Raw genomic sequence first — 113,489 nt, 5'->3', positions numbered from 1 at the left:
AGTGTGGAAAGAAGATACTTTCACACTGCGAGTTATCATCGAATCTATATTTATTCTTACCATTCAGCACACAATCCAGAAGCGAGACCTTTTTACCATCGTTCATCACCCCGTGAATATCTGTATATTCGGCCTCGGGACACTCCCAGAATTTCTGCCCAACAAGTTTCAGATTACTGTTCGCTCCCGCAACCTTTAGAAGCCCGGCAAACTGGCTATCAGTTGAAAGAAAAATTCCATTGTACTGTTCGTGCGTATGCATAAGGAGTCACCAGCAGTCAGCTATAAAGGAACTAGGTAGCCATGATTACCAAAAAAGCAATCTGTAAGTAAAAAATAAGCAACTAAGCAATAGTTGGCTTGAAAAATTAAAATATGTTTCACATGTAAAAATAGCCAACCACACCCTGAAACTTAGACAACATGTTTCGATATATATATCTTTGGCTTAAGCCCGAACCCTCTGACAAGCTTGTGCCATGACTCCACAGCTAGAAGAAACTGAATGGAATTATAGTCAGTAATCTTTTCTATATCACCCTCAAACACAAACCACAATGAAGCCGTTTTTATTGACTTATCAAACTTTATCACCTTCCTTTTGATCAACTCTATGGAGTCTTTGGACTGCTCGATATTGTAGATCAACTCAGAATTGGTCTCAGAAATCTTTACAGAAATGATCTCACCCGACTTATATATATCAGCGACCTCAACCCGGTACTGGTTTTTCTTTTTCTTAAGTGACTGTATCAGAGTCAACTGCCTATCAAGCAATACAAACCCACGATCAGCACATATTTTCTGGTTAAAATATGCTTCCCGATAAGTTAGCTTATCATCGACTTGCTCGTTGGCAGCGATTCTTCGTTCTTTCTGGGCTTTCCAGCGCTGAAAGTCTGCTTCTATTAAATCCTCTTCAACAACTATATCGATACTTTCCAAGGAACGCTTCAGATAATCCATGAAAGTCTGGTTGAATACAAACCACTCCCCTCCCTTAAGGAAGTAATCTGCACCATCGAAGGATATTGGAAAGTCAAGCAGCTCTTTAAGCGGCTTAGTAAAAGCCCCAGACTCCTCGTTCTTAAATTGGACAGAGATCTCATTAATGTTCGTAATCTCAGCATGGTCTTGAATAAAGCCTGAGACACTAGCAATGTCTAGCGTATTCCCTAAACTCTTGCGAAAAATATCACCCTCAGTTTTTGCTGAAATTCGATAGTCGTAGTCATGAAAACTAAAGCATATCGCAACCCCGTGCACTTGGAACTCCTGAATGGCGACTCCCCCCTCACCACGTTTCAAACTCTCAAACGCTACAGAATCCAGCTCACCGCTCAACTCCTCTGTCACAGCCTCCAATTTTGGCAAGTGTATGATTTTATCGTCCTGGTAACTTTTCTCAATCTGCTCAAAAATTTCTGACAATTCAAGCGGCGCCTTATCCATGTCCATTTGGATAGAGTCTGCAAAAATAATATTACGTTTACCCCAAATATCTTTGTCTGCTGCTTTTAGCTTGAGGTGATCGACCGACTCCCCAGGCTCGTAACTATCAATCTGAAATTGTTGGTACGAAGAAACATCCTGTCTTTTTGTACCCGTAAAGTATCGACTTTTCTTCAGCAATATTGAGTTTTCGTCTGCCATACGAATGGCCAAATCAATACCGAAATCAAGCTGGATAAATTTAGATAGATAAAAGTGCGACTTACCCAAGCTTACCGCATAAATGGTTTCAGGCTGGGCTATATGTTGGCAAAGCAACATCCCGAAATTGAAAACATTTTTAGGTACTGGCAAATCATCTTTAAAGAAGTTCCGATACGTATCCCACCACCAAACGTCATTCCCCGGATTAACTTCAGAATAGTAAAATGTCTTTGAGTAAGCATTTGCAACATGAGTCTTCTGCTCAGCTAACCCCACCGTTCGGAGCTTTTCTTTGAGCTGCTCCAACTTATGGGGTTTTACCTTGTATATATTATAAGTATTGGCCATGCCCGTCTCCTTCGGAGTATCTTCCCTAGCGAGTACTAAAGGTGCCATTTCTGAATCCCCAACGCAATATGTGCGCATCCTAGAAAGTCACTGAATCACTTTTATGGATTTTCTCAAAGCCATACAACTCCAGTCGGGTTTGCTAAGCCACTTGGAGAGTTCTAATGAATCAAATATGAAATCAACGGGGTGGATTTAGAATAGTTTTAGCGATACTAATCAGGAGGAGAGCTTTAAATTTCGTTGTATATCATAGAGTTAACGGCTGATTCGACTCCTGGTGCCGCACCATACGCAGTAGCAAAGAGGCTCATCGAAAGGTGGGCCTTTTTTGTTTGCGTTGTCTAGATTGTCCCTGCCAAGCCAAGCTCAGGCAGCCTCCCGCGCCCACGCCTCCCAGCCAAGGCACGCCAGCGCCAATGTGCGCGGCACTGCTTCTCGGCCACTGCTGTATCGACTGATGCTACGCGCACTCACGCCCAGCGCTTCCGCGGCCTGGTCGAGCGTCATCCGATGCCGCAAGCGCCAGCTAATGAAAATCCGCGTGTTTTCATCCGGCGCTGTCTGGGCAAGGGTGTCCAGCAACAACGAGTCTGCCCCGATTTGAATATCCAGCGCCGGCCATTCAACTGTCCATCCCCCGTCACCCAGCGTGGCGCCTTGGAACGCATTGCCCTTAGCAAGAGGGGCCAGCCCCGGATACGCCGCAAGCGAATCGCTCAAATCCAGGTCGTATCGCTGACCATTGGTAAAAGTCAGCTCCAGCCGCACGCCCGGCCGTGGCTGAACAGCCCGCAGGCGGGGACGTTTCATCGATGCCATTTCATCCACTCCTTCAACAGATCGGCCTGATTGGCCGCGACCCACGCTAGGGCCTCCTCCACCACTTTGGCCGGTGCCTTGCCCTGTATCACTGCAACATATTCAAGACTGGTTACCACATCTACACCGCCTACCGTGAGGTGTACCTGCGGTGGCAAATGGTCCCTTGCTCGTAGCTTGATGCCGGCCAACTCCCCCAGTCTCCACATACTGCCCCGGCCTGCCGGCCTTGGCCCTAATCCCGCCTGAGCACTGAAAAGAATATTCCCACAGCCCACTAGGAATTCGAGACCTTGTTGTAAAGCAAGGCAGCCTGCAGGATTCGCCACCCCATCCCCGTCTTCGCCCAGCCAAGCGCGTCGAAGCCCTGGAGATTTTCAGAGCCATTAATGCGTACCCAATATATCCGTCATGCCTGAGGCAGCCGCTTACCTGCACCTGAGCACAATTCGGGCGGCTTCTTACCACCAGGCCTCGACCCAGCTCCCATGCGCAGATCCGCCTCGACCATGTCGACCTTGAAAATACTTATAAAACACTCATAATCAACTTATTGAGGACAGGGCTGTCTTGAACACGATTCACTGGTCACGCAAAGCCGTGAAGCAGCTCCGAAAGGTCAACAAGACCGACCAGCCCAAGCTCTACGATGCCGCCCAGGCACTAGGCCACATGCCGGACGTCCTGAACGTCAAGGCGTTGGTCAACCACCGGTATGGTTACCGGCTCCGTGTGGGAAACTACCGCGTGCTTTTTGACTGGGATGGCGGGGTGAGGATCGTCAACATCGAGGAGGTCAGGAAGCGCGATGAACACACCTACTAACGTACAGATCATCAACGGGGCAGATGGCCGCCCTGCTTTCGTCGTGCTGCCGTATGCCGACTACATCGCAAGCCGCCCACAGGAGGACTTGGTCCCCAATGACGTGGTTGGATACATGGTCAAAGAGGGGCTGACTCCCATTGCTGCATGGCGCAAGCACCTGGACCTTACACAAGCGGAGGTTGCCGAACGCCTGGGCATAACCCAGTCAGCCTACTCGCAGCAGGAGGCCGCAGAACGCCCACGCAAGGCCACACGCGATAAAATCGCAGCCGCGCTCGGCATCCCGGTGCAGTCGCTCGATATTTAGATCCGCAAGTGTGGGAGCCCGTCAGCCCTCTCACCCCAAACCTCGAACATTTGCCTCAGAGACCTTCAAACGCACCCGATCTCAGCAGCCTCGGCCCCACCCCCAGCGCCTCTTCTATCCCCTTCCTGGCCTCGCCCCTGACGGATGGCAACCTGAGGAAGAGGCAAGCGGAGTATGAGCACCTCCAGCGTGACTCTGGAGGTGCAACCCTCAGAACGCCGTACTCACCGTCACCGACACATTCCGCGGGTCCCCATAAATCGCCCCGGCATAGAACCCGTACTGGGTGTAGTAATGCTTGTCGAACAGGTTGTCGACATTAAGGCTAACCGAGGTGTCGTCAGTCACCTGGTACTTGGCCATGGCATTCCAGATCGCATACCCCGACCAGTTCACATCGGTAGCCCCCGCACTCACGCCGTTAACCGGCTGCCCGGCAGGGCTCGAGATCGCGCGGATGTTGCTCTGCGCCTTTACCCCAGCGCCCACAGTCAGGCGGTCGAGCGGGCCGGACAGGCGATAGGTGGTGGAGGCCTTGAACAGGTGCGACGGGTCGCTGCGGCCGTCACTGTCGACGCGGCGGAAGTGCAGGTAGGTATAGCCCGCGTACAGGTTCCAGTTCGGGGTCAGGGCGCCGGCGATTTCCAGGTCGATGCCGTCGGTTTCCTGGCCGGTACCGGCCTTGTAGGCATCGCCACCGGTCGGGGTGGTCAGGCCGTCGTCGAGTACTGCCTTGTTCTGCTGTTTGGTGCGGAAGTACGCCGCAGAGGCGTTCAGGCGGCCATCCAGCCACTCGCCCTTGATACCGGTTTCGTAACTTTTGCCGCGGATCGGCTCGACCTTGGTGCCGCTCTCGGTCTCTGCCGTCTGTGGGTTGAAGATGTCGGTGTAGCTGGCGTACAGCGAGTAGGTGTCGTTTAGGTCGTACACCGCGCCCAGGTACGGCGTGACGATGCCGCTGTTCTGCTGGTTGCTGCGCACGCCGCTGACATTGTTGGTGGTGGCGGAGTAATCGGTGGTGCGTACGCCAACGATGACCGACAGCGGGTCGGTGATGCTCAACCGGGTGGCCGCGTACATGCCTTGCAGGCGGGTGGTGGTTTTGCTGTGGCGGCCGGTGCGCGAGGCGAGCATGTCGTAGTCGCTGTCCACGCCGTTGTGCCAGTCGGTTACTGGCAGGCCGTTGTTGGCGCGGAACTGGCAGCCTACCGAAGGTGCGGTGATGCGGTCGGCGCCGACCATGGTGCAGGTGTATTCCGGCGACCAGGCTACGGTGCGGCTGTCGTTGTAGCCGACCATCGCCTGATGGGTGCGGCCAAACAGCTGGAACGGCCCAGACAAGTCGATTTGCGCGGACTGCTGGGTGGTGTCGCTGGAGCTGTGCAGGCCGTTGAGCACTGCACCGCTGCCGTCCTGGCCCCAGTAGCCGCCGTAGCTGCCGCGCCCGGCCGAGTTGACCTTGGCCAGGCCGCGGTGGTTGAGCACCTCGGCGGTGCTTTGGGCCACTTTCAGGTCCAGGGCCCAGCCGTTGTCGAAACGGTGTGCCACGGAGCCGAAGGCGGTACGGGTGGTGTATTCGCCGAAGCTCCAGCTCGGTACCAGGTTGGTGCTGCGCGGCAGGTTGGTGGTGCTGCCGTCGCGGTACCAGATCGGGATGTTGGCGCCCCAGCCGCCGCCTACCACTTTGTTGTATTCGTACTGGTAACCGGCGCCCAGGGTGGTGGCGTCATCCAGGTCGAATTCGAAGTTGGCCAGGGCCGCGCGGGAACGCTCGGACTGGTTGTCGCGGAACGAGTTGGCGTCCTGCTGGGTCATCACGAAGCGCGAGCGCAGGCGGCCATCTTCGGACAGCGGCAGGTTGAGGTCGGCGCCCAGGCGGCGTTTGTCCCAGCTGCCGTAGGTGGCGTAGGCGCTGCCGCCAAAGGTTCTGGTCGGCGCCTTGCGGATCAGGTTGACGGTGGCCGAGGGGTCGCCGGTACCGCCGAGCAGGCCGTTGGCGCCACGGACGATGTCGATGCGCTCGTACAGGTCCATGTTCAGCGCGTTGCCGCCGCCGCTGAAGTCCGAGCCGCCCTGAAACTGCAGGCCGTCCACCTTCCAGTTGCTGATCGAGTAGCCCCGGGCACGGAAATCGGTGCGCCCGCCCACTTCAGACTTGCTCGTGCTCACGCCTGGCGTGGTGTCGAGGGCCTGCTCGATGGTGTGGATATCGCGGTCGTCCATCTGCTGGCGGGTGATGCTGGTGACAGACTGCGGCGTCTGCCTGGGGGTAAGATCCAGGCCGGTGGAACTGCGGGTGCTTTCTACTGTGTAACCCAGTTGCCCGGCGGCGTCGGCGGGCAGCAGCGCGCTGTCTTCGATCTGCGTGGCGTCCAGCTCCAGCGGCTGGCTTTCGGCGGCCACAGCGCTACCACTGATGGCCAGCGCAACGAACAAGGCAAGCGGGTGAATCGTCATGCTTTGAGGTTTCATTTGGGAAGGCTTCGTATTTGCAGATGATTTTTTGTTAGGATTCTAGGCATCCGCCCCCTTGGCTCCATGCCCGGCTTGTATGGGGATGTAATCGAATGTAATGAGCGCTGCTGGCACTCACCGAACAGGTGTTTTTAGTAATGAGCACTACCTTGCTGGTCGTCGATGATGACGACGAGATCCGCGAACTTCTCTGCGATTACCTGACCGATGCCGGCTACACCGTGCTGGCTGCGGCTGATGGAGAAGCCATGCGCCAGCAGCTGGCGCGGCATAAGGTAGAGCTGGTGGTGCTCGACCTGATGCTGCCGGGCGAGGACGGCTTGAGCCTGTGCCGGCAACTGCAGGCCGTGCCGGGCCTGGCGGTGATCATGCTGTCGGCCAAGGGCAGCACGCTGGACCGCATCATCGGCCTGGAAGTGGGTGCCGATGATTACCTGGCCAAGCCGTTCGAACCTCGCGAATTGATAGCCCGCATCAAGGCCGTGCTGCGCCGCCCCCAGCGCCTGGATGCGACTGTCGAACAACCTGCGCCAGCAGCCCAATGCTTTGCAGGCTTCAGCCTGGATCACGTAAAACGCCTGCTGACCCGCCCGGACGGCGAAACGCTGACCCTGCCGCGCTCCGATTACCGGGTGTTGCGTGAGCTGCTGGAGGCCAACAACCGCGTGGTTTCACGCGACCAGTTGACGCGCAGCGCATTCGGCCGCGACCACCACCCCGACGACCGCTCGGTAGACATGTGCATCAGCCGCCTGCGCCAGCAGCTGCGCCGCGCGCCCGCCAGCGATGTGCAGATCCTCACCATCCGCAACGAAGGCTACCTGATGAGCATCGCCCGCGCCGAAGCAGCCAGCTGAAATGCGCTGGCTGCGGCGGCTGTGGCCGCGCACGCTGTTTGGCCAGCTACTGCTGATCATGGTCAGCGGCACGCTGGTGATCCAGTTGATGTCCAGCAGCATCTGGTTCGATGTGCGTTTTGCCCAGGTGCTCGAGGCCCCCGTCAGGCTGATGGCTGCGCGCAGCGCACCGCTGATCGCCCAGGCTGACTGCCACGTTGCCCCTGCTTTGCAGGTGCCGGCCCACTACCAACTGCGCTGCGCCGACGATGTGCCACCTGTTGAGGAAGACCACCGCCGCGGGCGACGCCGCGTCGAGCTGCTGCTGCAACAGGCGCTGAAGTACGAACTGGGGCATGCCCAGGCGGTGCGGCTGCTCAAGGTGCAACTGACCGATGAGTTGGGCCAGCCGATCGTCTGGCGCAGCCTGTTCGGGCTGCGCACAGCCCAGGCGCATATTCAGTTCGCCGTCCCTTTGGCCGACGGCCACTGGCTGACCATCGACGGTCAGGAATTGCAGGGCTGGAGCGGTGAGTCGGCGTGGGTGCTGATCAGCGATTACCTGCTGCGGGTGTATGCACTGCGTATCGTCGCAGTGCTGCTGGTGTGCCTGATCGCGGTACGCCTGTGCCTGCGGCCGCTGCGGCGCCTGGCCGATGCCGCGCGTGGCCTGGGCGGCAACCTGGAACAACCACCCCTGGCCCTGGATGGCCCGGAGGAAGTGCGCCAGGCTGCCCAGGCCTTCAACGCGATGCAGCAACGCCTTATTGCCATGGTCAACGACAAGGCTTACTTCCTGGCCGCCGTGTCCCATGACCTGCGCACCCCGCTGACACGCATGCGCCTGCGCCTTGAACGGCTGCCGAATGATGACCACCGCGAGCGCTTGCGGCAGAACATCACGCAGATGGACGACATGATCGGCCAGGTGCTGGATTACTTGCGCGCAGGCGAACAGCAGAACCTGCAACACGTCGATATCGACCGGCTGGTGGCACGCTTGTGCGCCGACCTGGCCAGCGCCGACGAGCCGCTGCCGGTGCAAGGCAAAGCGGGCAGCCTGCGGGTCGATGCCTTGCTGCTGCAGCGTTGCCTGCAGAATTTGCTGGTCAATGCGCTGCGCTATGCCAGGGAGGTATCGGTCACGCTCGAGCGCGCATCCACGGGCGTTTCCATCCATATTGATGACCGCGGGCCCGGCATTGCAGTAGGGCTGCTGGCGACCATTACCGATCCTTTCGTACGTGGGGAGAATTCGCGCAACCAAGCGTCCGGCGGCTACGGGTTGGGGTTGAGCATTGCCCAGCGGATTGCCGCCAGCCATGGCGGTGAGCTGATGCTGACCAACCGCGACGGTGGCGGGTTACGCGTGACTGTGCTGCTGACCGGGTAGGGCTGCTGTGCAGCCCAATCGCCGGCAAGCCGGCTCCCACAAAGTGGACTGCCCCAGGGTTGGATTGGTGTCCAAACTTTGGGGGCAGTCCCAAGACCGCGCTGGCCCCGAAGGCACCGGTATACCTGTGGGAGCCGGCTTGCCGGCGATGGGGCCCCAAGCCACAACACAACCCATCATCAGGTAACAGTGTTTTACCGATTCCCCTGGTTTTCCGAACGGCCAGTTTACCTATGCTTGCCCGGTCATCCTGCCTGCGATGGACCTATGAAACACGCCCTCCCCAGCCGCTACGCCTGCCTGGCGATCTGCCTGGCATTCACCTTCGCCAGCCTGCCCTTGCTTGCCACGCACACATGGCTCTGGCCACTGACTGCGGTCACCGCCCTGCTCAGCCTGGTCGGCCTCAATGATCTGCGCCAAAGCCACCACGCGGTGCGGCGCAATTACCCGATCCTGGGCAACATCCGCTACCTGATCGAGACCATTCGCCCGGAAATTCGCCAGTACCTGATCGAAGGCGACGACGACAAACTGCCCTTTTCACGCTCGCAGCGGTCACTGGTCTACGCCCGCGCCAAGAACGAAAGCGCCGAAAAAGCGTTCGGGACGTTGAACGACGTGTACAAACCCGGCTTTGAATTCATCAGCCATTCGATGCTGCCGGTGGCCACCCCAGACCCTGCCTCGTTGCGCATCGCCATTGGCGGGCCGCAGTGCCGCCTGCCCTACTCTGCCTCGATTTTCAATATTTCGGCGATGAGCTTCGGCGCACTCAGCGCCAACGCCATCGCCGCGCTCAACCGGGGCGCACGCCTGGGCCGCTTTGCCCATGACACCGGCGAGGGCAGCATCAGCCCCTACCACCGCGAGCATGGCGGCGACCTGATCTGGGAAATCGGCAGCGGCTATTTTGGCTGCCGCACCGACCAGGGCCGCTTCGACCCAAAACGCTTCGCTGAACAGGCCCGCGACCCGCAAGTGAAGATGATCGAAATCAAGCTCAGCCAGGGCGCCAAACCGGGGCACGGCGGCATCCTGCCGGGGCACAAGGTCAGTTCGGAAATCGCCACCACCCGGGGTGTGCGCGAGGGCGAGGACTGCATCTCGCCAGCCGCGCACAGCGCGTTCCACACCCCGCTGGAGCTGCTGCACTTTGTTGCCAGCCTGCGTGAGTTGTCTGGCGGCAAACCGGTGGGCTTCAAGTTTTGCCTGGGCCACCCGTGGGAGTTCATGGGCATCGCCAAGGCCATGCTGGCCACCGGCATCACCCCGGATTTCATTGTCGTCGACGGCAAGGAAGGCGGCACCGGCGCAGCGCCACGCGAGTTCAGCGACAACATGGGCGTGCCCATGCGCGAAGGCTTGATGTTCGTGCACAACACGTTGGTCGGCCTGAACCTTCGCTCGAGCATTCGCATCGGCGCGGCGGGCAAGATCGTCAGCGCCTTCGATATTGCCAGCGTGCTGGCCATCGGCGCCGACTGGGTCAACTCGGCGCGCGGCTTCATGTTCGCCATTGGTTGCATTCAGTCGCAGAGCTGCCACACCAACAAGTGCCCGACCGGCGTGGCCACCCAGGACCCACTGCGCCAGCGCGCGCTGGTGGTGCCGGACAAAGCCGAGCGGGTTGCCAGCTTCCACCGCAACACCCTCCACGCCCTGGCCGAGATGCTTGCGGCCGCAGGCCTGGAACACCCTTCGCAGCTCAAGCCCAAACACCTGGCCCGGCGCATCAGTACCTGCGAAATCAGCTTGTTCTCGGACTTGCACCAGTTTCTCAAGCCAGGCGAATTGCTCAGTGGCTCGATTGAAAGCGAGTTCTACGCGCGCATGTGGCGGATGGCGCGTAGCGACAGCTTTGCACCGGAGACGGGGGAGGTTGCTTTGACAGAGGTGAGGGTGCGGCGCAAGGAGGCGGAGCCGGCTTGAACGACCGGTCCGGCGCCGGCAAGGCCGCTCCCATAAACAAACACAGGGCAGCCTGGTGCCAGCCAAGGGCTGCGAAGCAGCCCCCGTTTGATCGGTATCAGAAGATGCTGATCGGGTACTCGACGAATACGCGGACTTCGTTGCCGTCGTCGTTGTAGCCGTTCTGCTGTACAGCGTTGTTGGTGCGAAGGAACGAGCTGCGCAGCTTGATCGACAGGTCTTTGGCCGGGCCGTCCTGTACCACATAACGGATCTGGTTGAAGATCTCGCGCTCTTTACCTTCGCCGAAGCCTTGCGGGTTGGCGTTGTTGCGGGTGTTGATGTTGTCACCCACTACGTAGGCCAGCTTGTAGGTCAGGCCCGGGATGCCATAGGCACCAAAGTCCAGGCCGTAGCCCAGCTGCCAGGAACGCTCGTCTTCGGCGTTGAAGTCGGACCAGTAGGAGTTGGCCAGGTAGATGGTCGAACCACCGTCACCCACGCCGCCTTCGTTCTGGTACCAGCCGTAGTTGTAACCGGTGCTGCCGGTGCTGCGCTGGTGCGCCAGGGTGAACGAGTGCGCGCCGTAGGCGTAGGTCGCAGCGAGGCTCCAGATGGTGTTGGAGTCGCCGTTCAGGCCGGCGGCCTGCACGTACTTGTTGTCGATGTCCGACTTGTAGCCGTTGAAGTCCAGGGTCAGCGACTGGTCATCGGCGATCGGGAAGACGTAGTTCAAGCCCAGGTAGTGCTTCTTCATCACGTCTTCGTTGTCTGCGGTGTACAGCGACGCGGTGAAGTTGTCGGTGAACTTGTAGCTACCGCCGAAGACGTTGATCGACTTCAGGCCACCACCGTCACGACGCTCGGCGCTCTTGCGCGCTTCCTGGGTGAAGCGGCCGGCGTTCAGTTCCAGGCCTTCGATTTCCTTGGAAGTGATCAGGGTGCCGGTGAAGCTTTCTGGCAGCAGACGCCCATCGTCGTACTGCAGCACAGGCAGTGCCGGCATCTGGTCACCGTACTTGAGCACGGTGTTGGAAATGCGGAACTTCACGGCTGCGCCAGCGCGGGCCAGGTCGTGCGGGCCGCTGGCGTTGCCATCGGCGTTCTTGGTGTTGCCCGGCTTGAAGAAGTCGACACCGGCGCCACCGTTGTGGCCCTTGCCGCCGTCCAGACGCACGGCGTACAGGCCAAATGCGTCGACGCCGACACCTACGGTGCCCTGGGTGAAGCCAGAGGAGAAGTTGGCGATGGCCGCTTGGCCCCATTCGATCTGGTCATCGGTACCGTGTTTCTTGTCACGGTTGATGTAAGCGTTACGCAGGAGAACGTTTGCGTGGCTGTCTTCGATAAAGCCCTTGCTGTCGGCCTGCTCGTTGGCCTGAGCCTGGGTCGCGGCGATCATCGCCAAGGCGACCAAGCTGATCCTGGTTTTCAACATGTTGTTTTTTTCCTTATTTCTTAATCAAAAACGCTCTGCAATATGACGCCAGGAACCAACGCCCCTTCGTAGGTTCGACGCTATGCGGATCCAAACTGAAAAGCCCGCCAAGGGTTATGTGACGGGCCTTGTGCAGCAGCATGGCCATGTCATGGCCAGCAGGCGTTGGCCGAATCCTAGCCGTGTGCGATTACAAATGTCAAAAAGTCGTGAAATGCAGGTCGATATAACCAAAATAACCGGGAGGTACAGGGCATTTCCATGCACGATCACGCCATCAGCGGACATTTTATCTTCTGTCAGATGAGTCGTTTTGACGCATTGGATAATTCGCAGCCACGGGCAAAAGACTAACTGACGCGTTCATACTGCGATCTTTGCTGTCCGCACAAACAAAAACGCCACCGCAATTGCGGTGGCGTTTTTCTTGGGGCGGGCTGATGCTCTGTCAGCGCCAATCACTCAACAGTGCTTCCAGCTCCGCATCGCTTATCAGCCCTTGGGGATAGCGACCGTCAAGCAGACGTCGTGGGTCGGTCGTCCTGACCCTTTTGCTTCCAAGGTGTCTCAACCACTGCGTCAATGTTTTGAGCGATTGATGATTCACTGCCGATGGGCGCAAAGCCGTCTCACTTGCTGCATTCATGTCTACACGTACTCCTGGCCCGTGAGCGGCTAATCTACGTCGCGATTGTTACAGAACGGTGTGATCGGTCTGTCCGGTTAACCCTCTGAAAACAATACAAAACATATGCCATTTCTGACTGCCGGATATCGCCGCAAAAAAAAGACCCGTCACATGACGGGCCTTTGAATGCACGGTGCTGTCAGCGCTTGACCGGCGCCGGTTGCTGCTGGGTCAGGCAGTGGATGTTGCCGCCCCCGAGCAACAGCTCTCGGCCGGGGATCATCACCACTTCGTGGTCCGGGAAGACCTTGGCCAGGATCGCTCTGGCCTGGGCATCCGCAGGGTCATCGAAGCTCGGCGCGATGATGCCGCCGTTGACGATCAGGAAGTTCACGTAAGAGCCGGCCAGGCGTACCGACGGGTCGCGCTCCTGGCTACCGGCCACCTGGTCAACGCCCGCGCACTCTTCTTCAGTGGCAAACAGTGGGCCAGGGATCGGCATCTTGTGCACCACAAACTCGCGGCCCTTGGCATCGCGGCTGTTTTTCAGCACATCGTAGGCTGCATGGCAGCGTGCGTAGTTGGGGTCATTGGAATCATCGGTCCAGGCCAGTAACACTTCACCTGGGCTGACGTAACAGCAGAAGTTGTCGACGTGGCCGTCGGTCTCGTCGTTGTACAGGCCGTCCGGCAACCAGACGATGGTCTCGACTGCCAGGTGCTCACGCAGGATCTCTTCGATCTGCTCGCGGTTCAGGTGCGGGTTGCGGTTGCGGTTGAGCAGGCACTCTTCGGTGGTGATCAGGGTGCCTTCACCGTCCACATGGATCGAGCCGCCTTCGAGCACGAAACCTTCGGTGTGGTAGCGCTGGCAGCGCTCCATTTCCATGACCTTGGCCGCCAGTTCCTCGTCGCGGTTCCACGGTGCGTACAGGCCGCCGTCGAAGCCGCCCCAGGCGTTGAAGCCCCAGTCCACGCCGCGCACTTCGCCGGCATCGTTGATGACGAAGGTCGGGCCGGTGTCGCGCACCCAGGCGTCGTCGTTGCTGATCTCAACCACGCGGATGTTCGGCAGGTCGAGCTGGCGGCGGGCGTTTTCGTACTGGCCGGCGGAAACCGCCACGGTCACCGGTTCGAAGCGCGCGATAGCCTTGGCCAGGGTCACGTGGGCAGCCTGCGCAGGCTTGCCGCCCAGGCGCCAGTTGTCCGAACGCTCTGGCCAGACCATCCATACCTGACTTTGCGGTGCCCATTCGGCAGGCATGTGGAAACCGTCGGCGCGGGGGGTGGAGTTGAGGGTTTTCATGGTTAACCTCTGCAAAGGCCCTAGGCCGATGGTCAATGGGAGATGGCGGTTTTATAACCGATATATATCGGCATTAAAAGCACCATACTTCCGAATGGCGAATAAAAATGCCGTACAAACCGATAACAATCGGCCTGCACGGCATCCGGATGCCTACAAGTCTTCAGACAGTATCCGATCAACACTGTCCACAAAGTAGTCGACACTCGCCCGGGTGGTGCACATGGGCGGCTTGATCTTGAGAATGTTCAGGTAATCCCCGGTCGGTTGCATGAAGATGCCCAGGTCACGCAGGCGGTTGCACAGCGTCATGGTTTCTTCGGTGGCAGGTTCCAGGGTCTCGCGGTCGCGCACCAGTTCCAGCCCCAGGTAGAAGCCCGAACCGTGGGCAGCACCGGCAAGCGGATGTTTATCGACCAACGCCTGCAACCGCGCCTTGAAGTAACGCCCGGTGTCGCGGGTGTTCTGCCACAACCCCTCCTCGTCCATTACATCCAGTACCGCCATGCCAATACGGCAACTGACGGGGCTGCCGCCCGCCGAAGAGAAGAAGTAGCCCTGCGCTTCCAGCGCCTCGGCAATCTCACGCCGGGTGATGACCGCGCCCAAAGGCTGGCCGTTGCCCATGCCCTTGGCCATGGTGATGATGTCCGGCACCACACCCTGCTCCTCGAAACCCCAGAAGTACTCGCCCAGGCGGCCGTAACCCACCTGCACTTCATCGGCGATGCACACACCACCGCGCGCTCGCACCTTGGCATAAGCGTCTTGCAGGTAGCCCGCAGGCAGCGAGATGCCGCCGGCGTTACCGTACACCGGCTCGCAGATCATGCCGGCCAGTTGGCGGCCACGGGCATCGAGGTCGGCGAGCTTGGCATCGACGTCACACAGGTAATCAGTAGCGCTGTCAGCCCCGCGGTAGCGGCCACGGAAGGTGTTCGGCGCCTCGACCGGATGCACCCAGTCTGGCCGTGTTTCCAGGGCCAGCGGGTTGTCGGCGATCGAGGTGGAAATGGCATCGGTGGCCACCGACCAGCCGTGGTAAGCCTCCAGCACGCTGAGCAGGTCGCGCCCACCGCTGTAGGCCCAGGCCAGGCGAATCGCCAGGTCATTGGCTTCGGTGCCGCTGTTGACCAGGAACACCCGGTCGAAGCCGGGTGGCGCCAGCTTGAGCAGGCGTTCGGAAAACTCGGCGATGGCCGCGTAGTGGAAACGCGAGTTGGTGTTGAGCAGCGACCACTGCCGCGCCGATTCGGCCACCATGCGAGGGTGACCGTGGCCCAGTACCGCGACATTGTTGAGCATGTCGAGGTAGGAACGGCCCTGCATGTCGATCAGGTAATTGCGCCAGCCCCGCTCGATGTGCGGCGGCTGCGCATAGTAGTGCTTCTGCGAACGGGCGAAGCTGGCATCGCGGCGGGCCAGCAAAGCCTGCGGGTCGGCCAGCGGCTCGGCGTCACAGTCAAAGCCTAACAAGGCTGCAGGCGATGGGCACAGCGCCAGCCAAGCGGCCGCGTGGGAAGGCGTGGCGAAAAACGGCGGCTGAACAGCGCTGTCCAGGCACAGCTGGACACTCAGGAAACCACAGCTGCTGCCCAGCGCCTGCCCCTTGGCCACGTGCTGGCCGTCTGCCGGGGTATCTTCCAGGCCGCTCAGCCACAGGGCCCAATGCGGCGTGTGCAGGCAACCGCGGCCGTCGCCATGGCGCTGCCAGGTACCTGCCTGCGGCGCTTGAACCGCAGTACCGTTGGGTACGTGCAGCTCCACGCCCAACGCGCACGTGGCTGGCTCTTCGGGGCGGTCGATGTGCGTTTGTGACAGGCGGTATTGCCCATGCAGGCTGCACGCCGGGGCGGGTTGCGCGGTCAGCAGGCGCTGGTCGAAGCCAGGTTGCTCCCAGTTGCCAGCCTCGCAATGGCGGCTGAGTACACCCAGGTCTACCCGGGTAACGGCCTGCCCGGCCAAGTCCGGGAGCAGTGGCGCACAATTCGCCAGCACCGATCCACTCGGCTCGCTACCGGCGGCCTGCAGGATGGCCGCCTCCATCAGCGCGAAAGGCACGGCGGTAGCGGTGTTGAAGATTTCCCACTCATGGGCGATGTTGTCGCGTATGTACTGGTTGCCAGGGTCCACCGCCAGTTGTTGCTCGCTGCTCAGCACCAGCACAGCGGCACGGTTCAGCACCAGCGGCCACAGGGCGCGCAACTCGGCTTCGCCTAGCGGGTTGACGGCCTGGTACGCACGCACCACCGGCAGAATGCGCAGTGGGTCGCCTTCGGCATGGTGCAGCAGGGCCGCGCAGGTGACGGAAAGGTCGGCGATACGCCAGGTACGAAGCAGGTCCCCGAAATCGATCACGCCCTGCAGCTGCCACTGCCGCGCGGCGTCGCGGGCCCAGACGGCGTTGTCGTCGGTGATGTCCAGGTGCACGGCCTGGCTCGGTAAGTGATCGACCAGCACTGCCAGTTTTTCAGCGGCCTGCCGTGTGGCCTTGTCGATGCGGGCGCGCTGCCCGGCGTCCTGCAGCACCGGCAGCAGATGCTCGATCAGCGCCTGAGCATGCTGCGGGTCCCATTGCAGGGTGCGCACCAGGCCTGGGTGGTCGAAATCGGCCAACGCCTGGTCGACCTGGGCACACAATGCGCCAAGCTCGGCCATCAGCCGCGGTTCCATGTGCTTTAGGCGAGTCAGCGGCTGCCCTTCTATGTAGTCGAGCAGGCGTGCGCGCAGCGGTTGCCCGTCGATATCCAGCGCCAGCAACCCCTGGCCATCGCGGGCCGGGCGCACGGCGGGCACCGGCAAGCCTTTATCGCGCAGATAAGCCAGCGCCGCATGCTGCGCCTCCAGCTCGGCCTGGGCATAGCTGCCGTGGCAGACCTTGAGCACGAACCGCCCCTGCCCCGTGTCCAACCGGAAGTTCAGGTCCTGCTGGCTGCCCAGCGCCGACAGGCTGCCAGCAAGGTCATAATGCGCCTGAAGCAAGGCATGCGCCTGGGCTTGGCTGAGCGACGGGCTGGGCAGGCTGGAACGCTGAATCAGGGTGCTGAGGGGCATGAAGATGAAACCTCTTTTATTTTTCGCTTATCTCGCCATTGCCAAGGCCGATAAACAAGTGGCAAAGATGAAATGATGAGTGTGCGCCCGTGCGCAGTCATGATGGCAATCTAGGCTGCAACAGGCCAAGGCGGGCTAAATTGAACGAGGCCGGTAAGGTCCATCCCTGAGTACACGGGTAAGATAAACGCCATGAACATAATTGCTACCGACATACCTGACGTACTGATCATCGAACCGAAGATCTTCGGCGATAGCCGCGGCTTCTTCTTCGAAAGTTTCAACGCCCGTGAATTCGCCCAAAAGACCGGTTTTGATGCCCGGTTCGTCCAGGACAACCACTCACGCTCACAGCGCGGCGTGCTCCGTGGGCTGCACTACCAGATCGACAACCCTCAGGGGAAACTGGTGCGAGTAACCCAGGGTGAAGTGCTCGACGTCGCCGTGGATATCCGCCGCAGTTCGCCTACATTCGGCCGCTGGGTGGCTACCCGGCTCTGTGCCGCAGACCACCGCCAGTTCTGGATCCCGCCAGGGTTTGCCCATGGCTTCCTGGTGCTGAGCGAATCGGCCGACTTCCTGTACAAGACCACCGAGTACTACAACCCCGCCGCCGAGCGCTGCATCCGCTGGGATGACCCGCAGCTGGCCATCGACTGGGGCCTGCAGGCTCCGCCTTTGCTGTCAGCCAAGGACCAGGCTGGCGCCCTGCTGGCAGACGCGGATCTATTCCCATGAAAGTACTGGTGTGTGGCTGCAACGGCCAGGTTGCGCAAGCACTGAAGGTGCAACTGGCCGGTCTCGGCGAGCTGCACCTGCTTGGCCGCCAGCACCTGGACATGGCCCTGCCCGAGGCGCTGCGCGAACCGCTGCGCAAGCTGGCGCCCGGCCTGATCATCAACGCCGCCGCGTACACCGCCGTAGACCAGGCCGAAAGCGAGCCAGACACCGCCTTTGCAATCAATGCCGAGGCACCTCGCGTGCTGGCCGAGGAGGCGCTGCGGCTCGGCGCCCCGCTGATCCACTATTCCACCGACTACGTTTTCGACGGTGCCAAAGCTGCGCCTTATACCGAGAAGGACGTGCCCAACCCGCTGGGTGTTTATGGGCGCAGCAAACTGGCCGGCGAACAGGCCATCGCGGCGGTCGGTGGCGATCACCTGATCCTGCGTACCAGCTGGGTCTACTCGCTGTACGGGCGCAACTTCCTGCTGACCATGCAACGGCTGCTGCAGGAAAAGCCGCAATTGCGCGTGGTCGACGACCAGGTCGGCGCGCCCACCTGGGCCGCGACCATCGCTGCCAGCACCCGCGCGCTGGTCGAGCGCTGGCAAGCCGGCGAGGCCGGTGCCTGGGGCACCTACCACCTCACCGCACAAGGGGAAACGTCGTGGTACGGCTTCGCCCAGGCCATCGGCGAACAGCTGAAGGCCCGGGGCTTGCCTTGCGCCGAACTGCTGCCGATCGCTTCCAGCGAATACCCGACACCCGCGCGCCGCCCGCTCAACTCGCGCCTGGACTGCTCGCGCCTGGCCGGCGAATGGGGCATCCAGCTACCTCACTGGCAGCAGGCGCTGATCGACTGCCTCAAGTAGCGCATAATTGCGCCAGACCCTTCTGGCGCATTTACGCGATGATTGCAAAACCCACGCACCCACGCCGTCCCCGCTGGCGCAGCCTGGCCCTGCTGGCCCTGTGCCTGGCGCCCTTGCTGTGGCCCTTGCACCACCTTGCCGAACGCTATTACCAGGACGAACTGGCCTCGCAGAACCGCCAGACCCTCGACCTGTACGTCGCCAACCTGCTCGGTACCCTGCACCGCTACGAAACCCTGCCGCAGATCCTCGGCGACCTGCCGGCGCTGCGTGGTGTGCTGGCCGACCCGTTCAAGCTCGAAGCGGTGACCAACGCCAACCGCCTGCTCAAAGACATCGTCCACCAGACCGGTGCAGAAGTGATGTACCTGATGGACGTCAGCGGCAATACCCTCGCTGCCTCCAACTGGGACAAGCACGACAGCTTCGTCGGCCGCAATTTCGCCTTCCGCCCGTACTTCAACGAAGCCATGGCCGGGCACCTTGGGCGCTTCTTTGGCCAAGGCACCACGTCAGCCAAACGCGGTTATTTCTTTGCCGCCGCGGTGCGCGACCGCGAGCGCATCGTCGGAGTGCTGGTGGTCAAGGTCGACCTCGACCATACCGAGACGCTCTGGGGCCGTACCCCCGAGCAGCTGCTGCTGACCGACCATAACGGCGTGGTAATCCTCACCTCGCGGCCCGACTGGCGTTTCCGCGCCACCCGCGCGCTGACCGAGGCCGAACGCCAGGCGATCATCGCCATACAGCCTTACCCCACCCAGGCACCACAGCCGCTGGTGCTCAACCCGGATGCCTGGCTGACCCAGACCCGCGACATCAAGGAGACCGGCTGGCAAGTCAGCATCCTCGCCCCACGCATGCTGGTCGACCGCTCGGTGCAGACGGTCATGGCCATCGGCGGCGGGGCCTTGCTGGTGCTGATGCTGCTGGCAGGCCTGGTGATGCAACGGCGGCGGCACTATATCGACCGCATCGACTTCGAAGCCCGCGGCCGGCATGAGCTGGAAAACCGCGTGGTGCAGCGTACCGCCGACCTCGAAGGCCTCAATACCCGCCTCAAAAGCGCGGTGCTGGAGCGTGAAAACGCCCAACAGGAACTGGTGCGCGCCCAGGACGAACTGGTCCAGGCCGGCAAGCTGTCGGTACTCGGCACCATGTCGGCAAGCATCAGCCACGAACTCAACCAGCCCTTGGCGGCCATCCGCAGCTATGCGGAAAATGCCGAGATCCTGCTCGATCACCAACGCACCGAAGATGCCCGCGGCAACCTCAAGTTGATCGGTGAGCTGACCGGGCGCATGGCCTCGATCATCGCCCACCTGCGCGCCTTCGCCCGTCGCGATCGCCACGCGCCGGAAAGCGTGGCCCTGCAACCGGCGCTGGACGACGCCCTGGCGTTACTGGCCAAGCGCCGCCGGGCGATGGCTGTGGAGCTGATCCGCGACCTGCCCGATGCCACGCTGTGGGTACAGGCAGGCGAAACCCGCCTGCGCCAGGTGCTCGGCAACCTGCTGGCCAATGCCCTCGATGCCTTGACCGAAAAAGCCAACCCGCGCCGCCTGTGGCTGAGTGCCGAAAAACGCGATGAGTACGTCTACCTGTTCATCCGCGACAACGGCCCGGGCTTCAGCCGCCAAGCCCTGGAACACGCCAAGGAGCCGTTCTTCACCACCAAGACCCGCACCCAGGGGCTGGGCCTGGGCCTGGCCATCTGCGAAAGCCTGATGCGTGCCCTGGGTGGTGAACTGCTGCTGGGCAACCACCCGGAAGGTGGCGCCCTGCTCACGCTGCAAATGCGCGTGGCCGCGCCCGGCGCCAACCTGAAACCTTCGGAGGACCCCTCGGCATGACGACCGAGACTTGCATCGACAGCCAGGCCCAGGTACTGCTGGTCGACGACGACCCGCACCTGCGCCAGGCCCTGAGCCAGACCCTCGACCTGGCCGGGCTCAAGGTAGTCGCCCTGGCCGACGCCCAGGGCCTGGCCGAACGCATCGAGCCTGATTGGCCGGGCGTGGTAGTCAGCGATATCCGCATGCCTGGCATCGACGGCCTGCAACTGCTGGAACAACTGCACGGCCGTGACAAAGAACTGCCGGTGCTGCTGATCACCGGCCACGGCGACGTGCCCCTGGCCGTGCAAGCCATGCGCACAGGCGCCTACGATTTCCTTGAAAAACCCTTTGCCAGCGATGCCCTGCTCGACAGCGTGCGCCGCGCCCTGGCCCTGCGCCGGCTGGTGCTCGACAACCGCAGCCTGCGCCTGGCGCTGAGCGACCGCCAGCAATTGGCCACCCGCCTGGTCGGCCATTCGCCGTCCATGTTGCGCCTGCGCGAGCAGATCGGCGCCTTGGCCGGCACCCGCGCAGACGTGCTGATCCTCGGCGAAACCGGTGCCGGCAAAGAGGTGGTGGCCCGTGCCCTGCACGACTTGTCCAGCCGCCGCGACGGGCCTTTCGTGGCCATCAATGCCGGTGCGCTGGCAGAATCGGTGGTAGAAAGCGAACTGTTCGGCCATGAGCCCGGCGCCTTCACCGGCGCGCAGAAACGCCGCATCGGCAAGTTCGAATTCGCCAATGGCGGCACGTTGTTCCTCGATGAAATCGAAAGCATGAGCCTGGACGTGCAGGTGAAGCTGCTGCGCCTGTTGCAGGAACGGGTGGTAGAGCGCCTGGGCGGCAACCAGCTGATTCCGTTGGATATCCGCATCATTGCGGCGACCAAGGAAGACCTGCGCCACTCTGCCGACCAAGGGCGCTTTCGCGCCGACCTTTATTACCGCCTGAACGTGGCGCCGCTGCGTATCCCGCCACTGCGCGAACGCGGCGATGACATCCTGGTGCTGTTCCAGCATTTCGCCGACACCGCCAGCCAGCGCCACGGGCTGCCTGCGCACAACCTGCAGCCGGCGCAACGGGCCATGCTGCTGCGCCATGGCTGGCCAGGCAACGTGCGTGAACTGCAGAACGCCGCCGAGCGTTTCGCCCTCGGCCTGGAACTAGCCCTGGACAACCCACCCCCCGTGGCGACAGCACCCTCGGCACCGGCACTGCCGGGCAACCTCAGCGAACAGGTCGAGCAGTTCGAACGCTCGCTGATCGCCGCCGAACTGGCCCAGCCACACAGCACCATGCGCAGCCTGGCCGAAGCACTGGGCATACCGCGCAAGACCCTGCACGACAAACTGCGCAAGCACGGCCTCAATTTTGACGGCGGCAACAGCGGGGCAGACGACCACGAGGACCACCGTTCATGAGCAGCGACAGTCAGTACCTGCAGTCTGTACTGCACAGCGATATTCCCCTGACCCGCGAAATGGGCCTGGAAGTCATCGATTGGCAAGGCCAGGCGCTGCGCCTGCAGCTACCACTGGCTGCCAACGTCAACCACAAGAGCACCATGTTCGGCGGCAGCCTGTACTGCGCGGCCGTGCTGGTGGGCTGGGGCTGGTTGCACCTGCGCCTGCGCGAGCTGGGGATCGATGACGGGCATATCGTCATCCAGGAAGGCCAGATCAGCTACCCCTTGCCGGTGACAGGGACGGCGGTGGCGCACTGTGCGGCGCCGGATGAAAAGGCCTGGGAACGCTTCGTGACGATGTACCAGCGCCGTGGCCGGGCGCGGCTGACGCTGGAGACTACGGTCAGCAACGCCGGCAGCGACGAGCCCGCCGCGAAATTCAGCGGCCAGTACGTGCTGCACCGCTGACCAGCGCTGCAGGAATTGCCGGGGCCGCTATGCGGCCCTTTCGCGACGCAAGGCCGCGCCTACAAGGCCACCGCCAACTGGATGAGTGCCTGGCGCCAACCGGCAGCTGCGGGCAAGGCGAGGAAGAAGGGGTTGAGCAGGGACTCGCGGGGCGGATAGCGGAATGCCTGGCCGTCAAGGTTGATCACTTCGCCACCAGCGCCTTCCACCACGCCCTGGGCAGCCGCAGTGTCCCACTGCGAGGTAGGCGCCAGGCGCGGGTAGCAGTCGGCGCTGCCTTCGGCCAACAGGCAGAATTTCAGCGAACTGCCGATATTGGCCAGCTCCAGTTCGCCAACCGCAGCGCCGAGCCCGGCCAGCAGCGCTTCCTGCTGCGGGCTGGAGTGGCGACGGCTGGCCACCACGGTAAAGCGCCCATCGGCAGGCGGCGCATTACGTACCTGAATCGGCTGGGCTTGCCCGCCCGTCTCAACGCGCCAGGCGCCCAGGTTGCGGCCGCCGAAATAGCAGCGCCCGGTGGTCGGCATCGAAACCACGCCGAACACCACTTCACCCTGTTCGATCAACGCGATGTTCACGGTGAATTCCTCGCTGCCTGCGATGAACTCCTTAGTGCCGTCCAGTGGGTCGACCAGCCACCAGCGCTGCCAGCCCTGCCGTTCAGCCAATGGGATATTGCAGTCTTCCTCGGACAGTACCGGGATTTGTGGTGCCAGTGCCTGCAGGCCATCGGCAATAACCCGGTGCGCGGCCAGGTCGGCAGCGGTCACCGGCGAGTCATCGGCCTTGTTGGTCACCGCCACATCGGCCCGCCAGAACGGCAGGATCGCCTCGCCCGCCAGGCCGGCCAGCTTCACCACCTCATGCATCAGTTGCTGGTCGTTCATGCGTCGAGCAGCCCCCGCTGAATCAGCAGGTCACGCGCCAAATACAACGCTGCCAACGCCCGGCCTTCGCTGAACTGCGGGTGCATGGCCAGGGCCGACAGCTCGCGCAGGTTCACTTTGTCGACCCGCATCGGCTCCGGCTCGTCGCCCTCCAGCCGCTCCTCGTAGAGGTCCGTGGCCAGCACCACCTGAATCTTCTGGCTCATATAGCCCGGCGACAGCGAAAGCTCGGTCAGGTGCTCCAACTGACGTGCGCCAAAACCGGCCTCTTCCTTGAGCTCCCGGTCGGCGGCGGCCAGCACGTCTTCACCCGGTTCGATCAACCCTTTGGGCAGCGACAGCTCGTACTCGTCGGTGCCGCCGCAGTATTCCTCGACCAACACCGCGTGTTCGGCATCGAGCATGGCCACGATCATCACCGCACCATAACCATTGCCACGGCCGACCAGGCGCTCATAGGTACGTTCGGTGCCATTGCTGAAGCGCAACTGCACGGCTTCGACGCGGAACAAGCGGCTGCTGGCGACAATCTCGCGGCTGAGTACGGTGGGTTTCTGGCGCATGGGGCGGCTCCTTGGCGTGAACGGGTTACTATACCGTGGCTTGCCGACTGAACGAGAGTTTCCCATGCCTGTTCTTCCCTGGTCCGCCATCGATACCGTCCTGCTGGACATGGACGGCACCCTGCTCGACCTGCACTACGACAACCGCTTCTGGCTGGAGCACCTGCCCCAGCGTTACGCCGAGGTGCATGGCGTTAGCCGAGCCATGGCGGAAATGGAGCTGCAGCCGCTGTTCGAGCGCAATGCCGGCACCCTCAACTGGTACTGCCTGGATTTCTGGAGCCGCGAGCTGAACTTGCCGATCCGCGAGCTGAAGCGCGAGATCGCCGACCTGATCGCCCTGCGCCCCGACGCCGACACCTTCCTTGCCGCAGTCCGCCGGGCGGGCAAGCGGGTGGTGATGATCACCAATGCGCATCGCGACTCGCTGTCGCTGAAGCTGGAGCGGGTGGAACTGGCGCCGTATTTCGAGCGGCTGATCAGTTCGCATGATTACGGCTACCCGAAGGAAAGCCCGCAGTTCTGGGACGCGTTGCAGGCGGATATCGGCTTTGTGCCTGAACGCAGCCTGTTCATCGACGACACGCTGGCGATCTTGCGCAGCGCACGGCGATTTGGCGTGGGGCATTTGCTGGCGGTGCGCCAGCCGGATAGCCAGGCGGCGCCGCGGGATACTCAAGAGTTTGAGGCGGTCGAGGATTACCGGGCATTGTTGGTAGGCCTTTAAGGCCAAACCGCCGGCAAGCCGGCTCCCACAGGTACTGCACAGTGCTCAAGGCCTGCGATGATTCTGTAGGAGCGGGCTGGCCCGCGAGAGGCCAGCACAGCTCTGAAGAGCTATCAGTCAGGGATGCGCAGCACCTGCCCCGGGTAGATCTTGTCCGGGTGCGACAACATCGGCTTGTTGGCCTCGAAGATCTTGTTGTACTGGTTGGCGTTGCCATACACCACTACGGAAATAGCTGACAGCGTGTCACCCTTCTTCACGGTCACGAACCGCGCAGCCTTGACCACCGGCCCGGTTACGGTGATCTGGTCATCTACGCTGGCAACGCCATTGATGTTGCCCGCCGCGAGGATGATCTTCTCTTTCTCCTCCTGGCTGGCCACCTCACCCTTGAGGATGATCTTGTCGCCCTCTACAGTGGCGGTGATATTGGGATTGCCCAGGCCGACACTCTCCACGTGCTTCTTCAACTGCTCCTCGGCATTGGCATTGCCAGGGGTCAGCAGGTCGATCAACTTCTCGCCGGCTTCCTTCACGAAACTGAACAGGCTCATTGCGTTCTCCTTGTTGACTGAAACCTCGGAGTCAGGAGTCTAGGCCAGGATTTCCCCTCCCGCCCCACTGCGGCCAATCGACGCGGTCTATCAAGGCATAGACCCTAGCGATTAGACGTGGCCAGCGCGCGGGCCTAGGCTGGTGCTATCAAATAGCCGCCGGTAGTCAGCCCCGATGAACAGCAAACCTCCGGTCTGCGCGGCCTCTACGCCTTTGGCCTTGCCTGCCGCCAGCAACACCTACGATTACATCCAGCTCGACGATGCCGCACGCGCCAGTACACCACTGGCCGAAGAAGTCGCCTTGGCCATCGCCTTCAACGGCCTCAACCAGGCCGTGATGCTGGTCAGCCCCACCGACCTCGAAGATTTTGCAGTCGGCTTCAGCGTGGGCAGCGGCATTGTCGAAGGCACGGCAGAAATCTATGACCTGAAATTGTCCGGCAACGGCTCGGCGATGTATGCCGACCTGGAGATTTCCAGCCGCGCGTTCTGGAACCTGAAAAACCAGCGCCGCCAGCTGGCCGGCACCAGCGGCTGCGGGCTGTGTGGTGTCGAGGCCCTGGAGCAGGCGTTGCCGGAACTGGCCGAACTACCCGGCGCGCCTTTGCCACCCGCGCAATGGCTGGCCGGCCTGCGCCAACGCATTGATGCCTTCCAGCCCCTGGGCCAGCACTGCGGTGCCGTGCATGCGGCCCTGTTCATGAATGCCCAGGGCGAGCTGCTGCTCGGCCGCGAAGACATCGGCCGGCACAACGCGCTGGACAAGCTGATCGGCGCCCTACTGCGCCAAGGCATCGCCACTGAAGGCGGCCTGGCCATCGTCACCAGCCGCTGCAGCCTGGAGCTGATCCAGAAAGTCCTGCGCGCCGGCATCCAGACCCTGGTCAGCCTGTCGGCGCCCACGGGCCTCGCCCTGCAGTGGGCGCGCAAGCACAACCTCAACCTCATTCATCTGCCTAAACACAGTGCACCGCGGGTCTACAGCCCAGCGGCGGAGTCGTAACAGCCGTGACCTCGTACCAGCCTCTTCCAGACAACGCCCCAGCCTCCACCCCTCGCTACAAGCCCTACCACGGCCCCGCCGGTGGCTGGGGCGCGCTGCGCAGCGTGGCCAAGGCCTGGGTCGGTAGCGACAATGCGCTGAAAAACCTGCGCGCCTTGCTCAAGACCAACCAGAACGGGGGCTTTGACTGCCCCGGCTGCGCCTGGGGCGACTCGCCCGAGAGCGGCATGGTCAAGTTCTGCGAGAACGGCGCCAAGGCGGTCAACTGGGAAGCCACCAAGCGCCGCGTCGACGCGGCCTTCTTCGCCCGCTACAGCGTCAGCGCACTGCGCCAGCAGAGCGACTACTGGCTCGAATACCAGGGCCGCCTGACCGAACCGATGGTCTACGACCCAGCCAGCGACCGCTACCAGCCGATCGCCTGGGACGCCGCCTTTGCCGTGATCGCCCGTGAGCTGAACGCACTCACCAGCCCCGACCAGGCCGAGTTCTACACCTCCGGGCGGGCCAGCAACGAAGCTGCGTACCTGTACCAGCTGTTCGTGCGCGCCTATGGCACCAACAACTTCCCGGATTGCTCCAACATGTGCCACGAGGCCAGCGGTGTGGCGCTGGGGCAAAGCGTGGGCGTGGGTAAAGGCACCGTCACCTTCGATGACTTCGAGCATGCCGATGCGATCTTCGTCTGGGGCCAGAACCCCGGCACCAACCACCCGCGCATGCTGGACCCGCTGCGCGATGCCGTGAAACGCGGCGCCCAGGTGGTGTGCGTCAACCCACTCAAGGAGCGCGGCCTGGAGCGCTTCCAGCATCCGCAGAACCCGCTGGAGATGCTGACCAACAGCGACCGGCCGACCAACACCGCATTTTTCCGCCCGGCCCTGGGTGGCGACATGGCCATGCTGCGTGGCATGGCCAAGTTCCTGCTGCAGTGGGAGCGCGAAGCGCAGGCCAACGGTGAACCGGCCGTCTTCGATCACGTCTTCATTGCCGAGCATGGCCATGGCGTGGATGAGTACCTCGCGGCGGTGGACGCCACCTCGTGGCAGCACATAGAGGAACAGTCCGGCCTGACGCTGGCCGATATCGAGCTGGCCGCCCGCATGTACTGCCGCGGCAAGCGCGTGATCATGTGCTGGGCGATGGGGATTACCCAACACCGCCATTCGGTGCCGACCATCCAGGAAATCGTCAACCTGCAGATGCTGCGCGGCAACATCGGCGCGCCCGGTGCGGGGCTGTGCCCGGTGCGTGGCCACAGTAACGTGCAGGGCGACCGCACCATGGGCATCAACGAACGCCCGCCGGTGGCGCTGCTCGATGCCCTGGAAAAACGCTTTGGCTTTACGGTACCGCGCCACAATGGCCACAACACCGTCGAGGCGATTCACGCCATGCTTGAGGGGCGCGCCAAAGTGTTCATCGGCTTGGGCGGCAACTTCGCCCAGGCGACGCCGGATACCGAGCGGACCGCGCAAGCGCTGCGCAACTGCGCGCTGACCGTGCACATCAGCACCAAGCTCAACCGCAGCCACCTGATCCACGGCAAGCAGGCGCTTATCCTGCCCTGCCTGGGCCGCACCGACATCGACCTGCAGGCCGACGGCCCGCAGGCGGTCACGGTGGAAGATTCGTTCAGCATGGTCCACGCCTCCAACGGCCAGCTAAAGCCGCTGTCGCGCCAGATGCGTTCAGAGCCGGCAGTAGTCGCTGGCATTGCCGCCGCCACGCTGGGCAAGCGCCCGGTGGACTGGCACTGGCTGGTAGCCGACTACGACCGCATCCGCGACCTCATCGCCGACACCATTGCCGGTTTCGATGACTTCAACCAGCGCCTGAGCCACCCTGGCGGCTTCTACTTGGGCAACAGCGCCGGTAGCCGTCAGTGGAAAACCGCCAGCGGCCGCGCCAACTTCAAGGCCAACCTGCTGCCGGACAGCCTGCTCGACGAGCGCGTGCGCGCCAGCGGCCAGTTGCCGGACCTGATCATGCAGTCGATGCGCTCGCACGATCAGTACAACACCACCATCTACGGCCTGGACGACCGCTATCGCGGGGTGCGCGGCCAGCGCGACGTACTGTTCGCCAACGAAGCAGACATCATCCGCCTGGGCTTCCAGCCGGGGCAGAAGGTCGACATCGTTTCGCTGTGGGGTGATGAGCATGTGCGCCGGGTACACGGCTTCACCCTGCTCGCCTTCGATATTCCGGCTGGGCAGGCGGCGGCTTACTACCCGGAGGTGAACCCGCTGATTCCACTGGAAAGCATCGGTGAAGGCAGCCATACACCGACGTCCAAGTTCGTCGCCATCAAGCTTGAGCGGGCGCGCGACGACGGGCGGATCGTGTAAGGGCTGGCTGGCCGGCAAAAACGAAAAAGCCCTGTTCCACAAGGGTCCAGGGCTTCGTCACAATAAGGTCAGACACGCGAAAATCGATAAAGTTTCACAGCAATTACAGTAACTTAGAGAATTGTGTACAACTCGTGCTACTCGTCGGATTTCAATTGCAAGACGGTGCACCGAGCCTCAAATTCGCCCTCGTCATCCCTATGAGGCTCTCTTGATGAAGAAGTACTCCTCGATTCTGTTGTTGTCTTTCAGCTTGCTCAGCGGCGTTGCCATGGCAGGCGGCAATACCGAGGCCGGCATTGGCGGCGCATTGGGTGGGGTACTCGGCTCCGTAGTGGGCAACTCCATCGGTGGTAGCACCGGCGGCGCCATTGGTGCCGGCCTGGGTGGCGCTGCCGGCGGTGCCCTGGGTGCCGACAAGCGCCAGCGTGGTGAGGCCGCTATCGGCGGCGCACTGGGCGCAGCAGGCGGTAACGTGGTCGGTCGCTCGGTGGGTGGTACCACCGGCAGCTACATTGGTGCAGCCGCAGGCGGCGGCGCTGGTGGCGCGCTGGGTAACTACATGGGCAACAAGGCCGACGACGACGACCGTCATGACGATCGCCGCTACCGTCGCGGCTACGACGACCGTCGTCACTACGACCGTGGCCACCACTACGGCCATCGCAAGCACAAGCGCCACTGGCGCGACTGATACCCAGGCTAACGCCCGGGTAGCAAGAAAGCCCCGCCCTCACCCGCGGGGCTTTTTCATGCCTGCACGTCAAGCTGCAGCCCGGCAAGGATGACCTGCAGCGTCTCCGGAAGCGGCACCGGCCGGCCGCTTGCACGCTCGATGAACACCTGCACCACAGTGCCTGCGGCGCAAGCATCCGCTTCGCCCGGGCGATACAGCGCCAGCCGGTACTCCACCGTACTTCCCACCAGACGCGTCACGCCCAGGCCCACCTCAAGCACATCCGGGAAGCCCGGCAATGCAAAGAAGTCTGCCGCCGAACTGACCACGAACGCTGCCAGCGCGCCTTCACGTAGGTCGAACTCGGCTTGCTCGACGAGAAAGGCCTGGATGGCGGTTTCGAAGAAACCGTGCACAGTCGCACCGGCGACATGGCCATTGTGGTCGTTGTCCTGAGGACGGGTGAGGATGGGGTGGAAGTGGGAGAACGCGTTGCGGTTGGGGGATGGAGTCATCTGTCTGTCTCGCATGATCGCAATGAATGCTATCAGTGAACCAGAAATTCCAGAGTTCTTGAGTATTTACTGGCATTTCACGGGTAGGCCCGCTCTCACAAGCTCGAGTTTGGCTTAGCCAGCAGCACGGTATCTGTAGGGGATTACCCAGCCCTCGGGCTGCGCTGTCGCGCAGAGAACAAAGCCCGCGAGCGCATCGCATATCCTGTAGGAGCGGCTTCAGCCGCGAAGCAGGCGCCGCGGTGGATGGCACCGGCTTAGCCGGTGTTCGCGGCTGAAGCCGCTCCTACAAGCTCCTCGCCAAATCGGTAAGTTAGCGTTTGTCTATGAGAGCGGGTTTACCTGCGAAGAAGCCAGCAAGGCACTACAAAACCGCCATGCAAAAAAACCGCCCCGAAGGGCGGTTTTTTTTAAGACGCTAGCGCCAGCTTACAGCTGTGGACCAGCAGCCTTGATGGCGTCGGACACGTCGAACTTCTTGAAGTTTTCGGTGAACAGCTTGGCCAAGCCTTTGGCGGCTTCGTCGTAGGCCGCCTGGTCAGCCCAGGTGTTGCGCGGGTTGAGCAGTTCGGTTTCGACGCCTGGCACAACCTTCGGCACGTCCAGGTTGATGATGTCCAGGTGTTCGGTCTCGGCACCGATCAGTGCGCCGCTCTGGATGGCAGCGATCACGCCACGGGTGGTCGGGATGCTGAAGCGCTTGCCAACACCGTAGCCACCACCGGTCCAGCCGGTGTTGACCAGGTACACCTTGGAACCAAAGCCGTTGATACGCTTGATCAGCAGCTCGGCGTACTCGCCAGCCGGGCGCGGGAAGAACGGGGCGCCGAAGCAGGTGGAGAAGGTCGACTTGATGCCGCCGCCCGAACCCATTTCGGTGGAACCGACCAGCGCGGTGTAGCCGGACAGGAAGTGGTAGGCCGCCTGCTCGTTGTTCAGGATGGAAACCGGCGGCAGAACGCCAGTCAGGTCGCAGGTCAGGAAGATCACTGCGTTAGGCTCGCCACCCAGGTTGGCCTCGGCGCGCTTGGCGACGTGCTCCAGAGGGTAGGCGGCACGGCTGTTCTGGGTCAGGCTGACATCGGTGTAGTCGGCATGCTTGTTGGCATCGAGAACGACGTTTTCCAGTACTGCGCCGTGCTTGATGGCTTTCCAGATGACCGGCTCGTTCTTCTCGGACAGATCGATGCACTTGGCGTAGCAGCCGCCTTCCATGTTGAAGACAACGCCTTCGCCCCAGCCGTGCTCGTCGTCACCGATCAGGTAACGGCTTTCGTCGGCCGACAGGGTGGTCTTGCCAGTGCCGGACAGGCCGAAGAACAGGGTTACGTCGCCTTCTTCGCCAATGTTGGCAGCGCAGTGCATTGGCAGCACGTCGGCAGCCGGCAGCAGGAAGTTCTGCACCGAGAACATGGCTTTCTTCATTTCGCCGGCGTAACGCATGCCAGCGATCAGCACCTTCTTGGCCGCGAAGTTGATGATGACGCAGCCGTCGGAGTTGGTGCCGTCACGCTCAGGCTCGCACACGAAGTTGGCAACGTTGAGTACTTGCCACTGGTCGCGGCCAGCCGGGTTGAACTGCTCAGGGTTGATGAACAGGCAACGACCGAACAGGTTCTGCCAGGCAGTCTGGGTGGTCATCTTCACCGGCAGGTAGTGCTCGGCGGCCGCCCCTACGTGAACGTACGAAACGAAGTGATCCTGGGCGTTGTTGAACGCCTCGACGCGGTCCCACAGGGCATCGAACTTGTCGGCCGGGAACTTGCGGTTGATCGGGCCCCAGGAGATGGCATCCTGGGTGGAAGGTTCTTCGACGATGAAACGGTCAGCCGGCGAACGGCCAGTACGGTGCCCAGTCTCCACGACCAGTGCGCCGGTATCGGCTAGCACGCCTTCACCGCGTTGCAGCGCTTCTTTTACCAGCTCATCGACGCTCAGGTCGGTGTACACGGTGTTGTTGGCTTGCGTCATGAGATACCCCATCCGGCCCGAGGCCGAGTGCTCCAAACGTTTTGTAGTTGTCTGTAAAAAACTACTACAGCGAAAAAAGTGGCCGGATTATGCCAGAAACGCCCAAAAAAAGTAGGCCCCTCCTGTCGTAACCGCGCTTTTGCGCAATTCGACAGGAGATTTCCCTGCAATTAAACGTTTCAGTGGCGAGTTTCTGACGCTGTGTCCGTGCCGCCACCGGCAAACAGTTGCGCCACATCGCTGGCATCGAAGAAATAGCGCTCGTTGCAGAACTGGCAATCGATCTCCACCTTGCCGCCACACTCGTCCACCAACTGCTTGGCATCGTGCTCGCCAAGACTGACAAGCGCATTGCCGGAACGTTCGCGCGAGCAGCTGCACTGGAAGCGCAGCGGCTGGATATCGAACAGGCGCACGGCATCTTCGTGGTACAGGCGGTGCAGCAGGGTTTCGTTGTCCTCGGCCCACTCTTCGGCCTTGAGCGTCTTGGCGAGGGCGATCACGTGCTGCCAGCTGTCTTCACGCTCTTCTTCGTCACGCTGGCGGTCGACCGGCAGCTGTTGCAGCAGCAAGCCGCGGGCCTTGCCGCCTTCGGCATTGAGCCAGAAGCGAGTGTTGGTCTGCTGGGACTGGATGAAGTAGTTGGTGAAGCATTCCGACAGGTTGGCGCCGTCGAGTTCGACAGTACCCTGATAGCGCTGGCCCTTGACCGGGTCGATGGTCAGGGTGAGGTGGCCGTCCGGCATCAACTGCGCCAGCGTCGCTTCTTCAGGGATCTGGTCCGCTTCATAACGCGCCATGCCGCGGATGGCGCGCTCGCTCGAGCACTCCACCATCAACAGCGGGATCGGCCCAGCCGAGCGCGCCTGCAACACCAGCAGGCCGTCGAACTTCATGGCGCCAACCAGCAGCGAGGTGGCGGCCATCAATTCGCCGAGCAGTGCGGCCACGGGCTGTGGGTAGGCATGACGAGCCAACACCGCGGCGTAGCTGTCATCGAGTGCCACCCACTCGCCGCGAATATCGCGGTCGTCGAAGATGAAACGTTGGGTGAAATCGGTATCTGGCAAATCGCTCATAGGTTTTGGCTATCTGAAAATGATGACAAAATGGTTACACGGGATTTCGAACACTTGCGAGACCCCGTGACAGAGCGCTCACAAGGCGCTCCGATTCCCGTTGGCAATAGAGGTATTTTATGGACAATCGACCACTGTTCCAAGCAAGGTGGTCCTGGGGCCCTTTGGCAGCCTGCACATTGCTGCCTATCGCTCTACTGTGTTTCTGGTTATGGCCTTTTGGCCAGATCCTGTGCCTGACTTTCGACGAATGGCTGTTCCACAGCCTTAATGCGCCCTTGGCCGACCACACCACCTGGCGCTACATCTGGACCGTCGGCAGCCTTCGGCCCTTCGACATCGTCGTCGGCCTGATCCTGCTGGCCGTGCTGATACGCGGTGACTGGGTGTTCAAGGCCAGCCAGGTGCGTGAGGCCTTTTTCGGCTTTCTCGTCACGCTCATCCTGTTAGTGGTGATTCGCGCGGTGTTTTCCAAGTGGGTGGATGCAATGGGCTGGCAACACGATAGCCCGTCGATGGTCTTCGACAACGTTGTCCACCTGAGCGATTACTACCCGAACCTGGAAAAAGCCTGGGAACTGAAAGACCGTTCCAGCAAGAGTTTCCCGGGCGATCACGCCTCGGTGCTGCTGATCTGGGCGCTGTTCATGAGCTTGTTCAGCCGGCGCCTGGTGCAGCATCTGGTGATCTGGGGCCTGGCGTTCCTGTTCATGCTGCCGCGCCTGGTGGCGGGTGCGCATTGGGGGCAGGATGACTACATCGGTGGTTTGCTGATGGCAGTGCTGGCACTGGGCTGGAGCTGCCATACGCCACTGGCGGCGAAGGGCAGCGCGTTGCTGCTGCGCTGCACGGCACCGATGTTCAAGTTTGCAGCCAGGCTACCGTTGGTCGGGCGATTGGCGGTGATCCGCTAAATCATCAGGGCTGCTCTGCAGCCCATCGCCGGCAAGCCAGCGCCTACAAAACCTGCGCAATCTCACAGTACTGCGCATCCTCTGTGGGGGCCGGCTTGGCGGCAACGCGGCCGCGCTCAATCAAAACTGCCATGCAACTGGTGAATCTGCCGACGCTGTTTCTTGTTCGGCCGGCCATCGGTCGTCACACCCATCGCACCTGCCTTGCGCATCTCTGCGGCCTGCTCGCGGCGCTTCACACTTTCTTCGGTTTCTTCATACAACGCCTGCGCCTCAGGTGCCCCCCTGCGTACAGCAGACAGTGCCTTGACCACCACCGTGCGCTCATCGAAACCGGTGCGCAGCACGAACGCATCGCCTACACGTGGCTCCTTGCCGGGCTTGCAGCGCTCGCCCCGGCAATGCACTTTGCCACTCTCGATCGCCGCCTTGGCCAGCGCGCGAGTCTTGTAGAACCGCGCTGCCCATAGCCATTTGTCCAGGCGGACCTTGTCGTCTTCTTCGCCTTTTTGTGCCATCCCGTTACCTCGAATTCTGTCTTTCATCGAACTGTACTACCGTAACTGACGGATGCAAAAAGTCCCCGTCGTGCTTACAGTTCACCACCTTATCCCCAGGGTGTGCTTCGTGAAGACATTTGACCATCTGACTGTGATCGGCCTGCGCGAGTGGGTCGCCTTGCCCGACCTCGGTGTAGCGGGGCTGCGCGCCAAGATCGACACAGGGGCCAGCACCTCCAGCCTGCACGCCACAGAGGTGGAACCCTTCGAGCGCGACGGCGAGCCATGGGTGCGTTTTACCGCCCACCTAGGCTCGATCGTGCAACTGCGTCACCGCCGTTGCGAAGCGCCGCTGGTCACCATGAAGACCATCAAGAGCTCCAATGGCCACGCCCAGACCCGTTACGTGATCCGCACCCCGTTGGCGCTGGGCGACCGCGTGTGGCAAGTGGAATTTACCCTGGCCTGCCGCAAGAGCATGCGCTACCGCCTGTTGCTCGGCTCCAAGGCGCTTATCCATGGGCAGCTGGTGGTCAACCCGGGGCTCAAGTACGTGCAAGACAAACCGGCCTTTCCGGCCACCCTTTCCCCTGTCACAGGTGCTGCATGAAGATCGCTGTGCTGTCGCGCAATCCGCGTCTGTATTCCACCCGCCGCCTGGTCGAAGCCGGTACCCAGCGTGGCCACGAAATGGTAGTGATCGATACCCTGCGGGCCTACATGAACATCGCCAGCCACAAGCCGCAGATTCATTACCGCGGCAAGCCACTGGAAGGCTTCGATGCGGTGATTCCGCGCATTGGCGCGTCGGTGACGTTCTATGGCTGCGCGGTGCTGCGCCAGTTCGAGATGATGGGCGTCTACCCGCTCAACGAATCCGTGGCCATCGCCCGCTCCCGCGACAAGCTGCGCTCGTTGCAGTTGCTGTCGCGGCGCGGCATCGGCCTGCCGATTACCGGTTTCGCCCACTCGCCTGATGACATCCCCGACCTGATCCAGATGGTCAACGGCGCGCCCCTGGTTATCAAGGTGCTCGAGGGCACCCAGGGCATCGGCGTGGTGCTATGCGAGACCACCCAGGCCGCGGAGTCGGTGATCGAAGCGTTCATGGGCCTCAAGCAGAACATCATGGTTCAGGAGTACATCAAGGAAGCCGGCGGTGCCGACATTCGCTGCTTCGTGGTGGGTGACAAGGTAATTGCCTCGATGAAGCGCCAGGCCAAGCCAGGCGAGTTCCGCTCCAACTTGCATCGGGGCGGGGTCGCCAGCCTGATCAAGATCACACCTGAAGAGCGGATTACCGCCATCCGTGCAGCCAAGGTAATGGGCTTGAGTGTGGCAGGTGTAGATATCCTGCGTTCCAACCACGGCCCGCTGGTGATGGAAGTGAACTCCTCACCGGGCCTGGAAGGTATCGAAGTGACCACCAGCAAGGATGTGGCCGGGATGATCATCGAGCATCTGGAGAAGAATGGCGGGCCGAACCAGACCCGCACCAAAGGTAAAGGCTGAGGTTGACCGTGCCGGCCCCTCGCGGCTTTAGCCGCAAAAGGGCCGGGGCAGATCACACAGCATTGCGCGGCAGTAAAAGCCCCAACGGCAACCTCACCCGCGCTTCGATCCCGCCGCCTGAGCGGTTGCGCAACTCCACATTGCCACCATGCTGCGCCGCGATCCGTTTCACGATCGCCAAGCCCAGCCCGGTGCCCTTGCCGCCCCGGGCACGGTCACCGCGGATGAACGGGTTGAAGATGGTCTCCAGCTCCGACTCGTCGATACCGGCACCACGGTCAAGCACACTGAGCACCACGTAAGGCGCGCTCTCGTCGCCCGAAACATAGGCGGCCACCTCGACCCCTTTGCCAGCGTGGTGCAGGGCATTGCCGATCAGGTTACCCAGCATGCGCTTGAGCGATACCCGACGCAGCGGGAACGGGGGAATCGGCTCCAGGCACAGGCGTACCCGCTCCTCTGGCTGGTTGTAGGGCGCCACGACCTCGCGCACCAGGTCGGCCAGGTCGACCTCCTCCACCGGTTCGTCACGGCCATCGCGGATGAAGGCCAGGAACTGGTCGAGAATGGCGTCCATGTCCTCGATATCGCGGACCATGTCATCGCTCAGCTCGTTGTCGCTGTTGAGCAATGACAAGGACAGGCGCAGGCGTGTCAGCGGCGTACGCAGGTCATGGGACACACCGGCCAGCATCAGTTCGCGCTCACGCCCGGCCTGCTCGACATCCTCGGCCATCTGGTTGAAGGCACGGTACACCTCGGCCATTTCACTCGGCGTATCGCTGATCGGCAGCCGCACGCTGCGCCCCTGCCCCAACTGGCGGGCAGCGAACACCAGGCGCTTGAGCGGCTGGTTGAGCTGGCGCACGAAGATCCACGCCGAGGCGGTCGACAGCAGCCCGATGGCCAGGAACCAGCCAAGCACGTTCCAGATCTTCTGGCCACGCAACGGGTGCGGGTACAAAGGGACTTTCAGCCAACCTGGGCCCAGGCTCGGCGCGTTGACCCACAACGCCGGCGGCGCATGGATGCGCAAGCGCACCTCGGTGTCTTCACCCAGCTCGGCCTGCATCTGCCGCTGATAGATTTCGCTGTAAGGCCAGTGCTGCTCGCCTTCAGGCACACCAGAACCGGTCACGCGGATCAGGCCTGCGGCTTCGGCAATCTTGTCGCGGTTTTCCTCATCGGCTGCCCAATAGGCACGCAGCGTCAACGCTACACCGTGGCTGTACTGCCGATCGACCAGTACGTCCTCGTTCATCAGCAGGTAGACCAGGGTCAACGCCTTGGAGAACAGGACGACGATCAGCACCAGCCACAACGTGCGGGCGAAGAAGCTTTGCGGGAACCAGAGCGGCGTTTTCATCGACGGTGTGGGTTCATTTTCCGGCGTTTCCGTCCGGCACGAAGACGTAACCTACGCCCCACACAGTCTGGATATACCGTGGCTTGGAAGGGTCCGGTTCGATCATGCGGCGCAGGCGCGAAATCTGTACGTCGATGGAGCGCTCCAAGGCATCCCACTCACGGCCACGGGCCAGGTTCATCAGCTTGTCGCGGGTGAGCGGTTCACGCGCGTGCATGACCAGCGCCTTGAGCACGGCGAACTCGCCGGTGGTCAGCATGTGCACTTCTTCACCGCGCTTGAGCTCACGCGTAGCCAGCGACAGCTCGTAATCGCCGAAGGTGACCGACTCGTCCTCGCTGCCCGGGGCGCCCGGCACGCTCGGTGCCTGCCGGCGCAGCACGGCCTTGACCCGCGCCATCAGCTCGTCCGGGTTGAACGGCTTGCCCAGGTAATCGTCAGCGCCCAGCTCCAGCCCCTTGATGCGGCTGAGTTCGTCGCCCTTGGCGGTGAGCATGATGATCGGGATCTGGTTGTTCGACTGGCGCAGGCGCTTGCACGCGGACAGGCCATCTTCACCCGGCAGCATCAGGTCGAGCACCACCAGGTTGAACACTTCGCGCTGCAGCAAGCGGTCCATCTGTTCGGTATTGGGCACCGCACGGGCACGGTACCCCTTGCTGGTGAAGAAACGTTCCAGCAGGCTGCTGAGCCCCGGATCGTCGTCGACGATGAGAATCTTGTCACCTTCAGCGTTGTTTGGGGTGCCGGTCATGAATAACTCCTCTGATATCGCCGCGCATTATGGCGTAGCCATTGCCACGCGTGCCGTGAGCATTGTTAGCAGATTTTTCCCCCGGCGCCAGTTCCCGGCCTGGCCAACTGGCCTGGCGCCATCACCGCAAGCCGTCCTCGATGGGTATAATGCGCGGCTTTCATCCAGCGCCGCCGGGCGAAACACGCGCCTTGCAGCCCCCGTATTCACAAATGTCAGGTGGTTTACATGGACAGCATCAACAGCCGTATCGCCGAGGAACTGGGCGTACGCCCGCAGCAGGTCGAGGCGGCCGTGGGCCTGTTGGACGAAGGCTCGACCGTGCCCTTCATCGCCCGTTACCGCAAGGAAGTGACCGGTAGCCTGGACGACACCCAGCTGCGCCACCTGGAAGAGCGCCTGCGCTACCTGCGCGAACTCGACGAGCGCCGCGCCAGCATCCTGTCCAGCATCGAGGAACAGGGCAAACTGACCCCGGAGCTGGCCCGCGAGATCAAGCTGGCCGATACCAAGACCCGCCTCGAAGACCTCTACCTGCCGTACAAGCAGAAGCGCCGTACCAAGGGCCAGATTGCCCTGGAAGCCGGCCTCGGCGCGCTGGCCGATGGCTTGTTCAACGACCCGCAACTCACCCCGGAAAGCGAAGCCGCGCGCTTCGTCGACGCCGAAAAAGGCGTGGCCGACGTCAAGGCAGCGCTGGAAGGTGCCAAGTACATCCTCATGGAGCGCTTCGCCGAAGACGCCGCCCTGCTCGACAAGCTACGCAACTTCCTCAAGCAGGAAGCGGTGCTCAGCGCCCGCTTGGTAGCCGGCAAGGAGGAAGAAGGCGCGAAGTTCCGCGATTACTTCGCCCACGACGAACTGCTGCGCAACTGCCCTTCCCATCGCGCCCTGGCGATCTTCCGTGGCCGCAACGAAGGCGTGCTGAGCGCATCGCTGAAGGTCGGCGAAGAGCTGCCGGGCACCCTGCACCCGTGCGAAGTGATGATCGGCGGCCACTTCGGCGTGGAAAACCGCAACCGCCCGGCTGACAAGTGGCTGGGCGAAGTGGTGCGCTGGACCTGGAAGGTCAAGCTGTACACCCACCTCGAAACCGACCTGTTCGGCGAGCTGCGTGACAACGCCGAAGGCGAGGCGATCAACGTCTTCGCTCACAACCTGCACGACTTACTGTTGGCCGCCCCGGCCGGCCCGCGTGCCACCCTGGGCTTCGACCCGGGCCTGCGTACCGGCTGCAAGGTGGCGGTGGTGGATGCCACCGGCAAGCTGCTGGACACGGCCACGGTGTACCCGCACGCCCCACGCAACGACTGGGACCGTACCCTTTCGGTCCTCGCCGCCCTGTGTGCCAAGCATTCGGTCGAGCTGATCGCCATCGGCAACGGCACCGCCAGCCGTGAAAGCGACAAGCTGATCGCCGAATTGGTTAAAAAATACCCAGCACTGAAGATCACCAAGATCATGGTCTCCGAAGCCGGTGCTTCGGTGTACTCCGCATCGGAACTGGCGGCCCGTGAATTCCCCGACCTGGACGTGTCGATCCGGGGCGCCGTGTCGATTGCCCGCCGCCTGCAGGACCCGCTGGCCGAGCTGGTGAAGATCGACCCGAAATCCATCGGTGTCGGCCAGTACCAGCATGACGTGTCCCAGCTCAAGCTGGCGCGCGGCCTGGACGCCGTGGTCGAGGACTGCGTGAACGCCGTGGGCGTGGACGTCAACACCGCTTCCGTGGCGCTGCTGACCCGCATCTCTGGCCTCAACGCGACCCTGGCGCAGAACATCGTCGCCCACCGCGACGCCAACGGCCCGTTCGCCACCCGCGCAGCGCTGAAGAAAGTCAGCCGCCTGGGCGAGAAAACCTTCGAACAGGCCGCAGGCTTCCTGCGCGTGATGAACGGCGACAACCCGCTGGACGCCTCGGCCGTTCACCCTGAGGCTTACCCGCTGGTGCAGCGCATTGCCGCCGACACCGACCGCGATATCCGTTCGCTGATCGGCGACAGTGCCTTCCTCAAACGCCTCGACCCGAAGAAATTCACCGACGAGAGCTTTGGCCTGCCGACCGTCACCGACATTCTGCAAGAGCTGGACAAACCTGGCCGCGACCCTCGCCCCGAGTTCAAGACCGCCACCTTCCAGGACGGCGTCGAAGACCTCAAGGACCTGGAGCCCGGCATGATCCTCGAAGGTGTGGTCACCAACGTCACCAACTTCGGTGCCTTCGTCGACATCGGCGTACACCAGGACGGCCTGGTGCACATCTCGGCGCTGTCGGAGAAGTTCATCAAAGACCCGCGTGAAGCGGTCAAGGCCGGTGACGTGGTCAAGGTCAAGGTCATGGAAGTGGACATCCCGCGCAAACGCGTGGGCCTGTCCATGCGCATGAGCGACACCCCGGGCGAGAAGGTCGAAGGCAACCGTGGCGGCAACCGCGGCAACGGCGGCAACCGCCAGCAGCAGGCGCCGCGCCAGCGTGAAACCGCGACCGCCGCCCCAGCCAACAACGCCATGGCTTCGCTGTTCGCCAACGCCAAACAGCTGAAGAAGAAGTGATGGAAATCCCCCAAGAGCTGGTGCAAAGCGCCTACAGCCAGCTCCTCGGCTGCCGCGTGCAACGCCTGGACACAGGTGTTGCCGAGGTTGCCCTGGCGCTCGAGCCACACCTGCGCAACCGCGGCCAAAAGCTGCACGGCGGCGCCATCTTCAGCCTGGTGGACATCGCCATGGGCTTGGCCTGCTCGGCCAGCCATGGCTTCGACCAGCAGAGCGTGACCATCGAATGCAAGATCAACTACATGCGCGCCGTCAGTGACGGCGAGGTCGTGTGCACGGCCCGCGTGCTGCATGCCGGGCGCCGCACTCTGGTGGTCGACGCCGACGTAGTCCAAGGCGACAAGCTGGTGGCAAAAGCGCAGGGAACCTTCGCCGTTCTCTAGCTCACCAAGCGGTATCTGCGGTATTTTTCGGCAGTGCGCTGGCACTGCCGAAACCGCGTAAACCAGGCGACAACGCCAGTTCCTTTCTTCCTACCCTTGTAGACCGTCAACTCTACCCCCATATTGGGGCGACTGATGCGTGAAGGAATCCATCTTGAGCGACCTCCTCAACCGCCGCCTGAGCCTGCTCGGCGCCAATCTCCCCCTGCTCAAGCAGTGCCTGCACGGTATTGAGCGCGAATGCCTGCGCGTGACCCCTGAAGGTCGCCTGGCCCAGACCCCGCATCCTGAGGCCTTGGGTTCGGCGCTGACCAACGAGCAGATCACTACCGACTATTCCGAGTCGCTGCTGGAGTTCATCACCCCAGCCTTGCCCGACCCGGCCAAGGTGCTCGAAAGCCTCGAGCAGACCCACCGTTTCGTCTACAGCAAGCTGGGCGACGAATACCTGTGGAGCCCGTCGATGCCGTGCACGCTGCCGGCCGAGGAAGATATCCCGATCGCCGAGTACGGCACCTCGAACATCGGCAAGCTCAAGCACGTCTACCGCAAGGGCCTGGCCCTGCGTTACGGCCGCACCATGCAGTGCATCGCCGGTATCCACTACAACTTCTCGTTGCCAGAGGCACTGTGGCCACTGCTGCGCGAGGCCGAAGGCAGCACTGAAGACGACCGTGACTTCCAGTCTTCGGCCTACATTGCCCTGATCCGCAACTTCCGCCGTTACAGCTGGCTGCTGATGTACCTGTTCGGTGCCTCGCCGGCGCTGGACAAGGGCTTCCTGCGGGGCCGCCCGCACCAGCTCGAAGAACTGGACCCCGACACCCTGTACCTGCCGTACGCCACCAGCCTGCGCATGAGTGACCTGGGTTACCAGAGCAACGCCCAGGCCGGCCTCACGCCCTGCTACAACAACCTGGCCAGCTATACCGACAGCCTGCGCAAGGCCGTTGGCACGCCCTACCCGCCCTATGTTGAAGTCGGCACGCACGTGGATGGCGAGTGGGTGCAGCTGAACACCAACATCCTGCAGATCGAAAACGAGTACTACTCGAACATCCGCCCCAAGCGCGTCACCTACACCGGCGAGCGGCCGATCCAGGCCCTGACCTCGCGCGGCGTGCAGTATGTCGAAGTGCGCTGCCTGGACATCAACCCGTTCCTGCCGGTGGGCATCGACCTGACCGAAGCGCGCTTCCTCGATGCGTTCTTGCTGCTCTGTGCCCTGGACGACAGCCCGCAACTGGACAACGGCGAGTGCGGCCAGTGCACCGACAACTTCCTGACCGTGGTCAAGGAAGGCCGTCGCCCGGACCTCAAGCTGCACCGTAACGGCGAGCCGATCGAGTTGAAAGCCTGGGCCACCGAGTTGATCGGCCGCATCGGCCAGCTGGCCGAGTTGCTTGACCGCGCCCAGGGAGGTGATGAACACGCCAAGGCCCTGGAGGCGCAGCAGGCCAAGGTCGATGATGCCTCGCTGACGCCATCGGCCCAGGTGCTGGCACGCATGGCCGAACACGAAGAAAGCTTCATCGAGTTCTCCCTGCGCCAAAGCCAGAACCACGCCGAGACCTTCCGTGAGCAGCCACTGCCCGCCGAGCGTCAACAGGCCTTCGAAACCCTCGCCCGCAACTCGCTGGCCGAGCAGTCGCGCCTGGAACAGCAAGAAGTCGGCGACTTCGACCTGTTCGTCGGCGCCTACCAGGCCAGCATCCTGGCGATCAGCAACTGATGAGCCGCACCGCCTCCCCGCGCAAGCCCCGCGCCAGCAGCCAGGCCAGGATCGAAGCGATCCTGGCGGCAGCGCGCGAGCTGTTGGCCGAGCAAGGGGTGGCGGCGTTGTCTATCTACAGCGTGGCTGAGCGGGCGCAGATCCCGCCTTCGTCGGTGTACCACTTCTTCGCCAGCGTGCCAGCCTTGCTCGAAGCGTTGACCGCCGATGTGCATCGGGCCTTTCGCGAAGCACTAAGCGCTCCGATAGACAGCAGCACGCTGACGACCTGGCACGAGCTTTCGCGACTGATCGAGCAGCGCATGCTCGACATCTACAACGGGGATGCTGCGGCGCGACAGTTGATTTTGGCGCAGCATGGCCTGAGCGAAGTAGTGCAGGCCGATCGGCAGCACGATATGGAACTGGGCGACCTGATGCACAAGCTGTTCGACCAGCACTTCAGGTTACCGGTGATGCCTGCGGATGTGGATGTGTTCGCGTTGGCCATGGAGCTGAGCGACCGGGTGTATGCGCGCTCGGTGCAGTTACATGAGGCGATCACTCCGCGCATGGCCGAAGAAGGCAAGCGGGTGTTCGAGGCGTATCTAGGGTTGTACCTGCCGCCGTTTTTAGCCAAGCGTCAGACTTGAAGGCCTCATCGCCGGCAAGCCAGCTCCCACAGGTACGACACAAGGCTTGAAACCTGTGCAGTACCTGTGGGAGCTGGCTTGCCGGCGATTGGGCTGCAAAGCAGCCCCATGGGCCACGTTAATCACAGCTTGGCGATAGACACTTCGGTCGACTTCACGAACGCAATCACTTCACTGCCCACTTGCAGCTCCAGCTCTTTCACCGAACGGGTGGTGATCACAGAGGTGACGATACCGGAGGCGGTCTGTACGTCGATTTCCGACAGTACCGGGCCTTCGAGGATTTCTTTCACGGTGCCTTTGAACTGGTTGCGGACGTTGATCGCTTTGATAGTCATGGCTTGATTCCTTCTCTTTGGCTTCAGTCTGGTAAGTGAGTTTTTCAGTGCGCCCAACGCAGTTGCGTGGGCAGAGGGGCTACAGGGTCCGGCTCGGGCGCAGTACCCGGTACCGACAGAACACGGTTGAGCACTTCGCTTTCCAGCGCAGCCAGGCGGTGCGAACCACGCGCCCTTGGCCGTGCCAGGTCAACAGTGAGGTCGAGCCCGACCTCGCCGTCTTCGATCAGGATCACCCGGTCAGCCACAGCCACCGCCTCGCTGACGTCGTGGGTGACCAGCAGCACGGTGAACCCGTGCTGACGCCAGAGGCGTTCGATCAGTTGCTGCATCTCGATCCGGGTCAGCGCATCCAGGGCACCCAGTGGCTCATCGAGCAGCAACAGGCGTGGCTGGTGGATCAGTGCCCGGGCCAGCGCTACACGCTGCTTCTGGCCACCGGACAGTGCTGCCGGCCACTCATTGGCGCGATCAGCCAGGCCAACCGCCTCCAACGCGTCCAGCGCACGCGGGCGCCAGTTGCCAGCCAGGCCCAGGCCGACGTTGTCGATCACCTTTTTCCACGGCAGCAGCCGGGCGTCCTGGAACATCAGCCGCGTTTCCTCGCGGGCTTCGACCAATGGCGCAGCACCTGCCAGCAGTTCACCGGCGCTGGGCTGGTCGAGCCCAGCCAGCAAGCGCAGCAATGTGCTCTTGCCGCAGCCACTGCGGCCAACGATGGCGACGAACTGGCCGGCGGGGATGTGCAGGTCGATGCCCTTGAGCACTTCACGCTGGCCGAAGGTTTTGCGCAGGCCATTGGATGCCAGGGGGATGCCACGCAGCAGGCGTGGCGGTTGTTCCTTGAGCACGGTCATGCGCCCTCCTTCCTGGCAACTTGATAAGCCGGGTGCCAGCGCAGCCACACACGCTCCAGGCCGCGGGCGGCGAGGTCGGCGAGCTTGCCAAGCACGGCGTACAGAACGATGGCCAAAACCACCACATCGGTTTGCAGGAACTCACGGGCATTCATCGCCAGGTAACCGATACCGGCATTGGCCGAAATGGTCTCTGCCACGATCAAGGTCAGCCACATGAAGCCCAAGGCAAAGCGCACGCCCACCAGAATCGAGGGCAATGCACCTGGCAGGATCACCTGGCGGAACAGGCCGAAGCCGGACAGCCCATAGCTGCGGGCCATTTCCACCAAGGCGGGGTCGACGTTGCGAATACCGTGGTAGGTATTCAGGTAGATCGGGAACAACGTGCCCAGCGCGACCAGGAAAATCTTCGCCGACTCGTCGATACCGAACCACAGGATCACCAGCGGGATCAGCGCCAGGTGCGGCACGTTACGAATCATCTGCACCGAGCTGTCGAGCAGGCGTTCGCCCCAGTTCGACAGGCCAGTGATGAAGCCCAGCACCAGGCCAATGCTGCCGCCGATCACGAAACCTAGGCCGGCACGCCAGCCACTGATGGCCAGGTGGGTCCAGATTTCGCCACTGCGCACCAGCTCGACGCCGGCAGTCACCACTGCGCTAGGCGCTGGCAGGATGCGCGTGGACAGCCAGCCAGCGCTGACCGCCAGCTGCCAGGCTGCCAGCAGCAGCACCGGCAGCGCCCATGGCGCCAGGCGCTGGGTCAGGGTGGAGGAAGTTGCACGACTCATGGCCCGCTCCTCAGCTCTGCGACACGGACTTGGGCAGGATATCGTTGGCCACCATCTCGCCGAACGGGCTCACGTAGCCACCGGTTTTCGGTTGCTCCGGGCGCTGCACGTCGAGGTGCGGGAACAGCAGTTCGGCGACGCGGTAGGACTCTTCCAGGTGCGGGTAACCGGAGAAGATAAAGGTATCGATGCCCAGGTCCGCGTACTCCTTGACCCGTGCTGCGACGGTCGGGCCATCGCCGACCAGCGCGGTACCGGCGCCGCCACGTACCAGGCCGACACCCGCCCACAGGTTGGGGCTGACTTCCAGGTTGTCACGGTTGCCGCCGTGCAGGGCGGCCATGCGCTGCTGGCCCACCGAGTCGAAGCGCGCCAGCGAGGCCTGGGCACGGGCGATGGTTTCATCGTCCAGGTGCGAGATCAGGCGATCAGCGGCGGCCCAGGCTTCTTCGTTGGTTTCGCGCACGATCACATGCAGGCGGATACCGAAGCGCACTTCGCGGCCTTGTGCGGCAGCTTTTTCGCGCACCTGGGCGATCTTCTCGGCAACGGCTGCGGGTGGCTCACCCCAGGTCAGGTACAGCTCGACCTGCTCGGCGGCCAGGTCCTGTGCGGCTTCGGACGAGCCGCCGAAATACAGTGGCGGACGGGGCTGCTGGATCGGCGGGTAGAGTAGTTTGGCGCCCTTTACCTGAATGTGCTTGCCGTCGTAGTCGACGTTTTCACCTTCCAGCACCTTGCGCCAGATACGGGTGAACTCCACCGAGGCTTCGTAGCGTTCCTGGTGATTGAGGTGCAGCCCGTCGCCGGCCAGCTCGTCCGGGTCGCCACCGGTCACCAGGTTGAACAGCGCACGGCCGTTTGACAGACGGTCCAGGGTAGCGGCCTGGCGGGCCGCTACGGTCGGCGAAATGATGCCTGGGCGCAGGGCCACCAGGAATTTCAGATGCTGGGTCACGGGGATCAGCGACGCTGCGACCAGCCAGGAATCCTCGCAGGAACGCCCGGTAGGGATCAGCACCCCACCAAACCCGAGGCGGTCGGCGGCCTGAGCGATCTGCTGCAGGTAACCGTGGTCAACCGCACGGGCGCCGTCGGAAGTGCCCAGGTACTTGCCGTCACCGTGGGTTGGCAGGAACCAGAAAATATTAAGGCTCATTGGAGTTGTCTCCTCAAGGGTGGCTCGAACCGGGGTGGCGCCCCGGCACAGGCGAATCAATCAAGGCGCGCTAGCGACCTTGGCCGGGGGTGTCCAGATCACGTCCTTGATGCTCAGTGGCTTGGGTATCAGCTTGAGCGCCTGGAAGGTGTCGGCGATTTTCTGCTGTGCAGCCACCACCTCTGGGGTCAACGGCGCAGCACCGTAGCCTTGGCGTTTGACCGAGGTGAGGGTGATGTCGGCAGGCAGGCCGAGCAGCGGCGCTACCTGGTCGGTGACTTGCTGCGGGTTGGCCTGGGACCACTCGCCCACGGCACGCACTTCTTCGATCAGGGTGTTGATCACTGCCGGGTGCTGCGTCGCGTAGTTGCGGGTGGCAAGGTAGAACTGGTGGTTATCGACCAGGTTCTTGCCGTCACGCAGGGTGCGCGCCTGCAGTTGCTGTTCGGCTGCGGCCTGGTACGGGTCCCAGATCACCCAGGCATCGACGCTGCCACGCTCGAAGGCAGCGCGGGCATCGGATGGGGGCAGGTAGACCGGCTGTATATCGCTGTACTTGAGGCCGGCGTCTTCCAGGGCGCGGACCAGCAGGTAGTGAACGTTCGAACCTTTGTTGAGGGCGACTTTCTTGCCTTTGAGTTCTTTCACCGACTGGATGGCCGAGCCCTTCGGCACCAGGATCGCTTCGCTGTGCGGCGCTGGCGGCTCGTAGGCGACATAGAGCAGGTCGGCGCCAGCAGCCTGAGCGAACACCGGCGGGGTCTCGCCGGTAACGCCAAAGTCGATGGAGCCGACGTTCAGGCCTTCAAGCAGCTGTGGGCCACCGGGGAATTCTGTCCACTGCACCTGGATGCCCTGCTCGGCCAGGCGCTTCTCCAGCGTGCCTTTGGCCTTGAGCAGCACCAGGGTGCCGTATTTCTGATAACCGATGCGCAGGCCTTCGGCCTGGGCTTGGGTAATGGCGCCGAAGGACACAGCCGCCGCAAACAGGGCGACCAGACCGCGACGCAAGAAGACTGTGCGCATGGCGCTCTCCTGTGCGAATGAGGTTCGGGTTGCACCTGCTTGCCTCGTTGACGGGCGAGTAAGGTGGATGACGCGATAAAGCCGTTGTTACCGGGTCAGATGCTCCAGCGGGCACTGATCAGGCGTTCGTTGAGTACGCCGGGTTCCACGGGGCGCGGCCGGCGGGCCAGGGCTACGTGGAACGTTTCCAGCGAGTCCTGCAAGCGCTCTTCCAGAGCGGGTACCAACTGTGCCGGCCTGGCGCCTTCTCCGTAGGCGATCTGGCTGTCGTCGGCGAAGATCCCTTGCAGGGTCTCTTGCGCCTTGAGTGCCGACAGCACCGGTTTTAACGCGTAATCCACCGCCAGCATGTGGGCGATGCTGCCGCCGGTGGCGATTGGCAGCACGATCTTGTGAGCCAGGGCGCGTTCGGGCAGCAGGTCGAGCAAGGTCTTCAGTGCACCGGCGAACGACGCCTTGTACACCGGGGTGGCAACGATCAGGCCATCGGCCTGGGCAACCAGTTGCTGGAAGTGCTGCACCTGCGGGCTGTCGAAGCGTGCATGCAGCAGGTCCTCGGCAGGAAAGTCTCGTACCTGGAAAGTCACCACCTCGACGCCACGGTCCTGCAGCCACTGGCGCGAGCGCTCGAGCAGCACGCCGGAGCGTGAACGTTGACTTGGGCTACCACCGATTGAGACGACCAGCATTCAAGCGCTTCCTTGTGTTCTGTTGGAGATGACATTAACAGCTGCTATATATATCTAGAAATCATATTTTTTCATTTGTTTATTCCATTTTTATCTTTATCCGTGAAGGCCTATTCGCGGGTGAGCCCAATCCCACAGGTATTGCGCAAACGCGCAGAGAACAAAGCCCGCGAGCGCGCCGCATACCCTGTGGGAGCGGCTTCAGCCGCGAAGCAGGCGCCGCAGTGGATGGCACCAGCTTCGCCGGTGTTCGCGGCTGAAGCCGCTCCTACAGGGTCCCCCGCCAGATCAGTAAGTTAGCGTTCGTTCTATGAGAGCGGGCTTATCCGCGAAGAAGGCCACACGTTTTGTTCCGGCATAAAAAAGGGCCGTCGAAACGGCCCGAATATCCCTGCTATGGCTAAGAGCAATGCAACGAGAATTCTTTAACGGTTAGGTTGCGGGGTCAGGCGCAGATAGGGTTTGACCGCCCGGTAACCTTTGGGGAAGCGCTGCTTGATCTCTTCCTCATCTTTGAGCGAAGGCACGATCACCACCTCGTCACCGTCCTGCCAGTTACCAGGGGTGGCGACCTTGTGGTTGTCGGTCAGCTGCAGCGAGTCGATCACCCGCAGGATTTCGTTGAAGTTGCGCCCGGTACTGGCCGGGTAGGTGATGGTCAGGCGCACCTTTTTGTTGGGGTCGATGACGAACAGCGAGCGCACGGTCAGGGTGTCGCTGGCGTTCGGGTGGATCAGGTCGTACAGGTCGGACACCTTGCGGTCGGCGTCGGCGATGATCGGGAAGTTGACCACGGTGTTCTGGGTCTCGTTGATGTCCTCGATCCACTTGTGGTGCGAGTCGACCGGGTCCACCGACAGCGCGATGGCCTTGACCCCACGCTTGGCGAATTCGTCCTTGAGCTTGGCGGTAAGGCCCAGCTCGGTGGTGCACACCGGGGTAAAGTCCGCCGGGTGGGAGAACAGCACACCCCAGCTGTTGCCGAGCCATTCGTGGAAGTGGATCTTGCCTTCGCTGGAATCCTGCGCAAAATCGGGGGCGATGTCGCCGAGTTTGAGGCTCATGGGATGCGGCTCCTGTGCTGTGTTCTGGCCTTGTGGGTTCAATGTGCCTGCTTCCGATGCAAAACAAAAAGAATAAATACTGATTTATTTATAACCTTTAGGCATACGAAATTACAGGCACAAAAAAGCCTCGCACTGGGCGAGGCTTCTGATCAGCTACGGCTTACATGAAATTGTAAGTGTAGTTCACGATGAAGCGCGTCTGATCTTTGTCGACGGGAGCCTCACCCTCACCGCGGTACACACCGTGACGCAGGCTGGCGCCCAAGCCCTTGAGGGTGCCTTCCTGAATGACATAGTCGATACGGGCGTCGCGCTCCCACTCATGGTAAGTACCGTTACCAGAGAAGTTACGGATGTCGGTACCGCGCAGATAAGCAACCGAAGCCTTCAGGCCAGGCACTCCCACGCGAGCGAAGTCATAGCTGTACTGACCAAAGGTGGTGTTGGTACCCGCACGGGCGAACTGGTTGATCATGCTGTCGGTGAACAGGTAGAAGCTGGCGCCGCCAGCGCCTTCGGGACGGCCATTGCTATCGGTAACCGAACCCTGGTTAAGCCAGACGAAGCCGCCATCATCGCTCACCTGCTGGTGGCCCAGCATCAACGCATGGCCACCCAAGGTGTAGGTGAACATGGCAGACCAGGTCTTGTTGTCGACCTCACCATTGTTCTTGCGATAGCCACCGTTGTTGTTGAAGCTGTACTCGCCTGGACCGTTCTTGCCGTCACTGCTGCTGTCAAAATAACGCAGGTCAGTTTTGAACGATTGATCGTCGGCAATCTTGAATACGTGGGTAGCACCCAGGAAGTGCTGTTTGTAGAAGTCTTTCAGGTTCGAGTAGTAGTACTGCAGTGTCAGGTCTGGCGTGAGCTTGTAGTCCAGGCCGCCGTAGATGAATTTGTTGCTGTCAGCAGTCGCACCGTTAACCGAGAGGCCGGTGCGGTTGCTCGAAGCACGGCCCATGGCATGGGTCAGCTGGCCAGCGTTGATAGTCAGGTTGTCGATTTCTTTCGACTGAATGGTGCCACCTTCAAAGGTTTGCGGCAGCAGACGACCATCGTTGGAGACCAGGATCGGCAGGTTCGGTGCTAGCGCGCTACCGAAGTGGGCCTCGGTTTTGGAGAAGCGAGCCTTGGCGTTACCACCGATACGGGCCCACTGGCTCACAGCGGAACCATCGGTGTCGCTCGGGAAGAAGGTGCTGGTATTCGGGTGCTTGCCGCGACCGCCATCGAGGTGAATACCCCAGAGAGCCTGTACATCGACGCCGAATCCAACGGTGCCTTGGGTGAAACCGGAGAGGTAGTCGAGCTTGAAGCCCTGACCCGACTCACGGTTGTCAGCGCCCCCTTCACGGTTGTCATCGTTGAAGTACATGGTGCGCGAGCTGAGCGACAGTTTGCTGTCCTCAACGAAACCGGCAGCGCCTGCTTGCTGGGCGAGAACCCCCAGTGCCACGGCCAGAGCCAGGCTGGACTTGTACATGTTTTGCTCCTCTACGTTCTAATTTTTGTGTATCTCTGGCGGTGGGATCTTTTGCCCCTCTCACCGTGGATTGGCGATTTAGTCCCAAAGAGTGACCGGTAAGTCAATCGTTACCGAACATTTCACTACTTTGGTCTAAGCCCCCCTGCGCTACAGGATAATGACAATCCTATAAATCCAAAATGACCGTTTTATTAATTTGTAAGATTTTTACGGAATATGGTCGGAACCTTTACTGCCAAAAGCTGTATCGGCAAGCATCCTTCATAGCTTTAGGTTATTTGCAAACGTTTGCTCATAACCTTATTCCTCATCGTTCTGTAAAACGGAAAAAGCCTAGCAGCCGCTTCGGGTTTCGCCACTGCCCGCCACGGGGCTAGAGGGCTTAAAGCTTTTGGCTCCTAAGCTAATTCTAAAAAGTTATTTATTTTCGATTTCTTAGATCATCTAGTCTTCTCGCCATCCAACACACACATTGCCTGACGAGAGGTTCAACCATGATCCCGCATGCTCCGCTGCGCCTGTTCGCCGCCCTGACCCTCGCCGGCACCAGCTGGTTCGCACAGGCCGCTGACCTGACCGTCGCCTACCAGACCACTGTCGACCCGGCCAAGGTGGCCCAGGTCGATGGCGACTACGAAAAAGCCAGCAACGCCAGCATTGACTGGCGCAAGTTCGATAACGGCGCAGATGTGATCACCGCCGTGGCCAGCGGCGACGTGCAAATCGGTTACCTCGGTTCCAGCCCGCTGGCCGCTGCCGCCACCCGCAAACTGCCGGTCGAGACCTTCCTCATCGCCACCCAGATTGGCGCTGGCGAGGCGCTGGTAGCCCGCGACAGCATCAAGACCCCGCAAGACCTGATCGGCAAGAAGGTCGCCGTGCCATTCGTTTCCACCGGCCACTACAGCCTGCTGGCCGCCCTGAAGAGCTGGAACATCGACCCGTCCAAGGTACAGATCCTCAACCTCGCGCCACCGGCGATCATCGCTGCCTGGAAGCGCGGTGACATCGACGCCACCTACGTCTGGGACCCGGCCCTGGGCGTGGCCAAGGAAAACGGCAAGGTACTGATCACTTCGGGCGACCTGGCCAAGAAAGGCGCACCGACCTTCGACGCCTGGATCGTGCGCAAGGACTTCGCCGAGAAGCACCCGGAAGTGGTCAAGGCCTTTGCCAAGGTCACCCTCGATGCGTACGCCGACTACCGCAAGGACCCGAAAGCCTGGCTGGCCGACAAGGGCAACGTAGACAAGCTGGTCAAGTTGTCCGGCGCCAAGGCCAGCGACATTCCGCTGCTGCTGGAAGGCAACGTCTACCCGCTGGCTGCCGACCAGGCCAACGCCCTGGGTGCGCCCACTACCCAGGCACTGACCGATACCGCCGCATTCCTCAAGCAGCAAGGCAAGGTCGAAGCCGTGCTGCCGGACTACTCGCCGTACGTCAGCGACAAGTTCCTTCCAAACTGATCCGGAGCCCGTCATGGCCTTGCTTGAACTGGAGCGCATCAGCGCACAGTACCCTGGCGCCAGCACCCCGGTGCTGGCCGACATCAACCTGAGCCTTGGGCCACGCCAGCTGCTGGTGGCCCTTGGGCCGTCGGGCAGCGGCAAGACCTCGCTGCTCAACCTGATTGCCGGCTTCGTCGCCCCCAGCGGCGGGCGCATCACCCTCGACGGCGTGCCCGTGCAAGGCCCCGGTGCCGAGCGCGGCGTGGTGTTCCAGGACGATGCCCTGCTGCCCTGGCAGAACGTGCTGGGCAATGTCGCCTTCGGCCTCGAGCTGGCCGGCGTGCCCCGTGCCCAGCGCGAGGCCAAGGCCCGCGAGATGCTGGCGCTGGTTGACCTGGAAGGCTTTGGCGAGCGGCGTATCTGGCAATTGTCCGGTGGCCAGAAGCAACGGGTAGGCCTGGCCCGCGCCCTGGCGGCCGACCCACGGGTATTGCTGATGGACGAACCGTTCGGCGCACTCGACGCGTTCACCCGCGAGCAGATGCAGGAACTGCTGCTGCAGGTCTGGCAGCGCACCGCCAAGCCAGTGTTCCTGATTACCCACGACATCGAAGAAGCCGTGTTCCTTGCCTCCGAGCTGGTGCTGCTGGCGCCCAACCCGGGCCGCGTGGTCGAGCGCCTGCAACTGGATTTCGGCCAACGTTATGCCGCCGGTGAATCGGCCCGGGCGATCAAGTCCGACCCACGCTTCATCGAAACCCGCGAGCATGTGCTGGCGCGGGTGTTCTCCCAACGCCAAAGCCTGCAGGAGCGCGCATGAGCAGCCTGGATCTGCCGGTCGCCGGCAAACACGACACTCCAGCCCGGCCTCTGGTCAAGGCTCGCCGGCAGCTGTCCACCCGCTGGATCAGCACCCTGACCCTGGCCTGCCTGCTACTGGCGTGGTGGCTGGTAACTGCCGCCGGCTGGATCGAGCCGCTGTTCCTGCCCTCGCCCGGTGACATCCTGGCCCGGGCCTGGACCTTGCTCACCCAAGGCTATATGGATGCCAGCCTGTGGCAGCACCTGGGCGCAAGCCTGGGCCGCATCGGCCTGGCCCTGGGCGCCGCGACTCTGACCGCCATCCCGGTCGGGATCGCCATCGGCTACAACCGCATCGCCCGCGGCATCCTCGACCCGCTGATCGAGTTCTACCGGCCGATCCCGCCACTGGCCTACCTGCCGCTGATCGTCATCTGGTGCGGCATCGGCGAGCTGTCCAAGGTGCTGTTGATCTACCTGGCGATCTTCGCCCCAATTGCCATCGCCACCGCCACCGGCGTGCGCACTGTCGACCCGACCAAGCTGCGCGCCGCGCAGTCGCTGGGCGCAACCAGGGCGCAGCTGATACGCCACGTGATCCTGCCCAGCGCCCTGCCCGACATCCTTACCGGTATCCGCATCGGCTTGGGGGTCGGCTGGTCGACCCTGGTGGCTGCCGAGCTGATCGCCGCCACCAGCGGCCTGGGCTTCATGGTGCAGTCGGCGTCGCAGTTCCTGGTCACCGATGTGGTGGTGCTGGGCATCCTGCTCATTGCTCTGATCGCCTTCGCCCTCGAGATGGGCCTGCGCGCCCTGCAACGCAAGCTGGTGCCCTGGCACGGGCAAAGCCACTGATTGCTGACTGACTACGCCGGCAACCCGGCGCCTGGAACGAGAAAAGACATGAGCCTGACCGTTACCCCACTCAGCCCGGCCCTCGGCGCGCAGATCAGCGGCGTGGACATCAGCCGCGAGATCACTGCCGAACAGCGCGACGCCATCGAGCAGGCGCTGCTCAAGCACCAGGTGCTGTTCTTCCGCGCCCAACCGATCACGCCTGAACAACAAGCACGTTTTGCCGCACGCTTCGGCGACCTGCACATTCACCCGATCTATCCCAATGTGCCGGAAACCCCGCAGGTGCTGATACTCGACACCGCAGTTACCGACGTGCGCGACAACGCCGTGTGGCACACCGATGTGACCTTCCTGCCGACCCCGGCGCTGGGCGCCGTACTCAGCGCCAAGCAGTTGCCGGCCTACGGCGGTGATACCTTGTGGGCCAGCGGCATTGCCGCGCTGGAAGCGCTGTCGGCCCCGCTGCGCGCGATGCTCGATGGCCTGACCGCGACGCATGATTTTACCAAGTCGTTCCCGCTCGAGCGTTTTGGCACCACGCCGCAAGACCTGGCGCGCTGGGAAACGACCCGGCGCAACAACCCGCCGTTGTCGCACCCGGTAATCCGCACCCACCCGGTGAGCGGGCGCAAGGCGCTGTTCGTCAATGAAGGGTTCACCACGCGGATAAACGAGCTGAGCGAGCTGGAAAGCGAGGCGCTGCTGAAGCTGCTGTTCGCTCACGCGACCCGGCCGGAGTTCAGCATCCGCTGGCGTTGGCAGGAGAATGACGTGGCGTTCTGGGACAACCGCGTGACCCAGCATTTTGCGGTGGATGATTACCGGCCGAACCGGCGGGTGATGCACCGGGCGACCATCCTGGGGGATGCGCCGTTCTGATGATGGCGGGCGAGGCCTTTGGCCTCGAATCGCCGGCAAGCCGGCTCTCACAGAGACCGCAGCGCTGCAAACCCTGTGGGAGCCGGCTTGCCGGCGAAAGGGCCGCAAAGCGGCCCCGGCGATCTAACGAACCAGATGCAGGTACTGCATATGCCGCTCGTACTGGTCGAGGATGTCGTTGATGATCTGCTCCTTGCTGTAGCCCACCAGGTCGTAATTCTGGCTGCCCTCGCTCAGGTACACTTCCGCCCGGTAATAGCGGCGGTTCTTCAGATCCTGCGTGCCCAACCCACCCAGGGCGAACGACGGCGTGAAGTAACCGCGCATCTGCACCTGGTAGATGAACGGCTGCTCCTCGCCATGGCCCACCTTCAGGCTGACGTTGTCATGGCTCGGGTCATCCTGGGTCACCAGCACCAAGCCCTTCTGCTCGAACACTTCACGCACCTCGGCAATCGCCGGGCGCACCACGTCGTCCATGAAGCGGTACACCTCATCGCGTGACGGGAAGTGCACGGCCTGGCTCAGGCGCTGGCGCCAGCCACCACGGCCGCGGCGCGATTGCGCGAACGGTGCCAACGAGTGCATCTGCGCGATCTGGCGCTGCGACTCCAGGTAAAACGCCTTGTGCAGCCCCCACATCATGCACAGCAAGATCAGCGAGAACGGCAGTGAGGTCAGCACCACCGCCGACTTGAGCGAATCGATGCTGCCGGCGAACAGCAGGCTGCTGGTGATCAGCGCAGTCATCGCGCCCCAGAAGATCCGCAGCCAGTTCGGGCCGTCCTCGTCAGCGCCACCATCCTTGGCCGACAAGGTCGACAGCACCACCGTGCCCGAGTCGGCCGAGGTGACGAAGAACACGAAGCTGATGAACACCGTGACGGCGATCACCGTCTTGCTCCACGGGTAGGTTTCCAGCAGCAGGTACAGGGTCATCGACGGGTCGTCCAGGGCCGACTGGCCAAGGGCGGTCATGCCGTGATTGATGACCTGGTCCAGCGCGCTGTTGCCGAAGATCGACATCCACGCCAGGGTGAAGCCCAACGGAATCAACAGCACCCCGAAGACGAACTCGCGGATGGTGCGGCCACGCGAAATACGGGCGATGAACAGCCCCACGAACGGCGCCCAGGCAATCCACCAGGCCCAATAGAACACCGTCCAGCCACCCAGCCAGTCGCGGTTGTCGCCATAGGCGTAAACGTCGAAGCTTTTGCGTGGCAAGGCGCCCAGGTAATCGCCGAGGTTCTGGATCAGGGTGTTGAACAGGTGCTGTGTAGGCCCGGCGAACAGCACGAACAGCAGCAGCGCGCAGGCGAGGAACAGGTTGATGTCACTCATCACCCGCACGCCCTTCTCCACCCCGGCGACCGCCACTGCTACCGCCGCGCCCATCATCAAGGCGATGAGGATGACCTGCACCCACTGGCTATGGCTGATGCCGAACAGGTAGTCGAGGCCTGCGTTCAGGTGCAGCACGCCGAAGCCCATGTCGGCGCCCAGGCCGAACACCGTGGCGATGATGCCGAAGCCGTCCACCGCATAGCCGATCGGCCCGTTGATGCGCTTGCCGATCAGCGGGTACAGCGCCGAACGCAGGGCCAGTGGCAGGTTGTGGCGATAGGCGAAGTACGCCAGTGCCATGCCGACGAAGGCGAACACGCCCCAGCCATGCAGGCCCCAATGCAAGAACAGGATCTGCATTGCCTGGCGCCCGGCCTCGGCCGTGCCCGCTTCGCCCTGCGGGGGCTGCAGCATGTGGGTCAGGGGTTCGGAAACGCAGAAGAAGAACAGCGTGATACTGATACCGGCGGCGAACAGCATGCCGGCCCATGACAGGTAGCTGAACTCGGGTTCGTCGTGGTCGGCACCGAGCTTGATCTTGCCGTAACCAGACAAGGCGGTGACCACCACGAAGACCAGGTACAGGGTCATGGCCAGCATGTAGTACCAGCCGACCGTGTTGGCCGCCCAGTTCTGTGCCGCCAGCAACCATTCGCCCGCCGCTTGCGGTTGGGCGATGACCACCAGGCCGAAGATGAGGATGAAACTTGCCGCGAAGTAGAACACCGGGGGGTTCATGCGGATCGTGCTGTTGGAAGGGGTCGGTGCACTCATGGGGCATGCACCTCGTCGAATGACGTGAGGTTCGGAATGAACGGGTTCAGCAAAGGAATCCTCCTGTTGAACACCGGCAGCGGACCAGCGTTGTTTTCGTTGAACAAGCGTTCAAGTTAAACATGGATCGAATTTCAATGCGAACCTGGGCGCTGATCGGCGCCTGCCTGTTCCGCGATAATGCCGGAACAGGCGGCGCTGTTGCGAGTCAGTTCTTGTCCTGGCAATCCAACTGTAGATTGGCCTGGGTGATGTTGCTTTGCGCTGGCACACTGCGGGTCAGCCACACATTGCCACCAATGGTCGACCCCTTGCCGATGGTGATCCTTCCCAGAATGGTCGCGCCCGCATAAATCACCACGTCGTCCTCGACGATCGGGTGGCGCGCCAGGCCTTTGTGCAGGGTCCCCGACTCATCACTGGGGAAGCGTTTGGCCCCAAGCGTCACGGCCTGGTAAATACGCACACGCTCACCGATGATCGCGGTTTCGCCAATCACCACACCCGTACCGTGGTCGATGAAGAAGCTCTGGCCAATCTGCGCCCCCGGGTGGATGTCGATGCCCGTAGCCGAATGCGCCAGTTCCGAACTGATCCGCGCCAGCAGCGGCAAGCCGGCCTGGTACAGGTGATGGGCCAGGCGGTGATGGATGATGGCCAGAATGCCGGGGTAGCACAGCAGCACTTCATCGACGCTGCGCGCTGCCGGGTCACCGTGATACGCCGCCAGCACATCGGTATCGAGCAGCACGCGCAGGCCTGGCAGTGCTGCGGCGAAGTCCTGGATCAGGCGCAGCGCCTGGGCATCGACGCCAGCAAGGTCGGCGTTGGTCTGGCGTGCCGCGTAACGCAGCTCCAACCGCGCCTGGGCCAACAGCGCAGTCAGGGCAGCATCGAGGGTGTGGCCAACGTAGAAGTCCTCGCTCTCCTCACGCAGGTCGACCGGGCCCAGCCGCATCGGGAACAGCGCACCACACAGTTGCTCGAGCACCTGGCGCATCGCCTCGCGCGAAGGCAGCTCGCGCCCGCCTTGCTCGCCAATGCTTCGGCCATTGCGGCTGCGCCACTGCTCACGGGCGCCGCGCAGGCCGCTGACGATACTGTGTAATTGCCAATGCGCGGATGAGGGTTGTTCGCTCACGGTGATCTCCTGCCAGGGCCAATCAGACATTTTGCAAACCACTTTACGGCAAATCCGCCCCTTGGAAAAAACAACGCTTTATTCCATCCTGCGCTAAGTCGGGCATAAGCCGCGATGACGGGGATCGCTTTCGTGGCCTACCCTCAATGCAGCTTAAGCATGACATAGCGCAAAATGTGCATAAGAAAATAAGTTTTTATTATTTCCTGGCCTATCAAGCCAACCCTATAGTCGCCACCCACCACTTCCACAACAAGCGCGGGGCCTGACATGTCGAAATTCGCCAAACCCTTTATCAACGCCAGCCTGGCCATCGTGCTCGGTGCCGGCCTGCTCGGCCAGGCCTTCGCCGGCGAGCAGCTGAAGACCATCCAGGAAAAAGGCGTGATCAACGTCGGCCTGGAAGGCACCTACCCACCGTTCAGCTTCCAGGACGAAAACGGCAAATTGGCCGGCTTCGAGGTGGAGCTTTCGGAACTGCTGGCCAAAGAGCTAGGGGTCAAGGCCAAGATCCAGCCGACCAAATGGGATGGCATCCTCGCTGCGCTGGAGTCCAAACGCCTGGACGTTGTGGTCAACCAGGTGACCATCTCCGAGGAGCGCAAGAAGAAGTACGACTTTTCCGAGCCCTACACCATCTCCGGCATCCAGGCGCTGGTGCTGAAGAAGAAAGCCGCAGACCTGAACATCAAGACTGCGCAGGACCTGGCCGGCAAGAAAGTCGGCGTAGGCCTGGGCACCAACTACGAACAGTGGGTGAAGCAGGACGTGCCGAAGGCCGAAGTGCGCACCTATGAAGACGACCCGTCCAAGTTCGCCGACCTGCGCAACGGCCGTATCGACGCCATCCTGATCGACCGCCTGGCCGCGCTGGAGTATGCGCAAAAAGCCAAGGACACCGAGCTTGCCGGCGACGCCTTCTCGCGCCTGGAAAGCGGTGTGGCCCTGCGCAAAGGCGAACCTGAGCTGCTGGCGGCCCTCAACAAGGCCATCGACAAGCTCAAGGCCGATGGCACCCTGGCCAAGCTGTCCGAGAAATACTTCGGTGCCGATGTCACCAAATGATCGCTGAAAGCCTGCAACTCGTTGTCGATTCCGCGCCCTTCTTGCTCAAGGGCGCGGGTTACACAGTGCTGCTGAGTGTCGGCGGCATGTTCTTCGGCCTGGTGCTGGGCTTTGCCCTGGCGCTGATGCGGCTGTCGAAGATCCTGCCGCTGAACTGGCTGGCACGTATCTATGTGTCGTTCTTCCGCGGCACGCCGCTGCTGGTGCAGCTGTTCGTCATCTACTTCGGCATGCCGCAGATCGGCATCGAGCTCGACCCGATCCCGGCGTCGCTGATCGGCCTGTCGTTGAACATGGCCGCGTACATCTGCGAAATCCTGCGGGCGGCGATCTCCTCGATCGACCGTGGCCAGTGGGAGGCCGCCGCCAGCATCGGTATGACCCGCACCCAGGCCATGCGCCGGGCGATCCTGCCGCAGGCCTTGCGCACCGCGCTGCCCCCGCTGGGCAACAGCTTCATCTCGCTGGTCAAGGACACCGCCCTGGCGGCGACAATCCAGGTGCCCGAGCTGTTCCGCCAGGCGCAGCTGATTACCGCACGCACCTTTGAAGTGTTCACCATGTACCTGGCGGTTGCGGTGGTGTACTGGGTCCTCTGCAGCATCCTCGCGCACTTCCAGAACCGCATGGAAGCGCGGGTCAACCAGCACGACCAGGAGCACTGAAGATGATCGTAGTAGAAGGCCTGACCAAGCAGTTCAAGGGCCAGACCGTGCTCAACGGCATCGACCTGACCGTGCAACCCGGCGAAGTGGTGGCCATCATCGGCCCCAGCGGCTCGGGCAAGACCACTTTCCTGCGCTGCCTCAACCTGCTGGAAACGCCCGATGCCGGGCGCATTCAGATCGGCGCCATCAGCATCGATGCCAACCGCCCGCTCGGCAGCCAGCAAAGCGCCATTCGCCGGTTGCGCCAGCAGGCGGGGTTCGTGTTCCAGAGTTTCAACCTCTTCCCTCACCGCACCGCTCTGGAGAACGTCATTGAAGGGCCGGTGGTGGTGAAGAAGACGCCACGCGCCCAGGCCATTGAACTGGGCCGCAAGCTGCTGGCCAAGGTCGGCCTGGCGGGCAAGGAAGACGCCTACCCCCGGCGCCTCTCCGGCGGCCAGCAGCAACGCGTGGCCATCGCCCGGGCACTGGCCATGGAGCCCGAGGTGATCTTGTTCGACGAACCCACTTCGGCGCTCGACCCGGAGCTGGTCGGTGAAGTGCTGGCGACCATCCGCGGCCTGGCTGAAGAGAAGCGCACCATGGTCATCGTCACCCACGAGATGAGCTTTGCGCGTGATGTGGCGAACCGGGTGATCTTCTTCGACAAAGGCGTGATCGTCGAGCAGGGTGAGGCCAAAGCATTGTTTGCCAGCCCGAAGGAAGAGCGGACCCGCCAGTTCTTGCGCAAGTTTCTGGGGACTGCGGCGTCCGAATAATCTTTATTGGATTGACTGGCCTCATCGCGGGCAAGCCCGCTCCTACAAAGGGCAGCGCTGCGCCTGTAGGAGCGGGCTTGCCCGCGATGAGGCCGGCACATCCACCACAAATCCGCACTTCTATATATATTCCAAAAGGTTAGTTCATAATCTTTTGATAAGCCTTTAGGGTATATAAACCGGACCACCGGACCAGCAAACGTTTGTCGCCATCAGCTGAAGCGACGCATCCCTTTGTGAGGTTCGGTTCTGATGACCACCCAGCTAAATACCCCGCTCCACAGCGACCTCGACAGCTCGCCCCTGCTGCTGCCGGCCAAGGTACTGCGCAACGACGCCGAAGCCCTGCAAGCGGCCCGCGAGTTCGCCCAGACCGCCCGCGAGCAAGCTGCCCGCCGCGATCAGCAACGCAAGTTGCCTTGGGCAGAAATTGAACAGTTCACCCGCAGCGGCCTGGGCAGCATCAGCGTGCCCAAGGCCCATGGCGGCCCCGACGTCTCGTTCGAGACCATCGCCGAAGTGTTCCGCCTCATCAGCGCCGCCGACCCGGCCCTGGGGCAGATCCCGCAGAACCAGTTCGGCATGCTGCAACTGCTGCGCCTGACCGCCACCGAGGCGCAACAGGCGCTGATTTTCCGCAGCGTGCTCGACGGCTGGCGCATTGGCAACGCCGGGCCCGAACGCGGCACCAAGGACACCCTGACGCTCAAGGCCAGGATCACCCGCGAGGGCGACGGCTATCGCATCAGCGGTGAGAAGTTCTATTCCACCGGTGCGCTGTTCGCCCACTGGGTCGCGGTCAAGGCACTGGACGACCAAGGCCGCCAGCGCCTGGCGTTCGTGCGCCGCGGCTCGCCTGGCCTGCGCATCGTCGATGACTGGTCCGGTTTCGGCCAGCGCACCACCGCCAGCGGCACCGTGCTGCTCGACCAGGTGCCGGTCGATGCAGACCTTGTGATCGACAACTGGCGCCAGCGCGATACCCCGAATATCCAGGGCGCCGGTTCGCAGCTGATCCAGGCCGCCATCGATGCCGGTATCGCCGAGGCCGCGATTGAAGATGCCATCCACTTCGTGCGCGAAAAATCGCGGCCGTGGATCGAGGCCAAGGTCGAGCGAGCCAGCGACGACCCCTACGTGATTGCCGACATCGGCCGCCTGAAACTCGAACTGCATGCCGCCGAGGCACTGCTGCTCAAGGCGGCGCGGGTGCTCGACGAGGTCAATGCCGCGCCGATCGACGCTGCCGCCGCCGCACGGGCTTCGATTGCGGTAGCCGAAGCCAAGGTGCTGACCACCGAGATTTCGCTACAGGCCAGCGAAAAGCTGTTCGAGCTGGCTGGCAGCCGCGCCACCCTTGCCGAATTCAACCTCGACCGCCACTGGCGCAATGCCCGGGTGCACACGCTGCACGACCCGGTGCGCTGGAAGTATCACGCAGTCGGCGCGTACCACCTGAACGGCACCCTGCCTGCGCGGCATTCCTGGATCTGATTTTTTGCCTCTGGGGCTGCTTTGCAGCCTAATCGCCGCAAGCCGGCTCCCACATTCAAAGCGACACCGCCAAACAAGTGGGAGCCGGCTTGCCGGCGATTGGGCCGCAAAGCGGACCCTAGGGGCCCGGAGAACACCATGACTACATCTGTTATCACCAGCGATACCCAAGCCCTGGCCGTCGCCGAAGAAATCGCCCAGCAACTGCGCCGCGACAGCGCCCTGCGCGACCGCGAACGCCGCCTGCCGCACGCCGAACTGGAGCTGTTCACCCGCGCAGGCCTGTGGGCCATCAGCGTGCCCAAGGCTTTCGGCGGGGCCGGTGTGTCCAACGTCACCCTGGCCAAGGTCATCGCCCGCATCGCCCAGGCCGACGCCTCCCTCGGGCAAATCCCGCAAAACCACTTCTACGCGTTGGAAGTGCTGCGGGTAAACGGCAGCCCCGAGCAGCAGCAACGCCTCTATACCGACGTACTCGCCGGCCAACGCTTTGGCAACGCCCTGGCCGAACTCGGCACAAAGACCGCCCACGACCGCACCACCCGCCTGACTCGCGAAGGCGACGGCTACCGCATCAATGGCCGCAAGTTCTACGCCACCGGTGCGCTCTACGCCCAGCGCATCCCAACCTCGGTGGTCGATGAAGACGGCGTGCAGCAACTGGCTTTCGTACCGGCCGACAGCCCAGGCCTGCAGGTGATCGACGACTGGAGCGGGTTTGGCCAGCGCACCACCGGCAGCGGCTCGGTAGTCTTCGACAACGTGTTCGTGCGCAGCGAGGACGTGGTGCCGTTCCAGTCAGCCTTTGAGCGCCCCACCCCGGTCGGCCCGCTGGCACAGATTCTTCACGCTGCCATCGATACCGGCATCGCCCGTGCCGCCTTTGAGGATGCCCTGCACTTTGTGCGTACGCGCAGCCGACCGTGGGTCGATTCCGGCCTGGACAAGGCCAGCGAAGACCCGCTCACCCTGAAAAGCGTCGGCCACCTGGCAATCCGTTTGCACGCCGCCGAAGCCTTGCTCGAGCGCGCCGGCGAATTCCTCGACCGCGCCCAGGCCGACAGCAACGCCGATACCGTTGCCGCCGCCTCCATCGCGGTCGCCGAGGTGCGGGCGATCAGCACGGAAATTTCCCTCGCTGCAGGCACTACATTGTTCGAACTGGCCGGCAGCCAGGCCACCCTGGCCGAGCACAACCTCGACCGCCATTGGCGCAACGCCCGCGTGCATACCCTGCACGACCCGGTGCGCTGGAAGTACCACGCCATCGGCAACTACTACCTCAACGCCGAAAACCCACCGCGCCGGGGGACCATCTGATGGCCAAGGAAATCCTCCTCAACGCTTTCAACATGAACTGCATCGGGCATATCAACCACGGCCTGTGGACCCACCCACGGGACACCTCGACGCAGTACAAGTCCCTTGCCTACTGGACCGACCTGGCGCGTTTGCTTGAGCGCGGTTTGTTCGATGGCCTGTTCATCGCCGACATCGTCGGTACCTATGACGTCTACGGCAAGTCGCTGGACGTCACGTTGAAAGAGTCGATCCAGTTGCCGGTCAACGACCCCCTGCTGCTGGTCTCGGCCATGGCCGCCGTCACCCGCAACCTGGGTTTCGGCCTCACTGCCAACCTCACCTACGAGGCGCCCTACCTGTTTGCCCGGCGCCTCTCTACCCTCGACCACCTGAGCAACGGCCGGGTCGGCTGGAACATCGTCACCGGCTACCTCGACAGCGCCGCCCGCGCCATGGGCCTGGAGCAGCAGCCAGAACACGACCGCCGCTATGACCAGGCCGATGAGTACCTTCAAGTGCTGTACAAGCTGCTAGAAGGCAGCTGGGCCGACGATGCAGTGGTCGAAGACCGCGAACGACGGGTGTATGCCGAGCCCGAAAAAGTGCGCAAGGTCCACCACCAGGGCGAGTTCTACAAGGTCGAGGGTTACCACCTGTGCGAGCCCTCGCCGCAGCGCACCCCGGTGCTGTTCCAGGCCGGCAGCTCGCCACGGGGCCTGGCTTTCGCCGGCAACCATGCCGAATGCGTATTCATCAGTGGCCACGACAAAACGGCAACCCGCGCCCAGGTCGACAAGGTACGCGCGGCCGCCGAGGCTGCCGGCCGCGATCCGCAGGCGGTCAAGGTGTTCATGGGTATCACGGTGATCGTCGCCCCCACCGAGCAGCAGGCCCAGGCCAAGTACGCAGAGTACCTGCGCCATGCCAGCCCGGAAGCGGGCGTGGCGCACTTCGCCGCCTCCACCGGCATCGACTTTGCCGCCTATGCGCTGGACGAGCCGATCGGCGCCAGCAAGGGCAACGCCATCCAGTCGGCCACCCGCCAGCTGCAGGAGAACGCCTGGACCCGCCGCCGCCTACTGGAGCAGCACGCACTCGGCGGGCGCTACGTGACCCTGGTTGGGGCGCCCGAACAGGTCGCCAAGCAACTGATCGCCTGGGTCGATGAAACCGGCCTGGACGGCTTCAACCTCACCCGCACCGTCACCCCGGAAAGCTTCGAAGACTTCATCGACCTGGTGGTGCCGCAACTGCAACAGCGTGGCCGCTACAAGACCGCCTACGCCGAAGGCACGCTGCGCGAGAAGCTGTTCCAACGTGACCACCCGCACCTGCCGGCCGACCACCCCGGCTCGGCTTACCGCCACACCTCTACCCCTGCCACGACTGGAGTTGCGCACCATGCTTGAGAAACTGTTCCGGCCCGTCGCGGCCATCGCCCTCACCCTCGGCCTGGCCGGCGGCGCCTGCGCTGCCGAGCCGCTGAAAATCGGCACCACCGCCGCCTTCGCGATCCCGCTGGAAGCCGCCGTGGCAGAAGCGCACAAGCAAGGGCTGGAAGTGAAGCTGATCGAGTTCAGTGACTGGATCGCACCCAACGTCAGCCTCAACAGCGGCGACATCGATGTGAACTACTTCCAGCACATCCCCTTCCTGGAGAACGCCAAGGCTGCCGCCGGGTTCAACCTGGTGCCCTTCGCGCCCGGCATCATCAATAACGTCGGCCTCTACTCGAAGCGGTACAAAAGCTTCGCCGAACTGCCCGAGGGCGCCAGCGTGGCGATCGCCAACGACCCTATCAACAGTGGCCGCGGCTTGCAGTTGCTGGCCAAGGCCGGGCTGATCACGCTCAAACCGGGTGTCGGCTACAAGGCTACCGAGGACGACATTGTCGCCAACCCGAAGAAGCTGAAAATCCTCCAGGTCGAAGCCGTGCAGCTGGTGCGCGCCTACGATGACGCCGACCTGGTGCAGGGCTACCCGGCCTATATCCGCCTGGCCAAAACCTTCGACGCCACCTCGGCGCTGCTGTTCGACGGCCTGGAAAACAAGGAATACGTGATCCAGTTCGTCATCCGCCCACAGAGCAAGGACGACCCGCGCCTGGCCAAGTTCGTCGATATATACCAGCACTCGCCCGCCGTGCGCGAAGCCCTGAACAAGGCCCATGGCAGCCTCTACCAAGCCGGTTGGGAAGGCTGACATGAGCCAGGCCAGCGCCCTCAAGGCGCCCACCGCTCAAACCGCGCCGCCACCGGCTCGGGAGCAGGCCTTGCGCCCGGAGGTGAACGAAGCCCATGTGCGCTTCGTCGGCCTCGGCAAGACCTACCCGGGCCAGGAGCAGCCGGCGCTGCAAGGCATCGACCTGAACATCCGCCGCGGCGAGATCTTCGGCATCATCGGCCGTAGCGGCGCAGGCAAATCGTCGCTGCTGCGCACCATCAACCGTCTGGAGCAGCCCAGCCAAGGCCGGGTGCTGATCGACCAGGTCGACATCGCACCGTTCGACGAAGATCGCCTGGTGGCCCTGCGCCGGCGCATCGGCATGATCTTCCAGCACTTCAACCTGATGTCGGCCAAAACCGTCTGGCAGAACGTCGAGCTACCGCTGAAGGTGGCCGGCGTGGCCAAGCCCGAACGCCAACGCAAGGTGCGCGCGCTGTTGCAGCTGGTCGGCCTGCAGGACAAGCACCACGTCTACCCGGCGCAGTTGTCGGGTGGGCAGAAGCAGCGCGTCGGGATCGCCCGGGCTCTGGTCCATGACCCCGAAATCCTGCTGTGCGACGAAGCCACCTCGGCGCTGGACCCTGAAACGACCGCGTCGATCCTGGAACTGCTGCGTGACATCAACCAGCGTCTGGGCCTGACGGTCGTGCTGATTACCCACGAAATGGCGGTGATCCGCGATATCTGCCACCGGGTGGTGGTACTGGAGCGTGGCGAAGTCGTCGAGCAGGGCGAGGTGTGGCGGGTGTTCGGCTCACCACGCCATGAAGTCACCCGCACCCTGTTGGCGCCGTTGCAAGCCAAACTGCCCGCAGCCTTGCAGGCAAACCTGCAGGCCAGCCCGGTAGGCCGTGACAGCGCGGTGGTGCTCAAGCTCACGGTGCTCGGCGAACCGGCGTTGTCCGACCTGTTCAGTGATCTGGGCGGGCGCGTGCGCCTGCTGCAGGGCGGCGTGGAAACCATCGGCGAGCATGCCTTGGGGCAGCTGATCCTGTCGGTGCAGGGCTCCCCGCACGACACCTATCAATTGCTGGAGCGCGCCCGCCGCTGGGCCGAAGACGTGGAGGTACTGGGCCATGTGGTTTGATCGCTTGCTCGAAGGTTTGCTCGATACCCTGCTGATGGTGGGTGTGTCGTCGCTGATCGCGCTGCTGGTGGGTGTGCCGATGGCGGTGCTGCTGGTTACCAGCGACAAGGGCGGCATTTTCGAGGCGCCCCTGCTGAACCGGGTGCTCGGTGCCTTCGTCAACCTGTTCAGGTCCATCCCCTTCCTGATCCTGATGGTCGCGTTGATCCCCTTCACCCGCCTGGTGGTCGGCACCACCTATGGCGTGTGGGCCGCGGTAGTGCCGTTGACCATCGCCGCCACCCCGTTCTTCGCCCGGATTGCCGAGGTGAGCCTGCGCGAGGTCGACCATGGCCTGGTGGAGGCGGCACAGGCCATGGGCTGCCGGCGCTGGCACATCGTCTGGCATGTGCTGTTGCCCGAAGCGCTGCCGGGGATCGTCGGCGGCTTCACCATTACCCTGGTGACGCTGATCAACTCCTCGGCCATGGCCGGGGCGATAGGTGCGGGTGGGTTGGGAGATATTGCCTACCGGTACGGGTATCAGCGTTTCGACAGCCAGATCATGCTGACCGTGATTGCCATGCTGGTGGCGCTGGTGGCGGTGATTCAGGTGGGTGGGGACCGGCTGGCGAGAGGCTTGAACAAGCGGTGAGCATGGCTTGAGTCCTTTGGTGTTGCACAGATCGAGCGCCGCGCGGGCGGCGCTCGATCTGTGCAACACCACAAAAATCAGGCCAAGCCCCTCACCCCCAGCGCAGATCTTGAGCCGGCACCGGCCGCCCGAACCAGTACCCCTGCCCCAGCTGGCATTGTTGCTCCAGCAGGAACCTGGCCTGCTCGGCCTGCTCGATCCCTTCGGCATGCACCTTCATGCCCATGCTGTGCGCCAGGGCGATGATCACCCGCACGATGGCGACGTCATCGTCATCCATGGGCAACCCGGCGACGAAGCCCTGGTCGATCTTGAGCTTCTGCACCGGCAAACGCTTGAGCCGCAGCAGTGACGAATAACCCGTACCAAAGTCATCGATGGCCAGGCTCAGGCCCAGCTCGCGCAGGCGGTGCAATTGCTCCAATGCGACTTCCGGGTCTTCCATCACTGCGCTCTCGGTCACCTCAAGTTCCAGCAATGCCGGGGGCAGGCCGGTTTCGTGCAATACCTCGGCCACCTGCCGGTACAGCGCTCGCTGGCCGAACAGGCGGCTGGAGATGTTCACCGCAACGAACGCCAGCCCACGCCCTTCAGCCTGCCAGCGGACCATCTGCCGGCACGACTCGCGCAGCACCCAGGCATCGATTTCGGCAATCAGGCCGGTACGCTCGGCGATGGGGATGAATTCGCTCGGCGGCACCAGGCCGCGCAGCGGGTGCTGCCAGCGTACCAACGCCTCCACCCCGACCATCTTCGATGTGAACAGGTCATGCACCGGCTGAAAGAACACCCGCAGCTCGTCCTGCTCGAGCGCATGGCGCAGCTCACCGGCCGTTTCCACACGTTGCTGGGCGTGCGCCGTCAGCTCTTCGGTGTACAGCGCGTAGCAGGCGCGGCCGTTGTGCTTGGCCTTGAACAGCGCCGAGTCGGCGTTGCGCAGCAGTTGCTCGGCACCCAACGCATCGCTGGGGAACAGGCTGATGCCAACACTCACACCGATGAACAGCCGATGCCCTTCGAACTCGAACGGGTCACGCATGCGTTCGATGAGCGCCTGCGCCAGCTTGCCGGCCTGGCCAACCTGTTGGCAGTTCTCCGCCAGCACGCCGAACTCGTCGCCGCCCAGGCGCGCCAGGGTCACGCCATTGCCCAGCGCTTCGCCCAGGCGTTCGCCCACCAGTTTGAGCAGCTGGTCACCGATGGTGTGCCCCAACCCGTCGTTGATGCTCTGAAAGTGGTCCAGGTCCAGCAGCAACAAGGCGCAGCCACGTTTGTTGGCCTGCGCCGAGGCCAAAGCCTGCTCGAGGCGGTCGTTGAACAACAGCCGGTTGGGCAAACCGGTCAGCGGGTCGTGGTGGGCCAGGAAGGCCAGTTCCTGCTCGGTGTGCTTGATTGCGCTGACGTCGCTGAACACCGCTACATAATGGGTCAGTTCGCCGCTTTCGTCGCGAATGGCGCAGATCGTCTGCCATTGCGGATAGATTTCACCACTCTTGCGCCGGTTCCAGATTTCTCCGCTCCACTCGCCTTTCTCGGCCAGGGTGGAGTAGATCTGTTGATAGAACGGTACACCGTGGCGGCCAGACTTGAACTTGCTGGGGCGATGGCCGAGCACTTCATCCTGCTGATAACCGGTGATGCGCATGAAGGCGCGGTTGACGTGCACGATCAGGCCCTGGCGGTCGGTGACCAGCACGCCTTCCAGCGTGCTGTCGAAAACCGCTGCGGCCATGCGCAGGCGCTCGCGGTCTTCGCTGCGCAGCTGCGCGCCGATGCCGATGAAGTTGAGCAGGCGTGCGCGGGACACGAAAATAAGTACGGCACTGACCAGCACCCACAGCACCACATTGATCTGCCGGCCCACGGTCAGCGCCAGGGGGTCTTCGGACAGGGTGCGCAGCACCAGCTCTGACAGCACCAGCCAGAGGATCGAGAGCACCACGTAGAGCGCTGCCATGCGCAAGGCGTCGCGAACGGAAACAGACATGTCGAGGGGGAAAGCCCATGAAAAATGATGGGGCATTATAAAGGTAGAAACATGCCGTGACGTCCTATCTGAAAGGGTGACTGGTTTTATTTCCTCACCAAGGGATAATCAAACCTTTCCCCTGTGTCTTCGAGGGTTTTTACACCTATGTGGTACAACGGTCTGCTCGACTTGTCGGCCTGGCAACTGGTTGGCGTCACCCTGCTGATGACTCACGTGACCATCGTCAGCGTCACCATCTACCTGCACCGCTACTCTGCCCACCGTGCGCTGGAGCTCAATGGCGCGCTCAAGCATTTCTTCCGCTTCTGGCTGTGGCTGACCACGGCGCAGAACACCCGCGAGTGGACGGCCGTCCACCGCAAACACCACGCCAAATGCGAAACCCCGGACGACCCGCACAGCCCGGTGCACAAGGGCTTGAGCACCGTACTGCGCAAAGGTGCCGAGCTGTACCGCGAAGAGGCACGCAACCCCGAAACCCTGCGCATCTACGGCAAGAACTGCCCGGATGACTGGGTCGAGCGCAACGTCTACTCGCGCTACAAGCTGGGCGGTATCGTGCTCATGGCGGTACTCGACCTGCTGCTGTTCGGCACCATCGGCATCACCATCTGGGCGGTGCAGATGATGTGGATTCCGTTCTGGGCAGCCGGCGTGGTCAACGGCCTGGGGCATGCGGTGGGCTACCGCAACTTCGAATGCCGCGATGCCGCCACCAACCTGGTGCCGTGGGGTATCGTCATCGGTGGCGAAGAACTGCACAACAACCACCACACCTACCCCAACTCGGCCAAGCTGTCGGTCAAGCGCTGGGAATTCGACATGGGCTGGGCCTGGATACGCGTGCTCTGCCTGCTGCGCCTGGCCAAGGTGCAACGTGTGGCGCCCATCGCTCACCGGGTTGAAGGCAAGGCGAGCCTGGACATGGACACCGCCATGGCCATCCTCAATAACCGCTTCCAGATCATGGCCCAGTACCGCAAACTGGTGATCGCCCCGCTGGTGCAACAGGAACTGGCCAAGGTCGACGCTTCGGTACGCCACCGTTTCCGCCGCGCCAAACGCCTGCTGTCGCGCGAAACCAGCCTGCTCGAAGACCGCCACCATGTGCGCATCGAGTCCATGCTCGCGCACAGCCAGGCGCTGAAGACCATCTACGAAAAACGCCTGGCGCTGCAGCAGATCTGGGCGCGTACCAGCGCCAACGGCCACGACATGCTAGCTGCGATGAAAGACTGGGTGCACGAAGCCGAAGCCAGTGGTATTCATGCCCTGCACGACTTTGCAGCGCAGCTCAAAACCTACTCCCTGCGCCCAACCGGCGCCTGACCGCCGTTGATCGGCACGCCCCGCAACAGGGCGTGCCCGCTGGAACTTCCCCCCTGAAAACCCACTCAAACCCGGCACATCGCCCGCGTGGGGGCCGGTCTGTGGCCGCACGCTCACCCGTCGAGAAACGCTTCGTGCACATGGCCAAGAACATCCCTTCACTCCTGCCCGGCAACGCCCCCCCCGAAGCCGCCCAGACCTTGCTGGCCTTGCTGCACGCCCAAGGTGAAGTCGCGCGTCTGAGCGAGCGGGAGCAGCTCTACAGCTCACTGCTGGACAGCGTCAACGCGGTGCTGTGGGCATTCGACTGGGAAAACCGCCAGGTGCTTTACGTCAGCCCCGCCTATGAGCGCATCTTCGGCCGGCCCGCCAGCCTGGTACTGGCCGACTTCAACGAATGGCGCGACAGCATCTACCCAGACGACCTGGAATACGCCGAACGCAGCCTGGCCCAGGTGCTGGTCACAGGCGCAGTGGAAGACCGCGAATACCGCATCATCACAGCCAGCGGCCAGGTGCGCTGGCTGAGTGACAAGTGCTACATCAACCAGCAACGCGAAGGCGACCGCGTGATCGTCGTCGGTATTGCCGAAGACATCACCGAAAAGAAGCAACTCGAAGGCGAACTGCAGCGCCTGGCCACGACCGACGTGCTGACCCAGAGCAGCAACCGCCGGCATTTCTTCGAATGCGCTCAGCAGGCGTTCGACAGCGCTCGTGAGGACGACACCCCGTTGGCCTTCCTGCTATTGGATATCGATGACTTCAAGCAGATCAACGACAGCTACGGCCACCAGGAAGGTGACCAGGTGCTGCAACGCATCGCCGACAGCGGCAAGGCCGTGCTGCGGCGCGGCGACCTGTTCGGGCGCATCGGCGGCGAGGAATTTGCGGCGGTGTTCCCAGGCTGTAACGCGCAGGTTGCCGAGCAGATTGCCGAACGGCTGCAGCGTGAGATCCAGCGGCTGAGCTTCAGCCACGGGCAGCAGGTGTATGGGGTGACGGTCAGCCAGGGGCTGACTGGGCTTACCGATGAGGATGAGTCACTGGATAGCCTGTTCGCACGGGCGGATGCGGCCATGTACCAGGCCAAGCGGCAAGGGAAGAATCAGATAGTGCGGGGATGACCCAGGTCTTGAGCGGGGCGCCTTCCCTGTGGGAGCCGGCTTGCCGGCGATGAGGCAGGGCCCGCTAAATCTGAATTGCCTGCAAGGGCCCTATCGCCGGCAAGCCGGCTCCACAGGGACCGCGCACTCATTCAGGACGGCGTTACTTCATCTGGCGCCGGCGGCTCTTCACCCTTGATCTCGACGACCTGCGCCTTTGCATCCTCCCGCGGTTTGACCTCGGGGTTGTCCACCTTGCGCAAGCGGCTCAACTGCGCCAGCCCAACCTTGAGCAAACGCGCGGTCTTGTTTTCAGCCACCTTCTCCAGCCCCTGATCCGCCGGCAACCGCGCCAGTTGCCCGGCCAGGTTCATGGCCAGAATCTCCCGCGAGTAAACCCCGCCCCCCAACTGGTAGATCGCCGCAATCAGCTCACGCAGGCTCAGCGGCAAGCGCCAGCGGGTACGCAACGCCGAGCCGAACGCCGCGCCGAAGTCCTTCAGCGAGGTGTGCACGTGGCCTTCGTCCAGCTCGCCACCGGCCAGCCGCCACTCTTGCAGGCAACGCAGCACAGCCAGGTCACCCAGGCAATGCAGCAGGCCGGCGCAGTAGCAACGCTCTTCGTCCAGGTCGAGCATGCGTGCCAACGACCGCGCGTATTCGGCGGTGTGCAGCGACAAGTTCCAGAAGTGCGCCGCGTGCTGCGCCAGCAGGGGGTCGGTCAGGCGCGCACTGCGCTTGAGGGTCAGGCCCAGGATGAGGTTCATGCTCTGCGTACTGCCTAGCTTGTTCAACGCCTGCAGCAAGGTTTGCACCGGCGCCTCACGGTGCAGGGCGGCGCTGTTGGCGGCAGCGATCAGCACGGCGGTGACCTGTGGGTCGCTGCGCACTTCCTCTTCCAGCACCTTGAGGTTCAGCCCCTGCGGGTTGAGCGCGCGCTTGATCGCCACTTGTACGTCGGCGAACAGCGGCCCGCCATCGGCCGTAGCCCGGCGCTGCTCAAGGAAGGCTGGCAGGCTGGCGCCTGGCTGCAGTGGCGGCACCGGGCAAGCGATCTGCTCACCCACAGCCAGCAGCAGCTCTTTCAGGCGCTTGCGCAGGTTGTCCAGATCCAGCGGCTTGCTCAGGTAAGCCGTGGGGTGCAGCGGCAACGCCTCGCGCACGCTGGCACTGTCGCTGCGGCTGCTCATGAGAATGAACGGCAACCCCGGGCCTTTGGCGCGCACCTTGCGCAACAGGTCCAGGCCATCGAGGCCCGTCAGCTCGCGGGCGGCGATGATCAGGTCAGGCTTGCTGGCCAATGCCGTCAACGCCTCGGAGCCGTCGGCACACACCTGCAGCCGGGCATCGCAGCGCACGCTGAGCAACATCTCACGCAACATGTCGCGTACCCAGGGGTCGCCTTCGGCAATCAGTACGCAAGGTGGGGCGGGGTCTGCAGCGCTCATGGCCAACTCCTGAATATCCTGACACGCAAATCCGTTGCAGCTTCCAAGGCAAGTCCTCCCACAACCATAGCGCCACGCGCCTTTGTTGGGCACAAAAAAAACCCGCCTAGGCGGGTTTTTTTATGAAGCGCGTCACATCAAGCGAGTTCAGCGAAGCACTCTTCGATGATGGCCAGCCCTTTGTCCAGCAGTGCGTCTTCGGCGGTCAGCGGAACCAGGATACGCAGAACGTTGCCGTAGGTGCCGCAGGACAGCAGGATCAGACCCTTGTCGCGCGCCTTCGCTACCACTTGGGCAACGGCGGCTGCGTTCGGGGTGTGGGTGCCTTTTTCGAAGACTTCCACAGCGATCATCGAGCCCATACCACGGACGTCACCGATGATCGGGTGCTTTTCCTGGATCTGGCGCAGGCCAGCGGTCAGGCGCTCACCGACAGCCTTGCTGCGGTCCAGCAGCTTCTCTTCCTCGAACACCTGAATAACGGCCAGTGCTGCGGCGCAGGCGATCGGCGAACCGGCGTAGGTGCCGCCCAGGCCGCCAGGAGCGATGGCGTCCATGTACTCGGTCTTGCCGCAAACACCGGCCAGCGGGAAGCCGCCAGCGATGGATTTGGCGAAGGTGGTCAGGTCAGGCGCGACGCCCATCTGTTCCATGGCGAAGAAGGTACCGGTACGGCCAGCGCCCGTTTGTACTTCGTCGGCGATCAGCAGGATGCCGTGCTTGTCGCACAGCTCGCGCAGGCGCTTCATCAGCTCTTTCGGCGCGGGCAGGAAGCCGCCTTCGCCTTGTACTGGCTCGAGGATGATGGCAGCGATGTCACGCGGCTCGGCGTCGTTCTTGAAGATGCGCTCGATGGAAGCGATGGCATCGTCAACGCTCACACCGTGCAGTTCGCTCGGGAACAGGGCGCGGAAGATGCCGCCTGGCATCAGGCCCATGCCAGCGGAGTACGGCACGACCTTGCCGGTCAGGCCCAGGGTCATCATGGTACGGCCGTGGTAGCCGCCGGTGAAGGCGATCACGCCGGCACGGCCAGTGGCGGCACGGGCGATCTTGATGGCGTTCTCAACGGCTTCGGAGCCGGAGGTGACGAGCAGGGTCTTCTTGTCGAAGTCGCCTGGGACCAGCTTGTTGATCTTTTCGCACAGCTCTACGTAGGGTTCGTAGGCCAGCACTTGGAAGCAGGTGTGGCTGACTTTGGTCAGCTGCTCTTGAACGGCGGCAACCACTTTCGGGTGCAGGTGGCCGGTGTTCAGTACTGCGATGCCGCCAGCGAAGTCGATCAGTTCGCGGCCTTCAACGTCGATCACGGTCGAGTTCTTCGCGCTTTCAACGAAGATCGGGTGGATCTGGCCAACGCCACGTGGGACGGCGGCGATACGACGTTGCATCAAGGATTCGTTGGTCTTGCTCATAATGCCCTCATTTGCGCCGATCAGCGGCGCTTTTATTCGGGGGTGGCTGGGAGTGCTCGCGAACAGTATTCGTTGATCGACTGCCGTGAACGCCCTGGCCACCAGGTGCTGCAATGTCAAAAAAGGCCAGCGAGACGTCGCTCTCGCGCCCCGCTGGCAGAGGTAAAACCTTTAGCGCATCAAACGCTGATGCACAGGTACTTGATCTCGAGGTAGTCCTCGATACCGTACTTGGAACCTTCACGGCCCAGGCCCGAAGCCTTGATGCCGCCGAACGGCGCGACTTCGTTGGAGATCAGGCCGGTGTTGATGCCGACCATGCCGTATTCCAGGGCCTCGGCAACACGGAACACACGGCTCATGTCACGGGCGTAGAAGTACGAGGCCAGGCCGAACTCGGTGTCGTTGGACATGGCGATGACTTCGGCTTCGTCTTTGAAGCGGAACAGCGGCGCCAGTGGGCCGAAGGTCTCTTCCTTGGCGACGGCAGCGCTCTTCGGCACGTCGACCAGGATGGTCGGCTCGAAGAAGTTGCCTTCGATCAGCTTGCCACCGGACAGCACCTTGGCGCCTTTGGAGACGGCGTCTTCGATGTGTTCCTGAACCTTGGCGACAGCCTTACCGTCGATCAGCGGGCCAGTGGTGGTGCCGTCTTCCAGGCCGTTACCGATCTTCAGCTTGGCCACAGCGGCTTTGAGCTTCTCGGCGAACGCGTCGTAAACGCCGTCCTGTACATAGATACGGTTGGCGCAAACACAGGTCTGGCCGTTGTTGCGGTACTTGGAGATGATCGCGCCTTCAACCGCCTTGTCCAGGTCGGCATCGTCGAACACGATGAACGGGGCGTTGCCACCCAGCTCCAGGGAAACCTTCTTGATGTCCTTGGCGCATTCCTGCATCAGCTGGCGACCGATTTCGGTCGAGCCCGTGAACGACAGCTTGCGTACCAGGGAGTTGCCGGTCAGCTCGCCGCCAACTTCGCCAGCGCTGCCGGTCACCACGCTCAGCACGCCAGCCGGGATGCCGGCACGGGTAGCCAGCTCGACCAGAGCCAGGGCGGAGTACGGGGTTTGCGAAGCGGGCTTGAGCACCATGGTGCAACCAGCGGCCAGGGCCGGGCCGGCTTTACGGGTGATCATCGCGGCCGGGAAGTTCCACGGGGTGATGGCCGCGGTAACGCCGATCGGCTGCTTGATGACGATCAGGCGCTTGTCAGGCTGATGGCCTGGGATGGTGTCGCCGTAAACGCGCTTGGCTTCTTCAGCGAACCACTCGATGAACGAGGCAGCGTAGGCGATTTCGCCCTTGGCTTCAGCCAGTGGCTTGCCTTGCTCGGTGGTCATCAGGCGAGCCAGGTCGTCCTGGTTTTCGATCATCAGTTCGAACCAGCGACGCAGCTTGGTCGAACGCTCTTTGGCGGTCAGTGCACGCCAGGCCGGCAGGGCCTTGTCGGCAGCTTCGATGGCGCGGCGGGTTTCCGCGGTGCCCATCTTTGGCACGGTACCGATGACTTCACCTGTGGCCGGGTTGGTCACATTGATGGTCTGGCCGCTGTCCGCATCCAGCCATTCACCGTTGATGAAGGCTTGCTGGCGGAACAACTGAGCGTCTTTGAGCTGCATGTCGGCTTCCCGAATTGTTGATTGTTGAAAAGCGCCCAAGGCAGGGCATCGAGCGTTTGAAATCTCAAACGAATGCTAAGCGGCTGCTGGGGTATAGGACAATAGGCTGTTCGAAAAAAAGAACGAATGGTTGAACAGCCTATCCGGAATTGCGGTGCTCAGGCCGGTATAGGGTAGACGAACGGGGTGAGAGAAATGTGAAGGGGGACCGTCGGTGGGGCTTTTATGGGTTTGACGTGCGAGGTGCAGGGTGGCGTAAATCGAGCGCCGCCCGCGCGGCGGTCGATTTACGCCCCACCTCAAACCTCAAGGCGTACACCCCGATCAACCCAAATTCAGAACGCGGCGCCCAGATCAATGACCAAAGCCCGGTAGCCGACACTGCCCGGCTGACGGCTATGCACCTTCAGCTCCACCAGTACCTCCTGGCTACCCCGGCGCACTTCATTGAGCACCGTGGTGGTGAGTTTCTCGGGGGTCAGGAAATTCACCGAGGCCGAATAGATGAACTGGGTGTCGGTCTCGGGCCGGTAAGCCACCACCGACGTCACCGGGCTGTACCACTCGTCGCCGCGCTCCTTGCCGTACTCCCAGACCTGCTCGACCGTACCTTTGGCCTCGTCAATCTTGTACTCCACTGCACGGCTGTAGTTGCCGGTCAGCTTGGTAGGAGCAAAGTCACGCCCCCAGCCATTGTCGAACACGGTCAGCGTCCCTTTGCCGGTCAGCCAGGCGGTGTGCTGGGTCCAGGACCAGTCGAAGCCTTCACCCGCAACCGGCTGGAGCACCTTGCCCTGCAGGCGCTGCGGCCAGCCCTGTGGGGAGGCCAGTATCCACTTCACGGTTTTGTCCCGACCGATCTTCACGACGCCCTGGTGACGGGCTGAAACGATAATGCTGTCGTCATCGGCATCGTAGTCGATGGCATTGACGTGCGCCCAATTACGCCCGGTGCCAACGCCCGGGGTGTCCCCGAACGGCAGGTTACCTTCGGCCAGCTCATTGGCCAGGCGGTCCTCCTGCTTCTGTACACCGTCCGGCAATTGAACGGCCGCCTTGCCCAGGGTTTCGAGCAGGTCCCCGCGATACGGGTCGAGGATCTGGTTCAGGTCCCAGAAGTCCAGCACGTCACCGGCTTCATTGACCTCGATGATGTGGTCGCGAATCGAGCGCACGCGTTTGCCATCGGGGCGGCGGTAGTCGCTGGTGCCGACGCGCAGCAGGTAGGTGCCGTTGGCCGTCTCGCGGATTTCGTGGGAGAAGTCGGCGAACTTGTCGGGCAGGCTGCGCTGCCAGATCCGCCGGCCCAGCAGGTCGTACTTGGAGTAGGTCTGGCCCTGGCCCCAGATCAGCTTGCCGTCGCGGGTCTGCTGGAAGCCCATGGTGCCACCCAGGCCGTCACGGCGGTTGGAATCGTGGATCTGCTCGATGTCCAGGTACCAGCGCACGTCGCCGTTGGTGTCGGCAATCCAGTTGTTGCCAACCTGGTCCCATTCGGCGGCACCGCCCAGGCCATTCCACTTGAAGGCACGGGCACCCGGAATATCGCCTTGCAGGTGGTTGAACAGATATAAACGGTTTTCGAAGCCCGACGCCACCTTGATCGGCTGCACTTGCGGCAGCGCGGCGGTCTGCTTGGCCACCACCGGCAGGCGCACGGCCGGGGCGTAGATTTGGTAGCGCTCACGGATGCGCTCGCCGTCCAGCTTGTAGGTGACTTCCACCTGGTTGACGTGATCCGGATACAGCCCGAATACCGGAATCCCGCCGTAGGTCCACAGCGAACGGTCGGAAACGTCGTAGGCGATATCCACCCCGCGCTCGCCACGCCCCAGCACTCGCACATGGGCGGCGCTCAAGGTGCGCCCACCATCGCGAATAATCGCGGTCAGCGGCGCCAGGCGATAAGGGTTGACCACTACATCACCGAGCAGCGCTTCATCACGCTCGGGGACCTTGGCCGTCAGGCAAGCGCCTTCAGGCAGTGCGGGGGTTTCGGTCTTGGCATTCATGGCAAAGCTCCTTGTGCTCAGAAGTCATAACGGGCGGTGGCGCCGAAGGTGCGCGGGGTGCCGAGTACGCCGGCATAGCCACCGTTGGCGGAATTCCACAGGCTGGTGAAATAGGTCTTGTCGCCGGCGTTCTTCACCCACAGCGACAGGTCGAGCACGCCGTCGCCCTGGTCCAGGCGCACGCCGGTGGACAGGTTGACCAGCGCGTAGCTGGGGATCTGGCCGAAGTCGGAATCGTCGATGGTGCCGACCGCCTTGGAGCGGAAGGCATAGCTGGCGGTGACGTAAGGCTCGACGTGCTCGGTCAGCTGCCACTTGTACTGGCCGTTGAGGTTGGCGATGTACTTGGAGGCGCCGACCACCTGGTGGCCGGACAAATCGCAGGTGGCGGTGGCATTGGCCAGGCTAACCTCGGGCGGGCACGGCGCGTCGTCGTACTCGGTGTAGCGCACGTCGTTCCACGAACCGTTGAAGTTGACTGTGAGGCCGCGGATCGGCAGCGCCGTGGCCTCGAACTCCAGGCCCCGCGAGCGCACGCGGCCAGCGTTGGCCAGGTACTGCACGCGGTTGACCTGGTCGTAGACGTTGGCCTGATAGCCATGTACCTCGGCCCAGAACAGGTTGGCGTTGAGCTGCAGGCGGTCGTCGAACAGGGTGCTCTTGAGGCCCACTTCGGCGTTGTTGACCCGCTCGGTGCCAACCAGCAGCGAGTCGGTGCCCAGCCGTGGCGCCGCGCCGACCGTGAGGTTGATGCCGCCGGATTTTTCGCCGTGGGTCAGGGTGGCATAGCCCAGCAACTGCTCGTTGAAGCGGTAGCTCAGGCCAAGCAGGCCGGAGGGGCTGAAGCTGTACTGGTTGAGGTCGCCCGAATCGTAGGCGCCCACCCTGCCCTGGCGTGCGGCGGCAGCGGCGCCGGTCACTGCTGAACCGCCCGATGGCGCATCGCGGGTCACCCAGGCGCTCTTTTCTTCATAAGTGCCGCGGACACCGGCAGTGAAGTCGAGGCGATCGGTGAGGTGCCAGGTGCCTTGGGCAAACAGCGCATAGCTGTCGGTATCGATGTGCCCGTCACCGATGGTATTGACGTTGTTCAGGGCGCCAGCCGGGGTGAGGTTCCAGACGTCTGCCTGGGGGCCGTAATAGGTGAAGGATTTGTTGTCCAGGTCTTGCTTGAAGTAATAGGCACCCAGCACGTAGTCGAACGCGCCCCCGGTGGGCGAGGCCAGGCGGATCTCCTGGGAATATTGCTTGTCGCGCACCGAGACCCCGGCGCTGTAGAACACCGGCACATCCAGGCCATCGTCGTTGCGCGGGGTGAAGTCCCACCAGCGGTAGGCGGTGATCGAGGTCAGGGTGAAATCGTTGGGCAGGGTCCAGTTGGCCTCCACCGATGTACCGCCCTGGAACACCGTCACCTGCTGGTCGGCGTCGAAGTTGACTTTGCGGTCCTTGCCCGACACCAGCGTGGCACCGGCCTGGGCGGCCAGGCTTTCGTAACGGTTAACGCCATTGATGGTCGGCCCGGTGCTGTACAGGCTGAGGATGCCGTTGTTGGAGTCCTCTTCGTTGTACTCGCCGATCCAGCGCAGGTTGAAAGTTTCGCTGGGCTGGAACAATAACTGGGTGCGAAAACCCTGGCGCTTGCCGCCGTTCAGGTCATCGCCGTTGTGGATGTTCTTCACATATCCATCGTCCTCGGTGCGGTAGGCGCTGATGCGCCCGGCCAGGGTCTCGCTGATCGGCCCGGAGAAACTGCCTTGGGTCTGCAGGTAGCCATCCTCACCGATGGACTGCTGGATGCTGCCTTCGCGGTGGAAGGTCGGCTTGCGCGAGGTAATGTTCAGCACCCCGGCCGTGGTGTTCTTGCCGAACAGCGTACCTTGCGGACCGCGCAGCACTTCCAGCTGCTCGACATCGAGCAGGTCGAACACCGCCATGCCCGGCCGGCCGAGGTAGACGTTGTCCAGGTAGATGCCGACGCTGCCCTCCAGGCCATCGCTGGCCGGGTTGTTGCCCAAGCCGCGGATCGAGATGCTCGACTGGCGGGCATGCACGTAGGCCACATTGGTACTGGGCACCAGCTGTTGCAGGTCTTGCACGCGGTAGATGCGCTGGGTTTCCAGGGTTTCACTGTTCAGCACGCTGATCGGCGTGGGCACGCTCTGCGCGGTTTCTTCACGGCGGCGGGCATTGACGGTAACGGTGCCGAGCTTGGCGTCCTGCTCCACGGCAGGGGTTGTGCTGGCCGGCTCCTCGGCAAAGCTGCCACTGGAAGCTGCCAGCAGTACGCCAGCGGCTATAGGTTGCAAGGTAAAACGCGACGCGCGCGCAGGCCAACGGGAAAGTCGGGACATGCAAATGCTCCTTGAGGCATTGGCCCTGGCGAGCATTTCCGTTGACGGAACCGAATCGCAGCGAGGTGGGCTTATATTCTTTTAAGAGATATAAATATGTTCAATTCATATTTTGTGGAATAAGTAACACCCTTTATAAGGGGGCTCACCCTCTTCATCAATTGCATTCCACCGAAAGTTTCCATGTAAAAAATGCATATCGACCTCCGCCAGCTCCGCCACTTCATTGCCCTTGTCGAGCACCGCAGTTTTGTCGCTGCGGCGGCGGCGGTGAACCTGTCGCAATCGGCCTTCAGCCGCAGCATCCAGACCTTGGAGCACAACATCGGCTGCCGCCTGGTCGACCGCGCCAGCAGGGAGCTCGCGCCCACCCGCCAGGGGCTGCTGGTGCTGGAGCATTCGCGTCGGCTGGTGCATGGCGCGCATAACCTGGTGAACGAGATCCACCAGTTCAACGGCGCTACCACCGGGGTGGTGCGCTTCGGCTCCGGCCCAGCGCCCGCTGGCGGGCTGGTGCCGCGGGCGGTGGCGCGTTTCGTCGCAGAATACCCGGCGGCGCGCACGTGTTTTCAGGTGGATAACTGGCAGGCGCTGAACCGCAAACTGATTGCCGAGGAGATCGAATTCTTCGTGGCCGATACCCGCCAGTTCGAATCCGACCCGGATTACCGCGTGCACAAGCTGGCGCCACAACGCTGGCATTTCTGCTGCCGCGCGGGGCACCCGCTGACCGAACTGGCCCAAGTGAATGCACGGGATGTATTTGACTACCCGCTGGCGACCACCTTCCGCCCGCCAAACATCCGCAAGATCCTCAGCGACCTCAGCGGCCGGCAGGACTTCTTGCCGACGGTGGAATGCGAGCACGGCTACGCGCTGCTCAACGTGGTGATGCACTCGGACACCATCGGCATCGCCTGCAGCGCCAATTTGCGGCCGTATCAGTCAGGCCTGGTGGCGCTGCAACTGGCGGATCTGGCGCCGGAGCAGGAAGAGTCGTTCTATACCCGCTATGGGGTGGTGAGCCGGGTGGGGTATGGCTTGTCGCCGTTGGCGCAGGGAATGGTCAGGCAGTTGATTGCCTGTGATGCCGATAGCTGAATGTGGGAGCGGGCTTGCCCCGCGAACACCGGCGAAGTCGGTGCCATACACTGCGGTGTATTCTTCGCGGGGCAAGCCCGCTCCCACAGGTTGAGGTCCCAGAGGTAATCTTTTGGGGCTTAGCCCTTGCGGGTCGTCCGGCTCAGTTGGCCATCCACACCCACCGGCACCTCACCCGCCAAGGTAACCCGGCGCACGATGCGCGGTTGGGTGCCGTAGTCATCCACCGCATAATGCTGCGTCGCACGGTTATCCCAGATCACCACATCACCCGCCTCCCAGCGCCAGCGCACGGTGTTCTCCAGCCGCGTCACGTGCCCTTGCAGCACCGCGAACAGGTGCTGCGAGTCGGCCAGTGAATAGCCCTTGATGCGTTTGACGAAATGCCCCAGCTGCAACGCCCGCTCACCGCTGACTGGGTGCACCCGCACCACCGGGTGCTCTGTCTCGTACACCGTCGACGTGAACACCTTGCGGTGACGCTCAAGCTTCGCCGGGTCGACATCCGGCTTGATGCTGGCGTAGTCGTATTCGTTGCTGTGCACTGCCCACAGCTTGTCGGCCAGTTCGCGCAGGGGCTCGGGCAACTCCTGATAAGCCGCAGCCGTGTTGGCCCACACGGTATCGCCACCGGAAGCCGGGGCAACCACGCTGCGCAGGATCGAGGCCTTGGGGTAGGCGTCGACGAAGGTCACGTCGGTGTGCCAGGAGTTGGCCCGCTGGCCTTCAGCACCATCGAGCTGCAGCAGATAACTGCTGCCATCAACCACCGGCACGGTCGGATGAGCGACCGGCTCGCCGAGCAGCTTGGCGAAGCCTTCCTGGCTTTGATCATCCAGGTGGCCCTGGCCGCGGAAGAAGATCACTTTGTGCTGCACCAGGGCAGCCTGGATCGCGTCGATTGTGGCGGCATCAAGGTCGGCGGACAGTTTCACCCCGCGGATTTCTGCGCCAATGCGGCCGGCGACGGGGTGGATATCGAGTTCGAGGGTTTGCGGCGCGGCGGCCAGTGCGGCATTGCTCATGGTCGTGGTCCTTGCGGTGATTGTCGGGGGTTGAGGTTCAACGGGCGGCTTGTACGGCTTGTTCCTGCTTCAAGGCGGCATCCAGGAAGCGCGGCTCGATCCAGTCGGCAACTTTGAAGTCCCGGCGGATCAGGCGCTCTTTGGCGGCCAGGTCGACGCCTTGCTGCAACTGGGCGACAAAGTCGGCGTCCAGGCGCGGGTCGAAGTAATGGGCGAGGTCTTCCTTGGCCAGGTCGTCGCTGAGAATGCTGCGCGGCCAGTTGGCGTTGTTCGCGACCAGGTCGAGGTAGGCATCGCGGTTGTGCTCATCGCGCAGCCAATGGGTGGCCTGCTGCTGCGCATTGACCACGCGCTGGACCAGCTCGGGGTATTTGCGAATGAAATCCCCAGTGCCCAGCAACACTGCCTGGGTGCTGCCTGCGCCTTCCAGGTCGCGTGAGTTGACCGGCAATTCGACCAGGCCGCGCTCGCGCAGCGAGAGCAGGCTGGACAGCCCCCAGGTGGCGTCGATCTGCTTGGCGGCCAGTGCCGCGTTGGCCGCGTTGAAATCCAGGTTGATCACCTTCAGGTCGCGCTCGGACAACCCTTGGCTCGCCAACGCGCTGGCAAACGACAGCTGGTTGGCGGTACCGCGGAACACCGCCACGCGCTTGCCCTTGAGGTCGTGCAGGGTCTTTATGCCAGAGCCCGGCACCACCCCCAGGTAGCTTTTCACCCCACGCACGCCGGCCGAAAGCACGCGGGTGTCGAGGCCGTTGGCCTTGCCGACGATGGCCGCCAGGTCGCCCAGGTAGGCGAAATCCGCCTGGCCGTTGGCCAACGCTTCGTTGACCACCGGGCCAGCCCCCTTGAAGAACTGCCAGTCGATGCGGATACCGTCTTTGGCGAATTCCTTTTCAAGCAATTGCTGATCGCGCAGCACATCGACCACGCCACCGGCGCTGTGCTTGCTGCCAGCACTCAGGTCAGGCACGGCAATGCGAATGCTCTCGGGCTTTGCCGATTCGGCCGCGTGGGCGCTGAGGGCGAAGAAACCGAACAGCCCGAGGGCGGTAATCAGGTGGCGCAGATGGGTTTTCATGGCAAGGCTCCTTGGCAGGCTGCCACCGGCGATGGCCGGCGCTTTGGCCAGAAGCTAGGCAGGTCTGGTTAGAACCTACAAAGATCAAAACTTCATTTTTTAGTAACCAGAAGGCATAAACCACGCATCACGCGGCCCCCCGGCAAGCTTGCGCAATACGCATCGAAAATATGAGGAAAACGCAACGGCTGGAGGCTTCCGCATGCAAGGCGTGCATGCTCTTATCTCTTGAAAGCCACATATGGGAATTTTTAATTCCATAAGTGCATAACCTTGAAACACTTCGAGAGATGGCCGATGAATGGAATTCTGAGCAAAGGTCGGGGTGGGCTTCTGGGGCCGCTGCGCGGCCCTTTCGCGACGCAAGGCCGCTCCCACATCGGCGAGCGCGCTCTGCCCTGGGTATTGCCCGTGCTGATAGCGCTGCTGTGGGCCGTGGCGAGCCGGCAGCATTGGATGAGCGAGCAGATCCTGCCCGCACCCGCGCGGGTGTGGGACAGCGCTGTGGAGTTCGGCTCCGGCGAGCTTTGGGGGCACTTGTGGATAAGTTTGCAGCGGCTGTGGTGGGGGTTGCTGGCAGGGATTGCCAGCGGTTTGCTGCTGGGGGCCTGGCTGGGTACTTCGCGCAATGCGCAAACGCTGGTTCTGCCAACCTTCGTGGCGCTGGCCCAGATCCCGACCCTGGCGTGGATCCCGCTGTTCATGCTGTTTTTCGGCATCGGTGAACTGCTCAAGCTGGTGGTGCTGGTAAAAGCCGTGGTGGTACCCGTCACCCTGCATACCCTGGTCGGCGTACGCGATGCCCAGCCCAAGCTGCGCGAAGCCGCCGCGGCCTTGCGCCTGCCACGTCACTTGCTGTTCCTGCGCCTGCTGCTGCCGGCCGCCCTGCCCGCCTTTCTCACCGGCGTGCGCCTGGCATTGGCGACTGGCTGGACGTCATTACTGGCGGTCGAACTGCTGGCCTCCAGCGAAGGGATCGGCTACCTGATGGTGTGGGGCCGGCAGCTCTTCATGCTCGACCTCGTGGTGCTGTGCATCCTGATCATCGGCCTGGTCGGCGCGCTGATGGAGCGCGGCTTTTCAGCTCTGGAAAAAAGCCTGCTGTACTGGCCGCAACCGGCCACCGGCGAGCAGCAACGCGGGCCCGTACCCAAGGGCTGGCAAAGCCTGCTGCTGCCGGCAGCACTGCTTGCGCTGTGGCAAGCCAGCAGCAGCCTGGGCTGGGTCGACCAGAACATCCTGACCTCGCCGCTGGGCGTGGTGCACACCCTGTTCGCAGGCCTTACCGATGGCTCACTGCCAGAAGCCATGCTGCTCAGCCTGCAACGCACCCTGACCGGCCTCGTGCTGGGCGGTGGTGCAGGCTTGCTGACTGGCCTGTTGCTGGGCCTGTCACGCAACGCCGAGCGGGTTTTCGGGCCCAGCTTGTCGGCGTTGCGCCAAGTGGCACTGTTCGCCTGGGTGCCGTTGCTGACCGCCTGGTTCGGCCTGGGCGAAGGCGCCAAGAACGTGTTCGTCGGCCTGGCCGCCTTCTTCCCGCTGCTGATCGCCACCCAGCGCGGCATCGCCAGCCTGTCGCCGCAACTGGGAGAGGCCGCCAGCACGCTGCGCCTGAACCTGTGGCAGCGCCTGCGCCTGCTGGTACTGCCCGGCGCGGCCCCGGCCATTTTCGCAGGCCTGCGCCTGTCGTTGATCTACGCCTGGCTAGGCACCATCGGTGCCGAGTACTTCATGCCTTCGGACGGCGGCATCGCCAGCCTGATGATCGGCGCGCAACAGCTTTTCCGCATGGACCAGGTCATGGCCGCCATGCTGCTGATCGGCCTGGTCGGCGCCCTGCTCGGCACCCTTGGACAACGCCTCGAATCGCGCGCCACGCGCTGGAGAACTGCATGAACGCTTTCAACACGTCACACCTGCTGGCGGCCAACCAACCCGACACCACGCCAGCGCTGGTCAGCTTCGAAGCGGTAGGCAAGGTGTTCAGCGTCGATGGCCAGCCCCTCGAAGCGATCCGCAACTTCAACCTGGCCATCAACGAAGGCGAATTCATCGCCATCGTCGGCGCCTCCGGCTGCGGCAAGTCCACCCTGCTGCGCCTGCTGGTGGGGCTGGACACCGACTACAGCGGCAGCATCCGCGTGGATGGCAAGCCGGTCAGCGGCATCGGTGGCGAGCGTGGCATCGTGTTCCAGGAGCACCGCTTGTTTCCATGGCTGACCGTGGAACAGAACATTGCCCTGGGCCTGGTCAACGAGCACCTGACCCAAGGCGAACGTGCCCGCCGGGTGCATGAGTTCGTGCTGCTGGTGGGCCTGGTGGGCTTCGAATCGGCGTACCCGCACCAGCTGTCCGGGGGCATGGCGCAACGTGTGGCGATTGCCCGGGGGCTGGTGGCAAGCCCGCGGATTCTGCTGCTGGACGAGCCATTCGGTGCGCTCGACGCATTGACCCGCCAGCAACTGCAGGATGAGTTGCTGGCCATCCGCGAACGTGCCGGCATCACCACATTGCTGGTGACGCACGATGCCGAGGAAGCGACGTACCTGGCTGATCGAGTGGTGGTGCTGGAGCCGCGCCCAGGCCGGATCAAGTCGGTGGTTGAAATCGACCTGCCGCATCCGCGGTTGCGCACCGGCGTGGCGCTACATGGGTTACGCGAGAAGGTGCTGCACCAGATCACCGGTGACGGCGGGTATCTGCCGGCGCCCGCGCGGCGGGTGGAAGGGTTGCGGCCCGAGCTGATTGCTCTGTGAAACCCACTGGCCCTATCGCCGGCAAGCCGGCTCCCACAGGTAATTCACTGAGCCCTAGAGCGGTGCACTACCTGTGGGAGCCGGCTTGCCGGCGATAGGGCCAGTGGATTCACCCAAGCTCGCGCAAGTACGGCCATGGATAAATCCCCCGCTCATGCCCATCGCTGAACACCAGTTGCACGCCATAACCTTGCGGTTCGACCCGCTCGATGCGCACATCATCGCGCACCACACTGATGCCACCCGACAAGCGCGCCGCGCGGCATTGCGAACAGGGGCAGGCACCGCGCAAGCGGGCATGGCTGATGCTGTGCTCGCCATCCTCCCACTGCAGCACCAGCTGCCCGGGCCCACGCAGGTTGCGGATAGCCGCCGGGGCGTTCATCACGCCGCCCCGCGCAGTTGTGCCAGGGCAATACGCACGGCCTTGCGCACCTCAGGGTCACTATCGGCTTCGGCGGCCTGCAGCACCGGCAAGGCACGCGCCTGGCCCAGCTCACCCAAGGCGAGGGCGGCTTCCTTGCGCAAGTTGGCGATGCCATGGCCGAGCAGCTCGCCAAGTGCATCCAGAGCTGCGGCATAACGCAGTCGGCCCAGCGAACGAGCCGCCCGCAAACGTACCTGCCAGAAGCCATCGCCAAGCGCATCCACCAGCGCCGGGCCCGCCTGCTCCTGGCCCACTTTGCCCAGGGTGGTGGCGGCTTCTTCGCGTACTTGCCATGCCGCATCGTTCAACGCTGCCACCAGCGCCGGCAGCACCGCGCTGTCACGGGCAAGGCCCAGCGCGCCAATGGCCGCGCGACGCACTTCGGTGTCCGGCTCAGCCTCGGCGAGCCTTGCCAGCGCCGGCAACGCGGGCTGGTGCTTGAGCCAGCCAAGAATGCCCACTGCCTCACGTCGCACAGCCGCATCATCATCCGCCAGCGCAAGCAGCGCCGGTGCGGCCGCATCTTCCAGGCGCAACTCGCGCAAGGCCCGCAGGGCACTGGCGCGCACAAAAGCATCGGCGTGCTTCACCCACGGCAGAATCAACTGCCCGGCTTCCAGGCTCTTGAGCTCGCTGAGGCTCTGCGCGGCGGCCAGGCGTACCGGCTCGGCGGCATCGGCCAGGGCGGCGCAAAGGGCCTGCACCACCTCGGGTTGTTCCCAGGCTTCCAGCAGCCGCGCGGCTTCTGTACGAACTTCGTCGGCCGCGTCGACCAGCAGCGCATCGGTCAACCAAGGCAAACCCTGCGGGTCTTCCAGGTCGGCCAGTTCGATCAGGGCGATGCGCCGCACGCCGGCATCATCGGCTTCAAGGCGAGGCAGCAGGGCAAGGATGTCGGGGTTGTCAGTATGTCGTTCGGTCATAGTGCGATCCGTAGCGGAGGGTGGTCAGTTTCCGGCAGTCCTAGCGGCGTCAGGCGCGGCAGTTCGCGGCCGTCTTCGTGGCGCAGCAAGGCCAGGCAGTGACGCTTGAGGTGGGTGAATGCCGGGCTGGTCAGCAAACTGGCGCGGCGCGGGCGCGGGAAGTCCAGGCGCAATTCTTCGATGAAGCGACCCGGGCGCGTGCTCATCACCAGGATGCGGTCGGCCAGAAACAAGGCTTCGTCGATGTCGTGGGTGACGAACACCACGGTGGTGCGGATGCGCGCCCAGATATCAAGCAGCAGCTCCTGCATCCGCGCGCGGGTTTGCGCATCGAGGGCGCCGAAGGGTTCGTCCATGAGCAACAGGCGGGGGCGATTGATCAACACCCGGGCGATCTCGGCACGCTGCTGCATGCCACCGGACAGCTGGCTCGGCCAGCGCGAGGCGAAGTCGGCCAAGCCGACCAACTGCAGCATTTCATGGGCTTGGCGCTGCCGATCGGCCTTGCCCAAGCCTTGCATCTTCAGGCCGAAGGCGACGTTATCGAGCACGCTGCGCCAGGGCAGCAGCGTGTGATGCTGAAACACCATGCCGCGCTGCGGCGAAGGCCCGTCTATCACCTGGTCGTCTACGGTCAGGTGGCCAGTGCTGGGTACCAAGTGCCCGGCCAATGCACCGAGCAAGGTCGATTTGCCGCAGCCGGACGGCCCCAGGATGCACACGAACTCGCCAGGGGCGACGGCAAAGTCCAGGCGCTGTACTGCTTCGAAGGCATCGGCGCCCTGCCCCAGGCGGATCGACAAGCCCCGGCCTTCGATACGCCCGGGCTCTGGCGCCTGTTGATAAGTGCTCATCAGGCAGCCCTCCGCGTGCGATACCAGGGCGTTGCCAATGCGCCGAGCTGCTTGACCAGGGCACTGCTGCCCATGCCCAGCACGCCGATCAGCAACATGCCGACGATGATGTCGGGGTAGTTCTGCAAGGTGTACGACTCCCAGGTGTAATAGCCGATGCCGAACTGCCCGGAGATCATCTCGGCGGTGACCAGGCAGAACCATGAGGTGCCCATGCCGATGGCAAGGCCGGTGACGATGCTCGGCAGAGCACCCGGCAACACCACCTCACGCAGGATCGCCCAACGCCCTGCCCCCAGGCTGCGCGCCGAGGCGATCAGGCGCGGGTCGACGGCCTCGACGCCATGCACGGCGTTGAGCAGGATCGGGAACAGCGCACCGGTGAAGGTGATGAAAACCATCGACAGCTCGGACGACGGGAACATCAGGATCGCCAGCGGTATCCAGGCCACTGCCGGGATCGGCCGCAGCACTTCCAGCGGCGGCAGCAGCGTGTCCTCGGCCCATCTGGAGCGGGCGATCAGTAGCCCAAGGGCCACGCCCAGGAGTGCCGCGATGCCATAGCCGAGAAACACCCGCGCCAGGCTGCTGCTCAGGTGCGCCAGCAAGGCATTGCCGGTAAGCAGTTGCCAGGCTGCATCCAACACCGCGCTGGGCGTGGGTACATAGGTGAAGGAGAACAGCCCGAAATCGAGCCTGGCATTGGCTGCCACCTGCCAGAACAGCAGGCAGGCCAGCAAGGATGCAAGGCGCACGGGCCAACGCTTGAGGTCGCGGGTCATGACGGTGCCTCCCGGTCAGCGCTGGGCGACCAGCTTCTGGTTGGCGCTGACGAAGTCCAGCGCCTCACCGCCGTGGGCCTTGGCGTACTGTTCGGCCTGGTCCTTGAGCAGGAAGGCGGCCAGCTCGCCATTGCCGTTGCGCACGAACCAGGCCTGGTTGGCCAGCAACTTGATGCCGCTGTCGGCAGCCTGGGCGTAGATGGCGCGGATGTCCTTGCCCTCTTGCTCCAGCTGGGCCAGGGCACGGAGGGCGGCCTCCGGGGATGCGTAGTGGCGCACCTTGTCTTCACCGCGTACCCAAATCTGCGCCAGCCGGCTGAAATCGGTGATCGGTTTGCCGGTCAGCGCATCAACCGCCTTGAGCGGCAGCGGCGCGTAGTTGCCAAGGGCCTCGTCGTAGTCCACACCCGCCTGCTTGAAGGCGGCGCGGATGTACTGGTCATCGATGAACTGCTGGGTGTCGAGCCCGCGGTCGGTCTTTTTCAGCAGCTTGAGGGTGTCGATAGAGGTCGCGACCGCCTTGCGGTATTCAGGCTTCCAGGTCAGGTCGCGGGTCTGCAGGCCGAGTGGGCCGTGGAACAGGTAATTGACCTCGGCTTCGATGCCTGTGACCTTCTCGATCAGCTCGCTGTACTTCTCGGGTTCGGCGGCAATCAGGCGGTCTGCCTCCAGGCTGGCGCGCAGGTAGGCGGTGACCACTTCGGGGTACTGCTTCGCGTAGCCGGCATCGACCAGGGCGCCATGGAAGGTCGGCGCGTTGGCCTGGGCGCCATCGTAGATCTTGCGGGCGAAGCCTCGGTTGGGGAACAGCTCGGCGAACGGCACGAAGTCGGCGTGCGCTTCGATGCGGTTGCTGCGCAGGGCCGACCCTGCAATTTCCGGGGCCTGGGCGATGATCCGCACGTCTTTCTGCGGGTCCCAGCCCTGCGCGGCGACGGCGCGCAGCAGCATGCCGTGAGCGGTGGAGGCGAACGGCACGGAAATGGTCTTGCCCTTGAGCTCGCTCAGCGATTGCACGGCAGAGGCCGCCGGCACGACAATGCCGTTGCCGCTGCCCTGCACGCTGCCCGACAGCACACTGATGAACAGGCTGCGCTTGCCGGCGTCCAGGTGGGCAACACCATTGAACGAGCCGGGGAAGTCGGCCATGGCGCCGAAGTCCAGCTTGCCGGCAACCATCTCGTTGGTCAGCGGCGCGCCACTGGTGAAGTTCTTCCACTCGATCTGGTACTGCGCATCTTTGTACTTGCCGTCATGCGGCAGGTACTTCTCCAGCAGGCCCAGTTCACGAATCAGCAGGCCGCCAGTGGCGCAGTTGATGGTGGTGTCCTGGGTGCCGATGGCGACCCGGATGGTTTCGGCGCTGGCGTTCATGCCAGCGAGCGCCAGCGCGAGGCCGGCCACGGTTGCTACAAGGCGCATGGGTGTTCCCCTCGTATCGTTTCAGGTATTGGAATCGTCTCCGCCACCAGGCTTGGGTGGTGGGCAACGAGGGGCAGTGCAGGAGGGCGTCCGGTGGTTCGCCGGATGGCCTGGGGGTCAGCGCAGCAGGTACGGGATGTCGACTTTCACCGCACCGGTGGGGCAATCCTTCTCGCAGGGCATGCAGTACCAGCATTCGTCGAAGGCCATGTAGGCCTTCTGCGTGGCCGGGTTGATGGCCAGCAGGTCCATGGGGCAGACCTCGACGCACACGGTGCAGCCTTTTTCGGCGATGCATTTGTCTTCGTCGATGGTTACCGGGGCGCTGCTGCGGAAGAAGATCTCTTGCGGCTGGTAGGCCATGTCACGGTTTCCTTGGGGCCTTAATAGGCACCCTTATCTAGAGGTTTCCACATTCCCCTGTGGGAGCTGCGTTGTTCATGCGGCATCGGCCTTGACCCGTAGCCGGTCATAGGCGGTCTGCTCATCGGCATCCAGGGCGATCAAGTAGGGCTCGACGGCTTTCTTGAAGCTGGTCATCTCGCCGTCTTCGCCCTTCTTCAGGTGGCAATGGCAGAACCACTCACCGTCATTACGCTCGGGGAAATCAACCCGGTGGTGGTACAGGCCCCAGCGGCTTTCTTCGCGGAACAGCGAGGCGCGTGCGGCCATTTCGGCACAGTCGCGGATCACCGACACTTCCATCGCGCGCATCAGTTCGTGGGGGTTGTTGGCCTTCATCTGCTCGAGGTCGCGCTCGATCTCGGCAAAGCGCACCAGGCCAATCTCCATCTTCTTGGTCACCTTCGGCGGCTGCAGGTAGTCGTTGACCATGCGCCGCAGCTTGTACTCGACTTGCGCCGGCGGCAGGCCGTGCTCGCGGTGCAACGGCGCGAACACGCGTTCACGCTCGCGCTCGACCTGGGCAATATCCACCTCAGCCAGTTCGCGGCCGGCCACGTAGTGCGCGGCGTTCACCCCGGCAAACCAGCCATAGGTGAACGCGCCAAGCATGTAGTTGTGCGGCACCGCTGCCATGTCGCCTGCGGCGTACAGGCCTTTGACGCTGGTCTCGGCCTTCTCGTTGACCCACACCCCCGAAGCCGAATGCCCGGAGCAGAAGCCGATTTCGGAGATGTGCATCTCGACCATGTGCTGGCGGTAATCGGTGCCGCGCCCGGCATGAAACTGGCCGCGGCTGGGGCGTTCGTTGCTGTGCAGGATCTCCTCGATGTTCTGGATGGTTTCCTCGGCCAGGTGATCGAGCTTGAGAAACACTGGGCCATTGCCACCTTCGAGCTCCTGATGGAACTCCCACATCATCTGCCCGCTCCAGTAGTCGCACTCAATGAAGCGCTCGCCCTTGCTGTTGGCGGTGTACCCGCCCAACGGGCCGGTCACATAGGCACAGGCCGGGCCGTTGTAGTCCTTGATCAGCGGGTTGATCTGGAAGCACTCGAGGTTGGCCAGTTCTGCCCCCGCGTGGTAGGCCATGGCATAGCCGTCGCCGGCATTCGTTGGGTTTTCGTAAGTGCCCATCAGGTAACCCGACGACGGCAGGCCCAGGCGCCCTGCTGCGCCACAGGCGAGGATCACCGCCTTGGCGCGCACCACACGGAACTCGCCGCTGCGGCAATCGAAACCGAGTACACCTGCGGCGGCGCCTTCGCCATCTAGCAGCACACGGGTGCACACCATGCGGTTGCTGATCTCAACCCGGGCGCGCTTGAGCTGGCGGTAGAGCACCTTCTTGATGTCATGGCCTTCGGGCATGGGCAGCACGTAGGCACCCATGTGGTGGACCTTCTTCACCGCGTAGTCGCCGGTCTCGTCCTTCTCGAACTTCACACCCCAGCGGTCGAGCTGCTCGATGGTTTCGAAACTGTGGGTGGCATAGGCGTGCACGGCGGCCTGGTTGACGATGCCGTCATTGGCCACGGTAATTTCCTTGGTGTACTGCTCGGGCGTGGCGTGGCCAGGGACGATCGCGTTGTTCAGGCCGTCCATGCCCATGCTGATGGCACCGCTGCGCTTGACGTTGGCCTTCTCCAGCAGCAGGACGCGCAAGCTTTTGTCCTGCTCCTTGGCCTTGATCGCCGCCATTGGGCCGGCGGTGCCGCCACCAATGATGATGATGTCGTAGTCCTGGGTCTCGATGGTCATGCCTTGCCCCCCTTCTGGCGATCGATGCGCAGGCGGTACTGGAACGCATCGCCGCGGTAATAGAGATGTTCGAAGTCCAGCGGCGTGCCGTCGGCAGCATGGGTAAGGCGCTCGATGCGCATGATCGGCGAGCCCTCTTCCACCTCCAGCGCCTGGGTCAGGTCGCTGTCGGCCAGCACCGCATCGATGGCCAGGTCGGCGTGGCCGAGCGCGATGCCGCAGTCGTTTTCCAGCAGCAGGAAGATGTCACGGGTAACCAGGTCGGCCTTTTCCAGCTTCTCGCCGACGGCCTTGGGCAGCCAGGTGATCTCCAGCGACACCGGCTCGCGGTTGATCAGGCGCACCCGGCGGATCTCGGTGACCAGGCTGCCCTCCTCAACCTGCAGCCGCGTGGCCACCAGCGCGTTGGCCGGCACATGGCGCAAGCTGCGCAGGCGGTTCAACACTTCGTAGCCCATCTGCGTCATCGACTCGGCCAGGCCCTGCAGGGTGCTGACGTTCTGGAACGCCTTGGGTTTGGCAACGAAGGTACCTTTGCCATGTATCTTGAAGATCAGCCCCTCTTTCTGCAGGTCGCCCAGCGCCTGGCGCACGGTGATGCGGCTGACATCGAACGCCTTGCCCAGCTCGCTCTCCGAGGGCATGCGGCTGTGCGGCGCGTAGCTGCCGTCGAGAATGCGCTCGCGCAGCAGCTCCTTGAGCTGGGTATAGAGCGGTACCGGGGACAGGGGAAGCAGTTCGGCCATGGTTCTCTTCACTGATGAGTGACTTGTTATAACAAGTTGTGACCAGAGGATAGCCGGCATAAGAATGGGCGGGGAAATACTGTTATTGCATATGGATAGATGTTTTGGCGGTGCTTGCACCGGGGGAAAAACAGCCACAGATCAAGGCGATGGACGTCGCCGATCGAGATGGGTATCATGCGTGCGCGTTGCACTCGTAGCTCAGCTGGATAGAGTACTGCCCTCCGAAGGCAGGGGTCGTGGGTTCGAATCCCGCCGAGTGCGCCATCTTCAAAAAGCCCTGGGCCCATGCCCGGGGCTTTTTCGTTTGTGCGGCGCATCGCGTTTGTGGCACTCCCGTGCCCTGGGTGATTGGTGTTAGCGTGGGCAGCTTCCCGTTTTCTGGACGGGTCCCCCTAACAATGATTCGCGAAGGAATGCGCGCCCCATGCATTTGAAAAAACTCACCGCCACTACTCTGTTGCTGGCCAGCATCGGCCTGTTCACCCAACCGGCCCAGGCCAACCTCACCCAGCAACAGTCCGCTGCCATCGTCAAAGCCTTCGACGGCGCCGAGCCCAGCGACTTCAAGCAGTTCCTCGGCAAGCTCAAAGGCAGCGAACAGGCCAAGGCCGACAACCTTGGCGCAACCCTCGACGCTTATCTGGCTGGCAAAGCGCTCGACGCCGAGCAGCAGAACGAAATCAACCGCCTGCTCGGCCTTTACACCCGTATCAAATATGGCAAGGCTGCCACGCAAACCCTGCGCGAACTGGTGGCGATTCCCACCTTCAGCGTCGACGGCGTACCCCAGCACGAGAACCCCGAGTTCCTGAAGATCGCCGACAAGATCAAAGCGCTGGCCGAGGGCTTTGGCCTGGCTTTCCGCAACGTCGACAACCGCGTCTACGAGGTCTCGCTAGGTGCCGGCCAGGAAGTGGTCGGCATCCATGCTCACGCCGACGTCGTGCCGGTCAACCCGGACAACTGGAAGCTGGATGATGGCACCCGGCTCGACCCGTTCAAGGTCACACTGGTAGGCGACCGCATGTACGGCCGCGGTACCGAGGACGACAAGAACGGCATCGTCGTTGCGCTGTACGCGCTGAAAGTGGCAAAAGACGAAAACCTGCCGCTGGCCCGGCAGTTCAAGCTGCTGATCGACACCACTGAAGAAACCAGCGGCGACGCCATTCCCTACTACTTCGAACGCAACCCCACGCCCGCCTACAACCTGGCGCTCGATGGCGGCTACCCGGTGGTGATCGCCGAAAAAGGCTACGGCACAGTCATGGCGAGCTTCGCCAAACGCCCGGGCAGCGGCAAGGGCGCAGAGATCGTAAACCTCACCGGCGGCCTGGCGACCAACCAGATCCCGACCACCTCGGTGGCGACCCTGGTCAGCGACAATCCAGCGCAATTGGCCAAGCAGCTTGAAAAAGCCGGTGCCGAATACGTGAAGGCAAACGGCGGCGACTTCAGCATCGCGGCCAAGGTCGATGGCAAGAACGTGCTGCTCACCGTAACCGGCGTCTCGGCCCATTCGTCCGAGCCCGAGTCCGGGGTCAACCCGGTGGCACGCATGCTCGGCTTCATCAACGGCCTGGGCAAGCAGGTGCCGCTCAAGCACAACCACTTCACCGATGCCGCCCGCTACGCCGCAGACAACTGGGGCCTTGATTACCTGGGCAAGAAACTCGGGGTGGATTTCAAGGATGAGTTCATGGGCCCGCTGACCGCATCGCTGACCTTTGTCGGCGTGAACGAAAAAGGCCTGAAGCTGGCAGTCAACCTGCGCATTCCCAAAGGCAAGCCGCTGGCCACGATCAAGGATGAGCTGGCCGACAAGCTGGGTAACTGGACACGCCAGAGCCACACCTCGGTTGCTTTCGACTACAGCCTCGACGAGCCGATGTACCGTAACCCCGAAGGCGAATGGGTCAAGGCCCTGCTCGATGTGGCCAGCGAGAACCTGGGCATGAAACATGAGTTCGGCACCTCCGCCGGCGCCACCTCGGTACATGATTTGCCCAACGGCGTGCAGTTCGGCCTGGCCATGCCAGACGTGAAATACACCGGGCACAACGACAACGAGTTCAAGACCGTGGAGCAGTTCATGTTGGACTTGCAGGTGGTGAGCGAGATGGTCGCCCGGATCGGGCAAATGCCGAAACTTTAAGCTAGCTGTGCCGGCCCCTTCGCGGCTAAAGCCGCTCCCACAGGGTTTTCGCACGCCCTGTGCAAGCGGCTTTAGCCGCGAAGAGGCCGGCAGAGACAATCGTCCATGACGTTTTTCAATCGACTCGATGCCGTTTCCTGCATTGCCGTGCAGGCTGGCGTGCAGGATGCTTTATTTACACAAAGAGCCCGTTTTCTCCACCCGCAGAGGCCTGTATGAAGAACGTCGAACAAATCCTCAAGACCAAGTCCCAGCACCAGACCGTGTACACCATCGGCCCTGATGACTCGGTACTCGACGCCCTGAAAATGCTGGCGGAGAAAAACGTCGGTGCGCTGCCGGTTGTGGAGAACAACCAGGTGGTGGGGATCGTCAGCGAACGAGACTACGCCCGTAAACTGGTACTCAAGGGCCGCTCTTCGGCGGCTACCCCGGTGCGGGAAATCATGAGCGCACCTGTGGTCACGGTGGAACCGAAGCAGAACCTCGAGTACTGCATGAACCTCATGACCAACCGCCACCTGCGCCACCTGCCGGTGGTCAGCAATGGCGAGCTGCTTGGCCTGCTGTCGATTGGCGACCTGGTCAAGGAAACCATCGCCGAACAGGCCAATCTGATTGCGCAGCTGGAGCAATACATCCGCGGCGAATGATCAGCTTCAGTGGTAGGCGCGCTCCAGCTCGTCCAGCTGATGGTCGAAGCTGCGCAGGCGCGCCGACCAGGTGTACACCAGCACTTCCAGGTCTCGATTGAGCACCGCCGTGTTGCCATGGCCATTGCTTGAGGGTTCGCACAGGTCCAGTTGGTAGCGCTCACGCGCCATGGCCGTGGCCACGCTGGACAGGTCGCGGGCGTTGGCCAGCCAGTGGTGATGGTGGTCGTGAATCTCGCGGTCGAGCACCCGGCACTGGCGTTTCAACGCATCCAGGCTCTGCTCCAGCGGCGTGCCCTTGAGCTCGCCCATCACCTCCTCGAAGGTGCGCCCGGAGTGCCAGTAGCTGCCCCAGAAATAGCGGTCGAACACCGTCTCGACCCGGCGCAGCGCAACCTTGGTGTTCCAGATGGTGAGCAACGTTCGCCCCTGGATCACTTCGCGCTTGTTCAGGTGCAGTTGTTGCCAGGCAATCCAGGTCAGCGCCAGCAATGCGACTGCCGCGGTGACCGCGGCAGCGGCATACAGGAACTGCACCGCCTGGTTCATCTGGTGCGTATGGCGGATACCGTAGAAGTAACCAGCCGTCAGCGTGCCCAGGATCGTCACGGAGCACCAGAAACCTGGTGCGTAGGGATCTTTCATGGCGCCTATCCCCTTATTGTTTTCCTGAGCATAGCAACGGCCAATCAGTCGTCAGGTGCCGCTCGGCGCTTTATTTTCGGGGGCGGCGCAATGCTTCGTTGAGTTGATCGAAGGGCACCGCCCAATCGGAATCCTCAATGATGCTTTCCTTGAGAAAAGCCCGCTGGGAGTCGGTCCAGAACGGCGCATCCACCAGCTTGATTTCGTTTTTCAACGGGGAATGACTGGTGATGAACTGATCGATGCTCTGGGGATCATCGGGTAGGCCCAGTTGTTTGAACAGGTCGGAAAAGTGATGGGTAGGTGCTTCCATGAATCCTCCTCTGTACCGGGCGAGCCGTCCACGACGCCAGCCCGGCATTGGTTTGAGAACATCAGCACAGCTCGCGTACTTCGGCTTGAGGTACCAGTTTCAGGTACTGCTCCATGCTCATGTGGATAAGGTGATCGTGATCACCTGCCTCCAGGTAGACATCGCCCTGGCGGGTAAGACTCGAATCGAGCAGCATCTTTATCTGGTAAGCATCACCCATTGCAGGGATGGCGCCACGTTCGCAATCGCCGAACAGGCTCGGCAGGCCGCTTTCGCGGGTGAGTTGCCAGGCGCCGGACATGCGTACCTTGCTCATGTCCAGGTGCCGATTGGCCGGCAGTACCGCCATTATGTAGTTGCCATGGCGGTCGTCGAGCATGACCGACTTGGCGACCCGCTCGGCGGGTACCCCAGCGGTGCGCGCCGACTCGAGGCTGGTTGCCGAGTGCGGGTGGGGAATGATGTCGTAATCGCAGTTGGCCTGGTCCAGGCGCTGCTGCAGGGTCTTGGCCATACGCATGATGCACCTCCGGTTTAGCCCCCCTCTCCAATTTTAGGCCGTGCCCGGGCAGGCATGACTAAACTTGAGGTATAGAGGCTAACCAGGTGACGACAGGTGATCGCTCGCTGCTGGCGCTGGTGGTTGCTGGTGCTGATGCTCGGCCTCGCCCCGGGCGGCCAGGCCGCGCCTGGGGCCGTCTGGGTGCTGAGCATCGACGATGCCATCGGCCCTGCCAGTGCCGACTACGTGCTGCGTGGCCTGGACCAGGCCCGGGATCAGGGCGCTCAACTGGTGGTGATCCGCATGGACACCCCCGGCGGCCTGGACAGCGCCATGCGCCAGATCATCAAGGCGATCCTCGCCAGCCCCGTGCCGGTTGCCAGTTTCGTTGCCCCTGGCGGCGCACGGGCCGCCAGCGCCGGCACTTACATCCTCTACGCCAGCCACGTGGCAGCCATGGCGCCCGGCACCAACCTGGGCGCAGCCACACCAGTACAGATTGGCGGCACACCGGGCGCGCCCAAGGATGACAAGGCCGAAGCGGACAGCGATGAGGCTACCCTCGCTCGCAAACAGGTCAACGATGCCGCCGCGTATATCCGGGGCCTGGCGCAGTTGCGCGGGCGTAATGCCGACTGGGCGGAAAAAGCCGTGCGCGAGGCCGTAAGCCTGTCGGCCAGCGAGGCGCTCAAGCAGAAGGTGATCGACCTGGTGGCCAACGACGTGCCAGACCTGCTGCGCCAGCTCGACGGCAAGACCCTGATCGCCGCTGACCAGCCGCGCCTGCTGCAAACCCGCGACGCCAGCGTGGTCGAGCACCTGCCCGACTGGCGCACGCGCCTGCTGGCGGTGATCACCAACCCCAGCGTGGCGCTGATTCTGATCATGATCGGCGTCTATGGGCTGCTGTTCGAGTTCATGAACCCTGGCTCGAGCGTCGGCGGCGTGGTCGGCGGCATCTGCCTGCTGCTGGCGCTGTACGCCCTGCAGCTGCTGCCGGTGAGCATCGCCGGCTTGGCGCTGATCCTGCTCGGTATCGTCTTCATGATCGCCGAGGCGTTTCTACCCAGTTTTGGCGTGGTCGGCTTTGGCGGCATCGTGGCGTTCGTGGTAGGCGCAGTGATCCTGATGGACACCGACGCCCCCGGCTTCGGCATCCCACTGGCACTGATTGGCAGCCTGGCTCTGCTCTCGGCACTGCTGATCGGCGGCGTGCTGGGCATGGCGCTGAAGACGCGCAGGCGTGCACTGGTCAGCCCCGACGCTGGCCTGGTCGGCAGCCTGGTCAGCGTTACCCAGGTGGTGGCAGACAACCCGTTCTGCGGTTCGGTACAGGCCCAGGGCGAACAATGGCAGGTCCAGTGCACCACGCCGCTGCAGCTCGGCCAGCACGTGCGGGTGACCGCACGCCACGGCGTGACGCTGGAAGTCAGCGCTGCCGCCCCTTCCGCGCAAGGAGAATGACGATGTTCATGCAATTGGGTTTCGGCGCCTTGCTCATGCTGCTGGGCGTGTTGCTGCTGTCGGCATTTCGCATCCTGCGGGAGTACGAGCGCGGCGTGGTGTTCCAGTTAGGGCGTTTCTGGCAGGTGAAGGGGCCGGGGCTGATCCTGCTGATCCCGGTGATTCAACAGATGGTCAGGGTCGACTTGCGTACCGTGGTGCTGGATGTGCCGCCGCAAGATGTGATCACCCGCGACAACGTGTCAGTGAAGGTCAATGCGGTGCTGTACTTTCGCGTGCTCGACCCGCAGAAGGCGATCATCCAGGTCGAGGACTTTCTGGTCGCTACCAGCCAGCTCGCCCAGACCACCCTGCGTGCGGTGTTGGGTAAGCATGAGCTGGACGAACTGCTGGCCGAGCGGGAACAGCTGAACCTGGATATCCGCCAGGTACTGGACGCGCAGACCGATGCCTGGGGCATCAAGGTTGCCAATGTCGAGATCAAGCACGTCGACCTCAACGAATCGATGGTCCGCGCCATTGCCCGCCAGGCCGAGGCCGAACGTGAACGCCGGGCAAAGGTGATTCACGCCGAGGGCGAATTGCAGGCATCGGAGAAGTTGATGCAGGCCGCGCAGATGCTCAGCAAGGAGCCAGGGGCCATGCAGTTGCGTTACATGCAGACGCTGGGGTCTATTGCTGGCGACAAGAGCTCGACCATCGTGTTTCCAATGCCGCTGGATTTGCTCAAGGGGATGATGGAAAGGCCGAAATGACAGGGGCCTCATCGAGGCCCCTGCAATCCATCAGATCGGCGCGCGGCGAAGCGTTGCCAGGAACGTCGCCGCACCAATGAACAGGCCGGCAAAGGTACGGTTCAGGCGCTTCTGCTGCTTGGGCGTACGCAGCAGGCGCAGCACCCGAGAAGCCAGGCCGGTGTAACCCGCCATCACCAGCAGGTCGACGCTGATCATGGTCACGGTAATCGCGACATACTGCGGCAACAGCGGCGCATGCGGGTTGATGAACTGCGGCAGCACCGCCAGCATGAACACCAATGCTTTAGGGTTGCTGACGTTGACCAGGAAACCACGGAACACCAGGCTAAGCGGTTTGCCGATGGGGCGCACGCCGGATTCTTCGGTCATGTCCATCGGCAACGCACGCCATTGCTTGTAGGCGAGGTACACCAGGTAGGCGACACCAAACCACTTGATGAGGGTGAAGGCAGTAGCGGAAGCCGCGAGGATGGCGCCGACACCGGCGGCGATGATGGCGATCTGCACGATCAGGCCGATCTGCAGGCCTAGTGCGTTCCAGTAACCGCGCCAGAAACCATATTGCAGGCCGCTGGACATCGAGGCGATTGCCCCGGCCCCTGGTGAAAGGCTGATCACCCAACACGCGGCAAAGAAGCCTAACCACACTTCCATCGACATCACACACCTCGCTCGAACATATGTTGCAAAACGTTAAGCTAAAGTGTTGGCGAAAAAATGACCAGCAAATTCTGTGGGATTTTTGTTGCCACGCCAGCGCCCTCGCGGGGCAACCCCGCTCCCACAAAAGCACAGTGATGTGGGAGCGGGCTTGCCCCGCTAAGGCGCCGGCACTGGCGACATCAAATCAGGACAGTGCTTCCAGCTCGGCCTGCATGCTTTCCAACGTCTCCAGCGCCTCCATCCAGCCCTCTTCAAGCTCGCCTTCGCGCTGCTTGAGCTTGGTCTGGCGTGCCAGCAGATCGCGCAGTTCGTCCTTACGCGCCGCGTCATACAGGCCGCTGTCGCCCAATGCGGTTTCGATCTCGGCCAGTTGCGCATGCACCTGATTGAGCTCGGCCTCGAGCTTGTCGGCAGCCTTCTTGTGCGGAGCCAGTTGCTGGCGCAGGGCTGCTGCGGCCTGGCGCTGGGCCTTCTTGTCGGTCTTGTCCGGGTTGACCGGCGCGTTGCTCACCGGCGCGCTGCGCTGGCGGTACTCGACAAGCCAGCGACTGTAGTCGTCCAGGTCGCCATCGAAGGTGTCGACCTTGCCGTCGGCCACCAGCAGGAAATCGTCGGTAGTGCTCTTGAGCAAGTGACGGTCGTGGGAAACCACCACCACTGCCCCGGCAAACTCCTGCAATGCCATGGTTAGCGCCAGGCGCATTTCCAGGTCAAGGTGGTTGGTCGGCTCGTCGAGCAGCAACAGGTTCGGCCGTTCCCAGGCGATCAAGGCCAGGGCCAGGCGGGCCTTTTCACCCCCCGAGAAGTTCACCACCGGCTCGTCGACGCGGTCGCCATGGAAGTCGAACCCGCCCAGGAAGTCGCGCAGGGTTTGCTCGCGCTCGTTCGGCGCAATGCGCTGCAGGTGCAACAGCGGGCTGGCCTTGTCATCCAGCGAGTCGAGCTGGTGCTGGGCGAAATAGCCAACGGCCAGGTTCTCACCCAGCACCAGGCGGCCCGACAGCGGCTCGAGCTCACCCGCGAGGTTCTTGATCAGGGTCGACTTGCCGGCGCCGTTGGGGCCGAGCAGGCCGATCCGCGCACCGGGCACCAGCTGCAGCTTGACCTTGTCGAGGATGGCTTTGTCGCCATAGCCGAGACGGCCCTCGGACAAGCTCAGCAGCGGGCTGGAGATTTTATGCGACTCGCGGAAGACGAAGTCGAACGGCGAATCGACATGCGCCGCCGACAGCTCTTCCATGCGCTCCAGGGCCTTGATCCGGCTCTGCGCCTGGCGGGCCTTGGTGGCCTGGGCCTTGAAGCGGGCAATGTACTTTTCCATGTGCGCGCGCTGGGCCTGCTGCTTCTCATAGGCCTGCTGCTGCTGCGCCAGGCGCTCTGCGCGGGTGCGTTCGAAGGCGGTGTAGCCGCCTTTGTACAGGTTGAGCTTGCGCTGCTCGACATGCAGCACATGGTCGACCACGGCATCGAGGAAATCGCGGTCGTGGGAAATCAGCAACAACGTGCCTTGGTAGCTTTTGAGCCATTCTTCGAGCCACAGGATCGCATCGAGGTCCAGGTGGTTGGTCGGCTCGTCGAGTAGCAACAGGTCGGACGGGCACATCAGCGCCTGGGCCAGGTTCAGGCGCATCCGCCAGCCACCGGAGAAATCGCCGACGCGGCGGTCCATCTGCTCGTTGGTGAAACCAAGGCCGGCCAGCAATTTGCGCGCGCGGGCATCGGCGGTATAGCCGTCGGCGCTTTCAAGCTCACTGTGCAGGCGTGCCAAGGCAGTGCCGTCGTGCGCGGTCTCGGCCACGGCCAGCTCGGCCTGGACCTTGCGCAGGCGCGCGTCGCCATCCAGCACATAGTCCACCGCCAGGCGGTCGAGCGTGTCGACCTCCTGCCGCATGTGGGCAATGCGCCAGTCACCGGGCAGTTGGCAGTCGCCGGAGTCGGGCGACAGCTCACCGCGCAACAACGCGAAGAGGCTGGATTTTCCGGCGCCATTGGCGCCGATCAGGCCGGCCTTGTGACCGGCGTGCAGGGTCATCTCGGCGCCTTCTAGCAAGCGCTGCGGACCACGCTGTAAAGTGAGGTTGGATAGTCTGATCATGATGGTCGCGGAGTCTACCAGCTTCCTCGACCCGGAGCGTGAGTGGAATGATGCACACCGACCTGTGGAATCACGCCCTGGCCCTGTATGCCAGGCCGGGCGTTGAAGAGGCCTGCCTGAGCGTGCAAGCGCTGGGCGGCGATGTTTGCCTGCTGCTGTGTGCAACGTGGCTGCAAGGGCGTGGGGTTGCGCTGGATGCCGAGCGCGCGCAGGCTTTGCGCGCAATCGCGAAGCCTTGGCAAACCCAGGTGGTAACGCCGCTACGCGACCTGCGTCGGCAATGGCGCACTGCGGCGCAGCAAGACCCACACCTGGCGGCATTGCGTGAACAGGTGAAAGGCCTGGAACTGCAAGCGGAGAAAGAGTTGCTGCAACGGCTTGAAGCCTGTGCACAGCAATGGCCTGCAGGCGCGCGCGAGCCCGCAGATGATTGGCTGGCCTGGCTGGCGCCCGACCAGGCCTGTGGCCACGACGCGCTAGAACGGATGCGCGCCGCGGCCGCAGCGCTTCAGGAAGCCGAAGACGGCGACTGAGCTGGAGCGCTGGCCGGTGCTGCGGGTGCCGAAGTAGCAGGACCTGCAGAGTTGGTCACGGCTGCACCGGTGGCTGGCGCGGCCGGCTTGGTTTCAGCTGGCTTGCTGGCGACCGGCTTGGCGGCGGCTGGCTTGGCGGCGGCTGGCTTGGCAGCAGGTTTGGCTGGCGCCTTGGCCGGAGCCTTGGCCGGAGCCTTGGCGGCAGGCTTTGCAGCAGCTGGCTTGGCGGCGGTTGCTTTAGCCGGTTCTTTGGCGGCGGCCGGTTTGGCAGCAGGCTTGGCGGCGGCTTTGGCCGGAGCTTTGGCAGTAGCAGCTTTGGCAGGGGCTTTGGCAGGGGCTTTGGCAGCGGCTGGCTTGGCTGCAGCAGCTTTGGCAGGGGCTTTGGCAGCAGCGGGTTTAGCCGCAGCAGTTCTTGCCGGGGCTTTGGCAGCAGCAGGCTTAGCCGCAGCAGTTCTCGCCGGGGCCTTGGCAGCAGCAGGCTTAGGCGCAGCAGTTCTTGCCGGGGCCTTGGCAGCAGCAGGCTTAGGCGCAGCAGTTCTTGCCGGGGCCTTGCCAGCGGCTGGTTTGGCAGCGGCGGCTTTGGCGGGCGTTTTGGCCGTAGCTGGCTTGACGGCAGCGCTGCGGCCTGGAGCTTTGGCAGCAGCGGCCTTCGCCGGCGCCTTGACGGCAGGTTTTGCGGCTGGCTTCGCAGCAGATTTGACCGCGGTCCTGGCAGGCGCTTTTGCGGCAGCCGGCTTGGCCGATTTGGCCGTCACCGCACGCTGGTCCAATGCCTTGCCAGCTGCCTCGCGTACTTTGCCAACGCCCTGTGCCAGTTTCAGGCTTTCCTGAGCATCGCGTTTGAGTTGCTGGATATAGGTGCGGGTTTGCGTCTGGCGCTCTTTGAGCGAGTCCAGCAGCGACTCAAGTTCACCAATCGCTTTCTGTGCTTTACCTTGTGCCTTGGCTTTGCCTGCCTTGGCCGCGTCCTGCAACTTCAGGCGACCGTTGTGCAGTTTTTCCTGGGCCTTGCCACGCTGCTTTTCCAACTTGGCCAGCAGTTTTTCCGCATCAGCCAGCGCTTGCGAGCAGGCATCTTCCAAGTGTTCGAGCAGGCTGCCCGAAAGTTGCTGGAGCAGGTGTAACGGCGTACTTACTGGCTTCTTCTTGGCCGACATGGTTTACCTCCTGGCTGACGAGATTGCGGCTCATACTATGCTTCTGCTGCTACCGCCGCTAGGGCATGTTGACAGTCTCATTAGCGCCGCGTTGCATGCCTGGGCAAAGTTGTTATCTTGCAGCTCCGTGCAAGTGTAGTTGCTTAACAAATCGTTGCCGATATTTAGGTAAATCACGCCAGCAAGGCTGGCATACTTCGCAGCTATTGAGTTCGGAGTTGAGCATGCCTCGTTATCTTGTTTTCGGCTTATGCCTGGTGGTTCCCTTCGCGCAGGCCGCCGCCGAACCGTCCCCCGCCAATGATCATGACCTGGCCTACAGCCTTGGCGCCAGCCTGGGTGAGCGCCTGCGCGAGGAGGTGCCGGGGTTGCGGCTGGACGCGCTGGTCGAAGGCCTACGCCAGGCTTATCAGAACGAGCCCTTGAAGCTCGATAAAGCGCGCATGCAGGCCATTCTCCAGCAGCACGACGAGCAGGCGAGCAGTGCCGCCGAGCAAGCCGAAGTGGCAAAACTGCAGGCCGTCGAAACGCGCTTCATGGCCAACGAACGGGCACGCGCCGGCGTGCACGAGCTGCCTGAAGGCGTGCTTTACAGTGAACTGAAAAGTGGTAGCGGTGCGCAGCCCAAAGCCAATGGCAAGGTACAGGTGCGCTATGTGGGCAAGTTGCCGGACGGCTCGGTGTTCGACCAGAACCAGCAACCCCAGTGGTTCAACCTGGAGTCGGTGATTGAGGGTTGGCAAGTGGCGCTGCCGCACATGAAGGCAGGGTCGAAATGGCGCCTGGTGATTCCGTCTGCACAGGCCTACGGAGCCGAGGGCGCAGGTGACCTGATAGCGCCCTACACGCCACTGGTGTTCGAGATAGAACTGCTGGCGGTCGGCGACTGACGCCGACCCTCAGGCCTCGACCGCGCCTTCTTCCTTGTGCGCGGTATGCAGCACCTCGATCAGGCAGTCCTCGAGCTCGAAGCGCTCGTGCAGCAGGCTACCCAGCTTGCCCAGCTTTTCGGCAAAGCGTTCGGTGTCGGTGCATTCGCCTTTTTCGCAGTGGTCATTGAAGGCCAGTGCAATCTGGGTAATGTCGTTGATCCGTGGGTTGATTTCTTCGGCCAGCTTCAGCGCCTTTTCGTCACCGAATGCCTTGGCCTCGGTGACCAGTTGCTCGCTGACTTCAAAGTGCCAGGCCGACACGTAGTCGACCAGCACCGCGCAGAAATCGCGGTTCTTGTCCTTGTCCGCAAATGCCGGTTTGGCATCGCGCAAGGCACGAAAAGCCTGGACCAGCTCCTCTCGCTCCTTGAGCCAGCGGTCGATCAGCTTGTGAACCCCACCCCAGCGTTCCTGGGCGTTCTGACAACTATCGAGCATGGCGATCTCTTCCCTTCTGGGTAGATGCCGCTGCACCTCGCACCACGACCGTGCGGCACAAAGGTGACATCAGCAGGACGGCATCGAGCAGTTGTGTTTTCGGTATGCGTGCTGGGAGATTATTCCCGCACGTGCTGCCCATCAAGGTACGCAGCAGACAAAGTTCATACAAGTGTTTAATACCCTTACCCGCCACCGCCGGTCGTGCTATCGCTCGGCGCTTGCGCTGGGTCAAGCATTGGCCAGTGTGCGGAAACGATACGCCAGTAGGCAGGTCAAGGGCAGCGCTGCCAGCAGCAGGAACGCCAGGAGGCTCCATTCGGGCAACGTCAGGTCGAGGAAGCTCCAGGTCAGCGAGGCGCAATCCGGGCTCCCCAGTAACAGCTGATGGGCAGCCTCACCCCAAGAACGCTCCATTAACTGCCGGATCGTTGCAGGGCACGCATGGCCTGTGCCACCCGCGCCCTGTAACCAGACATGCCGCGCAGCCAGCAGAGCCCCGGCTGCCGAACACCCGAGCGCCGCCCGGGCGTACTGACGAATACCGTAAATGCCCGGCTTATGCGCTACCGCACACAGGCAGATCACGGCATGCATGCCCAACACGAAGCGCTGGCTGAAGCACAGCGGGCACGGTATCAGCCCTAAGGTGGTTTCCAGGTAGAAGGACACGACCAGCACCGCCAAGGAGGCAAGGCAGGCAGGTAGAAAAAATGTGCGTAGTCGGGCCGGCAACATGAGAGGTGGTGGTCCCGGGCAATTGAAGTGGTTTGAAACGGTAGAGGAAAGATGGCCTTTGTTTCAAGGCGCGACAGGGACGAGAAGTCACTGAGAGGCAGGAGAATTATCTATCTGTGCAGTAGGAAATTTCTTAAGGAGGACAACGCAGAACAGACATGAGCGGCTGGATAAATCGACAACACCATGAGCCCGCCGCTTGTGCGGGCTCATGGGTCGGTCAGGCGCGCACGCCTTCAGGCAACGGCAGCGCCAACAATCGTTCATCCAGCAGGCCAAGGCCCTCCTGGAATAGTTGGTTACTGCGCTCGATCTCGCCCAGGCCAGCCAGCAGCCGTGCCAGCTCGGCACAGGTTTCGGGGTTGCGTTCCATACGCAGGCTGCTTTCCAGATAGTCTCGCGCCTTGCCCCACAGGCGGTTCTGCAGGCTCAGGCGGCCAAGGGTAAGCAGCAGGCTCGGGTCCTGGGGATGAGCCTTGAGCCAGCCTTCGGCCGTTTGCAACTGGCGCGCCGGGTCGTCACCACGCACCAGGCCATACAAACGTGCCAGGTGGCTTTCGTACTCACGCTTGAGGGCAGTGCGCAGCACCTGCTCGGCTTCACCCTGGGCCCCCACCTGGCGCAACTGCTCGGCATAGGCCAGCACCAGCCGCGGTTCCTGACGCTGGGCGGCAGTCAGCTGTTGCCAGGCCCGCTCAAGTGCCTGGCGGGCGCTCTGCTGATCATCCCCACGGGTGGCGGCGAGCCCCAGGTTCTGGCCCCACGCCCGCTGCTCCAGCGCGGCGAGCTCTTCGGCCGGTAGCACCTTGCCCTTGCGCAGGTCTGGCAACAGGCGAATCAACGCCGACCAGTCGCCCCGCTCCAGGTACAGGCGCTGCAACAGGCGCAACACCTGGTTGTTGTGCGGGTGCCGCTCCTGCATGGCCAGCAAGGTTTCCAGTGCAGCATCGCTTTCGCCACGGTCCATCTGCAGCTGCGCATGGGTCAGGGCGATGGCCAGCTCGGCCTGAGGCTGGCGCTCCAGGGCGCGTTCCAGCAGGTGGTCGCTGTCTTCCTTGCGGCCCTGCTCATTGGCAGCACGGGCGGCGCCGAGGTAATACAACAGCGGCTGGCGCTCCGCCTCGGCAGCGCGGTGCAGGTGGCGCTGGGCGCTGGCCCAACGGCCTTCTGCGAGGTCCAGCTGGCCTTGCTCGATGGCAATGCGAATACGGCGGCTGCGGTTACGTCGCGACCACGGGTTGACCACACCACTGGAGGTCAGCACCAGCCCGACCAGGTAACGCAGCAGCAACAGCAGTACAACCACGGCAACCAGCGCCGCAAGCGCCGCCCATAGCCCTGACTGATAGCGGAAGCTGCCATACGAGATCAACACGTAGCCACTGTGCTTGGCCACGGCGATGCCCAGTGCCGCAGCAATCACGATTGCCAGCACGGCCAGCAGGTAGACGCGCTTCATGGTTTGCCCCCTTCACCGTCGGCAGGCAGGTGGCGTCGCTGGATATAGGTCTGCACCGCAGCCAGGCTTTCACTCAAGTCCGGGGTAACCACCGAGACCGGCTGCTCGGCCAGCGCGTTGAGGCTGTCGAGCATGGCTTTGCTCTGCGGGTTGTCCGCGTTGAAGTTGGCCAGCAGCACGCTGCGCGCATCATCCAGGGCCTGGGTATAAACCTTGGCCTCACCGTTGAGCGCTGCCCACTGGGCTTGCTCGATGGTCAGGCTCAGAGCCAGGCGCAGTTGGTTGAGTGACTGGCCCGCCAGCAATGGCCGCACGTTGTCGTCGGCATTGAAATCGACCTGGAAGTACTTGGAGATCTCTGCCCACCATTGCGACAGCCGGCTGGCGCCATCGCCATCGGCGGTCAGGGCGCCGAGCGCATCGGCATTGCTGTCGAATTCCGGCGACTGGGCGCTGAGTTGCTGCACCAGTTCACGCTGGGCCGCCAGCTTGAGGAACAAGCCGGTACGGTCCGGTTGCTGGGTGCTGTTGAGCGTTGCCAGGCTGCGCGACAATTGCTCGCGGGCGGCAAACGAGCCTGGGTCGCTCTGCTCGCGCAGAATCTCGTCGGCGCCTTCGACCAGGGCCTTGGCGCTGGTGATGTCCTGCAACGCTGACAGCCGCAGGGTGGCCAGGCGCAGCAAGTGCTCGGCCTCTGCCAGGCGCCACTCCTTGCGGCTTTCGCCGAGCACGGTTTCCACCCGCTGGCTGAGGCGCTGCTGATCACCTTGCAGCTGCGCCACCAGGCGGCGGCGGTCTTCCAGCTCGCTGGCGGCCGGCAGGCTGGCCAACTGGGCGCTGATCTGTTGCTCGCGCTGCTGCAAGGCGGCGGCACGCTGGTTCAGCGCTTCAAGGTGCTCGCCCTGGCTCAATTCACTGCCTTGCAGATGACGCACCTGCCAGACTCCCCACCCGCCCACGGCGACCCCGGCCGCGCCCACCAACAGCGCCAGCAAGGCAAGGCCAGTGCCGGAACGTTTGGCGGGTGGTGGGGTGACGGGTTGCGCCGGCTCCTGGGCCGACGGCTGATCATTGTGGGACAAGACAGTTTCGCTCACGTATCCATCCTTTGCATGGGGGCGCATCGCTCTGAGCTTAGCGCCTTAAGAGGCAGGTGCAGCGCTGCGCTGCACGGCTGCCAGCAAGGCCGCGGCACTCGCGCCACGGCAATCCACAACCTGTTGGGCCCCTGCGGCCCTGGCCTGTTCGGCTACCCGTGGGCTTGGCACGAACAACGGCAGGCGCGCTACGCGCGGCCAGTCGGCAGCGGCCAGCTGCTGCAAGTGTTCAAGACCCTGCCCACTGCTGACCACCAGGCCGTTGAGGCGTTCCGCTTGAATGCGGTGCATCAACGTACCCGCCGGGTACGCCGGCAGGCAGCGACGATACAGTTCCAGATAATCGACACTAGCACCTTGCTCTGCAAGACGCTCGGCCAGCAGTTCGCGACCTCCCACGCCACGAACGATCATCACGCGTGCCCCTGCAGGTGCGATCGCCTCGCGCAGGGCGGGGAGCGCGAGCAATGCCTCGCTATCGTCGCCTTGCGCAGGGCAGCTCACCTTCAGGGCGGCCGACCGGAGCACCGCCGCCGTCGCCTCACCTACGGTGAACCAGCCTGTTGCCGGGGGCTGCACGCCTGCTTGCTGAAGGTGTTCGAGCAGCAACCTGGCCGCCGGCTTGCTGACCACGATCACAGCCTGGCACTGCGCCAATGCCGCAAGCCGCTGGTGGTGCTCGGCGCCTAGCTGTACCGGATCGATCGCCAGCAAGGGCAGGCAGCTGCTGGCCACGCCGGCAACTGCAAGGCTCTGCGCCAGTGCCGCGCAGTCTTCTTCAGGCCGGGTCAGCAGCAGGCGCCAGGGACTCACGGGTGCCCGGCCTCGCCGTAAACTTCCTTGAGGATGGCTTCGGCACCTTGCCGCAGCAGGTCTTCTGCGACCTGCACACCCAAGGCTTCGGCGGACGAACGAGGCGCACGGGCATCAGCCACCAGCAGCGTACCGCCGCTGGGCTGGCCAACCAGGCCACGCAGCCACAATTGCTCGCCTTCAAGCACGGCGTAACACGCGATCGGCACCTGGCAACCACCATTCAGACGCTTGTTCAGGGCTCGTTCGGCCACCACGCGGTCGGCAGTGTCGAGATGGTGCAAGGGCGCCAGCAGTGCGTGGATCTCGGTGTCTGCACTGCGGCACTCGATGCCTACCGCGCCCTGGCCACCGGCCGGCAGGCTATCGTCGACGCTGATGCTGGAGGTGATGCGGCCCTCGAAGCCCAACCGGATCAACCCAGCCGCGGCGAGAATGATGGCGTCGTATTCACCGGCATCAAGCTTGGCCAGGCGCGTGTTGACGTTACCACGCAGGAAGCGGATGTGAAGGTCAGGGCGGCGTGCCAACAGCTGGGCCTGACGGCGCAGGCTGGAAGTACCTACGATGCTGCCGGCGGGCAGTGCTTCGAGGCTGGAGAAATGGTTTGATACGAACGCATCACGCGGGTCTTCGCGCTCGCAGATGCAGTACAGGCCCAGGCCTTCGGGGAAGTCCATGGGAACATCCTTCATCGAATGCACGGCGATGTCGGCTTCATTTTCCAGCAGGGCGGTTTCCAGCTCCTTGACGAACAAGCCCTTGCCACCAATCTTGGCCAGTGGCGCGTCGAGCAGCTTGTCACCGCGGCTGACCATGGGCACCAGGGTCACCAACAAACCAGGGTGCGCCTGTTCAAGGCGGGCTTTGACGTATTCGGCCTGCCACAGGGCCAAGGCACTTTTACGGGTGGCAATGCGGATTTCGCGAGTGGACATGGAACGCCCCGATGCTTAGGAATACCGCCGATGATAACAGCTCCGTCGGTACCGCTAGCAGATGAGGGCATCATCCAGTTCTGCCTGTTGTGCCCCCATCACCGACAAGCCGGCGATGAGGGCCGCAGCGCTCAGAGCGTCTGCATCATCTTGCGCACGCCAGCCACATGCCGCCGGCTGACCGTCAAGGCATCACCGTCCAGGCCTTTGAGGAACAGCTGGAAATGCCCCAGCGGCGTGCGCTGCAGGCGTTCGATGCGCTCGCGGGCTACCAGGGCGTTGCGGTGGATTCGCACGAAGCGTTCGCCGAACTCGTCTTCCAAGGCCTTGAGCGGCTCATCCAGCAGCACTTCACCGGCTTCGTGGCGCAACGTCACATACTTGTGGTCAGCAATGAAATAGATGACCTGGGGCAAGGGGATCAGCTCGATGCCCTTGCGCGTACGCGCACTGATATGGCTGCGCGGGCCGCCGCCTTCACTGCCCGGCCGAGTCAGCGCCGCCAGCTGCCCGCGGTTGGGTTTCTCGGCCTTGCGCAGGGCATCGCGCAGGGTTTGTGGCTGGATCGGCTTGGTCACATGGCTGAGGGTGCTGTCCTTGAAAGCCTCGGGGCCGTATTCGTCGTCGCCTGTACAAAACACCACCGACGGTGGCGCCTCGCGCTCGCACAGGCGAGCCGCGACCTGAAGGCCATCGAGGCCCGGCATGCCGATGTCCAGCAGGACCACATCGGGCTTGAGGCTTTCGATCAGAGCCAGGGCCTCCTCGCCGTTGGTGGCGCTGGGCTCCAGCACGGTGTACCCCTCCAGTTCCCCGAATAGCCGCGTGAGGCGTTCACGGGCTTGGGGTTCGTCATCAACGATCAGGACATTCATAATTGCTCTGGATTCCTGAGTGAGTCTCGCACAGGTATAGCGTAGACAGATGCAGGTCGAGCGACACTGCGGTCACGCTCTAGACCGATACGAAGGCCAAAGATTCACTGAGCCAGCAGATTCACTGCCAGTCCTTTGTCCAACTGTAGACGGTCCGTGGAACACTGCCGTTCAATCGTTGAATATCGTTTGCACCTGCCCCGCGCTGAGTTTTCTGGCTGTTTCTGTCGACCGGCGTCCTTCGGCGACACGCTCAACCCTGCTATTATCGGCGCCACTTTTTCGTTCACGCCTTCAACGAGTGAATCCATGAGCACCGACAAGACCAATCAGTCCTGGGGCGGCCGCTTCAGTGAACCCGTCGACGCCTTCGTCGCCCGCTTCACCGCCTCGGTCGATTTCGACAAGCGCCTGTACCGCCACGACATCATGGGTTCGATCGCCCACGCCACCATGCTGGCGCAGGTTGGCGTACTCAGCGACGCCGAGCGCGACACCATCATCGATGGCCTGACCACCATCCAGGGTGAAATCGAAGCGGGCAATTTCGAATGGCGCGTCGACCTCGAAGACGTACACATGAACATCGAGGCGCGCCTGACCGACCGCATCGGCATCACCGGCAAAAAATTGCACACCGGGCGTAGCCGTAACGACCAGGTCGCCACCGACATCCGCCTGTGGCTGCGCGACGAGATCGACCTGATCCTGGCCGAGATCACCCGCCTGCAGCAGGGCCTGCTGGAGCAGGCCGAGCGTGAGGCCGAGACCATCATGCCGGGCTTCACCCACCTGCAGACCGCCCAGCCGGTCACCTTCGGCCACCACCTGCTGGCCTGGTTCGAAATGCTCAGCCGCGACTACGAGCGCCTGGTCGACTGCCGCAAGCGCGCCAACCGCATGCCCCTGGGCAGCGCCGCACTGGCCGGTACCACGTACCCGATCGACCGCGAGCTGACCTGCAAGCTGCTGGGCTTCGAAGCCGTGGCCGGCAACTCGTTGGACGGCGTTTCGGACCGTGACTTCGCCATCGAATTCTGCGCGGCCGCCAGCGTGGCGATGATGCACCTGTCGCGCTTCTCCGAAGAACTGGTGCTGTGGACCAGCGCACAGTTCCAGTTCATCGACCTGCCCGACCGGTTCTGCACCGGCAGCTCGATCATGCCGCAGAAGAAGAACCCGGACGTGCCAGAACTGGTGCGTGGCAAGACCGGCCGCGTGTTCGGCGCCCTGACCGGCCTGTTGACCCTGATGAAAGGCCAGCCGCTGGCCTACAACAAGGACAACCAGGAAGACAAGGAGCCGCTGTTCGACGCGGCCGACACCCTGCGCGACTCGCTGCGTGCCTTCGCCGACATGATCCCGGCCATCAAGCCCAAGCACGCGATCATGCGCGAAGCGGCCCTGCGCGGCTTCTCCACTGCCACCGACCTTGCCGATTACCTGGTGCGCCGCGGCCTGCCATTCCGTGACTGCCACGAAATCGTCGGCCACGCCGTGAAGTACGGCGTCGACAGCGGCAAGGACCTGGCCGAGATGAGCCTGGAAGAACTGCGCCAGTTCAGCGACCAGATCGAGCAGGACGTGTTCGCCGTGTTGACGCTGGAAGGCTCGGTGAATGCCCGTAACCACATTGGTGGTACTGCACCTGCCCAGGTGCGCGCTGCCGTTGTGCGCGGCAAAGCACTGCTGGCTTCGCGCTAAGCGCCATTGCGAGGGCTTCGCCCTCGATCGCCGGCAAGCCGGCTCCCACAATGACCGCGCCGCTCTCAAGCGGTGCGCAATCCCTGTGGGAGCCGGCTTGCCGGCGATTGGGCT

At 62.8% G+C, this 113,489-nt stretch carries 102 protein-coding genes and 1 tRNA gene (1 of these 103 cut by a window edge); 47 read left to right on the top strand and 56 right to left on the bottom strand.

What is annotated here, in order from left to right:
* The 4 genes from ACFY68_RS04445 to ACFY68_RS04430 form a co-directional block, all read right to left on the bottom strand.
* A protein-coding gene (locus ACFY68_RS04445) for a HEPN domain-containing protein (protein WP_387523673.1) crosses the window boundary here: on the bottom strand, window positions 1–262 show its beginning. The gene continues 1,256 nt to the left of window position 1, outside the view; 262 of the gene's 1,518 nt are visible here — the first part of the coding sequence; it begins with the start codon at window positions 260–262; its stop codon lies beyond the left edge, outside the window.
* A 152-nt stretch (window positions 263–414) separates the two neighbouring features.
* Window positions 415–2,004: a DUF6119 family protein gene (locus ACFY68_RS04440; RefSeq protein ID WP_387523670.1), complete on the bottom strand. Its 1,590-nt coding sequence runs from the start codon at window positions 2,002–2,004 to the stop codon at window positions 415–417.
* A 369-nt stretch (window positions 2,005–2,373) separates the two neighbouring features.
* The gene (locus tag ACFY68_RS04435; protein WP_387523667.1) at window positions 2,374–2,826 is read right to left on the bottom strand and encodes a DUF2442 domain-containing protein; all 453 of its coding nucleotides are present in this window, start codon (window positions 2,824–2,826) and stop codon (window positions 2,374–2,376) included.
* Entirely contained in the window at window positions 2,814–3,035 is a 222-nt protein-coding gene (locus tag ACFY68_RS04430; RefSeq protein WP_387523665.1) for a DUF4160 domain-containing protein, read from the bottom strand. Before ACFY68_RS04430 ends, ACFY68_RS04435 begins: the two co-directional genes overlap by 13 nt.
* Window positions 3,036–3,396: 361 nt before the next feature.
* Between ACFY68_RS04430 and ACFY68_RS04425 the strand changes: the two genes are divergently transcribed.
* On the top strand, window positions 3,397–3,651 hold the full coding sequence (locus tag ACFY68_RS04425; protein WP_387523662.1) for a type II toxin-antitoxin system RelE/ParE family toxin: 255 nt from the start codon (window positions 3,397–3,399) through the stop codon (window positions 3,649–3,651).
* Window positions 3,635–3,961 carry a helix-turn-helix domain-containing protein gene (locus tag ACFY68_RS04420; protein WP_387523659.1) on the top strand — a complete coding sequence of 109 codons (327 nt, stop codon included), beginning with the start codon at window positions 3,635–3,637 and terminating at the stop codon, window positions 3,959–3,961. Before ACFY68_RS04425 ends, ACFY68_RS04420 begins: the two co-directional genes overlap by 17 nt.
* A 210-nt stretch (window positions 3,962–4,171) precedes the next feature.
* Here ACFY68_RS04420 and ACFY68_RS04415 read toward each other — a convergent pair whose 3' ends face one another.
* Window positions 4,172–6,433, bottom strand: coding sequence for a TonB-dependent siderophore receptor (locus ACFY68_RS04415; protein ID WP_387523657.1), 2,262 nt, complete (start codon window positions 6,431–6,433; stop codon window positions 4,172–4,174).
* A 140-nt stretch (window positions 6,434–6,573) separates the two neighbouring features.
* On the opposite strand from ACFY68_RS04415, the gene ACFY68_RS04410 reads away from it, so the two are divergent.
* From ACFY68_RS04410 to ACFY68_RS04400, 3 genes are all read left to right on the top strand, one after another.
* A complete protein-coding gene (locus ACFY68_RS04410; protein ID WP_387523654.1) occupies window positions 6,574–7,293 on the top strand; it encodes a response regulator in 720 nt (239 codons plus the stop codon).
* A 1-nt stretch (window position 7,294) separates the two neighbouring features.
* Entirely contained in the window at window positions 7,295–8,665 is a 1,371-nt protein-coding gene (locus tag ACFY68_RS04405) for an ATP-binding protein (RefSeq protein ID WP_387523651.1), read from the top strand.
* A gap of 267 nt (window positions 8,666–8,932) precedes the next feature.
* On the top strand, window positions 8,933–10,597 hold the full coding sequence (locus ACFY68_RS04400; protein ID WP_387523647.1) for an FMN-binding glutamate synthase family protein: 1,665 nt from the start codon (window positions 8,933–8,935) through the stop codon (window positions 10,595–10,597).
* A gap of 97 nt (window positions 10,598–10,694) precedes the next feature.
* On the opposite strand, the gene ACFY68_RS04395 is transcribed toward ACFY68_RS04400, so the two are convergent.
* The 3 genes from ACFY68_RS04395 to ACFY68_RS04385 all read right to left on the bottom strand — a co-directional run bounded on the left by ACFY68_RS04395 (window position 10,695) and on the right by ACFY68_RS04385 (window position 17,002).
* On the bottom strand, window positions 10,695–12,014 hold the full coding sequence (locus ACFY68_RS04395; protein WP_346613518.1) for an OprD family porin: 1,320 nt from the start codon (window positions 12,012–12,014) through the stop codon (window positions 10,695–10,697).
* 827 nt (window positions 12,015–12,841) lie between these two features.
* A complete protein-coding gene (gene aguA / locus ACFY68_RS04390; RefSeq protein WP_387523644.1) occupies window positions 12,842–13,948 on the bottom strand; it encodes an agmatine deiminase in 1,107 nt (368 codons plus the stop codon).
* 153 nt (window positions 13,949–14,101) lie between these two features.
* On the bottom strand, window positions 14,102–17,002 hold the full coding sequence (locus tag ACFY68_RS04385; RefSeq protein WP_387523642.1) for an aminotransferase: 2,901 nt from the start codon (window positions 17,000–17,002) through the stop codon (window positions 14,102–14,104).
* A 192-nt stretch (window positions 17,003–17,194) separates the two neighbouring features.
* On the opposite strand from ACFY68_RS04385, the gene rfbC reads away from it, so the two are divergent.
* Genes rfbC through ACFY68_RS04360 form a run of 5 tightly spaced genes read left to right on the top strand, consistent with a single transcriptional unit; the run spans window position 17,195 to window position 22,308 of the window.
* Window positions 17,195–17,740 (top strand): dTDP-4-dehydrorhamnose 3,5-epimerase, encoded by a 546-nt coding sequence (rfbC, locus tag ACFY68_RS04380; RefSeq protein WP_346613514.1) that lies wholly within the window; start codon window positions 17,195–17,197, stop codon window positions 17,738–17,740.
* Window positions 17,737–18,597: a dTDP-4-dehydrorhamnose reductase gene (gene rfbD, locus ACFY68_RS04375; RefSeq protein ID WP_387523639.1), complete on the top strand. Its 861-nt coding sequence runs from the start codon at window positions 17,737–17,739 to the stop codon at window positions 18,595–18,597. Before rfbC ends, rfbD begins: the two co-directional genes overlap by 4 nt.
* A gap of 38 nt (window positions 18,598–18,635) precedes the next feature.
* Window positions 18,636–20,450 (top strand): ATP-binding protein, encoded by a 1,815-nt coding sequence (locus tag ACFY68_RS04370; RefSeq protein WP_346613512.1) that lies wholly within the window; start codon window positions 18,636–18,638, stop codon window positions 20,448–20,450.
* Window positions 20,447–21,856, top strand: coding sequence for a sigma-54-dependent transcriptional regulator (locus ACFY68_RS04365; protein ID WP_387523637.1), 1,410 nt, complete (start codon window positions 20,447–20,449; stop codon window positions 21,854–21,856). The genes ACFY68_RS04370 and ACFY68_RS04365 overlap by 4 nt, the downstream gene beginning before the upstream one ends.
* Window positions 21,853–22,308: a YiiD C-terminal domain-containing protein gene (locus tag ACFY68_RS04360; protein ID WP_387523635.1), complete on the top strand. Its 456-nt coding sequence runs from the start codon at window positions 21,853–21,855 to the stop codon at window positions 22,306–22,308. Before ACFY68_RS04365 ends, ACFY68_RS04360 begins: the two co-directional genes overlap by 4 nt.
* Before the next feature lie 59 nt (window positions 22,309–22,367).
* On the opposite strand, the gene cysQ is transcribed toward ACFY68_RS04360, so the two are convergent.
* On the bottom strand, window positions 22,368–23,195 hold the full coding sequence (gene cysQ / locus ACFY68_RS04355; protein WP_387523633.1) for a 3'(2'),5'-bisphosphate nucleotidase CysQ: 828 nt from the start codon (window positions 23,193–23,195) through the stop codon (window positions 22,368–22,370).
* Window positions 23,192–23,758, bottom strand: a complete 567-nt coding sequence (gene nudE, locus ACFY68_RS04350; protein ID WP_346613508.1) for an ADP compounds hydrolase NudE — start codon at window positions 23,756–23,758, stop codon at window positions 23,192–23,194. Before nudE ends, cysQ begins: the two co-directional genes overlap by 4 nt.
* Window positions 23,759–23,822: 64 nt before the next feature.
* On the opposite strand from nudE, the gene yrfG reads away from it, so the two are divergent.
* Window positions 23,823–24,485: a GMP/IMP nucleotidase gene (yrfG, locus tag ACFY68_RS04345; RefSeq protein ID WP_387523631.1), complete on the top strand. Its 663-nt coding sequence runs from the start codon at window positions 23,823–23,825 to the stop codon at window positions 24,483–24,485.
* Window positions 24,486–24,598: 113 nt separating this feature from the next.
* Here the strand turns inward: yrfG and lysM are convergent, their stop codons facing one another.
* Window positions 24,599–25,039, bottom strand: coding sequence for a peptidoglycan-binding protein LysM (lysM, locus tag ACFY68_RS04340; RefSeq protein ID WP_176511958.1), 441 nt, complete (start codon window positions 25,037–25,039; stop codon window positions 24,599–24,601).
* A 175-nt stretch (window positions 25,040–25,214) separates the two neighbouring features.
* Here lysM and fdhD point away from each other — a divergent pair, with 175 nt between their 5' ends.
* The 3 genes from fdhD to ACFY68_RS04325 all read left to right on the top strand — a co-directional run bounded on the left by fdhD (window position 25,215) and on the right by ACFY68_RS04325 (window position 29,090).
* Window positions 25,215–26,045, top strand: coding sequence for a formate dehydrogenase accessory sulfurtransferase FdhD (gene fdhD / locus ACFY68_RS04335; protein WP_387523627.1), 831 nt, complete (start codon window positions 25,215–25,217; stop codon window positions 26,043–26,045).
* A gap of 5 nt (window positions 26,046–26,050) precedes the next feature.
* On the top strand, window positions 26,051–28,396 hold the full coding sequence (locus tag ACFY68_RS04330) for an FdhF/YdeP family oxidoreductase (RefSeq protein WP_387523625.1): 2,346 nt from the start codon (window positions 26,051–26,053) through the stop codon (window positions 28,394–28,396).
* 214 nt (window positions 28,397–28,610) lie between these two features.
* Window positions 28,611–29,090 carry a glycine zipper domain-containing protein gene (locus tag ACFY68_RS04325; RefSeq protein WP_387523622.1) on the top strand — a complete coding sequence of 160 codons (480 nt, stop codon included), beginning with the start codon at window positions 28,611–28,613 and terminating at the stop codon, window positions 29,088–29,090.
* A gap of 56 nt (window positions 29,091–29,146) precedes the next feature.
* On the opposite strand, the gene ACFY68_RS04320 is transcribed toward ACFY68_RS04325, so the two are convergent.
* From ACFY68_RS04320 to hslO, 3 genes are all read right to left on the bottom strand, one after another.
* Window positions 29,147–29,587, bottom strand: coding sequence for an acyl-CoA thioesterase (locus ACFY68_RS04320; protein WP_387523619.1), 441 nt, complete (start codon window positions 29,585–29,587; stop codon window positions 29,147–29,149).
* Between the two features lie 429 nt (window positions 29,588–30,016).
* Window positions 30,017–31,558 (bottom strand): phosphoenolpyruvate carboxykinase, encoded by a 1,542-nt coding sequence (locus ACFY68_RS04315; protein ID WP_387523616.1) that lies wholly within the window; start codon window positions 31,556–31,558, stop codon window positions 30,017–30,019.
* A gap of 179 nt (window positions 31,559–31,737) precedes the next feature.
* Window positions 31,738–32,637, bottom strand: a complete 900-nt coding sequence (gene hslO / locus ACFY68_RS04310) for an Hsp33 family molecular chaperone HslO (protein ID WP_387523613.1) — start codon at window positions 32,635–32,637, stop codon at window positions 31,738–31,740.
* Between the two features lie 119 nt (window positions 32,638–32,756).
* Here hslO and ACFY68_RS04305 point away from each other — a divergent pair, with 119 nt between their 5' ends.
* Entirely contained in the window at window positions 32,757–33,551 is a 795-nt protein-coding gene (locus ACFY68_RS04305) for a phosphatase PAP2 family protein (RefSeq protein WP_387523610.1), read from the top strand.
* Window positions 33,552–33,667: 116 nt separating this feature from the next.
* Here the strand turns inward: ACFY68_RS04305 and ACFY68_RS04300 are convergent, their stop codons facing one another.
* Window positions 33,668–34,069 (bottom strand): S4 domain-containing protein, encoded by a 402-nt coding sequence (locus ACFY68_RS04300; RefSeq protein ID WP_346613499.1) that lies wholly within the window; start codon window positions 34,067–34,069, stop codon window positions 33,668–33,670.
* A gap of 109 nt (window positions 34,070–34,178) precedes the next feature.
* Here ACFY68_RS04300 and ACFY68_RS04295 point away from each other — a divergent pair, with 109 nt between their 5' ends.
* Together ACFY68_RS04295 and rimK are read left to right on the top strand one after the other, a co-directional pair.
* Complete coding sequence (locus ACFY68_RS04295; protein ID WP_346613498.1) at window positions 34,179–34,661, top strand: ATP-dependent zinc protease; 483 nt, start codon at window positions 34,179–34,181, stop codon at window positions 34,659–34,661.
* Complete coding sequence (gene rimK, locus ACFY68_RS04290; RefSeq protein WP_119137413.1) at window positions 34,658–35,563, top strand: 30S ribosomal protein S6--L-glutamate ligase; 906 nt, start codon at window positions 34,658–34,660, stop codon at window positions 35,561–35,563. The genes ACFY68_RS04295 and rimK overlap by 4 nt, the downstream gene beginning before the upstream one ends.
* A gap of 52 nt (window positions 35,564–35,615) precedes the next feature.
* On the opposite strand, the gene ACFY68_RS04285 is transcribed toward rimK, so the two are convergent.
* Both ACFY68_RS04285 and ompR read right to left on the bottom strand, forming a co-directional pair.
* Window positions 35,616–36,929: an ATP-binding protein gene (locus ACFY68_RS04285; RefSeq protein ID WP_387523606.1), complete on the bottom strand. Its 1,314-nt coding sequence runs from the start codon at window positions 36,927–36,929 to the stop codon at window positions 35,616–35,618.
* A gap of 13 nt (window positions 36,930–36,942) precedes the next feature.
* Window positions 36,943–37,683, bottom strand: a complete 741-nt coding sequence (gene ompR, locus ACFY68_RS04280) for a two-component system response regulator OmpR (RefSeq protein ID WP_346613496.1) — start codon at window positions 37,681–37,683, stop codon at window positions 36,943–36,945.
* A gap of 228 nt (window positions 37,684–37,911) precedes the next feature.
* Between ompR and ACFY68_RS04275 the strand changes: the two genes are divergently transcribed.
* From ACFY68_RS04275 to ACFY68_RS04260, 4 genes are all read left to right on the top strand, one after another.
* Window positions 37,912–40,236 (top strand): Tex family protein, encoded by a 2,325-nt coding sequence (locus tag ACFY68_RS04275; protein WP_387523602.1) that lies wholly within the window; start codon window positions 37,912–37,914, stop codon window positions 40,234–40,236.
* Window positions 40,236–40,619: a PaaI family thioesterase gene (locus ACFY68_RS04270; RefSeq protein ID WP_346613494.1), complete on the top strand. Its 384-nt coding sequence runs from the start codon at window positions 40,236–40,238 to the stop codon at window positions 40,617–40,619. Before ACFY68_RS04275 ends, ACFY68_RS04270 begins: the two co-directional genes overlap by 1 nt.
* A gap of 154 nt (window positions 40,620–40,773) precedes the next feature.
* On the top strand, window positions 40,774–42,351 hold the full coding sequence (gene gshA / locus ACFY68_RS04265; RefSeq protein WP_387523598.1) for a glutamate--cysteine ligase: 1,578 nt from the start codon (window positions 40,774–40,776) through the stop codon (window positions 42,349–42,351).
* Window positions 42,351–42,983 carry a TetR/AcrR family transcriptional regulator gene (locus ACFY68_RS04260; protein ID WP_387523596.1) on the top strand — a complete coding sequence of 211 codons (633 nt, stop codon included), beginning with the start codon at window positions 42,351–42,353 and terminating at the stop codon, window positions 42,981–42,983. Before gshA ends, ACFY68_RS04260 begins: the two co-directional genes overlap by 1 nt.
* A gap of 122 nt (window positions 42,984–43,105) precedes the next feature.
* Here ACFY68_RS04260 and ACFY68_RS04255 read toward each other — a convergent pair whose 3' ends face one another.
* The 8 genes from ACFY68_RS04255 to ACFY68_RS04220 form a co-directional block, all read right to left on the bottom strand.
* On the bottom strand, window positions 43,106–43,321 hold the full coding sequence (locus tag ACFY68_RS04255; RefSeq protein ID WP_008095172.1) for a molybdopterin-binding protein: 216 nt from the start codon (window positions 43,319–43,321) through the stop codon (window positions 43,106–43,108).
* A gap of 44 nt (window positions 43,322–43,365) precedes the next feature.
* Window positions 43,366–44,178, bottom strand: coding sequence for an aliphatic sulfonates ABC transporter ATP-binding protein (ssuB, locus tag ACFY68_RS04250; RefSeq protein WP_346613490.1), 813 nt, complete (start codon window positions 44,176–44,178; stop codon window positions 43,366–43,368).
* Window positions 44,175–44,972, bottom strand: a complete 798-nt coding sequence (gene ssuC, locus ACFY68_RS04245) for an aliphatic sulfonate ABC transporter permease SsuC (protein WP_387523591.1) — start codon at window positions 44,970–44,972, stop codon at window positions 44,175–44,177. The genes ssuB and ssuC overlap by 4 nt, the downstream gene beginning before the upstream one ends.
* Window positions 44,973–44,982: 10 nt before the next feature.
* Complete coding sequence (gene ssuD, locus ACFY68_RS04240; protein ID WP_346613488.1) at window positions 44,983–46,131, bottom strand: FMNH2-dependent alkanesulfonate monooxygenase; 1,149 nt, start codon at window positions 46,129–46,131, stop codon at window positions 44,983–44,985.
* A 60-nt stretch (window positions 46,132–46,191) separates the two neighbouring features.
* On the bottom strand, window positions 46,192–47,157 hold the full coding sequence (locus tag ACFY68_RS04235; protein WP_387523588.1) for a sulfonate ABC transporter substrate-binding protein: 966 nt from the start codon (window positions 47,155–47,157) through the stop codon (window positions 46,192–46,194).
* Between the two features lie 95 nt (window positions 47,158–47,252).
* Window positions 47,253–47,846: an NADPH-dependent FMN reductase gene (gene ssuE / locus ACFY68_RS04230; protein ID WP_346613486.1), complete on the bottom strand. Its 594-nt coding sequence runs from the start codon at window positions 47,844–47,846 to the stop codon at window positions 47,253–47,255.
* Between the two features lie 425 nt (window positions 47,847–48,271).
* Window positions 48,272–48,910: a peroxiredoxin gene (locus ACFY68_RS04225; RefSeq protein ID WP_346612536.1), complete on the bottom strand. Its 639-nt coding sequence runs from the start codon at window positions 48,908–48,910 to the stop codon at window positions 48,272–48,274.
* A 163-nt stretch (window positions 48,911–49,073) separates the two neighbouring features.
* Window positions 49,074–50,399 (bottom strand): OprD family outer membrane porin, encoded by a 1,326-nt coding sequence (locus ACFY68_RS04220; protein ID WP_387523583.1) that lies wholly within the window; start codon window positions 50,397–50,399, stop codon window positions 49,074–49,076.
* 497 nt (window positions 50,400–50,896) lie between these two features.
* On the opposite strand from ACFY68_RS04220, the gene tauA reads away from it, so the two are divergent.
* The 4 genes from tauA to tauD are packed head-to-tail and all read left to right on the top strand — an operon-like array spanning window position 50,897 to window position 54,388.
* Complete coding sequence (tauA, locus tag ACFY68_RS04215; RefSeq protein WP_387523581.1) at window positions 50,897–51,868, top strand: taurine ABC transporter substrate-binding protein; 972 nt, start codon at window positions 50,897–50,899, stop codon at window positions 51,866–51,868.
* A gap of 13 nt (window positions 51,869–51,881) precedes the next feature.
* Window positions 51,882–52,670, top strand: a complete 789-nt coding sequence (gene tauB / locus ACFY68_RS04210) for a taurine ABC transporter ATP-binding subunit (protein ID WP_387523578.1) — start codon at window positions 51,882–51,884, stop codon at window positions 52,668–52,670.
* Entirely contained in the window at window positions 52,667–53,506 is an 840-nt protein-coding gene (tauC, locus tag ACFY68_RS04205; protein WP_387523576.1) for a taurine ABC transporter permease TauC, read from the top strand. Before tauB ends, tauC begins: the two co-directional genes overlap by 4 nt.
* A gap of 48 nt (window positions 53,507–53,554) precedes the next feature.
* Window positions 53,555–54,388 carry a taurine dioxygenase gene (gene tauD / locus ACFY68_RS04200; RefSeq protein ID WP_387523573.1) on the top strand — a complete coding sequence of 278 codons (834 nt, stop codon included), beginning with the start codon at window positions 53,555–53,557 and terminating at the stop codon, window positions 54,386–54,388.
* A 123-nt stretch (window positions 54,389–54,511) separates the two neighbouring features.
* Here the strand turns inward: tauD and betT are convergent, their stop codons facing one another.
* Window positions 54,512–56,473 (bottom strand): choline transporter BetT, encoded by a 1,962-nt coding sequence (betT, locus tag ACFY68_RS04195; protein ID WP_346612853.1) that lies wholly within the window; start codon window positions 56,471–56,473, stop codon window positions 54,512–54,514.
* Window positions 56,474–56,717: 244 nt separating this feature from the next.
* The gene (gene epsC / locus ACFY68_RS04190; protein ID WP_387523570.1) at window positions 56,718–57,650 is read right to left on the bottom strand and encodes a serine O-acetyltransferase EpsC; all 933 of its coding nucleotides are present in this window, start codon (window positions 57,648–57,650) and stop codon (window positions 56,718–56,720) included.
* Window positions 57,651–57,920: 270 nt separating this feature from the next.
* On the opposite strand from epsC, the gene tcyJ reads away from it, so the two are divergent.
* The 9 genes from tcyJ (at window position 57,921) to ACFY68_RS04145 (ending at window position 66,884) form a co-directional block, all read left to right on the top strand.
* A complete protein-coding gene (gene tcyJ / locus ACFY68_RS04185) occupies window positions 57,921–58,715 on the top strand; it encodes a cystine ABC transporter substrate-binding protein (RefSeq protein WP_346612543.1) in 795 nt (264 codons plus the stop codon).
* On the top strand, window positions 58,712–59,380 hold the full coding sequence (tcyL, locus tag ACFY68_RS04180; protein ID WP_387523566.1) for a cystine ABC transporter permease: 669 nt from the start codon (window positions 58,712–58,714) through the stop codon (window positions 59,378–59,380). Before tcyJ ends, tcyL begins: the two co-directional genes overlap by 4 nt.
* 2 nt (window positions 59,381–59,382) lie before the next feature.
* Entirely contained in the window at window positions 59,383–60,141 is a 759-nt protein-coding gene (tcyN, locus tag ACFY68_RS04175) for an L-cystine ABC transporter ATP-binding protein TcyN (protein WP_387523563.1), read from the top strand.
* A 252-nt stretch (window positions 60,142–60,393) separates the two neighbouring features.
* Entirely contained in the window at window positions 60,394–61,635 is a 1,242-nt protein-coding gene (locus tag ACFY68_RS04170; protein WP_387523560.1) for an SfnB family sulfur acquisition oxidoreductase, read from the top strand.
* Between the two features lie 138 nt (window positions 61,636–61,773).
* Entirely contained in the window at window positions 61,774–62,955 is a 1,182-nt protein-coding gene (locus ACFY68_RS04165) for an SfnB family sulfur acquisition oxidoreductase (protein WP_387523558.1), read from the top strand.
* A complete protein-coding gene (locus ACFY68_RS04160; RefSeq protein WP_387523555.1) occupies window positions 62,955–64,346 on the top strand; it encodes an LLM class flavin-dependent oxidoreductase in 1,392 nt (463 codons plus the stop codon). Before ACFY68_RS04165 ends, ACFY68_RS04160 begins: the two co-directional genes overlap by 1 nt.
* On the top strand, window positions 64,339–65,139 hold the full coding sequence (locus ACFY68_RS04155; RefSeq protein WP_387523552.1) for a MetQ/NlpA family ABC transporter substrate-binding protein: 801 nt from the start codon (window positions 64,339–64,341) through the stop codon (window positions 65,137–65,139). The genes ACFY68_RS04160 and ACFY68_RS04155 overlap by 8 nt, the downstream gene beginning before the upstream one ends.
* Before the next feature lies 1 nt (window position 65,140).
* A complete protein-coding gene (locus ACFY68_RS04150) occupies window positions 65,141–66,250 on the top strand; it encodes a methionine ABC transporter ATP-binding protein (protein WP_387523549.1) in 1,110 nt (369 codons plus the stop codon).
* A complete protein-coding gene (locus tag ACFY68_RS04145; RefSeq protein WP_387523546.1) occupies window positions 66,240–66,884 on the top strand; it encodes a methionine ABC transporter permease in 645 nt (214 codons plus the stop codon). Before ACFY68_RS04150 ends, ACFY68_RS04145 begins: the two co-directional genes overlap by 11 nt.
* A gap of 91 nt (window positions 66,885–66,975) precedes the next feature.
* Here the strand turns inward: ACFY68_RS04145 and dibA are convergent, their stop codons facing one another.
* Window positions 66,976–68,871, bottom strand: coding sequence for a phosphodiesterase DibA (gene dibA, locus ACFY68_RS04140; RefSeq protein WP_387523543.1), 1,896 nt, complete (start codon window positions 68,869–68,871; stop codon window positions 66,976–66,978).
* A gap of 147 nt (window positions 68,872–69,018) precedes the next feature.
* Between dibA and desA the strand changes: the two genes are divergently transcribed.
* A complete protein-coding gene (desA, locus tag ACFY68_RS04135; RefSeq protein ID WP_387523540.1) occupies window positions 69,019–70,203 on the top strand; it encodes a delta-9 fatty acid desaturase DesA in 1,185 nt (394 codons plus the stop codon).
* A 140-nt stretch (window positions 70,204–70,343) separates the two neighbouring features.
* Complete coding sequence (locus ACFY68_RS04130) at window positions 70,344–71,330, top strand: GGDEF domain-containing protein (protein WP_387523807.1); 987 nt, start codon at window positions 70,344–70,346, stop codon at window positions 71,328–71,330.
* A 131-nt stretch (window positions 71,331–71,461) separates the two neighbouring features.
* Here the strand turns inward: ACFY68_RS04130 and ACFY68_RS04125 are convergent, their stop codons facing one another.
* From ACFY68_RS04125 to ACFY68_RS04105, 5 genes are all read right to left on the bottom strand, one after another.
* The gene (locus ACFY68_RS04125; RefSeq protein WP_387523537.1) at window positions 71,462–72,757 is read right to left on the bottom strand and encodes an HDOD domain-containing protein; all 1,296 of its coding nucleotides are present in this window, start codon (window positions 72,755–72,757) and stop codon (window positions 71,462–71,464) included.
* A 137-nt stretch (window positions 72,758–72,894) separates the two neighbouring features.
* Complete coding sequence (gene gabT, locus ACFY68_RS04120; RefSeq protein ID WP_346612554.1) at window positions 72,895–74,172, bottom strand: 4-aminobutyrate--2-oxoglutarate transaminase; 1,278 nt, start codon at window positions 74,170–74,172, stop codon at window positions 72,895–72,897.
* A 179-nt stretch (window positions 74,173–74,351) separates the two neighbouring features.
* Window positions 74,352–75,794, bottom strand: coding sequence for an NADP-dependent succinate-semialdehyde dehydrogenase (gene gabD / locus ACFY68_RS04115; RefSeq protein ID WP_346612555.1), 1,443 nt, complete (start codon window positions 75,792–75,794; stop codon window positions 74,352–74,354).
* 335 nt (window positions 75,795–76,129) lie between these two features.
* Window positions 76,130–77,806 carry an aryl-sulfate sulfotransferase gene (locus ACFY68_RS04110; protein ID WP_387523533.1) on the bottom strand — a complete coding sequence of 559 codons (1,677 nt, stop codon included), beginning with the start codon at window positions 77,804–77,806 and terminating at the stop codon, window positions 76,130–76,132.
* 17 nt (window positions 77,807–77,823) lie between these two features.
* Window positions 77,824–80,160, bottom strand: coding sequence for a TonB-dependent receptor (locus ACFY68_RS04105; protein ID WP_387523530.1), 2,337 nt, complete (start codon window positions 80,158–80,160; stop codon window positions 77,824–77,826).
* A gap of 192 nt (window positions 80,161–80,352) precedes the next feature.
* On the opposite strand from ACFY68_RS04105, the gene ACFY68_RS04100 reads away from it, so the two are divergent.
* A complete protein-coding gene (locus tag ACFY68_RS04100) occupies window positions 80,353–81,261 on the top strand; it encodes a LysR family transcriptional regulator (protein WP_387523527.1) in 909 nt (302 codons plus the stop codon).
* A 119-nt stretch (window positions 81,262–81,380) separates the two neighbouring features.
* On the opposite strand, the gene ACFY68_RS04095 is transcribed toward ACFY68_RS04100, so the two are convergent.
* Together ACFY68_RS04095 and ACFY68_RS04090 are read right to left on the bottom strand one after the other, a co-directional pair.
* Entirely contained in the window at window positions 81,381–82,286 is a 906-nt protein-coding gene (locus tag ACFY68_RS04095) for a TauD/TfdA dioxygenase family protein (RefSeq protein ID WP_387523524.1), read from the bottom strand.
* A gap of 37 nt (window positions 82,287–82,323) precedes the next feature.
* Window positions 82,324–83,367: an ABC transporter substrate-binding protein gene (locus tag ACFY68_RS04090; protein ID WP_387523521.1), complete on the bottom strand. Its 1,044-nt coding sequence runs from the start codon at window positions 83,365–83,367 to the stop codon at window positions 82,324–82,326.
* Window positions 83,368–83,664: 297 nt separating this feature from the next.
* On the opposite strand from ACFY68_RS04090, the gene ACFY68_RS04085 reads away from it, so the two are divergent.
* Together ACFY68_RS04085 and ACFY68_RS04080 are read left to right on the top strand one after the other, a co-directional pair.
* Complete coding sequence (locus ACFY68_RS04085) at window positions 83,665–85,263, top strand: ABC transporter permease (protein ID WP_387523518.1); 1,599 nt, start codon at window positions 83,665–83,667, stop codon at window positions 85,261–85,263.
* On the top strand, window positions 85,260–86,123 hold the full coding sequence (locus ACFY68_RS04080) for an ABC transporter ATP-binding protein (protein WP_387523515.1): 864 nt from the start codon (window positions 85,260–85,262) through the stop codon (window positions 86,121–86,123). Before ACFY68_RS04085 ends, ACFY68_RS04080 begins: the two co-directional genes overlap by 4 nt.
* A 109-nt stretch (window positions 86,124–86,232) precedes the next feature.
* Here ACFY68_RS04080 and ACFY68_RS04075 read toward each other — a convergent pair whose 3' ends face one another.
* From ACFY68_RS04075 to ACFY68_RS04040, 8 genes are all read right to left on the bottom strand, one after another.
* Window positions 86,233–86,508, bottom strand: coding sequence for a DUF971 domain-containing protein (locus ACFY68_RS04075; RefSeq protein ID WP_387523512.1), 276 nt, complete (start codon window positions 86,506–86,508; stop codon window positions 86,233–86,235).
* The gene (locus ACFY68_RS04070; protein WP_346612564.1) at window positions 86,508–87,473 is read right to left on the bottom strand and encodes a HEAT repeat domain-containing protein; all 966 of its coding nucleotides are present in this window, start codon (window positions 87,471–87,473) and stop codon (window positions 86,508–86,510) included. The genes ACFY68_RS04075 and ACFY68_RS04070 overlap by 1 nt, the downstream gene beginning before the upstream one ends.
* Window positions 87,470–88,327, bottom strand: a complete 858-nt coding sequence (locus tag ACFY68_RS04065) for an ABC transporter ATP-binding protein (RefSeq protein WP_387523509.1) — start codon at window positions 88,325–88,327, stop codon at window positions 87,470–87,472. Before ACFY68_RS04065 ends, ACFY68_RS04070 begins: the two co-directional genes overlap by 4 nt.
* The gene (locus tag ACFY68_RS04060) at window positions 88,327–89,109 is read right to left on the bottom strand and encodes an ABC transporter permease (RefSeq protein WP_387523506.1); all 783 of its coding nucleotides are present in this window, start codon (window positions 89,107–89,109) and stop codon (window positions 88,327–88,329) included. Before ACFY68_RS04060 ends, ACFY68_RS04065 begins: the two co-directional genes overlap by 1 nt.
* Window positions 89,110–89,124: 15 nt before the next feature.
* Window positions 89,125–90,531 (bottom strand): ABC transporter substrate-binding protein, encoded by a 1,407-nt coding sequence (locus tag ACFY68_RS04055; RefSeq protein ID WP_387523503.1) that lies wholly within the window; start codon window positions 90,529–90,531, stop codon window positions 89,125–89,127.
* A 117-nt stretch (window positions 90,532–90,648) separates the two neighbouring features.
* Window positions 90,649–90,894: a ferredoxin family protein gene (locus tag ACFY68_RS04050; protein WP_008096634.1), complete on the bottom strand. Its 246-nt coding sequence runs from the start codon at window positions 90,892–90,894 to the stop codon at window positions 90,649–90,651.
* Window positions 90,895–90,969: 75 nt separating this feature from the next.
* Window positions 90,970–92,694 carry a fumarate reductase/succinate dehydrogenase flavoprotein subunit gene (locus ACFY68_RS04045; protein ID WP_387523498.1) on the bottom strand — a complete coding sequence of 575 codons (1,725 nt, stop codon included), beginning with the start codon at window positions 92,692–92,694 and terminating at the stop codon, window positions 90,970–90,972.
* A complete protein-coding gene (locus ACFY68_RS04040; protein WP_387523495.1) occupies window positions 92,691–93,440 on the bottom strand; it encodes a GntR family transcriptional regulator in 750 nt (249 codons plus the stop codon). Before ACFY68_RS04040 ends, ACFY68_RS04045 begins: the two co-directional genes overlap by 4 nt.
* Before the next feature lie 190 nt (window positions 93,441–93,630).
* Between ACFY68_RS04040 and ACFY68_RS04035 the strand changes: the two genes are divergently transcribed.
* From ACFY68_RS04035 to ACFY68_RS04025, 3 genes are all read left to right on the top strand, one after another.
* Window positions 93,631–93,707 (top strand) — tRNA-Arg (locus ACFY68_RS04035).
* A 160-nt stretch (window positions 93,708–93,867) separates the two neighbouring features.
* The gene (locus ACFY68_RS04030) at window positions 93,868–95,598 is read left to right on the top strand and encodes a dipeptidase (RefSeq protein WP_387523492.1); all 1,731 of its coding nucleotides are present in this window, start codon (window positions 93,868–93,870) and stop codon (window positions 95,596–95,598) included.
* A 215-nt stretch (window positions 95,599–95,813) separates the two neighbouring features.
* On the top strand, window positions 95,814–96,251 hold the full coding sequence (locus ACFY68_RS04025; protein ID WP_346612572.1) for a CBS domain-containing protein: 438 nt from the start codon (window positions 95,814–95,816) through the stop codon (window positions 96,249–96,251).
* Between the two features lie 6 nt (window positions 96,252–96,257).
* Here ACFY68_RS04025 and ACFY68_RS04020 read toward each other — a convergent pair whose 3' ends face one another.
* From ACFY68_RS04020 to ACFY68_RS04010, 3 genes are all read right to left on the bottom strand, one after another.
* A complete protein-coding gene (locus ACFY68_RS04020; RefSeq protein WP_387523489.1) occupies window positions 96,258–96,896 on the bottom strand; it encodes an NADH:ubiquinone oxidoreductase subunit N in 639 nt (212 codons plus the stop codon).
* A 70-nt stretch (window positions 96,897–96,966) separates the two neighbouring features.
* Window positions 96,967–97,209 carry a DUF2789 domain-containing protein gene (locus ACFY68_RS04015; protein ID WP_346612574.1) on the bottom strand — a complete coding sequence of 81 codons (243 nt, stop codon included), beginning with the start codon at window positions 97,207–97,209 and terminating at the stop codon, window positions 96,967–96,969.
* Window positions 97,210–97,270: 61 nt separating this feature from the next.
* On the bottom strand, window positions 97,271–97,729 hold the full coding sequence (locus ACFY68_RS04010) for an aminoacyl-tRNA deacylase (RefSeq protein ID WP_039601719.1): 459 nt from the start codon (window positions 97,727–97,729) through the stop codon (window positions 97,271–97,273).
* Window positions 97,730–97,825: 96 nt separating this feature from the next.
* Here ACFY68_RS04010 and ACFY68_RS04005 point away from each other — a divergent pair, with 96 nt between their 5' ends.
* Window positions 97,826–99,175: a nodulation protein NfeD gene (locus tag ACFY68_RS04005; RefSeq protein WP_387523485.1), complete on the top strand. Its 1,350-nt coding sequence runs from the start codon at window positions 97,826–97,828 to the stop codon at window positions 99,173–99,175.
* 2 nt (window positions 99,176–99,177) lie between these two features.
* Complete coding sequence (locus ACFY68_RS04000) at window positions 99,178–99,930, top strand: slipin family protein (protein WP_346612576.1); 753 nt, start codon at window positions 99,178–99,180, stop codon at window positions 99,928–99,930.
* 30 nt (window positions 99,931–99,960) lie between these two features.
* Here ACFY68_RS04000 and ACFY68_RS03995 read toward each other — a convergent pair whose 3' ends face one another.
* Both ACFY68_RS03995 and ACFY68_RS03990 read right to left on the bottom strand, forming a co-directional pair.
* Complete coding sequence (locus tag ACFY68_RS03995; protein ID WP_346612577.1) at window positions 99,961–100,593, bottom strand: LysE family transporter; 633 nt, start codon at window positions 100,591–100,593, stop codon at window positions 99,961–99,963.
* A gap of 187 nt (window positions 100,594–100,780) precedes the next feature.
* A complete protein-coding gene (locus tag ACFY68_RS03990; protein WP_387523482.1) occupies window positions 100,781–102,691 on the bottom strand; it encodes an ATP-binding cassette domain-containing protein in 1,911 nt (636 codons plus the stop codon).
* 50 nt (window positions 102,692–102,741) lie between these two features.
* Between ACFY68_RS03990 and ACFY68_RS03985 the strand changes: the two genes are divergently transcribed.
* Window positions 102,742–103,224: a TIGR02444 family protein gene (locus ACFY68_RS03985; RefSeq protein WP_387523805.1), complete on the top strand. Its 483-nt coding sequence runs from the start codon at window positions 102,742–102,744 to the stop codon at window positions 103,222–103,224.
* Here ACFY68_RS03985 and ACFY68_RS03980 read toward each other — a convergent pair.
* Window positions 103,200–104,381, bottom strand: coding sequence for an AlgP family protein (locus ACFY68_RS03980; protein ID WP_387523480.1), 1,182 nt, complete (start codon window positions 104,379–104,381; stop codon window positions 103,200–103,202). The genes ACFY68_RS03985 and ACFY68_RS03980 overlap by 25 nt on opposite strands.
* A gap of 224 nt (window positions 104,382–104,605) precedes the next feature.
* Here ACFY68_RS03980 and ACFY68_RS03975 point away from each other — a divergent pair, with 224 nt between their 5' ends.
* A complete protein-coding gene (locus ACFY68_RS03975; protein ID WP_387523477.1) occupies window positions 104,606–105,271 on the top strand; it encodes an FKBP-type peptidyl-prolyl cis-trans isomerase in 666 nt (221 codons plus the stop codon).
* A gap of 9 nt (window positions 105,272–105,280) precedes the next feature.
* Here the strand turns inward: ACFY68_RS03975 and rsd are convergent, their stop codons facing one another.
* From rsd to ACFY68_RS03940, 7 genes are all read right to left on the bottom strand, one after another.
* The gene (rsd, locus tag ACFY68_RS03970; RefSeq protein ID WP_346612581.1) at window positions 105,281–105,751 is read right to left on the bottom strand and encodes a sigma D regulator; all 471 of its coding nucleotides are present in this window, start codon (window positions 105,749–105,751) and stop codon (window positions 105,281–105,283) included.
* Between the two features lie 231 nt (window positions 105,752–105,982).
* Complete coding sequence (locus ACFY68_RS03965) at window positions 105,983–106,489, bottom strand: disulfide bond formation protein B (RefSeq protein ID WP_387523474.1); 507 nt, start codon at window positions 106,487–106,489, stop codon at window positions 105,983–105,985.
* A 220-nt stretch (window positions 106,490–106,709) separates the two neighbouring features.
* Window positions 106,710–107,948: a heme biosynthesis HemY N-terminal domain-containing protein gene (locus ACFY68_RS03960; protein WP_387523471.1), complete on the bottom strand. Its 1,239-nt coding sequence runs from the start codon at window positions 107,946–107,948 to the stop codon at window positions 106,710–106,712.
* A complete protein-coding gene (locus tag ACFY68_RS03955) occupies window positions 107,945–109,045 on the bottom strand; it encodes a uroporphyrinogen-III C-methyltransferase (RefSeq protein ID WP_387523468.1) in 1,101 nt (366 codons plus the stop codon). Before ACFY68_RS03955 ends, ACFY68_RS03960 begins: the two co-directional genes overlap by 4 nt.
* A gap of 45 nt (window positions 109,046–109,090) precedes the next feature.
* Window positions 109,091–109,858: a uroporphyrinogen-III synthase gene (locus ACFY68_RS03950; RefSeq protein WP_387523465.1), complete on the bottom strand. Its 768-nt coding sequence runs from the start codon at window positions 109,856–109,858 to the stop codon at window positions 109,091–109,093.
* Window positions 109,855–110,796 (bottom strand): hydroxymethylbilane synthase, encoded by a 942-nt coding sequence (hemC, locus tag ACFY68_RS03945; RefSeq protein ID WP_387523462.1) that lies wholly within the window; start codon window positions 110,794–110,796, stop codon window positions 109,855–109,857. Before hemC ends, ACFY68_RS03950 begins: the two co-directional genes overlap by 4 nt.
* A gap of 131 nt (window positions 110,797–110,927) precedes the next feature.
* Window positions 110,928–111,671 carry a LytR/AlgR family response regulator transcription factor gene (locus ACFY68_RS03940; RefSeq protein ID WP_387523459.1) on the bottom strand — a complete coding sequence of 248 codons (744 nt, stop codon included), beginning with the start codon at window positions 111,669–111,671 and terminating at the stop codon, window positions 110,928–110,930.
* A gap of 309 nt (window positions 111,672–111,980) precedes the next feature.
* On the opposite strand from ACFY68_RS03940, the gene argH reads away from it, so the two are divergent.
* Window positions 111,981–113,375, top strand: coding sequence for an argininosuccinate lyase (argH, locus tag ACFY68_RS03935; RefSeq protein WP_387523456.1), 1,395 nt, complete (start codon window positions 111,981–111,983; stop codon window positions 113,373–113,375).
* Window positions 113,376–113,489 lie beyond the last annotated feature (114 nt).

The organism is Pseudomonas sp. NPDC012596 (assembly GCF_042902325.1).
GTDB lineage: Bacteria > Pseudomonadota > Gammaproteobacteria > Pseudomonadales > Pseudomonadaceae > Aquipseudomonas.
The sequence above is the reverse complement of the archived record's forward strand: the minus strand, read 5'-3'. Positions and strand labels throughout refer to the sequence as shown.

Bases quoted from the DNA above. Each gene is read 5' to 3' on its own strand.
- ACFY68_RS04440 (WP_387523670.1), bottom strand. From the start codon at position 2,004: ATGGCCAATACTTATAATATATACAAGGTAAAACCCCATAAGTTGGAG.
- ACFY68_RS04435 (WP_387523667.1), bottom strand. From the start codon at position 2,826: ATGGCATCGATGAAACGTCCCCGCCTGCGGGCTGTTCAGCCACGGCCG.
- ACFY68_RS04430 (WP_387523665.1), bottom strand. From the start codon at position 3,035: ATGTGGAGACTGGGGGAGTTGGCCGGCATCAAGCTACGAGCAAGGGAC.
- ACFY68_RS04420 (WP_387523659.1), top strand. From the start codon at position 3,635: ATGAACACACCTACTAACGTACAGATCATCAACGGGGCAGATGGCCGC.
- ACFY68_RS04415 (WP_387523657.1), bottom strand. From the start codon at position 6,433: ATGAAACCTCAAAGCATGACGATTCACCCGCTTGCCTTGTTCGTTGCG.
- ACFY68_RS04410 (WP_387523654.1), top strand. From the start codon at position 6,574: ATGAGCACTACCTTGCTGGTCGTCGATGATGACGACGAGATCCGCGAA.
- ACFY68_RS04405 (WP_387523651.1), top strand. From the start codon at position 7,295: ATGCGCTGGCTGCGGCGGCTGTGGCCGCGCACGCTGTTTGGCCAGCTA.
- ACFY68_RS04400 (WP_387523647.1), top strand. From the start codon at position 8,933: ATGAAACACGCCCTCCCCAGCCGCTACGCCTGCCTGGCGATCTGCCTG.
- ACFY68_RS04395 (WP_346613518.1), bottom strand. From the start codon at position 12,014: ATGTTGAAAACCAGGATCAGCTTGGTCGCCTTGGCGATGATCGCCGCG.
- aguA (WP_387523644.1), bottom strand. From the start codon at position 13,948: ATGAAAACCCTCAACTCCACCCCCCGCGCCGACGGTTTCCACATGCCT.
- ACFY68_RS04385 (WP_387523642.1), bottom strand. From the start codon at position 17,002: ATGCCCCTCAGCACCCTGATTCAGCGTTCCAGCCTGCCCAGCCCGTCG.
- rfbC (WP_346613514.1), top strand. From the start codon at position 17,195: ATGAACATAATTGCTACCGACATACCTGACGTACTGATCATCGAACCG.
- rfbD (WP_387523639.1), top strand. From the start codon at position 17,737: ATGAAAGTACTGGTGTGTGGCTGCAACGGCCAGGTTGCGCAAGCACTG.
- ACFY68_RS04370 (WP_346613512.1), top strand. From the start codon at position 18,636: ATGATTGCAAAACCCACGCACCCACGCCGTCCCCGCTGGCGCAGCCTG.
- ACFY68_RS04365 (WP_387523637.1), top strand. From the start codon at position 20,447: ATGACGACCGAGACTTGCATCGACAGCCAGGCCCAGGTACTGCTGGTC.
- ACFY68_RS04360 (WP_387523635.1), top strand. From the start codon at position 21,853: ATGAGCAGCGACAGTCAGTACCTGCAGTCTGTACTGCACAGCGATATT.
- cysQ (WP_387523633.1), bottom strand. From the start codon at position 23,195: ATGAACGACCAGCAACTGATGCATGAGGTGGTGAAGCTGGCCGGCCTG.
- nudE (WP_346613508.1), bottom strand. From the start codon at position 23,758: ATGCGCCAGAAACCCACCGTACTCAGCCGCGAGATTGTCGCCAGCAGC.
- yrfG (WP_387523631.1), top strand. From the start codon at position 23,823: ATGCCTGTTCTTCCCTGGTCCGCCATCGATACCGTCCTGCTGGACATG.
- lysM (WP_176511958.1), bottom strand. From the start codon at position 25,039: ATGAGCCTGTTCAGTTTCGTGAAGGAAGCCGGCGAGAAGTTGATCGAC.
- fdhD (WP_387523627.1), top strand. From the start codon at position 25,215: ATGAACAGCAAACCTCCGGTCTGCGCGGCCTCTACGCCTTTGGCCTTG.
- ACFY68_RS04325 (WP_387523622.1), top strand. From the start codon at position 28,611: ATGAAGAAGTACTCCTCGATTCTGTTGTTGTCTTTCAGCTTGCTCAGC.
- ACFY68_RS04320 (WP_387523619.1), bottom strand. From the start codon at position 29,587: ATGACTCCATCCCCCAACCGCAACGCGTTCTCCCACTTCCACCCCATC.
- ACFY68_RS04315 (WP_387523616.1), bottom strand. From the start codon at position 31,558: ATGACGCAAGCCAACAACACCGTGTACACCGACCTGAGCGTCGATGAG.
- hslO (WP_387523613.1), bottom strand. From the start codon at position 32,637: ATGAGCGATTTGCCAGATACCGATTTCACCCAACGTTTCATCTTCGAC.
- ACFY68_RS04305 (WP_387523610.1), top strand. From the start codon at position 32,757: ATGGACAATCGACCACTGTTCCAAGCAAGGTGGTCCTGGGGCCCTTTG.
- ACFY68_RS04300 (WP_346613499.1), bottom strand. From the start codon at position 34,069: ATGGCACAAAAAGGCGAAGAAGACGACAAGGTCCGCCTGGACAAATGG.
- rimK (WP_119137413.1), top strand. From the start codon at position 34,658: ATGAAGATCGCTGTGCTGTCGCGCAATCCGCGTCTGTATTCCACCCGC.
- ACFY68_RS04285 (WP_387523606.1), bottom strand. From the start codon at position 36,929: ATGAAAACGCCGCTCTGGTTCCCGCAAAGCTTCTTCGCCCGCACGTTG.
- ompR (WP_346613496.1), bottom strand. From the start codon at position 37,683: ATGACCGGCACCCCAAACAACGCTGAAGGTGACAAGATTCTCATCGTC.
- ACFY68_RS04275 (WP_387523602.1), top strand. From the start codon at position 37,912: ATGGACAGCATCAACAGCCGTATCGCCGAGGAACTGGGCGTACGCCCG.
- ACFY68_RS04270 (WP_346613494.1), top strand. From the start codon at position 40,236: ATGGAAATCCCCCAAGAGCTGGTGCAAAGCGCCTACAGCCAGCTCCTC.
- ACFY68_RS04260 (WP_387523596.1), top strand. From the start codon at position 42,351: ATGAGCCGCACCGCCTCCCCGCGCAAGCCCCGCGCCAGCAGCCAGGCC.
- ACFY68_RS04255 (WP_008095172.1), bottom strand. From the start codon at position 43,321: ATGACTATCAAAGCGATCAACGTCCGCAACCAGTTCAAAGGCACCGTG.
- ssuB (WP_346613490.1), bottom strand. From the start codon at position 44,178: ATGACCGTGCTCAAGGAACAACCGCCACGCCTGCTGCGTGGCATCCCC.
- ssuC (WP_387523591.1), bottom strand. From the start codon at position 44,972: ATGAGTCGTGCAACTTCCTCCACCCTGACCCAGCGCCTGGCGCCATGG.
- ssuD (WP_346613488.1), bottom strand. From the start codon at position 46,131: ATGAGCCTTAATATTTTCTGGTTCCTGCCAACCCACGGTGACGGCAAG.
- ACFY68_RS04235 (WP_387523588.1), bottom strand. From the start codon at position 47,157: ATGCGCACAGTCTTCTTGCGTCGCGGTCTGGTCGCCCTGTTTGCGGCG.
- ssuE (WP_346613486.1), bottom strand. From the start codon at position 47,846: ATGCTGGTCGTCTCAATCGGTGGTAGCCCAAGTCAACGTTCACGCTCC.
- ACFY68_RS04225 (WP_346612536.1), bottom strand. From the start codon at position 48,910: ATGAGCCTCAAACTCGGCGACATCGCCCCCGATTTTGCGCAGGATTCC.
- ACFY68_RS04220 (WP_387523583.1), bottom strand. From the start codon at position 50,399: ATGTACAAGTCCAGCCTGGCTCTGGCCGTGGCACTGGGGGTTCTCGCC.
- tauA (WP_387523581.1), top strand. From the start codon at position 50,897: ATGATCCCGCATGCTCCGCTGCGCCTGTTCGCCGCCCTGACCCTCGCC.
- tauB (WP_387523578.1), top strand. From the start codon at position 51,882: ATGGCCTTGCTTGAACTGGAGCGCATCAGCGCACAGTACCCTGGCGCC.
- tauC (WP_387523576.1), top strand. From the start codon at position 52,667: ATGAGCAGCCTGGATCTGCCGGTCGCCGGCAAACACGACACTCCAGCC.
- tauD (WP_387523573.1), top strand. From the start codon at position 53,555: ATGAGCCTGACCGTTACCCCACTCAGCCCGGCCCTCGGCGCGCAGATC.
- betT (WP_346612853.1), bottom strand. From the start codon at position 56,473: ATGAACCCCCCGGTGTTCTACTTCGCGGCAAGTTTCATCCTCATCTTC.
- tcyJ (WP_346612543.1), top strand. From the start codon at position 57,921: ATGTCGAAATTCGCCAAACCCTTTATCAACGCCAGCCTGGCCATCGTG.
- tcyL (WP_387523566.1), top strand. From the start codon at position 58,712: ATGATCGCTGAAAGCCTGCAACTCGTTGTCGATTCCGCGCCCTTCTTG.
- tcyN (WP_387523563.1), top strand. From the start codon at position 59,383: ATGATCGTAGTAGAAGGCCTGACCAAGCAGTTCAAGGGCCAGACCGTG.
- ACFY68_RS04170 (WP_387523560.1), top strand. From the start codon at position 60,394: ATGACCACCCAGCTAAATACCCCGCTCCACAGCGACCTCGACAGCTCG.
- ACFY68_RS04165 (WP_387523558.1), top strand. From the start codon at position 61,774: ATGACTACATCTGTTATCACCAGCGATACCCAAGCCCTGGCCGTCGCC.
- ACFY68_RS04160 (WP_387523555.1), top strand. From the start codon at position 62,955: ATGGCCAAGGAAATCCTCCTCAACGCTTTCAACATGAACTGCATCGGG.
- ACFY68_RS04155 (WP_387523552.1), top strand. From the start codon at position 64,339: ATGCTTGAGAAACTGTTCCGGCCCGTCGCGGCCATCGCCCTCACCCTC.
- ACFY68_RS04150 (WP_387523549.1), top strand. From the start codon at position 65,141: ATGAGCCAGGCCAGCGCCCTCAAGGCGCCCACCGCTCAAACCGCGCCG.
- ACFY68_RS04145 (WP_387523546.1), top strand. From the start codon at position 66,240: ATGTGGTTTGATCGCTTGCTCGAAGGTTTGCTCGATACCCTGCTGATG.
- dibA (WP_387523543.1), bottom strand. From the start codon at position 68,871: ATGTCTGTTTCCGTTCGCGACGCCTTGCGCATGGCAGCGCTCTACGTG.
- desA (WP_387523540.1), top strand. From the start codon at position 69,019: ATGTGGTACAACGGTCTGCTCGACTTGTCGGCCTGGCAACTGGTTGGC.
- ACFY68_RS04130 (WP_387523807.1), top strand. From the start codon at position 70,344: ATGGCCAAGAACATCCCTTCACTCCTGCCCGGCAACGCCCCCCCCGAA.
- ACFY68_RS04125 (WP_387523537.1), bottom strand. From the start codon at position 72,757: ATGAGCGCTGCAGACCCCGCCCCACCTTGCGTACTGATTGCCGAAGGC.
- gabT (WP_346612554.1), bottom strand. From the start codon at position 74,172: ATGAGCAAGACCAACGAATCCTTGATGCAACGTCGTATCGCCGCCGTC.
- gabD (WP_346612555.1), bottom strand. From the start codon at position 75,794: ATGCAGCTCAAAGACGCTCAGTTGTTCCGCCAGCAAGCCTTCATCAAC.
- ACFY68_RS04110 (WP_387523533.1), bottom strand. From the start codon at position 77,806: ATGAATGCCAAGACCGAAACCCCCGCACTGCCTGAAGGCGCTTGCCTG.
- ACFY68_RS04105 (WP_387523530.1), bottom strand. From the start codon at position 80,160: ATGTCCCGACTTTCCCGTTGGCCTGCGCGCGCGTCGCGTTTTACCTTG.
- ACFY68_RS04100 (WP_387523527.1), top strand. From the start codon at position 80,353: ATGCATATCGACCTCCGCCAGCTCCGCCACTTCATTGCCCTTGTCGAG.
- ACFY68_RS04095 (WP_387523524.1), bottom strand. From the start codon at position 82,286: ATGAGCAATGCCGCACTGGCCGCCGCGCCGCAAACCCTCGAACTCGAT.
- ACFY68_RS04090 (WP_387523521.1), bottom strand. From the start codon at position 83,367: ATGAAAACCCATCTGCGCCACCTGATTACCGCCCTCGGGCTGTTCGGT.
- ACFY68_RS04085 (WP_387523518.1), top strand. From the start codon at position 83,665: ATGAATGGAATTCTGAGCAAAGGTCGGGGTGGGCTTCTGGGGCCGCTG.
- ACFY68_RS04080 (WP_387523515.1), top strand. From the start codon at position 85,260: ATGAACGCTTTCAACACGTCACACCTGCTGGCGGCCAACCAACCCGAC.
- ACFY68_RS04075 (WP_387523512.1), bottom strand. From the start codon at position 86,508: ATGAACGCCCCGGCGGCTATCCGCAACCTGCGTGGGCCCGGGCAGCTG.
- ACFY68_RS04070 (WP_346612564.1), bottom strand. From the start codon at position 87,473: ATGACCGAACGACATACTGACAACCCCGACATCCTTGCCCTGCTGCCT.
- ACFY68_RS04065 (WP_387523509.1), bottom strand. From the start codon at position 88,327: ATGAGCACTTATCAACAGGCGCCAGAGCCCGGGCGTATCGAAGGCCGG.
- ACFY68_RS04060 (WP_387523506.1), bottom strand. From the start codon at position 89,109: ATGACCCGCGACCTCAAGCGTTGGCCCGTGCGCCTTGCATCCTTGCTG.
- ACFY68_RS04055 (WP_387523503.1), bottom strand. From the start codon at position 90,531: ATGCGCCTTGTAGCAACCGTGGCCGGCCTCGCGCTGGCGCTCGCTGGC.
- ACFY68_RS04050 (WP_008096634.1), bottom strand. From the start codon at position 90,894: ATGGCCTACCAGCCGCAAGAGATCTTCTTCCGCAGCAGCGCCCCGGTA.
- ACFY68_RS04045 (WP_387523498.1), bottom strand. From the start codon at position 92,694: ATGACCATCGAGACCCAGGACTACGACATCATCATCATTGGTGGCGGC.
- ACFY68_RS04040 (WP_387523495.1), bottom strand. From the start codon at position 93,440: ATGGCCGAACTGCTTCCCCTGTCCCCGGTACCGCTCTATACCCAGCTC.
- ACFY68_RS04030 (WP_387523492.1), top strand. From the start codon at position 93,868: ATGCATTTGAAAAAACTCACCGCCACTACTCTGTTGCTGGCCAGCATC.
- ACFY68_RS04025 (WP_346612572.1), top strand. From the start codon at position 95,814: ATGAAGAACGTCGAACAAATCCTCAAGACCAAGTCCCAGCACCAGACC.
- ACFY68_RS04020 (WP_387523489.1), bottom strand. From the start codon at position 96,896: ATGAAAGATCCCTACGCACCAGGTTTCTGGTGCTCCGTGACGATCCTG.
- ACFY68_RS04015 (WP_346612574.1), bottom strand. From the start codon at position 97,209: ATGGAAGCACCTACCCATCACTTTTCCGACCTGTTCAAACAACTGGGC.
- ACFY68_RS04010 (WP_039601719.1), bottom strand. From the start codon at position 97,729: ATGCGTATGGCCAAGACCCTGCAGCAGCGCCTGGACCAGGCCAACTGC.
- ACFY68_RS04000 (WP_346612576.1), top strand. From the start codon at position 99,178: ATGTTCATGCAATTGGGTTTCGGCGCCTTGCTCATGCTGCTGGGCGTG.
- ACFY68_RS03995 (WP_346612577.1), bottom strand. From the start codon at position 100,593: ATGTCGATGGAAGTGTGGTTAGGCTTCTTTGCCGCGTGTTGGGTGATC.
- ACFY68_RS03990 (WP_387523482.1), bottom strand. From the start codon at position 102,691: ATGATCAGACTATCCAACCTCACTTTACAGCGTGGTCCGCAGCGCTTG.
- ACFY68_RS03985 (WP_387523805.1), top strand. From the start codon at position 102,742: ATGCACACCGACCTGTGGAATCACGCCCTGGCCCTGTATGCCAGGCCG.
- ACFY68_RS03980 (WP_387523480.1), bottom strand. From the start codon at position 104,381: ATGTCGGCCAAGAAGAAGCCAGTAAGTACGCCGTTACACCTGCTCCAG.
- ACFY68_RS03975 (WP_387523477.1), top strand. From the start codon at position 104,606: ATGCCTCGTTATCTTGTTTTCGGCTTATGCCTGGTGGTTCCCTTCGCG.
- rsd (WP_346612581.1), bottom strand. From the start codon at position 105,751: ATGCTCGATAGTTGTCAGAACGCCCAGGAACGCTGGGGTGGGGTTCAC.
- ACFY68_RS03965 (WP_387523474.1), bottom strand. From the start codon at position 106,489: ATGTTGCCGGCCCGACTACGCACATTTTTTCTACCTGCCTGCCTTGCC.
- ACFY68_RS03960 (WP_387523471.1), bottom strand. From the start codon at position 107,948: ATGAAGCGCGTCTACCTGCTGGCCGTGCTGGCAATCGTGATTGCTGCG.
- hemC (WP_387523462.1), bottom strand. From the start codon at position 110,796: ATGTCCACTCGCGAAATCCGCATTGCCACCCGTAAAAGTGCCTTGGCC.
- ACFY68_RS03940 (WP_387523459.1), bottom strand. From the start codon at position 111,671: ATGAATGTCCTGATCGTTGATGACGAACCCCAAGCCCGTGAACGCCTC.
- argH (WP_387523456.1), top strand. From the start codon at position 111,981: ATGAGCACCGACAAGACCAATCAGTCCTGGGGCGGCCGCTTCAGTGAA.